General features: G+C 46.3%; 89 protein-coding genes (2 of these 89 cut by a window edge). 24 read left to right on the top strand and 65 right to left on the bottom strand.

Translation table 11 applies throughout. The features are described from left to right. The 4 genes from DXC51_RS01255 to DXC51_RS01240 form a co-directional block, all read left to right on the top strand. Positions 1-1,493 carry the 3' portion of an ABC transporter substrate-binding protein gene (locus DXC51_RS01255; RefSeq protein WP_025488138.1) on the top strand. The gene continues 1 nt to the left of window position 1, outside the view, so 1,493 of the gene's 1,494 nt are visible here — the last part of the coding sequence; only part of the start codon is in view: it crosses the left edge, with 2 bases visible at positions 1-2; its stop codon occupies positions 1,491-1,493. Between the two features lie 22 nt (positions 1,494-1,515). Then, on the top strand, positions 1,516-2,835 hold the full coding sequence (locus DXC51_RS01250; RefSeq protein WP_025488137.1) for a family 43 glycosylhydrolase: 1,320 nt from the start codon (positions 1,516-1,518) through the stop codon (positions 2,833-2,835). A gap of 65 nt (positions 2,836-2,900) precedes the next feature. Further along, on the top strand, positions 2,901-3,749 hold the full coding sequence (locus DXC51_RS01245) for an AraC family transcriptional regulator (RefSeq protein WP_025488136.1): 849 nt from the start codon (positions 2,901-2,903) through the stop codon (positions 3,747-3,749). Between the two features lie 206 nt (positions 3,750-3,955). Further along, positions 3,956-4,273 carry a DUF6951 family protein gene (locus DXC51_RS01240; RefSeq protein ID WP_025488135.1) on the top strand — a complete coding sequence of 106 codons (318 nt, stop codon included), beginning with the start codon at positions 3,956-3,958 and terminating at the stop codon, positions 4,271-4,273. Positions 4,274-4,422: 149 nt separating this feature from the next. Here the strand turns inward: DXC51_RS01240 and DXC51_RS01235 are convergent, their stop codons facing one another. The 13 genes from DXC51_RS01235 to DXC51_RS01170 form a co-directional block, all read right to left on the bottom strand. After that, complete coding sequence (locus tag DXC51_RS01235; RefSeq protein ID WP_117543379.1) at positions 4,423-9,147, bottom strand: InlB B-repeat-containing protein; 4,725 nt, start codon at positions 9,145-9,147, stop codon at positions 4,423-4,425. Then, complete coding sequence (locus DXC51_RS01230) at positions 9,144-9,410, bottom strand: hypothetical protein (RefSeq protein WP_117530815.1); 267 nt, start codon at positions 9,408-9,410, stop codon at positions 9,144-9,146. The genes DXC51_RS01235 and DXC51_RS01230 overlap by 4 nt, the downstream gene beginning before the upstream one ends. Before the next feature lie 250 nt (positions 9,411-9,660). Then, entirely contained in the window at positions 9,661-12,954 is a 3,294-nt protein-coding gene (locus DXC51_RS01225; RefSeq protein WP_025488132.1) for a UvrD-helicase domain-containing protein, read from the bottom strand. Between the two features lie 97 nt (positions 12,955-13,051). After that, positions 13,052-14,143: an AI-2E family transporter gene (locus DXC51_RS01220; protein WP_162162438.1), complete on the bottom strand. Its 1,092-nt coding sequence runs from the start codon at positions 14,141-14,143 to the stop codon at positions 13,052-13,054. 114 nt (positions 14,144-14,257) lie between these two features. Beyond that, positions 14,258-15,997, bottom strand: a complete 1,740-nt coding sequence (locus tag DXC51_RS01215; protein ID WP_025488130.1) for an O-antigen ligase family protein — start codon at positions 15,995-15,997, stop codon at positions 14,258-14,260. Continuing rightward, positions 15,979-16,815, bottom strand: coding sequence for an RluA family pseudouridine synthase (locus DXC51_RS29865; RefSeq protein ID WP_025488129.1), 837 nt, complete (start codon positions 16,813-16,815; stop codon positions 15,979-15,981). The genes DXC51_RS01215 and DXC51_RS29865 overlap by 19 nt, the downstream gene beginning before the upstream one ends. 182 nt (positions 16,816-16,997) lie before the next feature. Continuing rightward, positions 16,998-18,005, bottom strand: coding sequence for a glycoside hydrolase family 130 protein (locus DXC51_RS01200; protein ID WP_025488128.1), 1,008 nt, complete (start codon positions 18,003-18,005; stop codon positions 16,998-17,000). Positions 18,006-18,041: 36 nt separating this feature from the next. Then, positions 18,042-18,980 (bottom strand): family 43 glycosylhydrolase, encoded by a 939-nt coding sequence (locus tag DXC51_RS01195; protein ID WP_278336966.1) that lies wholly within the window; start codon positions 18,978-18,980, stop codon positions 18,042-18,044. A 110-nt stretch (positions 18,981-19,090) separates the two neighbouring features. Next, a complete protein-coding gene (locus DXC51_RS01190; protein ID WP_025488127.1) occupies positions 19,091-20,113 on the bottom strand; it encodes a family 43 glycosylhydrolase in 1,023 nt (340 codons plus the stop codon). A gap of 14 nt (positions 20,114-20,127) precedes the next feature. Next, positions 20,128-21,147 (bottom strand): family 43 glycosylhydrolase, encoded by a 1,020-nt coding sequence (locus tag DXC51_RS01185; RefSeq protein WP_025488126.1) that lies wholly within the window; start codon positions 21,145-21,147, stop codon positions 20,128-20,130. Between the two features lie 34 nt (positions 21,148-21,181). Then, on the bottom strand, positions 21,182-22,069 hold the full coding sequence (locus DXC51_RS01180) for a carbohydrate ABC transporter permease (protein ID WP_021634218.1): 888 nt from the start codon (positions 22,067-22,069) through the stop codon (positions 21,182-21,184). An 11-nt stretch (positions 22,070-22,080) separates the two neighbouring features. After that, entirely contained in the window at positions 22,081-23,010 is a 930-nt protein-coding gene (locus DXC51_RS01175; RefSeq protein ID WP_117530817.1) for an ABC transporter permease, read from the bottom strand. Between the two features lie 132 nt (positions 23,011-23,142). Then, positions 23,143-24,828 (bottom strand): extracellular solute-binding protein, encoded by a 1,686-nt coding sequence (locus tag DXC51_RS01170; RefSeq protein ID WP_025488125.1) that lies wholly within the window; start codon positions 24,826-24,828, stop codon positions 23,143-23,145. Between the two features lie 477 nt (positions 24,829-25,305). Here DXC51_RS01170 and DXC51_RS01165 point away from each other — a divergent pair, with 477 nt between their 5' ends. Beyond that, positions 25,306-26,208, top strand: coding sequence for an AraC family transcriptional regulator (locus tag DXC51_RS01165; RefSeq protein WP_025488124.1), 903 nt, complete (start codon positions 25,306-25,308; stop codon positions 26,206-26,208). A 158-nt stretch (positions 26,209-26,366) separates the two neighbouring features. On the opposite strand, the gene DXC51_RS01160 is transcribed toward DXC51_RS01165, so the two are convergent. From DXC51_RS01160 to DXC51_RS01150, 3 genes are read right to left on the bottom strand one after another with little or no spacing between them, the layout of a single operon-like run. Beyond that, complete coding sequence (locus tag DXC51_RS01160) at positions 26,367-26,489, bottom strand: GrpB family protein (RefSeq protein WP_081745224.1); 123 nt, start codon at positions 26,487-26,489, stop codon at positions 26,367-26,369. Between the two features lie 3 nt (positions 26,490-26,492). After that, the gene (locus tag DXC51_RS01155) at positions 26,493-27,182 is read right to left on the bottom strand and encodes a response regulator transcription factor (protein ID WP_021634223.1); all 690 of its coding nucleotides are present in this window, start codon (positions 27,180-27,182) and stop codon (positions 26,493-26,495) included. Next, positions 27,175-28,659 carry a sensor histidine kinase gene (locus DXC51_RS01150; RefSeq protein WP_102287306.1) on the bottom strand — a complete coding sequence of 495 codons (1,485 nt, stop codon included), beginning with the start codon at positions 28,657-28,659 and terminating at the stop codon, positions 27,175-27,177. The genes DXC51_RS01155 and DXC51_RS01150 overlap by 8 nt, the downstream gene beginning before the upstream one ends. 175 nt (positions 28,660-28,834) lie before the next feature. Here DXC51_RS01150 and DXC51_RS01145 point away from each other — a divergent pair, with 175 nt between their 5' ends. Next, a complete protein-coding gene (locus tag DXC51_RS01145; protein ID WP_025488122.1) occupies positions 28,835-29,236 on the top strand; it encodes a Fur family transcriptional regulator in 402 nt (133 codons plus the stop codon). 75 nt (positions 29,237-29,311) lie between these two features. Then, entirely contained in the window at positions 29,312-29,857 is a 546-nt protein-coding gene (locus DXC51_RS01140) for an NADH peroxidase (RefSeq protein WP_025488121.1), read from the top strand. A gap of 371 nt (positions 29,858-30,228) precedes the next feature. On the opposite strand, the gene DXC51_RS01135 is transcribed toward DXC51_RS01140, so the two are convergent. Beyond that, positions 30,229-31,401: a uroporphyrinogen decarboxylase family protein gene (locus tag DXC51_RS01135; RefSeq protein WP_025488120.1), complete on the bottom strand. Its 1,173-nt coding sequence runs from the start codon at positions 31,399-31,401 to the stop codon at positions 30,229-30,231. A 189-nt stretch (positions 31,402-31,590) separates the two neighbouring features. On the opposite strand from DXC51_RS01135, the gene DXC51_RS01130 reads away from it, so the two are divergent. Further along, on the top strand, positions 31,591-32,475 hold the full coding sequence (locus tag DXC51_RS01130) for an AraC family transcriptional regulator (protein ID WP_162162437.1): 885 nt from the start codon (positions 31,591-31,593) through the stop codon (positions 32,473-32,475). Here DXC51_RS01130 and DXC51_RS01125 read toward each other — a convergent pair. Next, the gene (locus tag DXC51_RS01125; protein ID WP_025488118.1) at positions 32,462-33,559 is read right to left on the bottom strand and encodes a glycerol dehydrogenase; all 1,098 of its coding nucleotides are present in this window, start codon (positions 33,557-33,559) and stop codon (positions 32,462-32,464) included. The genes DXC51_RS01130 and DXC51_RS01125 overlap by 14 nt on opposite strands. A 212-nt stretch (positions 33,560-33,771) precedes the next feature. Continuing rightward, entirely contained in the window at positions 33,772-34,617 is an 846-nt protein-coding gene (locus DXC51_RS01120; RefSeq protein WP_025488117.1) for a PocR ligand-binding domain-containing protein, read from the bottom strand. A gap of 285 nt (positions 34,618-34,902) precedes the next feature. Here DXC51_RS01120 and DXC51_RS01115 point away from each other — a divergent pair, with 285 nt between their 5' ends. Beyond that, positions 34,903-35,928, top strand: coding sequence for a uroporphyrinogen decarboxylase family protein (locus tag DXC51_RS01115; RefSeq protein ID WP_117530819.1), 1,026 nt, complete (start codon positions 34,903-34,905; stop codon positions 35,926-35,928). A gap of 250 nt (positions 35,929-36,178) precedes the next feature. Here DXC51_RS01115 and DXC51_RS01110 read toward each other — a convergent pair whose 3' ends face one another. The 10 genes from DXC51_RS01110 to DXC51_RS01065 form a co-directional block, all read right to left on the bottom strand. Next, positions 36,179-37,426, bottom strand: coding sequence for an adenosylhomocysteinase (locus DXC51_RS01110; RefSeq protein WP_025488115.1), 1,248 nt, complete (start codon positions 37,424-37,426; stop codon positions 36,179-36,181). A 284-nt stretch (positions 37,427-37,710) separates the two neighbouring features. Further along, on the bottom strand, positions 37,711-38,316 hold the full coding sequence (locus DXC51_RS01105; RefSeq protein WP_025488114.1) for a GNAT family N-acetyltransferase: 606 nt from the start codon (positions 38,314-38,316) through the stop codon (positions 37,711-37,713). A gap of 58 nt (positions 38,317-38,374) precedes the next feature. After that, the gene (locus DXC51_RS01100; protein WP_330406237.1) at positions 38,375-39,274 is read right to left on the bottom strand and encodes a class I SAM-dependent methyltransferase; all 900 of its coding nucleotides are present in this window, start codon (positions 39,272-39,274) and stop codon (positions 38,375-38,377) included. A gap of 93 nt (positions 39,275-39,367) precedes the next feature. Next, positions 39,368-40,342, bottom strand: a complete 975-nt coding sequence (locus DXC51_RS01095) for an aldo/keto reductase (protein ID WP_025488112.1) — start codon at positions 40,340-40,342, stop codon at positions 39,368-39,370. A 92-nt stretch (positions 40,343-40,434) separates the two neighbouring features. Then, positions 40,435-42,030 (bottom strand): arylsulfatase, encoded by a 1,596-nt coding sequence (locus DXC51_RS01090; protein ID WP_025488111.1) that lies wholly within the window; start codon positions 42,028-42,030, stop codon positions 40,435-40,437. 20 nt (positions 42,031-42,050) lie between these two features. Beyond that, positions 42,051-43,364, bottom strand: coding sequence for an ABC transporter substrate-binding protein (locus DXC51_RS01085; protein WP_025488110.1), 1,314 nt, complete (start codon positions 43,362-43,364; stop codon positions 42,051-42,053). Positions 43,365-43,377: 13 nt separating this feature from the next. Continuing rightward, a complete protein-coding gene (locus DXC51_RS01080) occupies positions 43,378-44,073 on the bottom strand; it encodes a carbohydrate ABC transporter permease (RefSeq protein ID WP_242991279.1) in 696 nt (231 codons plus the stop codon). 185 nt (positions 44,074-44,258) lie between these two features. Beyond that, the gene (locus DXC51_RS01075; protein WP_021634260.1) at positions 44,259-45,167 is read right to left on the bottom strand and encodes a carbohydrate ABC transporter permease; all 909 of its coding nucleotides are present in this window, start codon (positions 45,165-45,167) and stop codon (positions 44,259-44,261) included. A 224-nt stretch (positions 45,168-45,391) separates the two neighbouring features. Next, a complete protein-coding gene (locus DXC51_RS01070) occupies positions 45,392-46,948 on the bottom strand; it encodes a response regulator (RefSeq protein ID WP_025488107.1) in 1,557 nt (518 codons plus the stop codon). Then, a complete protein-coding gene (locus DXC51_RS01065; RefSeq protein ID WP_025488106.1) occupies positions 46,914-48,710 on the bottom strand; it encodes a cache domain-containing sensor histidine kinase in 1,797 nt (598 codons plus the stop codon). The genes DXC51_RS01070 and DXC51_RS01065 overlap by 35 nt, the downstream gene beginning before the upstream one ends. A gap of 224 nt (positions 48,711-48,934) precedes the next feature. Here DXC51_RS01065 and DXC51_RS01060 point away from each other — a divergent pair, with 224 nt between their 5' ends. Then, complete coding sequence (locus DXC51_RS01060) at positions 48,935-50,278, top strand: hypothetical protein (protein ID WP_025488105.1); 1,344 nt, start codon at positions 48,935-48,937, stop codon at positions 50,276-50,278. A gap of 156 nt (positions 50,279-50,434) precedes the next feature. Here the strand turns inward: DXC51_RS01060 and DXC51_RS01055 are convergent, their stop codons facing one another. After that, positions 50,435-51,787, bottom strand: a complete 1,353-nt coding sequence (locus DXC51_RS01055; RefSeq protein ID WP_025488104.1) for a sensor domain-containing diguanylate cyclase — start codon at positions 51,785-51,787, stop codon at positions 50,435-50,437. A gap of 572 nt (positions 51,788-52,359) precedes the next feature. Here DXC51_RS01055 and rsgA point away from each other — a divergent pair. Then, the gene (gene rsgA / locus DXC51_RS01050) at positions 52,360-53,406 is read left to right on the top strand and encodes a ribosome small subunit-dependent GTPase A (RefSeq protein WP_081745222.1); all 1,047 of its coding nucleotides are present in this window, start codon (positions 52,360-52,362) and stop codon (positions 53,404-53,406) included. Between the two features lie 309 nt (positions 53,407-53,715). On the opposite strand, the gene DXC51_RS01045 is transcribed toward rsgA, so the two are convergent. The 5 genes from DXC51_RS01045 to DXC51_RS01025 all read right to left on the bottom strand — a co-directional run bounded on the left by DXC51_RS01045 (position 53,716) and on the right by DXC51_RS01025 (position 62,082). Further along, entirely contained in the window at positions 53,716-54,687 is a 972-nt protein-coding gene (locus DXC51_RS01045; RefSeq protein ID WP_243003094.1) for a D-2-hydroxyacid dehydrogenase, read from the bottom strand. A 112-nt stretch (positions 54,688-54,799) separates the two neighbouring features. Beyond that, positions 54,800-57,199 (bottom strand): glycoside hydrolase family 31 protein, encoded by a 2,400-nt coding sequence (locus tag DXC51_RS01040; protein ID WP_025488101.1) that lies wholly within the window; start codon positions 57,197-57,199, stop codon positions 54,800-54,802. 261 nt (positions 57,200-57,460) lie between these two features. Then, positions 57,461-59,455 (bottom strand): ATP-binding protein, encoded by a 1,995-nt coding sequence (locus DXC51_RS01035; protein WP_025488100.1) that lies wholly within the window; start codon positions 59,453-59,455, stop codon positions 57,461-57,463. A 238-nt stretch (positions 59,456-59,693) separates the two neighbouring features. Continuing rightward, on the bottom strand, positions 59,694-61,040 hold the full coding sequence (locus DXC51_RS01030; protein ID WP_117530821.1) for a glucose-6-phosphate isomerase: 1,347 nt from the start codon (positions 61,038-61,040) through the stop codon (positions 59,694-59,696). Between the two features lie 229 nt (positions 61,041-61,269). After that, positions 61,270-62,082 (bottom strand): hypothetical protein, encoded by an 813-nt coding sequence (locus DXC51_RS01025; RefSeq protein ID WP_147332327.1) that lies wholly within the window; start codon positions 62,080-62,082, stop codon positions 61,270-61,272. Between the two features lie 270 nt (positions 62,083-62,352). On the opposite strand from DXC51_RS01025, the gene DXC51_RS01020 reads away from it, so the two are divergent. Next, positions 62,353-62,601, top strand: coding sequence for a TIGR03905 family TSCPD domain-containing protein (locus DXC51_RS01020; protein WP_021635570.1), 249 nt, complete (start codon positions 62,353-62,355; stop codon positions 62,599-62,601). A 23-nt stretch (positions 62,602-62,624) separates the two neighbouring features. Continuing rightward, positions 62,625-63,716, top strand: a complete 1,092-nt coding sequence (locus tag DXC51_RS01015; RefSeq protein ID WP_102287291.1) for an undecaprenyldiphospho-muramoylpentapeptide beta-N-acetylglucosaminyltransferase — start codon at positions 62,625-62,627, stop codon at positions 63,714-63,716. A 49-nt stretch (positions 63,717-63,765) separates the two neighbouring features. Here the strand turns inward: DXC51_RS01015 and DXC51_RS01010 are convergent, their stop codons facing one another. The 6 genes from DXC51_RS01010 to DXC51_RS00985 form a co-directional block, all read right to left on the bottom strand. Continuing rightward, entirely contained in the window at positions 63,766-64,179 is a 414-nt protein-coding gene (locus tag DXC51_RS01010) for an HIT family protein (RefSeq protein WP_025488098.1), read from the bottom strand. A 91-nt stretch (positions 64,180-64,270) separates the two neighbouring features. Further along, a complete protein-coding gene (locus DXC51_RS01005; RefSeq protein ID WP_044914428.1) occupies positions 64,271-64,906 on the bottom strand; it encodes a rhomboid family intramembrane serine protease in 636 nt (211 codons plus the stop codon). A gap of 189 nt (positions 64,907-65,095) precedes the next feature. Continuing rightward, positions 65,096-66,589 (bottom strand): DUF6382 domain-containing protein, encoded by a 1,494-nt coding sequence (locus DXC51_RS01000; RefSeq protein ID WP_181970002.1) that lies wholly within the window; start codon positions 66,587-66,589, stop codon positions 65,096-65,098. Positions 66,590-66,679: 90 nt separating this feature from the next. Beyond that, a complete protein-coding gene (locus DXC51_RS00995; protein WP_025488095.1) occupies positions 66,680-67,126 on the bottom strand; it encodes a TadE family protein in 447 nt (148 codons plus the stop codon). A 26-nt stretch (positions 67,127-67,152) separates the two neighbouring features. Next, on the bottom strand, positions 67,153-67,608 hold the full coding sequence (locus tag DXC51_RS00990) for a prepilin peptidase (protein WP_117543373.1): 456 nt from the start codon (positions 67,606-67,608) through the stop codon (positions 67,153-67,155). Between the two features lie 13 nt (positions 67,609-67,621). Next, a complete protein-coding gene (locus DXC51_RS00985; protein ID WP_117530825.1) occupies positions 67,622-68,095 on the bottom strand; it encodes a hypothetical protein in 474 nt (157 codons plus the stop codon). A 76-nt stretch (positions 68,096-68,171) separates the two neighbouring features. On the opposite strand from DXC51_RS00985, the gene DXC51_RS29400 reads away from it, so the two are divergent. Beyond that, positions 68,172-68,315, top strand: a complete 144-nt coding sequence (locus tag DXC51_RS29400) for a hypothetical protein (RefSeq protein WP_154465326.1) — start codon at positions 68,172-68,174, stop codon at positions 68,313-68,315. 123 nt (positions 68,316-68,438) lie between these two features. Here DXC51_RS29400 and DXC51_RS00980 read toward each other — a convergent pair whose 3' ends face one another. The 7 genes from DXC51_RS00980 to DXC51_RS00945 form a co-directional block, all read right to left on the bottom strand. Then, positions 68,439-69,878, bottom strand: a complete 1,440-nt coding sequence (locus DXC51_RS00980) for a DUF5702 domain-containing protein (protein WP_102287287.1) — start codon at positions 69,876-69,878, stop codon at positions 68,439-68,441. Positions 69,879-69,895: 17 nt separating this feature from the next. Further along, positions 69,896-70,108 (bottom strand): Flp1 family type IVb pilin, encoded by a 213-nt coding sequence (locus tag DXC51_RS00975; protein WP_021635561.1) that lies wholly within the window; start codon positions 70,106-70,108, stop codon positions 69,896-69,898. A 55-nt stretch (positions 70,109-70,163) separates the two neighbouring features. After that, a complete protein-coding gene (locus DXC51_RS00970) occupies positions 70,164-71,642 on the bottom strand; it encodes a type II secretion system F family protein (protein ID WP_117543371.1) in 1,479 nt (492 codons plus the stop codon). A gap of 3 nt (positions 71,643-71,645) precedes the next feature. Further along, positions 71,646-72,458 (bottom strand): type II secretion system F family protein, encoded by an 813-nt coding sequence (locus DXC51_RS00965; RefSeq protein WP_021635559.1) that lies wholly within the window; start codon positions 72,456-72,458, stop codon positions 71,646-71,648. Then, a complete protein-coding gene (locus tag DXC51_RS00960; protein ID WP_117543369.1) occupies positions 72,418-73,650 on the bottom strand; it encodes a TadA family conjugal transfer-associated ATPase in 1,233 nt (410 codons plus the stop codon). The genes DXC51_RS00965 and DXC51_RS00960 overlap by 41 nt, the downstream gene beginning before the upstream one ends. An 86-nt stretch (positions 73,651-73,736) precedes the next feature. Further along, the gene (locus tag DXC51_RS00955; RefSeq protein WP_117543368.1) at positions 73,737-74,747 is read right to left on the bottom strand and encodes a P-loop NTPase family protein; all 1,011 of its coding nucleotides are present in this window, start codon (positions 74,745-74,747) and stop codon (positions 73,737-73,739) included. A 343-nt stretch (positions 74,748-75,090) separates the two neighbouring features. After that, positions 75,091-75,363 carry a pro-sigmaK processing inhibitor BofA family protein gene (locus DXC51_RS00945; RefSeq protein WP_235930816.1) on the bottom strand — a complete coding sequence of 91 codons (273 nt, stop codon included), beginning with the start codon at positions 75,361-75,363 and terminating at the stop codon, positions 75,091-75,093. Between the two features lie 186 nt (positions 75,364-75,549). On the opposite strand from DXC51_RS00945, the gene DXC51_RS00940 reads away from it, so the two are divergent. Then, positions 75,550-75,801: a DUF2508 family protein gene (locus DXC51_RS00940; protein ID WP_025488087.1), complete on the top strand. Its 252-nt coding sequence runs from the start codon at positions 75,550-75,552 to the stop codon at positions 75,799-75,801. A gap of 119 nt (positions 75,802-75,920) precedes the next feature. Here the strand turns inward: DXC51_RS00940 and glgB are convergent, their stop codons facing one another. The 4 genes from glgB to DXC51_RS00920 all read right to left on the bottom strand — a co-directional run bounded on the left by glgB (position 75,921) and on the right by DXC51_RS00920 (position 83,279). Next, positions 75,921-77,843, bottom strand: coding sequence for a 1,4-alpha-glucan branching protein GlgB (glgB, locus tag DXC51_RS00935; protein ID WP_025488086.1), 1,923 nt, complete (start codon positions 77,841-77,843; stop codon positions 75,921-75,923). A gap of 41 nt (positions 77,844-77,884) precedes the next feature. After that, on the bottom strand, positions 77,885-80,866 hold the full coding sequence (locus DXC51_RS00930; RefSeq protein WP_117543366.1) for a hypothetical protein: 2,982 nt from the start codon (positions 80,864-80,866) through the stop codon (positions 77,885-77,887). Between the two features lie 169 nt (positions 80,867-81,035). Further along, positions 81,036-82,292, bottom strand: a complete 1,257-nt coding sequence (locus DXC51_RS00925; protein WP_117543364.1) for an NUDIX hydrolase — start codon at positions 82,290-82,292, stop codon at positions 81,036-81,038. Positions 82,293-82,295: 3 nt separating this feature from the next. Then, positions 82,296-83,279, bottom strand: a complete 984-nt coding sequence (locus DXC51_RS00920) for an ROK family protein (protein ID WP_117543362.1) — start codon at positions 83,277-83,279, stop codon at positions 82,296-82,298. Between the two features lie 387 nt (positions 83,280-83,666). On the opposite strand from DXC51_RS00920, the gene DXC51_RS00915 reads away from it, so the two are divergent. The 4 genes from DXC51_RS00915 (at position 83,667) to DXC51_RS00895 (ending at position 88,539) form a co-directional block, all read left to right on the top strand. Continuing rightward, positions 83,667-84,392, top strand: coding sequence for a DUF554 domain-containing protein (locus tag DXC51_RS00915; RefSeq protein ID WP_021635541.1), 726 nt, complete (start codon positions 83,667-83,669; stop codon positions 84,390-84,392). A 42-nt stretch (positions 84,393-84,434) separates the two neighbouring features. After that, positions 84,435-85,010 carry a hypothetical protein gene (locus DXC51_RS00910; RefSeq protein ID WP_243003093.1) on the top strand — a complete coding sequence of 192 codons (576 nt, stop codon included), beginning with the start codon at positions 84,435-84,437 and terminating at the stop codon, positions 85,008-85,010. 310 nt (positions 85,011-85,320) lie between these two features. Beyond that, complete coding sequence (locus DXC51_RS00905) at positions 85,321-86,244, top strand: phosphotransferase family protein (protein ID WP_117543360.1); 924 nt, start codon at positions 85,321-85,323, stop codon at positions 86,242-86,244. A 762-nt stretch (positions 86,245-87,006) separates the two neighbouring features. Beyond that, the gene (locus tag DXC51_RS00895; RefSeq protein ID WP_117543357.1) at positions 87,007-88,539 is read left to right on the top strand and encodes an ATP-binding cassette domain-containing protein; all 1,533 of its coding nucleotides are present in this window, start codon (positions 87,007-87,009) and stop codon (positions 88,537-88,539) included. Positions 88,540-88,574: 35 nt separating this feature from the next. Here DXC51_RS00895 and DXC51_RS00890 read toward each other — a convergent pair whose 3' ends face one another. The 7 genes from DXC51_RS00890 to DXC51_RS00860 form a co-directional block, all read right to left on the bottom strand. Further along, on the bottom strand, positions 88,575-91,358 hold the full coding sequence (locus tag DXC51_RS00890; protein ID WP_117543355.1) for a hypothetical protein: 2,784 nt from the start codon (positions 91,356-91,358) through the stop codon (positions 88,575-88,577). 90 nt (positions 91,359-91,448) lie between these two features. Further along, positions 91,449-92,459, bottom strand: a complete 1,011-nt coding sequence (locus tag DXC51_RS00885; protein ID WP_117543353.1) for an alpha/beta hydrolase family protein — start codon at positions 92,457-92,459, stop codon at positions 91,449-91,451. 108 nt (positions 92,460-92,567) lie between these two features. Then, positions 92,568-93,440, bottom strand: coding sequence for a carbohydrate ABC transporter permease (locus DXC51_RS00880; RefSeq protein ID WP_117543351.1), 873 nt, complete (start codon positions 93,438-93,440; stop codon positions 92,568-92,570). A 17-nt stretch (positions 93,441-93,457) separates the two neighbouring features. Next, positions 93,458-94,369 carry an ABC transporter permease gene (locus tag DXC51_RS00875; RefSeq protein WP_117543349.1) on the bottom strand — a complete coding sequence of 304 codons (912 nt, stop codon included), beginning with the start codon at positions 94,367-94,369 and terminating at the stop codon, positions 93,458-93,460. Between the two features lie 83 nt (positions 94,370-94,452). Next, positions 94,453-96,081, bottom strand: a complete 1,629-nt coding sequence (locus tag DXC51_RS00870; RefSeq protein WP_181970001.1) for a type 2 periplasmic-binding domain-containing protein — start codon at positions 96,079-96,081, stop codon at positions 94,453-94,455. A 138-nt stretch (positions 96,082-96,219) separates the two neighbouring features. Further along, on the bottom strand, positions 96,220-97,401 hold the full coding sequence (locus tag DXC51_RS00865) for a response regulator transcription factor (protein WP_181970000.1): 1,182 nt from the start codon (positions 97,399-97,401) through the stop codon (positions 96,220-96,222). Next, positions 97,394-99,106 (bottom strand): sensor histidine kinase, encoded by a 1,713-nt coding sequence (locus DXC51_RS00860; RefSeq protein WP_181969999.1) that lies wholly within the window; start codon positions 99,104-99,106, stop codon positions 97,394-97,396. Before DXC51_RS00860 ends, DXC51_RS00865 begins: the two co-directional genes overlap by 8 nt. A gap of 126 nt (positions 99,107-99,232) precedes the next feature. Between DXC51_RS00860 and DXC51_RS00855 the strand changes: the two genes are divergently transcribed. Then, complete coding sequence (locus tag DXC51_RS00855; RefSeq protein WP_035321593.1) at positions 99,233-100,165, top strand: helix-turn-helix domain-containing protein; 933 nt, start codon at positions 99,233-99,235, stop codon at positions 100,163-100,165. A 58-nt stretch (positions 100,166-100,223) separates the two neighbouring features. Here the strand turns inward: DXC51_RS00855 and DXC51_RS00850 are convergent, their stop codons facing one another. The 6 genes from DXC51_RS00850 to DXC51_RS00820 all read right to left on the bottom strand — a co-directional run bounded on the left by DXC51_RS00850 (position 100,224) and on the right by DXC51_RS00820 (position 110,626). Then, on the bottom strand, positions 100,224-102,212 hold the full coding sequence (locus DXC51_RS00850; RefSeq protein ID WP_243003092.1) for an endonuclease MutS2: 1,989 nt from the start codon (positions 102,210-102,212) through the stop codon (positions 100,224-100,226). Positions 102,213-102,982: 770 nt separating this feature from the next. Then, positions 102,983-105,034, bottom strand: coding sequence for an efflux RND transporter periplasmic adaptor subunit (locus DXC51_RS00845; RefSeq protein WP_117543341.1), 2,052 nt, complete (start codon positions 105,032-105,034; stop codon positions 102,983-102,985). 12 nt (positions 105,035-105,046) lie between these two features. Next, a complete protein-coding gene (locus DXC51_RS00840) occupies positions 105,047-105,868 on the bottom strand; it encodes a carbohydrate ABC transporter permease (protein ID WP_242991275.1) in 822 nt (273 codons plus the stop codon). A 103-nt stretch (positions 105,869-105,971) separates the two neighbouring features. Further along, positions 105,972-106,859 carry a carbohydrate ABC transporter permease gene (locus tag DXC51_RS00835; RefSeq protein ID WP_117543337.1) on the bottom strand — a complete coding sequence of 296 codons (888 nt, stop codon included), beginning with the start codon at positions 106,857-106,859 and terminating at the stop codon, positions 105,972-105,974. Positions 106,860-106,863: 4 nt separating this feature from the next. Continuing rightward, entirely contained in the window at positions 106,864-109,191 is a 2,328-nt protein-coding gene (locus tag DXC51_RS00830; RefSeq protein WP_117543336.1) for an ABC transporter substrate-binding protein, read from the bottom strand. A 292-nt stretch (positions 109,192-109,483) separates the two neighbouring features. Next, positions 109,484-110,626 (bottom strand): metallophosphoesterase family protein, encoded by a 1,143-nt coding sequence (locus DXC51_RS00820; protein WP_117543332.1) that lies wholly within the window; start codon positions 110,624-110,626, stop codon positions 109,484-109,486. A gap of 739 nt (positions 110,627-111,365) precedes the next feature. On the opposite strand from DXC51_RS00820, the gene DXC51_RS00810 reads away from it, so the two are divergent. The 4 genes from DXC51_RS00810 to DXC51_RS00795 all read left to right on the top strand — a co-directional run. Continuing rightward, positions 111,366-112,130, top strand: a complete 765-nt coding sequence (locus tag DXC51_RS00810; RefSeq protein ID WP_117543328.1) for a DeoR/GlpR family DNA-binding transcription regulator — start codon at positions 111,366-111,368, stop codon at positions 112,128-112,130. 39 nt (positions 112,131-112,169) lie between these two features. Beyond that, a complete protein-coding gene (locus tag DXC51_RS00805; protein WP_102287267.1) occupies positions 112,170-112,949 on the top strand; it encodes an alkaline phosphatase family protein in 780 nt (259 codons plus the stop codon). Further along, a complete protein-coding gene (locus tag DXC51_RS00800; protein WP_181969998.1) occupies positions 112,943-114,211 on the top strand; it encodes an MFS transporter in 1,269 nt (422 codons plus the stop codon). The genes DXC51_RS00805 and DXC51_RS00800 overlap by 7 nt, the downstream gene beginning before the upstream one ends. Positions 114,212-114,309: 98 nt before the next feature. Beyond that, a protein-coding gene (locus DXC51_RS00795; RefSeq protein WP_021635143.1) for an ABC-F family ATP-binding cassette domain-containing protein crosses the window boundary here: on the top strand, positions 114,310-115,343 show its 5' portion. Its footprint extends 523 nt past the window's final position; 1,034 of the gene's 1,557 nt are visible here — the first part of the coding sequence; the start codon lies at positions 114,310-114,312; its stop codon lies off the right edge, out of view.

The raw sequence follows: 115,343 nt of genomic DNA, 5'->3' as shown, positions 1-115,343 counted from the left end.
TGAAGAGAAAAAAAGTCCGTGTCAGTATATTAGTTATCAGCCTTTTTGCAGCAATTATCTTTTCCGGGTGTAAAAATTCACTTCCGAGAGAAAATGCCAGTAAGGATGCGGATGAAAATACCGAACCCTATACGGTTTTGATTTATGCGCCTTTATATGCATCAGAAGAAGCCTGTAACAGAGTAAGTGCCAAAATCAGTGAAATTACAATGAAGGAAATTGGATGCCAGGTGAAATTGAAGCGCAATATGTCGGCATACCAATTGAATCAGGCAATGGCTTCCGAGGAAACAATGGATCTTTTTCCATGCTTTACATGGGAATTTTCCCTGGCGGAGTTTGTGGCCAGGAATAAAATCATCCAAATGGACGATTTGCTTTCCAACTATGGAGTTGAGATGAAAAACAGTATCTCAGAAGAGGATTGGGAATGTACTATTGTAGATGGCCATATATATGGTGTTCCAATGAATAAGGATAAAGCGCAGGGGCGGTGCTTTTTAATGGTAAAAGACATCGCCGATGAACTTCAGATCGATTATTCCAGGCCAATGGACTACCAGGATTTGGAATTGGTATTTCAGAAGGTAAAAGCAGCGTATCCTGATATGTATCCGATTGTCCCAAGTGATGGTTCTATTATCAATCCGGTGTGGGATGTGGACATGCTGGGAGACGGTCTGGGGGTACTGGAAAACTGTCTGACAGACAGCACTGAGGTTGTGAATTTATATAATTGTGCTTCTTTTAAGAAATATTGTTCTTATATGTATCGTTGGGTACAACTGGGATATATGATGCCGGATGCCATAAATACCATTGAAAGCAGCAATGACCTGATCAGAAATGGCATTGGTTTCGGAACCTTTGCCCCTTATAAAGAAGGAATAGAATATGAAGAAAGCAGAAATAAAGGAAAGCAGATAGCTGCCATTGAGTTGGCCCAACCACATTCAACAACGGACATGGTAAGTTCCTGCTGGGTGATTTCGTCAAAAAGCAAAGAACCTCAGAAAGCAATGCAGGTGTTAAACCTGATGTACACCAATCCTGAGGTTGCCAATTTACTGGTGAATGGGACAGAAAATGAAAACTGGAGCTATGAAGATAAAACCAGAGATATCATTCGTTTTCCGGAAGGAGTAGGCCAATCCAATACAGATTACTCGGTGTACGGCTGGATATGGCCCAATGAACAGATCACGTCGATCTGGAGCGGACAGGACGCTGATTACTGGGATAAGCTGGACAGGTTTAATAAAAATGCAAAAGCATCGCCGGCCAAGGGTTTTATATGGAAACCAGAGAACGTACAGCGTGAAGCTGCCGCCTGCAGGGATATCGTTGATAAATACTATAATGGCCTTATTCTGGGCTGTCTGAATCCGGATGAAGCAATACCCAAGTTTAATGATGAGCTGGAGAAAGCCGGAATAAACACAATTATTAATGAAAAACAAAGGCAGCTTGATGTATGGCTGTCGAAACAGTAAAAAAAGAGAGTGAGGAATAAAAATGCCAAATCCAATATTACCTTTATGGGAGTACATACCTGATGGGGAGCCCAGAGTATTTGGCGACCGTGTTTACTTATACGGTTCGCATGATCGGGTCGGAGCAGATATGTTCTGCGATTACAGACTAAAGGTCTGGTCAGCTTCCGTGAACGACTTAAACCATTGGAAGTGTCATGGGGACAGCTTTCATACCCGCCCCGATCAGCTGCACCAGGCTGATACTGACTGGACAGATCACGAACTGTATGCACCGGATGTGGTGAAAAAGGGGGCTAAATACTATTTATTTGCATACATACTTTGGGCCAAAGGCTGTGTAGGAGTAAGTGATCACCCGGAAGGACCGTTTAAATTGGTCTCCAGATATCAATACGATGAGTCAACAGGCGGCGATGAAGGTATTTTTAATGATCCCGGTGTGTTAGTGGATGATGACGGAAGGGTTTATATCTATTACGGATACGAAAAGTCACATATGGGAGAAATCAACCCGGAAAACATGACGGAAATTCTGCCTGGGTCTTACCGGGAAAACCTGATTCCTGCAGGAGATGGAGAAACAGATTTCTTTGAAGCAAGTTCAATCCGGAAGGTAAATGGCCTGTATTATCTGATTTATTCCCCAAGAAAGGGAAACCGATTAGCTTATGCCGTATCCGAAAGCCCAAGAGGGCCTTTTGTGCGGAAAGGGACAATTATTGACAACGGGATCGATTATCCTGCCGGAAATAATCATGGATCCATATGCCAGATTAATGGGCAATGGTATGTCTTCTATCACAGGATGACAAACGGGACGCTTACGTCCAGAAGAGCCTGTGTGGAGAAAATCAATATTTTGCCTGACGGAACGATTCCACAGGTAGAAATGACTTCTCTTGGATTTGAAGAATCCCTGAATCCGTATGATATTGTCCCCGCTGATATCGCATGTGTCTTAAAAGGTGGATGCATGATTACTGATCAGGATTATTTCACCAGAATGGTAACCAATATCTATGTGAATTCAGTTATCGGATACAAATATTTTGATTTTGGAGAGGATTACACCAGCGGAAATATGACCTTTTCCGTAAAGGTAAAGGGCGCCGGATGCATGTGCAGTATCCATATTCTGCTGGACGATGACCAGAAGGGAAAAGAAATAGGCTGTTGTGAAATTGACAGACATGACGGTGTATATCAGGCGCCGGTTGAAAAGGTTACCGGCAGACATGCAGTCTATCTTGTGATCAGGCACAATTATGAAGGCTGGTTTAAGGAATGCTTTGATCAGCGGAATCTTTTTGATTTATTATCATTTGTATTTATAAAATGAGTGCTCCCGGACATTCTGTCAGGGAGGCATGTTGACTGACGGAAAAACGAAAGGGAAAGAAAAACATGGATTTGCTGGGTTTTGATTTGAATTTGGCGGATATGGATGAACGGTTTCCTATTCTGGTACAGTATGGAATTTATAACCGGGATCTTATGCCGTATAAATCAGATGATTTTAATCAGTTGATTTTTGTAATGGGCGGTACGGCAGAATATTGTTCAGACTCAGAGACCCATGACGTAAAGCCGGGAACGGTTTGTATCATTGGTAAAAGCACTCTTTATCATTTCAGGAATTGCAAACAGCTGAACCTATGTAAAATCATATACAAACATGGAATGCTGTCAATGGCGCCCCCGGATATCAGACAGACGGAAGGGGTTACCATACTAAAAAATATCAAAAAAGACAGTATGGTAAAACTGCAGTTATCTTTTCAGACTTTTAAATGTGCAAAGCATCTGATTAACGAAATGACCGATGCGTATGAGCAAAGCGATGTGGGAAGAAATACATTAGTCAATTCACTATTCTGGAGTCTGGTAGTGCTTTTGATGCGGGTCTATCAGTCTGGTAACGACATTTCCAGAGAAGAATTGGAGCTGACAGAGATTATAGGCTATATCCAGGAACACTATCAGGAAACCATTTCTATTAAAGAACTGGCAGAGCAAATGAATATGTCTCCCCGTAATTTTTCAAGAATTTTTCACAAAACCTGCGGTTTATCTCCGGTGAATTATATTATTAAACTGCGTATTGACCATGCATGTGAACTCCTTCAGAATTCCTCTCTTACTGTTTCCCAGGTGGCATATGCCTGCGGCTTTCAGGACAGTAATTATTTCACCAGACAGTTTAAGGGGATTTCCGGGTTTAGCCCCAGAGATTATCGCAGGAGTTTCCGTTGAACGGCTTCGGGCTGCTGCCGTGTATTTTACATTAAACGCTGCAAATGCACAGACCTGAACTGTTACAATTCCTCAATGTCATATATCAATACAAATAAAAGTATCTGTCATGTATACACGAATAAAAGTATCTTGAAAAATCTGTACAAAAACAATATAATTGCAGGATAGATATCTCATAAATTCTATTATAAGGGGGAAAGGATATGACAACAGTACAGGTTGATCCGGGTGTCTGCGGATTTACAACCAATGTAGAGGCAGTATCCGAAGATCAGGAAGAAGTAAAAATAACCGTGAAAACAGGATGTGAGAGCGTCCGTAAAATGATGGAGGAACTGGGAGATACCTTTGATGCCTTCGAACTTTGCCTTACAAGACCGGGACAAGGTCCGTTGTTTGAATTTGCAGGAGAGCATTTCCCGATTCATGCCGCCTGTCCTGTAATTGCAGGGATCATCAAATGTGCAGAAGTGGAATGCAAGCTGGCTCTGCCTAAGGATGCGCAGATAAAGTTTATTTGAGCATAACAGACTCTCCTTCCACCTCTGGAGTCCGTCCGGAATCCGGAAAAATATGCGGAGCGTATGCCCACCGGACAAGTAACATCAGGGGCCATTGCCTTCCGGCAATGGCCCCCTTTGAATTAGTTGTTTCTGTCAATAACAATCCGTTATTTATCTTCATTTCTACGTTTTTTTGCTGACAGTGCCAACGTCAGAATCGCTCCTGCAATTACAAACGCCCATCCTGCGATCGGAGCTGTATCACCAGTCCCGGGACCCTTACTCTCACCGAGAACACCTACTTCTGCCCCGCTGTCAGGCGCCGCAGCTTCACCAAGAACCGATATTTCAGGCTGAACAGGAGCATATGCTTCTCCCAGCACGGAAGTTGTAGGTTCCGGAGTCGTTCCGGGTGTCTGATCACCGGTGGTCTGATCTCCAGGTGTCGGATTGTCAGGAGTCGGGTTATCCGGAGGGGTAACAGGGTTGGCTGCAAAGTGTGCAGTATAAGCCGCTTCTACATTCATTCCGTCTATTTTAGCCGGCACAAATGCTGCATCCGTACTTACCACTTCTCCAGCTTCATTGGTCCAGTTTACAAAATGGTATCCATTATCCGCAGCCGCTTCAGAACCCTTAGCCACGCCGGTCACTGCATTTAAGGTTTCACCGGCATTGCTTACAGTACCATTTGCATCAGCATTATAGGTGATTGTGATTGTGTTTTCAGTATAATAAACGTATACAATATCACCTGTTTTTACTGTCTGCGGCAGCTTCGGGGAATCTGATTTCTGTGTATAGCCTGTGAAACTCTTGCTTTCTACTGATGTTACTTTGTAGTCATCAGCGTTTATCCAGATGCTTACGGTTTTATCTACAGTATCAAGTACTTCTCCGCCTTCTACCTGGTATACTACCTGATAGCTCAGGTTCTTTGTTGCTTCTTCATTCTTTTCGTAAAGGACATAGATCTTATCATTGTCTTTTACTGTCTGCGGCAGCTTCGGAGAATCTGATTTCTGCTTATAGCCCGTAAAGGCCTTGCTTTCTACTGTTTCTACTTCATAGTCGTCAGCATTCACCCAAATATTTACGGTCTTATCTACAGTATCCAGAACCTTTCCACCTTCTACCTGATACACCACCTGGTAGTGCAGTTCCTTCGTTTCTTCCTCATTCTTTTCATAAAGAACATAGATCTTATCATTATCTTTTACTGTCTGCGGCAACTTCGGAGAATCAGTTTTCTGCTTATAGCCCGTAAAGGTCTTGCTTTCTACTGTTTCTACTTCATAGTCATCAGCATTCACCCAAATATCTACGGTCTTATTTACTGTATCAAGCACTTCTCCGCCTTCTACCTGGTATACTACCTGATAGCTCAGCTTCTTTGTTGCCTCTTCATTCTTTTCGTAAAGGACATAGATCTTGTCATTTTCTTTTACTGTCTGCGGCAGCTTCGGAGAATCAGTTTTCTGTTTATAGCCCGTGAAGTTCTTGCTTTCTACTGTTTTTACTTCATAGTCATCAGCATTCACCCAAATATCTACGGTCTTATTTACAGTATCAAGTATCTTTCCGCCTTCTACCTGGTATACTACCTGATAGGTCAGGTTCTTCGTTTTGCTTTCATCCTTTTCATAAAGGACATAGATCTTGTCATTTTCTTTTACTGTCTGCGGCAGCTTCGGAGAATCAGTTTTCTGTTTATAGCCCGTAAAGGTTTTGTTTTCTACTGTTTCTACTTTATACTCATCAGCATTCACCCAAATATCTACGGTCTTATTTACTGTATCAAGCACTTCTCCGCCTTCTACCTGGTATACTACCTGATAGCTCAGCTTCTTCGTTGCCTCTTCATTCTTTTCGTAAAGAACATAGATCTTATCTTTCTCTTTTACTGTCTGTGGCAGCTTCGGAGAATCAGTTTTCTGTTTATAGCCCGCAAAGGTCTTGCTTTCTACTGATTCTACTTTATACTCATCAGCATTTACCCAAATATCTACAGTCTTATTTACTGTATCAAGGACCTTTCCACCTTCTACCTGGTATACTACCTGGTAGTGCAGTTCTTTCGTTTTGCTCCCATCCTTTTCATAAAGAACATAGATCTTATCTTTCTCTTTTACTGTCTGCGGCAGCTTCGGAGAATCCGCTTTCTGCTTATAGCCCGCGAAGCTCTTGCTTTCTACTGATTCTACTTTATACTCATCAGCATTCACCCAAATATCCACGGTCTTATTTACTGTATCAAGCACTTCTCCGCCCTCTACCTGGTATACTACCTGATAGCTCAGCTTCTTTGTTTCGTTTTTATTCTTCTCCCACTGCGCAAATAAAGCAACATTCTTGTACGGCATAAAAAACACATCTTCTGCCTTATACTTTACTTTTCCAGCCGCAGTTTCACTCCAGCCAAGGAAAGTATATCCATTCCTTACCGGAATATTGGAAGAAACAGTAACTTTACTCCCACCTTTGTACATACTGCCGGAGGGTACATTAGATACTCCCGATGCATTCCCATTATATGACAGCTGATAGTTCTTAAGCCTGTAATATAAAGCAAGTGTTAAAGAACCATCATTCAGAACCTTTCCGGCCCTGACCGTACCCTCAACCGAATAATCCACCTCATAGCCTTCATAATTTTTAGGTATTGCGAAAGCGGTGGCTCCCGGTTTACCAATCAGCGTCTTTTCTTCCTTCAGTTCGTATTTGCCTTCTGCAGTTTCAATAAAATGCCGTACATTATAGCTTGCTGCTTCATTTTTTGGCAGCCATTGGGCAGTAAAGGTAATCACCTTGTCTACCGCCAGTTTAGATATATTATCCGCCGTCAGTGTAACCAGTTCTTTTGCAGAATAAATCTTTCCTGTACTGTCGCCTTTCAATTTCCATCCTGCAAAAACATAATTATTTTTGGTAGGGACTTCTGTACTGACAAAAATTTTATTCCTACCATTTACCAACGCATAATTATCCTTATCGTAAAATGAGGAATTTCCGCCATTAGCATCGTAAAAAACACGATACTCAATCGGTACAGCCTTCAGATACACTGTTCTGTTCTTTTGATCTGTATTATTTGTGTAATGGAATTCGTGAGTACACCCTAAATCAATGGCCTGCTGCTTCCCTGAATAATTATTTTTATTGATATTGTCTATAATTTTAAAACCTGTTCCTTCAGAACTGAAGTGAGGTTCATATCCCGGCTGTGTTTTCGCATAAAAAACTGCAACCTTTCTTTCAGATAAATTATAATTGAATTTTACCACGGAGCCGGGATATATTTTTTCCAACCCATTTCCATTCCAATAATAAACATCAACACCTTCAGCCTGAACCAATGCAATTTCGTATGCGCTGTTTTTCCTTAAATGGCCTTCCACATCCAAATCCTGCTTAATATTACTGATGCTGATTTTATACTGATAGGCATATCCAGCATTACTTCTGGAAACAGCAATCTCCATTCCATCAATTTCAGTATTAGCCGTATTATTATTAGCCGGAATTTTTACATGGACTCCGTTAACCAAAAGGTACGTCAGACCATAATTTTTATCCGGGGTTCTGATCGTGCCGGTCCAGGTTCCATTATAATCGGCATTGTCATTTCCGATAAACGTTCCATTTTCACTGTTGGACGATAAACTTTTTGTGATTGTAAAAACATTCTTTTCAATGAAAGATACTGCTATAATTAAATCCTCTGTTACTTCAGCTACTGTATAGGTTCCGTCCTTTTGCGCCGTAGCCTTTTCTCCATTAATGGTTACTTCTTTAATTTCACAATCTTTATTTGGGACAGGGGTAAATGTATAGGATAACTTTGCTCCCTTATCCCCCGTAATTACCTTTTCCCCTTTAATGTAGCCTTTTTTATCATCATATACAAAGGAAATATTGTATTTCTGTTTTTCCAGCTCATAGTTCAGCTGAATCTCGGAATCCCCTAATTCCAACGCGGATTCCCCATCTACACTATAATAATAAATGCCTTCATAAATACCAACAAAAACAATCTCCGTATTGCCAATCGTTGCATTAATAAAAGAATAACCTTCATAATCAGGGGCATTATTGGCAATTGTTCCTAACGGAATCTGATTTACTGTAGATCCCGGCCCTTCCTCACCATTAAAATTATAAGTGACCTTTACCATTTCGTTTGTCGGAGCCTTCAGCATTCTAAACGTAATGATAGCCGTTTTAACCTCTTCCTGTATTGTCTCTTCCTCAACAGCGATCACTTCAATTGTAATATCAGATTCCGGCTTTACTGTGTAACAGCCATTATCAGGAGTAATTATATTTCCTTCTGTTTTTACTGTAAAAGACTCTCCCTCATCTGCTTCTACGAAAAAAGAAATTTCACTTCCTTTTTCCACAGCTACTGTTTCGTCTATTTCATTGCCGGAAGCATCTTGAATCAGTACATTGCCTTCTTTATGAAAACTCACGGTCCATGTACTGTTTTCACTTTCAACATTTTCTACCTGAGTTTCATCGGATACTGTTTCGGTACTTTCTTCAGATATAGTCTCAGTACTTTCTTCAAAGACTGCCTCGGTATTATCTTCATCCGTCTCAACAGCAGGGCTTTCCGTATTTTTATTTGCTTCCTGCACAGAATCATCTTTTGCCTCCGTACCTTCAGGCTGTGATGGATCTGCCTCTTTTTTCTCTGACCCCTCAGATATATTATCCTCTGTATTGTTCAGATTAGCTTCGTCTTCCTCTGATACTTCTATGGTTTCGACTGCCGCCTTTTCTCCCTCTGCAGCTGTAATTGTCAGCCCATCACTGCCAATCGTCGTTACAGTTAAAACGAATGCAAGCAGAAATGCCCATATTCTCTGAGTGCTCTTTGCCTTTTTCATATACTCGATCTCCTCTCTGTTTTGATCCTTCTAATATTTTCCTTACCTTTATCAGTCACTTTGTACCCCGCTTCCGGCGCTGCCGCCTGAACTGCGCTGTCCATCAACTTTATCAGCTCCAGAGAACTTCGGAAATATTTTGTAACTCCTCTATCTGTCCAGGTAATTGAACCCTGCCAGGTATCATTTTTCCTGTCGGTGATACGAATGATAAAGGAAGCTCCCTGACTAATTTTTTTTTTGCAGTTCTGTTCATCCTGCACCGTACTGCCTCCCGGATTCGAAACATACTGTTTTATGGTCCGCTTCAATAGCGTTACATCAGCTGCTTTTTTTCATGTGTTAACCTGATTATAAAACCATATGTGTTACACTAAGCGTTACATTGCAATAAAAATAGCTGGTTTCGTAACTTTTTTAAAAATTACAATACCAGCAGTCAAAACAAAAATATGCTATACAAAAAACCGTCCGGGCATTCATTCATACCCGGACGGCAACTTATCCTATAATCTATACCATAAAATCAAACAAGCTTAATTGCACCGCTTCCTCAACAGGCTTCTCTTTCTTCGCCTGCTCCCTCTGCGAAAACTTCTCGGGGATTTCCCCAAGAAACATGGAAGGTTCCCCGGAAAAGGTGAGTATTAATTCCTCCCTGGCCCGCGTCATGCCAACATAAAGAAGCCTTCTTTCCTCCTGCACATCACCCGAAGCCGTCCCCAGCTCCAGCGGTAACAACCCTTTTCGGATCCCATAAATAAACACGGCGGGAAATTCCAGCCCCTTTGAGCCATGCAGGGTCATAAGTGTAACGGCGTCCGCCGGGAACCTGCGGCTTCCGCTTCTCCTGATGTCACCCTCAGCGCCTAAGGAAAGTGTTTCCAGGAAATGCTCCATCTCAGGATATAGAACCGCAGCGTTCACAAGCTTCTCCATTTCGCCGCTTTCCTCCAGCTTTCTGTCCTTTATCCAGTTTTCCAGAAGCTTTTCCGTCCTGTCCTTATGTATTCTCCTTTTATATTTGGAAATAAGAAGCGTCAGCTGTTCCTCTGCCGTCTTTTCCTCCGGCGGCCAGAGAAGCCTGAGACACAACTGCCCCGCAGCCTCATCCTCCGGGTGAAGGACATATTGGAAAAAGTAAAGCGTACCCCGGACATTTTTTTCAAGCAGGAAATCCTCCCTGCCTGCAACCACGTAAGGGATGCCCTCCTGCCGAAGGCATTTTTCCAGAAGCTGCGCCTGTCTGTGCGTGCGGTAAAGCACTGCGATATCGGAAAAACTGCGCACCCTTCTTTGCTCACCGCTATGATTTTCCTCCACATCCAGCATATCTATTCCGCCAATCAGGCGGTTAATTTCCTTTGCCGTAAAAATAGCTTCTCCCATCTCCCCGGAGGCCTCCACCACACGGACCAGAGCGTCCTCCTTTGCCAAAGCATGCATCCTTCTTTTTTCCCCGTCATTATGAGAAATAAGGGACAACGCACTCTCCAGAACCGCCGGCGCGGATCGGTAGTTTTCCTCAAGCCTTACCGTATGTATCTGCGGATAGTCCGCCTCCAGCCTGGAAAAACAGCCGGCATCCGATCCACGGAAGCCATATATGGACTGATCCGGATCCCCGATTACAAAAAGCTCTCTGCCGTTCCGATTCCAGGCCTTAAGCAGCTCATACTGCACCGGGTTAATATCCTGGAATTCATCCACCAGCAGATACTGAAACTGCTTCTCTGCCTCTGCGCCTGGATTTTCCCGGAATAGCTGCAGCGTTTCCAGTAAAAGGTCATCGTAATCCAACACCTTCTCCCCGGCAAGCAGTTCCTGATAATAGGCGGCTGCCTCCGCAGTGACCTGCGCCCCGGATGCGTGGCTCCCTTCCTGCACCACTCGGCTTTCTTCCTGCACCGCCGGACTCTCTCCCTGCGCCGCGCTGCATTTCCTGTTGGAAATTTCCCGCAGGAACCGGGAAGGGGAAAGCTTCAAAGCGTACCTGGCGATGGCTTTTTCCGCCAGTTCCTCCTGCAGTCCTTCGTCCGCCACCATAAATTCCAGACCTGACGAAGTCAGGAACCGGCTGCAGATTCCATGAAAGGTACCGATATTCATTTCGCAGGCCGCCCTTTTCCCGCCGGACAGCCGTTCCAGACGGCTGCGCATTTCCTCCGCCGCCTTATTCGTAAAAGTCACCGCCGTAATGGAGGCAGCTGCAATCCCTCTTTCCTTCAGAAGATAGGATATCCGCGAGATCAATGTCTTTGTTTTACCCGAACCTGGACCTGCAATAACGGCAGTTACCCGATCCAGGGCGCGCACCGCCTCTTCCTGACCAAGATTTAGCTTCGCCTCCTCATACAATCCGGAACTATTTTCTTTTGCATTCCCTTCCCGGGAATTGCTTATTCCGGCGCCGTGTTCCTCATCATTTTTTTCTTCAGTAACAGACGTTCCCCCTTCAGGCCGGGCCGCTCTTAACACCTCCGTCTGTCTGTGGCTACGAATTTTTTCCGGAGAATCTTCGTTTCCCATGCCCTCTTCGATAAAAAAACTGAGCTGTCCCTCCAGACTGCTGATTTCCGAAGGTGTAAGAAGGCTGATAGTGCCGTATTCGCCGTCAAAGCCCGGCGTACGGTCAACCCGGCCTTCCCTCAGCCGTTTTATTCCCTCTGCAATCGGCGCCCCCGCAGCTGCCTTGATATCTTCCTCCGGAATGATACGGAGGATGTCGAATTCGGCCCCCAACTTTCCCAAAAGCTTCTCATATTGTTCCAGCACCTTTTTAGAGGAAGCCGATTTTCCGGTGGATGCGGCAATTACCTCCGGCAGGGGAACCAGGCTCTCAAAAGGCCTGGCCTGAGGTAATACAAATCCCTCCTCCCGGTCTGCCAGCTGTTCCACCCTGTGCAGCACGCCAATGGTCAGCTTCTTGCCGCACACCGGACATATATTTCCATAGGAAAGCGCCTCCGCCGGGCTGATACAGAGACTGCATTTCCTGTGGCCGTCAAAGTGGTATTTCCCTTCCTCCGGGAAAAATTCAATGGTTCCCTGAAGGCCGTTTCCTGTGGTTATGGCATCCGCAAACCCGGAGAAGGACAGCGGAATCTCAAAAAGATTGGCTTCCCGTCCAAGCTTTGCCGGGGAATGTGCATCCGAATTGGATATGAGCTGATAGGAATCCAGGGCGGAAATCCTCCAGTTCATGGGCGGATCAGAGGAAAGCCCGGTTTCCAGCGCATGGATATAGGGCGTCATATCCTCATAACAATCCTCAATGGCATCAAACCCGGAAAACGCACCGAACATGGAAAAATGCGGTGTCCAGATATGGGCGGGAACATATAAGGCCTCCGGAGAGGTTTCCAGCATGATTTCCAGCAAATCCCTGCAATCCAGCCCCAGAATCGGCCGGCCGTCGGAATGGATATTCCCGATCAGCTCCAACCTGCGGGCAAGCCTGTCCGCATCCTCCAGACCGGGCAAAAGCAGAAGGCTGTGAACCTTCCTCACCTTATCCTTTTTCTTATATATGGAACTGATTTCCCCGGTCACCACAAAACGCGGCCTGCGATCATCCGGAGCCGCTGCGTCATGGATCCGGTACTCATCCTTCAGCGTGTACAGACCATCCTCCGCCGGCTCCAGCTTTTCCTTCAGCTCCTCCCGCCATGCCGGATGGGTGAAATCGCCGGTCCCCACAATATCGATTCCCTTTTTCCTGGCCCATAAATCCAGGTATTCCGGCGTACAATCCCTGCTTGTAGCCCTGGAATAGCGCGAATGAATATGCAAATCCCCTATATACATAGTTTTTCCTCTTCTGAAAATTTCTGCATGCAGAACCAAAGCGTTAAAAATAAAAAACAACATAGGTTCCGAACCGTTATGAAAGCATCATAAAATATTATAGCTTTTCCTCTCCGCCTCCGCAAGGACACTCCTTCTCTCTGCCCATGAAATACCGCCATAATTCCAGCAGGATTACCATGGCAAGCGGCCCCTTGATAATTCCGGAAACACCGAACAGCTTCACGCCGGCATATACGGAAAGAAGCATAAAGATCGGATAAATCCCTGTTTTTTCGCCCATCAGCTTAGGCTCCAGGAATTCCCTCGCCCCCATGCATGCCACATAAACAACCACGCACAGCACTGCCGCGCCAATACGGCCGTTTACCAACTGCCAGAATGCCGTAGGCATCAGTACGATTCCGGTCCCGATAAAGGGCAGGGCATCCAGGATTCCGGCCAGTATGCCAAGCGTCAGCCCATGGCCGATCCTTCCCAGCCAAAGCCCCAGACAGCATATCACCATAATCACCAGAAGAATGACAGCCTGCGCTTTCAGGTACACCCCCACCAGGCGGATAATCCGCTCCGCAATGCCAAAAGCCTTTTCCACCGCCTCCGCGCCTTCTCCTCCGTCCTGCAGCCTTTCCACCATCCCGTCATAGTCCTTGCAGAGCAGAATCGAAGCAATGAAGCTGACTCCAAGAAATGCCGCGCAGGAAATTATTTTTTTCAGATACCACCAGGATTCCTTCACCATGTTCGGGACAAACTGTACCTGGAGGTTCTCTATAAATATGTCCACTTTTTCCAGGACCGCCTTCTCCACCTTAACTGCATCCACACCAAAATGCTCCTGGGCAAACAGACAGCAGTCCCCGAAAAAACACCTTATCTGCACACACATACTGTCCCAGTTATCCGCCAGTACCTTTGCCTGCCCAAAGCCGCCCTGCAATGCCGCCCAGACAATAACAGCCAGCAATGCGGCAGCGGCAGCCAGAATTCCCGCAAGCAGAATTTCCTTTTTTATATGTGTCTTCCCCTGCAGCCTGTTCAGCCATGGATTGCAGAGGTAAACAATACAGAAAGACAGCAGAAAGGGCGTAATGAGCGGAAATAAATAACGGAAGCCAAGAAATACTCCCAAACCGGCTCCCGCGGCAAAAATCAGTTTTTTCGGACCTTTTTCCAACAATTTCCCCATACCCATATCACCTGTTTTCCTCAAAATTTTCACGTGATTAGTATAAGGATTTCACTCAAATCTATCCTGCTTCAGAATCAATTTGAAGCTGCCAGTTTCAACCACCGGATTTTTTTACTTTTCCAGCCGCCTTAAGGCGCTTTCCGCCAGTCCCATGATGATAAAAAGAAACGGCGTACAGCATACCTGCTGATAACAGAAAAAATTAGATCCCGCATAGGCCAGGATACAAAGCATTCCCGCAAGAATCAGTGGACTTTTCCGTGATGCACGGTAAAAACGCGCCACTCCCATACAAAGCATGGCAATAAAAGCCAGAAGCCCTGCAATTCCAATGCAAATGAGCAAATTTAAAAATTCATTATGCGCATTGGTAAGGATATTGGGTTTCCAGTATTGATACAATTTATCCGCATACTCCGGTATACTGTAGCTATAGGGCATAAAACAGTCCGGCCCCACGCCGAAAAGCTTTTTCCCGAAGGGAAGGGCCGCAAACAGCCCGGCCGCAGTTTTCCATATGAACCCTCTGTCGCTTCCCCATTTATTATCAAACAGAAGATACTGGTTATTCAGGGTAATCCCAAACCATTCCTGCAAAAATCCGTTTGTATTAAAATAAATCAAAATAACCGCCAGCACAATTCCCGCCGCGGCCATGAAAATACAAACCAGGCGCAGCCGGCTTCCCCATTTTTTCCAGCTTTCTTTTAACCGTGCTTCACCCCTTTTTTCCTCCAGCTGCAGCAGCGCAATATAGCAGGCCGCAGCAACCAACAGAACCAGCCAGGAAATCCATCCTTGGGAAAGTGACATGGATAATGTCCCCAGCTCCAGCGCCTTATCCGCAAACCCCCATTGCAGTAAGCCAATCGCTTTAAAGGACGCGGCGCCCAAAATAATTACCTCAAGAAACCTCTCCATCTTATGGGGACTGCCGCAGGCCACGGCAAACAGCCCCAGAAACAGCAAAAACATGGACGAAAATGCACTGTCACTGTTCTGCGTTACCAGGGTCATGAAGCCCAATACGCAGTAAATCCCCGAAATCACCCTGATTTTCCTGCTCTCTGCGGCAAAAAAGATACAAAGCCCAACTGCAAAAACCGTACATACATAACTGGAATACCAGGTAGCCTGCCCAATCGTGGACAGAAACCATATATGGTAGGAGCTGTCAATCCCTTTATACATTCCCAACGGATCAATGAGGAATCTGTGCAGAATCCCCAACAGAAAAGTGATTCCTGATCCCAGAAAAAAGCCGCAGAAAATCAGTTTCCCGCCTATCCCCGTGGTCCATGAAAAACCCGGCCCTTGTGCCCCTTTTTTCCAGGGAAACAGACGGGAAATCAGAAAATAGGAGGTTCCCATAAGCAGCTGGGTACGCAGCCCCATATTCCAGCCTCCCACGCCTTCCCATGCCTCCGAAGGAAAATCACTCAGTAAATAGGAAACTGCCGAAGCCGCCATATACAGCAAGACTCCTGCATCCAACGCAGAAATCTCCCCTTTTACTACACGCAGCCTGCTTTTCCCCAGGTTCCACAATAGTACAAGCGTCGCCAGCACTGCTGCCGGAACGAGAATCATTGTTGATACCCCTGAAAAAAAGGAATACTTATAAGCGCCTATTTCATGGTATTTATCCCCAAAGTACAACGGAAATACCGCCAGCATAAGAAACATCCAGCAGCCGGTAAGAAATTGCGCAAAATCCCTGATATTAGCTATCACCCAGCCCGCATCCCTGCTTTCCCGCCCGCTGCCGCTGCCGTCACCGCCAGCCCCTATGTGGTCTTTGGACTCTGCTCCATCGCTTATATTTTGTCCCGTCAATTGTTTTTGATCCATGGAAGCTCCTCCAACTGAAAATCCATCCTTTTTCCGGTTGCCGGATGATAAAAACTTAAAGAAAAGGCACAGAGACATATATTCCCATACCCTTTTTCTGCGGAATACTCCCTGCTTTCTTCCGTCCCATACCTGGCATCTCCCAAAAGCGGCAGCCCGGCGTTGGCAAACTGAACACGTATCTGATGGTGACGTCCGGTGAGAAGCCGTATCCTGACAAGCGCCTGCCTGTCCTTTTTCTCTACCACCTCATACAATAGCTCCGCTCTCCTGGCGCCTTTTATATCTGCCTTCACCACTCTTGATGTATTTTGTCCGACATCCCGGAGAAGATAATCAACGAGTTTTATTTCTTTCCTCCGTATCTCATTCCGTTCCTCATCCAGACCCGGTTCCTGTACTGATTCTTGTATCTGATGTATCTGCTCTGTAGCTGTTCCATCTCTTTTCGTTCCGGTATAAACAAGGGCCATGTACCCCTTTTCCATAGAAGGTATTGCTTCTTTTCCCGGCTTTTGATTTCCGTTCTTTTTTTGTTTACCCGTCTGGTTTTTCCCGCCCTGCGGCGCTTCCCCATGAGCCGCCGCCTGCTGGCTGAGCTTAGCCGCAGCCTGGGGCGTTTTCGCAAAAACCAGGATGCCGGATACCGGCTGATCCAGCCGGTGAACCAGTCCCAGATAGGGATTCCTGCCTCCCAGATAATTTTTCAGTTCGCTGACCATGTCCGGTTCCCCGATCCTGCCGCTCTGCACCGCAAGCCCCGGCGGCTTGAAGCATACAAGTATATGTTGGTCTTCTGCCAGTATTTTTGATTTCAATTGGTGAGATTTCCTTTCCGATTGGTTTATGGGGAATATTATAGCACGGAAAAAAGGACATGGCAGCGTATCTTTGAAAGAAAATGTTTGTTCTTTAGTTTTAAAGACCTGAATAAAAAAATCTCATGCCAAATTTTGTCTTTGACATGAGATTTTACTTTTTTCTATTTACTTATAGTACTTTAATAAAGAGTATTTATTTCAGAACAACATGTACCATCACCCCTTCTTGGTTCTCTTTCTTCCCCATAATCAGGAAAATCAAAATCAAATCCTTTATGTACAAGAAATCCCATCTCCTCCAGGGTATGGTTAAAACCATTATACCATCCCAGATATCCATCTTCTTGTTTAAGAACGCTTACCTTACAAACACCAGCACAATCCCATTCACCTTCGCATTCCCCAAATACAGGATTATCAGGGTGGCGCTGCCAGCCAGTGATCCCATCCCGGGAACGCGCCATACCATTTGCTGCGCGCATGTCCGAATCACTGCCAAGATAAGTCATATAATACCAGTCATCCTGTTTCCATACATAGCAGGCAGATACCTTATACATTTCCCAATGGATATTTGGATCCGGCTTAAATACAGGATTGTTAGGATGTTTATTCCAATTAATCCCATCCTCACTTTCTGCATACCCAATAGCATCTGCCTCCGCTTTAGGTGTTGCTCCACCGGAATACCACATTTTATATTTATTTTCTTCTTCCTCCCAAATAACATGCGGACACCATATCATTTCGCGTTCCCATGGCTGCGTACATACCATTACCGGCTTTCCATACTTATGCCAGTGAATTCCATCTTCACTGGTAGCATAACCTATTACGCTCGTGGAATGGCGGCCACACCATTTGTGACCTGTATACCACATATGATAAATTCCGTCCTTATGTATTATGGTCGGCCTGCTTACCTCCGAGCATTCCCATTCAGATTCTTCATCATAGGTCAGAACCACCTTGGGAAGTGTCCAATTTCTCCCATCTGTGCTTTCCGCATATACAATGCATGTTACCGGTCTCCAGGAATACCACATTTTATAGATGCCATCTTCATAAATAACATAATTGTCAAAAACCGTACCCATGGCTCCGCCAAAAACCGGTTCATTTCCCACTCTTTCCCAACCGGCCATTACACCACACGGAATAGGCTTATACTGATTCGGATTATGCATAACTTCCTCCATTCTTTTTGTACCAATTTACCTCGATTAATACTTTGCTATGTTATCATGATAATAGTAATTTACACTTCCCAAACCTTCTCCAAAGCCCCTTTCATCTCTACCGGGTGCTCCTTCTTCCGGGAATCCCAGGTCAAAACCATCGTGCCATGCAATTCCAATTGCCTGCCCTTCTCTCATTCCCCCAGTATACCACATCTGATATCCATTCTTTTCTTTCACAATGCTGACCTTTCGTGTTCCAAGCCAATCCCAGTTTCCATCCTTTCCGGCGGAAATCGGATTACTTGGGTGTCTTTCCCAATCATGGATTCCATCCTTTGATCTGGCTAATCCTGCACCCGCAATCAAATCCCCATCCATTCCCAGATAAAACATATAATACCAACCATCCTCTTTTATTATATAAGGTGCCGATACCTTTCCCATTTCCCAATAATGTGTGCTATCCGGTGTGAAAATTGGATTCTTGGAAAATTTCTCCCACTTTACACCATCCAAACTTTCTGCATATCCTATTGCATCCGGTTCATGCTGTCTTCCTGCACAGTACCACATGCGGAACTTTTTATTTTCTTCATCCCACATGACATGTGGATGGGCAACCGCGATTTTTTCCCAGGCAGAAGAAGGCTCCATCACCGGGCTATTCCTTCGTCTCCATACGATACCATCTTCACTTATTGCATAACCGATACAGCTTTTTGGAGCATTAATTTCCGTAGGATACATCATACCTGTGTACCACATATGATACATTCCATCTTTTTTTAAAATCGTAGGTCTGCATACCTCATGTCCTTCCCAAACCGATCCCTTAACCGCAGTGAGAACTACCTGAACATTATCCCAACGTACTCCATCCTTGCTTTCCGTATATGCAATAACTCTTCCCTTTCTCCAGGAAAACCACATACGGTAAAATCCATTTTCCTTAATAACAAAAGGATCATTTACAGTTCCCATTCCCGGGCCGAGAACAGGCTTCGTGCCTATTACCTCCCATCCACCAGTACATCCCCGGGGCTTATATTTGTATCCGCAATAATCCATTACATCCTCCTCTGATCACATGTTTAATCTCTTAACAATGCAAATCTGTTATAATAATAGTTGAACTTTCCCTTTCTGCAAGGATTTTCGCCTCTCTCTGATACATATTTATTTCCTACATCAGGGAACAGGGAAAATCCCCGATGAAATGCCGTACCGATCTGTTCCCCACCCCCGTTAGAGGCATTGTACCATAACCGGAAGCCATTCTCCTCCTCAACAACGCTTACCTTACATATTCCTCCAAAATCCCATAAGTCATCATCTCCTGCAATTATCGGGTTGTCCGGATGCCTCTCCCAGAGTAGCCCATCCTTTGATCTGGCTAGGCCTACAGCAGATTTATAATCTCCATGGACCCCCATATAGAACATATAGTACCACCCATCCCATTTCATCACAAAGCAAGCCTCAACCTTGCTCATATCCCAGTAATTGTTCGGATCAGGCATAAAAACTGGATTTCCAGAATACCGTATCCAGTTGATTCCATCTGGACTTTCCGCATAACCGATTGCATCCGACTCATGCATATGTCCCGCGGAATACCACATTTTAAATATATTATCCTCATCATCCCAGAGCACATGAGGACACATAACACAGTAACGCTCCCAGTGTTCCTCTGGCACTAAAACAGGTTCTTCCCGACGCATCCAATTTACTCCATCTTCAGACACCGCATAGCCAATACAGCTTTTACTCATCTGATTCTCGCGCGCAAAAACCTGTCCTGTATACCACATATGATAAAGACCATCCTTAACAACAATCGTAGATCTGTTTACCTCATCTCCCTCCCATTCTGATCCTGGAATGGCAGTAAGCACCGCCCGTGGTAAATCCCAATGAATACCATCATCGCTTATAGTATGTGCAATCAGCCTTACATCCCTCCAGGAAAACCACATGCGGTATTTGTGCTCCTCTTTAATCACATGAATATCAAAGGTCGTGCCATATTCCGGACCTAAAACAGGATTTTCTATTGCCTTTACCCATCCGCCTGTTGTTCCAAGAGGAACCCATTTAACATTCTGCCCCATTTTTCCCTCTCTTCCTACCGACACCCTAAAAACAAGTCCCGGCACACAATTTTTTCATCCGGTATATCCCTTTCCCGGGCAGCTCCATCCTCCGGCCACAGCTGATATCCTTTATGTAAAGCTACACCTATCTCTTCCTTCACCTGTCCTTCTCCTTCGGATTGATTGCAGCCGTTATACCACATAAGAAATCCATCATCCGTTTTCAATACAAATGGCTTACAAACTCCCAAATAGTCCCAGCTGCCGTCTGTACCAGCAACTACCGGATTGTCTGGATGCCGTTCCCAACCCGTTATGCCATCTCTGGATCTGGCAATACCAATCGATGCCGTTCTGTCTGCACTGATTCCAAGATAAAACATATAAAAGTAATCCTGCTCACGAACAACACAGCATGCTTCTGTCTTCAGCGCCTCCCAGAATTTATTTTTGTCAGCCGTAAAAATAGGATTTTTATTATATTTGTTCCAGTGAATTCCATCTTCGCTTTCCGCATAGCCTATGCTATCGCATTCATATTGTTCCCCACCTGAATACCACATACGATAACTGTTTTTTTCCTCATCCCATATCACATGCGGACAGTACAGGCTGTTCTTTTCCCACGGTTCATCCGGATTCATAACCGATTCTCTTCGTACATCCCAATGAATACCATCATTACTTTCCGCATAACCCACAGCACTTGTTCCATAACAAAAATCTAAAGGACGCACCATTCCTATAAACCACATCCTGTACTTCCCGCCCCGGTAAAGCACACAAGGCCTGTTTACTTCATCTACAGCCCATGGGAGATTTATTTGTCTTGGCATTACCATCTGCGGAAGACTCCAGTCATAACCATCCGGACTATTCGCCACAGCAATTCCTTTAGCCGGTCTCCAGGAATACCACATTCGGTATCCTTCATTCTCCTTACGTACACAGCAGTCAAAGACAGTTCCTAATGCTCCTCCTATTACCGGAGAATCCTGTGATTTTATCCATCCACCTGCAGTACCACGTGGTATATACTTATATCTTCCCATAATCTCACCTGCTTTCCCGCCGATAATTTATAAATCAGCTTTTTACTGCTCCTATCATTACCCCTTGTACAAAATGTTTTTGAAAAAAGGGATAAATAACTGTAATCGGCAATGTTGTAATTACAATGGTTGAAAATTTCAATGCTTCAAAAAGATACTGCCTTTCAGCACCTGTACTGCCGCCAGTACTTGTGGTCGCCTGTTGGTTTGCCACAAGAATATCCCTCAGATACAGCTGAATGGGTTTTAATTCTCTGCTCTTTAAATAAATCATAGGATTAAAATATTCATTCCAGTGTCCGACCGCATAAAAAATAATCAATACTGAGATGATTGGCTTGGATACGGGAACAATAATCTTCCAAAGAATAGTAAAATCATTTGCCCCATCCAAGTGTGCTGACTCCGTCAATTCTTCAGGAAGAGACTCAAAAAAACTTCTTGCCACAATTAAATTATATGCACTAATAGCTGTTGGCACAATTAATGCCCAAGGCGTATCATATAAACCCAGTTTATTTACCACAATGTATGATGGGATAATCCCCCCGGATACAAACATGGTAACCGCAATAAATATTGAAATTTGATTACGCAGAAAAAACTTCCTAATCGAAAGTGCATATGCCGCCATTATAGTCAAAATCATATTAACAAGAGTTCCTACCACCGTATACCATATGGTATTGTAATATGCCATAAACACATCTTTCTGCTGAAGTAGTGTCTGATATGACGTTAATGAAAAATTTACCGGCCAGAGTATAACATCTCTTCTTATTACATTCAGTGGATTACTAAAAGAATTGGCTATAACATAAAGGAATGGATACAGCGTGATAAAAGCTGCGAGGATTATGATAATATAAATAAGAACAATACCAATAAGACCGCTTTCCTTAAGGCTTTTTTTACGTTTCATATCCAATCCTCCTAAAATAAAGATGTATCACTGAATCTCCTGCTCAAACCATTTGCAAGAATAATCAATACAAGACTGACGATACAGTTAAACAGCCCAATTGCTGTTCCATATGAAAAATCTGAATTCAGCAGGCCCACACGATAGACATAGGTGGAAATAACATCCGCTGTTTCATAGGTAGCTTCATTATACATAAGAATAATTTTTTCAAAACCGACACTCAGAAGCCAACCAATTCTCATAATTAGCAGTACAATAATAGTGGGGGCAATACAAGGTAAAGTAATGAAGAACATCTTCTTCCAACGTCCTGCCCCGTCAACAATGGCCGCTTCGTAAAGTTCCGGATTTACCCCTGAAATAGCCGCGAAATATATAATGGAATCCCATCCAAAATTCTGCCATATATTTGAGAAAACATACAGCCACCTGAAAATTTTCGCTTCTGAAAAGAAATTGATAGGATTTCCGCCCAGTGCCTGAATAGCTAGATTAACAATCCCATCCGTAGGAGATAGAAAAATTTTCATCATACCAACCACTACTACTACCGAAATAAAATGTGGCAGATAAGAAAAGGTCTGTACCGTCCTCTTCACCCAGTTTTTCTTTACTTCATTTAAGAGAAGCGCAAAAAGAATCGGAACCGGAAATCCCATAAGCAAGTCCATAAAACTTAATAGAAATGTGTTCCTTATTAAGCGGAAAGCATATGGACTTTCAAAAAACCTTTTAAAGTTTTCCAGTCCAATCCAACTGCTTCCAAGAATTCCCCGCCTAACATTATAGTCCTGGAATGCTACTATATTCCATACCATAGGTGCATAATGGAATATCAAAAAATATAGGACACAAGGAGCTACCATCAAAATAAGATATCTGTCTCTTTTAATTAACTTACCCACAGGAATTTTTTTTACTGTCTTATTTTTTGTCATACATTTCGCCTCACCCTGTTATCTATTGACATAGACAGGGAATACCGACCCATAGCTAAATTCTAGTTATTTTGCGGTATTCCCCGTGGTGCAGCACACAATGGTGCCGCAGCATTATCTACTTTCTGTCAGTTACTGCATCACTTCCTGTGTCCTGTCGTACCATGCCTGCTTTACAGCAACAACATCCTCGATTCCCATCTGTTTCAAAGTATCCACATAAGAATTCCATTCAGTTAAAGGTCTGTTTCCTGTAATAAATTTAACTACATTTTCTTTTACAAAGGTTTCAATATCCGGCCATTTCTCTGTATATATCTTATTTTCTTCTTCTGTACCGATTGCAATAGGGACTCTGTCCGACATAATATCCTTGAATTCATTATAAGCTTCATCAAAATATGAACCTACATACATGGCCTTGAAAGGTTCTCCGCTTTCATTTCCCACAAAGTTAGGCCACGCTCCTATTCCACGCATTACATCAATTGCGCTGCTGCCGCCGTTAGTAACCTTATCTGTAAATACCTTCTGTCCATTTTCTACAGTAAAGGTATCCCCTTCAAACCCCCAGTAACGCAATACGGCGGATTCTTCAGAAGCATATACCCAATCAAGCCATTGTACGGCCAGCTTCGGATTTTTGCAGTCAACAGTAACAGCATAATAGTCATGGAAGGACTGTCTCTTACTGATTGTCGGCTGATTATCTGCATATTTTTCATTTGTTAATGCAGGTATGAATACATAATGTCCGTCAGGATTTGTTTCTCTTACCAAATCATCCTTGCCAATTACGTTATCTGTTGATGATAATGTCTGTCCGCCAAGTCTGTCCTGAGAAATCAGGGAATCGGAATCTGAGCCATCGGTTGTAGTGCTTAAAAGCCCTTCCCCATACCACTGATTCAATGTGGTAAGACAATCCAAAAACTTTTCGTCCATCAGATCAAAGGCCACCACTCCATCATCTGACACTGACCAAATATCTGTATTATTAAACCCAAAGGCTTCCTTAAAGGTATACAAACCAAACATCTGATCATTCTGATAACCAAGAGGCACTTCATCCTTTTTACCATTTCCATTGGGATCCTGATCACGGAATGCAACAAGCACATCATGATATTCATCAATGGTGGAAGGCATAGCCAGCCCTAATTTATCCAGCCAATCCTGCCTGATAATATTCCACATAAGTACATAGTTGTTAATATCAAATTCCGCATGAGGCAGCCCATAGATATTTCCGTCCGGTGATGTCATCTGTGCTTCATAGATAGGCTGTTGCTGAAACAACTTCCATAGATTAGGTGTATCTGTTTCATTTATATATTCTTTTATATTTACCAATAAGCCCTGTGAGCTGTAATCTGCAAGTCCTGTTGTTCCGTTAGGGACTCTGATAATATCAGGAAGTTCACTGCCTGAAGCTAATCTAGTCTGTGCGACAGTATTATAGTCACCGCTGGCAACACATTCCCAGTTTACTTTAACACCTGTTATTTTTTCGATTTCATTTTCTACAGGAAGGCCATCGTCAGAATCATAGTATGCGGATGCATGCCAGTTCTGATAAGTTAAAATAGAAAGTGTTTCACTCCCCGGTTCACATAAAGGCAGTGAATATCCTCCTTGTGTTTCCTCTGATACTGATGCTTCCTCAGATATGACATTTTCAGTTCCGGATGCAGATTCCTGTTTAGTTTCAGCTGCAGGTTCCGAACCGGTTGCACCAGTCCCTGGCATACAGCCTGCTAAAGCACTTCCTGCCATTCCTGCTGCAAGTATAAATGCCAACAACTTCTTACCTCTCATAATTATCCTCCTTGCTTTCCTAAGTTTGGAAAATTCCTCTCCCATTTTTTTGGGTACCGTTAGTTTATTAAATTGTACATTCATAAATTGCCCTGACAGAAATTTATATATAGTAAAACACAATTACAATTGTTTATATGAGGTTTATTTTTGTACAAAATACTCATTTTATTTCTTCCACAAGCAATTTATTTATAACTATTATACAATTAGTTATACTTTTCCAAAATACACAAACGTTTTAATATGTATCAAAACGGTACTTCTTTTTAAAGGCATAAATTACTTACTTCACGCATTATTTCCATTTTATATTTCCTGTAATACTATTGAATTGTAGTAAATTCTGGACTATAATTGAAAAAAAAGATGGGATTGTACACTTATAAAATATGTATAAGTTTAAAATTCCTTTTTCCTTTTAGGTGTCTTTTAGTAACTTTTTGTATTATTAAGTATAGAAGAGGAGGGAAACAAATGGCGCCATGTCTGGCATATATGATAAATATCACTAATCCACTAATGTTTAACAGAACAGGTAAATTTGAGGCACTTTCTTCAAAGTGGACTCATAGTGTACAGACTACAGAGGATTACGAACTTATTGTCGAAACAAAGGGAAATCTCTATCTGCAATACCAGGATGTCAAATATACTGTTACCCCAGGACAATACCTGCTACTTCAGCCGCCATCTCCCAAGCCCAGTAATGAGAAAAGAATTAGGCGGGGTTATCGTGAGTCGGAATGCAGTTTTTACTGGCTTCATTTTTCATGCCAACGTGCTTTTCCTGTATCCGGACTGGTTCCCAATAAAATTGATGGAGGACGTAATGATATCCTCCTGCCAGTTCAAAAATCACTGCTTTATCCTGAAAGAGTCCTTCTTCTTATGAGGCAGTTACAGAATTGTGTCCGTTCCGGCTATGATACCCATTACACAGATTATATGACGACACTTATTATAAGTGAGATTTCCAATCAGCATGCGATCTCCTTAAGTGAAAAAGAAAAAGCTGCCTCTGAAAATATTCCGATTCAAAAGCAACTATACAACGACATTATTGATTTTATTAATTATTATATTAACGATAACCTGAAAGTAACAAACATTGCTGTTCATTTTGGTTATAATGAAAAGTACCTGTCACGCTATTTTAAAGAGGTATCCGGAATAAGCCTGAAGCAATATATACTTAATCAGAAAATAGAGAGGGCCAACTTTCTCTTAAGTGATACTAATATGACTGTTAGTGCAATAGCTGATTCTCTTGGCTTTTCAAATTATCACAATTTTATCCGAACATACAAAAATATAACATCCATGACTCCCTCGGAATACAGAAACACATATGCCAAAAGAATTATTAATCATGATTGAAGAAAAACCTTTATTGCAGGTTTCAATACCCACAATAAAGGTTTCTTTAATTATCCTCCCTGAGAATCCAAAATATGATAGATCCCCTTTATAAACGCTTCCTTTCCTTTCGTATAAGCAACCCTGTCTTCCGGGAAATCCGACGCCAATTTTTTCTTTTAATCCTCATACTGTTTGGCAGCTTCCGCATGTTCATTCAGATAATCCCTGAAGCCAACCAGCTGAAAAAATTCCTTTTCATTTTTTTCGTAGCAATGGATATGCCTCAGAGACAGTCCCACGGCTTACACCTTAAACCGATACCCGACACCCCAAATTGTTTCAATATACTGCGGGTTTGCAGTATCCGCCTCAATTTTCTCCCGGATTTTCTTAATATGCACCGTCACGGTTGCGATATCCCCGATAGAATCCATGTCCCAGATCTCCCGGAACAGCTCCTCCTTGGTAAATACATGGTTGGGGTTTTCCGCCAGGAAGGTAAGCAGATCGAATTCCTTTGTGGTAAATGCCTTCTCTTCCCCATTGATATATACACGTCTTGCTGTTTTATCTATGCGTATTCCACGGATTTCCACGATATCATTGGTCTTCTGCTGGGAGCTGACCAGCCTTGTGTAGCGGGCAAGATGGGCCTTCACTCTTGCAACAAGCTCACTGGGGCTGAAGGGCTTTGTCATATAGTCATCGGCTCCCAGGCCCAGGCCCCTGATTTTATCAATATCATCCTTCTTTGCGGATACCATGAGAATCGGTATGTTTTTTTCATCTCTTATCCGGCGGCAGATTTCAAAGCCGTCCATACCCGGAAGCATCAAATCCAGTATGATTAAATCATATTCTGAGGTCATGGCACGTTCCAGCCCCTTGTCTCCCTCATGTTCTATCTCCACCTGAAAGCCTGACAGCTCCAGATAATCCTTCTCCAAATCTGCAATTGCTTCTTCGTCTTCAATAATTAATATCTTATTCATTTTCCTCTGCCTCCCTGTATTTTCTGATTACAAAATGCAAACAGGTTCCTTCTCCTTCCTTACTGGTCGCCCAGATGTAACCGCCATGGTCCTCAATAATTTTCTTTACAATAGAAAGGCCGATACCGCTGCCGCCCATGGCGGAATTCCTGGAAGCATCCGTCCTGTAAAACCGTTCAAAAATACTTCCCAGATCCTTGGCAGCAATGCCTTTACCATTATCATCTATTTCCACCCGGATGGAGTCCACCTCATCCAGTATCCGTATGTTGATGATTCCCTTTGGCTTGTCGATATACTTGATGCTGTTTCCGATAATGTTGTTGATTACCTTCTTCAGCTGCTCCGGATCCGCAATAATCCGGGTGTCGGGATCCACCAGATTCGAATAATTCAGCTCTATATCCTTGGATTCCAGATCAAGCCCCACATCCTCCACACAATCCTGGAAAAATTCCGCCACATTGATGCGGTGAAAATTATAAGGGATTCTGTTGCTGTCTATACCCGAATAATAGGTCAGCTCATTAATCAGGCGGTTCATGTCATTGGCCTTGTTGTAGATAGTCTTAATGTAACGTTCCATCTTCTCAGGCGTATCCGCCACGCCATCCATTATTCCTTCCACATACCCCTTAATGGCCGTTATGGGCGTTTTCAGATCATGGGAAATATTGCTCACCAGCTCCCTGTTCTGCCGCTCATTCTGTATTTTTTCCTCGGTGGATTCCTTCAGCCGAAGCCGCATGTCCTCATAATTGCGGTACAGCTCGCCAATTTCATTGGTATCCTCCGATGTAAGGATATATTCGAAATTTCCTTCCGCAATATTCTGCATGGCCACGTTCAGCCTGTTAATAGGGGCAAAAACACTCTTATAAATCCACTGGGTAAGAACAACGCTTGTTACAATCAGAATAATTACAATCGCAAAGAACATATAGATAAGCAGTGTCTTGGAAATAACGCTGTTTACCCTGGTTATAATGAATACGCTGCCGTCTGAGCCATCGGAAAAGCGGAAATCAATCTGCTTTACCAGCTTTTGCATATCATTATAATAAAAACCGGAATTGGAATCCCTGCTTTCAAAACCATAAGCGGGAAGCCGGCTGAAAATTTTCTGTGTCGCAGTCTCATTGCCGGAATAATAAACCGTATTGTCCTTCCTCACCAGAATATAGGAAGACTTCTTGAAAGCATCCTCATTCACAGCCGCCAGAAAATCCTTATCCTCAAGCCTTGCAGGCTCCTCTTCGGCCGTTTCCTCCAGACTGTAAAAAATATCATCGGTTATTCCGCTGAAGGATGCGAGTGAATCGGACATGGTGCTGTAGTCCGTCGTCTCAAAACCGTATCTCAAATCGGAATTATGCACCATCACAGCGCCGATCGCCACAAAGGCAATCGCAGAAAGCACAAGGGGCAGCAGAATAACCGTTAAAAAGGTTATCACCAGCTTTGTCCTGAACTTCATTTCATATTTCACATCCTTCCCTGAGTATCCATTGTTATTCTACCATAAAAAGAAAACCTAATTATAAAAACGAAAAAATAAATTTCTAAAAAAATTATAAACATGTTGACAGAATTGAAAAGCTTTGCTATAGTAACAGTAACGATTATCGTTTTTAACAGAAAGGAGGCAGAAAATGACGCTGAAATACAGCCGTCAACGGGAAGCCATCAAAGATTTCCTGATGACAAGGAATGACCATCCGACGGCAGATGTAGTTTACAGCAATGTGAGAACAGAATTTCCCAACATCAGTCTTGGTACTGTTTACAGAAATCTTACGCTGTTGGCAGATCTTGGAGAAATAGCAAGATTACGCGTCGGCGACGGTGTGGATCATTTTGATGCAGACACCAGTCCTCATTATCATTTTGTCTGCAGCGACTGCGGAAGTGTAATTGATTTGGAAATGGATAGCATTGACAGCATCAATCAAACGGCCGCCAGAAATTTTGACGGACAGATAGCCGGCCATATCACTTATTTTTACGGCCTTTGTCCCCATTGTAAAGAGAAGAAGCTGAAAGCCCTTTCTTAAAAACCAGCCATCCGCAACTCCCGGTTTCCGGAGCAGTTGTAATAAAAAATATATTAAAATTAAAAGGAGAAAAAAATTATGAAATTCGTATGTCAGGTATGTGGTTATGTTTATGAAGGCGAAAAAGCACCGGAGAAATGCCCCGTTTGCGGAGCTCCCGCAGAGAAATTCACCGCACAGAGCGGAACAATGGAATGGGCTGCTGAGCACGTTGTAGGTGTTGCTCAGGGTGCAAGCGAAGATATCATGGAAGACCTGAGAGCTAACTTCGCAGGAGAATGCTCTGAAGTAGGTATGTACCTTGCAATGGCAAGAGTTGCCCACAGAGAAGGCTATCCTGAAATCGGCCTTTACTGGGAAAAAGCTGCTTATGAAGAAGCAGAGCATGCTGCAAAATTCGCAGAGCTGCTTGGCGAAGTAGTAACTGATTCCACAAAGAAGAACCTGGAAATGAGAGTAGAAGCAGAAAACGGCGCAACCGCTGGTAAATTCGACCTGGCTAAGCGCGCAAAGGCTGCCAACCTTGACGCTATCCATGACACTGTTCATGAAATGGCAAGAGACGAAGCTCGCCACGGCAAGGCATTCCAGGGCTTACTGGAGAGATACTTCGGCAAATAATATTGGGAACTCCTCCAAGAGATCTATATAAATTCACACAGAAGGCATCCCGGATTCCAATGGAATCCGGGATGTTTTTTCATAGGAAATCTCATAAATAAAAGAGACCAAGACTAAAATATCACTCAGGCCACCGTGCCCGCCGCCCTGGTGAATAAAATCACCAATAAAAAGAAAAAGGATTCCGGGACGGCATCAGTAGCGCTTCCTATACCGAACACGGCGCAATGAAATCTTGCTTACATTCACCACAAACAACCGGATTTCCTACACCCCTAAAAAATGGTGATATGGTATATCCTGTCACATTCCGCGTTGCTTGAGTTTTTTGTATTGTAAATGAAACGTATGAAAAAACAAGCCTGAATTCATCAGGAGCAGGCAGCCCCGCTCTCTTCCATAACCACCTTCAGGCGCCGGATATAATATCTGTAATTCTCCAGCGTGGAATCCGGCGTCGCCTGATGATCGCAGCCCGGCACATAGCCGCCGCTGCGGATCACAGGGAGAATCCGCTCGAATTCCCTGTCTATTGCATCCTTCCCCTGTTCAATCACAAGCTTGTTAAAGCCCCCGATAAATTTCAGCCCGGGATAAAGCTCCCTGACCTTAACAATATCCATTCCCGCATTCACATCCATGGGAAGGAAGCCGTCCACGCCCGCAGCAATAAACTGCGGAATCAGCCTGTTAAAATCACCATCCGTATCCACAAAAATATTTTTCACACCCTTTTCCTTCAGAAAAGGGAACAGCTGTCTGTAATAGTCCGCCACAAATTCCTCAAAGGTATCCGGCGAAATCATCGGCCCGTTGCAGCCGCTCAAATCCTCCTCAAAAAGCATGACCTCCGGCTGGATAATATCAAATATTTTCCCATGCTTTTCCCGGAAGACCTCCACCGCAAACCGGTTCATATCATGGATTACCTCAGGCATGTCGTAAAAGGCATACATCTGCCCCTCGATTCCCAGCAGCGTACGGGGCAGCCAGAAGAAGCCCTGCGCCCTGAAGCGCAGTGAAAAATCGCCTCTTTTGTGGGCCTGCGCATATTTCCCATAAACCTTCCCGATATTTTCATCGGTACAATACAGCTCCAGATGCTCCCTTACCTTATCCTTCAGCGTATACCAGTCCTTTTCCTCCTCCACCGGCGCCTTCAGTTCCTCCACAAGATTGCTGTTTTTATGGTACTTTCTTATCCAGCCATCGGTATCCTGCCTGACGACATAAGTTAAGGTTTCGTCCAGGACCGTCGTATCAAAGCATGCAAAGGGGATACGGAAGGCCATGCGCTTCACTCCGTCAAACCCCAGGTATTTTTCATATTCATACACCGGCTCCGTCATTTCATCGCTCAGATATCTCTCCATGTAGCTTCCGGCCTGCGGATACAGCCGGCTGGCCGCAAATTTTTCAGGCAGTCCCTGCTTACACCAGTTATTCACCGTCTTGTCCCATGGAAAAAAGGTTTCCAGTACCGATCCTCTTTCCGTCCTTTTTTCAAAGCCCAGTGTCATTAAAAGTCTTTCCGATTCCGTCATTTCCACTACCTCCGCGCACTCCGGCGCACAATAAATTCAAGAGGGAAAGGGACGCGCCGCCCTCAGCCTTCCCGCGTTTTGTCCATTGTAGCATGCGGAGGACAAAACCGCTTGTAAACAGCGGTGCTTTTTGTGTAAAATACGGACTTTTCTCTTGCTATGCCTTTCCCCGCCGTTTATAATCTGAGTATGAAAACACAGGAATATTTAATTCACAGCAGCTACATAACCGCCCGTACCTCCCTTCCGCTGTATACCGAAGAATACCGTTATACCGCGCATTTATCGGAAGCCGCGCATTCCCATGAATTTCTGGAAGTAGGCATTATTCTGTCCGGGAGGATGATGCATAAAACGGAGAGGGGAAACAGGCTTCTTACGGAGGGATGTGTATATTTCATACCTGACGGACATTCCCATGCCCTGGAGCCTGAGCCCGGGCTTATTGTACGCAATCTCTATCTTCTCCCCAAAATATTCCTGTCAGATGCCTCCGAGGAAAGCACCCCTGTCATGCTTCAGGATTTTCTTCTTTACTTTACCGATCCCGGCCTGCGCCAGACAGCCGAAATCCGGCTGCCCCAGGATCAGCTGACGGCTGTCAGGTCACTTTTGGAGGCCTGCGACACGCCGCCCTGCTGTGATCTGCTTTCCGACGCCTTCCGCTATCACTGTCTTATGAACGTGCTGCTGCTTCTGTGCGATAGCTTCGGCCGGGCCTGCCCGGAATGTCTCGTACGCAGGGACGCCCGTATTTACCGTATTCTACGGCTCATCCGGGAAAATCTTTCCCTTTCCACAGGGGATCTGCTGCGCACCATCTCCGCTGAGCTTTTCTTAAACCCGCAGTACATCAACCGGCTCATAAAAAAAGAGCTGCACACAACTCTCTCCGCCCTGATATTGGATACCAGGATTGAAAAGAGCTGTGAGCTGCTCCTTAAGGGTCATACGATAACGGAAACCGCCGCCGCTCTGGCCTTCTACGATCACTCCCATTTTCATAAGGCTTTCGTCCGCAGGCTGGGAATGACGCCGTCAGAGTACCAGAAAAAAAACTTTACAGGCCTTTGAAATATCTTCCGTAGGCATCGGCCGCCATGATTGCCGCATAAACCTTTTCCGGAGTCACTTCAAAGGGCATATTATGAAGCGTATCTGTTTCCGCGCAGGCCGCTTCCGCCACTGCCATGATTTTTTCCTTCGTCACTTCTTCAATTCCCAGCTCCTTCAGGGTTACCGGAAGGCCTACCTCGATGCAAAAGCCGATAATATCCTCCAGCTCATCCGCAGATACATCCTCCAGTACCAGCTGGGTAATTGTTCCGAAGGCTACCTTTTCACCATGATACATATGGTGGCATTCCTCCAGAACCGTAAAGCCGTTATGTATGGCATGCGCTCCTGCCAGTCCGCCGCTTTCAAAGCCGATTCCGGAAAGCAGGGTATTGGCCTCGATTACCTTTTCCACTGCAACCGTGCAGGCGCCTGCCTCCAGAGCCACCTTGGCCTTAACTCCTTCCTCCATCAGCGTATCGAAGCACAGCTTTGCCAGCGCATGGGCTGCCAGGGTTCCGCGTCCGCCCGCACAGGTAAGCGCATCCTTCGCCTGTACGGCACGCGCCTCAAAATAAGTAGCAAGAGCGTCGCCCATACCGGCAACGGTCAGTCTTGCCGGGGATTTCGCGATAACCTCCGTATCCATCAGAACCATATTAGGATTGGCCGGAAGGAACAGATACTCCTCAAAAACGCCGTTTTCCGTATAGATAACGGAAAGCGCGCTGCAGGGCGCATCCGTGGAAGCAATAGTCGGGCAGATGATAACCGGCGTACGCCTGTAATAGGCCACTGCCTTGGAGGTATCCAGAATCTTTCCTCCGCCGATGCCGATGACCATATCGCAGCCTTCCTTTTCCATCACTTCGATCAAACGGTTGATTTCCGTTTTACAGCATTCGCCGTTAAAATAATCGAATATCGTGCTACAGCCTGTGCCGGAGAAGCTTTCCTCCACCATGCTGCCGATTCTTTTATAGCCTGATGCACTGATAAGGATCAGCGCCTTCTTTCCATACCCCTCCGCATATTTTCCCAGCCTGGAGAGTTCACCCGCTCCCTGAACATATTTGCTGGGGCTGTTTAAAATGTTTGCCATAATACTTACCTCCTGTCGGTTGTCTGTAATTTTTTCCGCGGCAGCTGCCAAAGCCAGGCTTGTTTGCCCCGGCGGCAGTTTGTTATAAAATTAACATGCCACAGGATCATTGTATAATTGCCAGGGAAGGAAGTCAAATTAAATTTCCTTAAAAAACAGATAAAATTTCAGTCATCCGGACTGTCATCAAATCTCTCATATGCCAGTGCCCGCTACGGCTCTGTAAAGGACCTCCTTCGATATTTGCTTGGAGACATCCCTTCCTGCCTGCGAAACAACTTCGCAAAATAATTATAATCAGGAATCCCCACCTGTGCCGCAATTTCCGCAATGCTGCAATCCGACTGCAGCAGCAGCTGTTTTGCCTTATCCAGCCGTTTCTTCTGTACCAGCTTCCCCGGCGCAATGCCGAAGTACTCCTTACTGCAGTGATACAGTGTGGTTTTCCCCACATCCAGCTCCTGAGCCAGACTTGGCAGACACAAATCTCCGTCCAGATGCCGCTCGATATACTGCTCCAGCCGCGAGGACAGCTCCTCCTGCTGTAGACGGATGGTCTGATCCATCCAGATGTAGGAGGCACACGCCTGCAGAATATAGGCATAAGACTCAATTTCCTTATCTGAGACACTTTTCATTTTTAAGAATACACTTTTCAGGTAATCAATTTCCATCTGCTCCTTCAGGAGACTTTGCTTTAACTGCCACCACTGTTTTTCACTATCATTATATGTGCGCATTTGGCCAAGCATCAGATAGCCAATTACCTGATCCTGACCGAAAACCGGGGCAATTACCTCCGTAAGCCCGGCATGGCAGCGGTAAATCAGAAGCTTACGCTGCTGCTTTGCCTGCGCAAAGGCGGCGGCGTCACATAGCCTGCAGGAATTCAGGCCGGCTTGCGTGGATCGGATCAGACGGCAAAAGCCGCTGTGACCCACAGGATAAGCACAAATCTCCGAAAAATGCAGATCATAAATTCCCACACGCATTCCGGTAATGGTATGGTAATGACGAAGCAGAACCATCAGCTTCTCCTTATCAAACTGAACCTTCATCCCAATCTCCCCCTCTTCCTACAATAGATACTCCACTCCCTGTAATAATACAAAAGGACTAATAATTAGTAATATTAATCCATATACGAATAATTTTACTAATTATAGTCTGTTTTATACTATAAGCCAAGCCTGTTTCCGGGTAAAATATAAATAGAAAATAACAGCGGCAAAAGCCCAGATGATGTATGGACTATAACACACAGCATAAATTAAAAAGAATTCCCACATTCTTCCGGGAATCTGTTATGGGCTGCAGCCAGGAGCGGATAAGGAGGATTCTATATGACCAGAAGGCAGGCCGTAATCGAAGCGCTGCAGCACCATGAGCATGATACAATACCCTTCCACATGGATTTTACAAAACAGGCTCTGGACCAGTTGATAGCGTACACCGGAGATGAGCAAATTGAAGAAAAAATCGGCGGCTATATCAATATTATCCAGTATTGGGGATGGCCCACGCAGCTGCCCGACAAGCCGGGCTATTTCCGCGATGAATTCGGCGTTGTCTGGAACCGCAACGGCGCGGACAAAGACATCGGCATCGTGGAATCGCCACAAATAGAAGACCTCGAGGACTATCACTACGAATTCCCCGCCTTTGATGAGAAAAGGCTCCGCAGTGAATATGAGTCCCTCATTGCCAATAACGGTGACCGTTTTACGGTAGCCGGATTCGGCTTCTGTATGTTCGAGCGTGCCTGGAGCCTGATGGGAATGGAAAATGTACTGATGAACATGCTGCTTTGCCCGGATGAGCTGGATGCACTTTTTGACCGCATTTGTGACTACTACCTCCCCATGATCGATCTGGCACTGGAATACGGTGTTGACGCCGTCTATTTCGGAGACGACTGGGGACAGCAGAGAGGGCTTATTATGGGTCCTGACCATTGGCGTCATTTTCTGAAGCCCCGAATGGCAAGGCTTTATGCCAGGGTAAAGGAAAAGGGAAAATACGTCATTCAGCACTCCTGCGGCGACTGCCATGAAATTTTCCCTGATTTAATCGAAATCGGACTGGACTGTTATCAGACCTTTCAGCCGGAAATCTATGATATTGCGGAAATGAAACGGCTCTATGGCAAGGATCTTACCTTCTGGGGCGGAATATCCACCCAACAATGCCTGCCTTATGCCACACCGGACGGGGTCTGCGATGAAATCCGCCGGGTTTCCAGCATCCTGCGCAGGGGCGGCGGCTATATACTGGCTCCCACACACGCTTTATCCTTCGATGTACCGCCTGAGAACATCCTGAAAATGGCGGAGGTGTTCCATCATCAGGACAAATACCTTTCCCGCTGAAACCATCCGGGAATAATATCCTTTCCGCTCCATCCTTCCGCAAGCAGCCTAAAAAAGAGCTGTGCGCACCATGCCCGTGCGTCAGCTCTTTTTACCACAGCAGCTTTTTACCGCCGCTGTCATCGCTAATTCATTTCACTGTTATATATTTCCGCTCAGCTGCTCTAATCCTTCGCAGTTACTTTTTCCCCATACTGCTTTCCCGGGCGATAATGATTTCCCGGTGCTACTGATTTCCCGGTGTTCTTGCTTATACCAGGGATTTATTCAGATAAGCCTCCTGCTCCGCAGTCAGCGTATCGATTTCCTTGCCCATAAAACGCAGCTTTCTCGCTGCAACATCCTCATCAATTTCTACCGGCACATCGATGAGCATCTCTGTCATTTCACGGCCATGCTCCACCAGATATTTCGCGGAAAGCGCCTGAATGGCAAAGCTCATATCCATGATTTCCGCCGGATGTCCGTCTCCTGCTGCCAGGTTAACAAGACGGCCCTCAGCCAGAACGAAAATCCACTGGCCGGTAGGCAGCTTATAGCCCATGATATTTTTACGCATTTCCTTTGTCTCCACAGCGATTTTACGAAGGCCCGCCATGTCGATTTCGCAGTCAAAATGTCCGGCATTGCACAGAATAGCGCCTTCCTTCATCACAGCAAAATCCTCTTCATCAATTACCTTGTCACAGCCAGTTACCGTCACAAAGAAATCGCCGATTTTGGCAGCTTCCTTCATGGGCATTACCTCAAAGCCGTCCATTACCGCTTCGATAGCCCTCACCGGATTGATTTCCGTTACAATCACCTTGGCGCCCAGGCCCTTTGCCCTCATGGCAACACCCTTGCCGCACCAGCCATAACCGGCTACAACAACATTCTTTCCGGCTACAATCAGGTTGGTGGTACGCATCACGCCATCCCATACGGACTGGCCCGTACCATACCTGTTATCAAAAAAGTGCTTGCACTGCGCATTGTTGACACGGATCATAGGGAACTTCAAGTCCCCGGCCCTGTTCATGGCCTCCAGGCGGATAATGCCTGTGGTGGTTTCTTCGCAGCCGCCCAGGATATTGGGGATCAGCTCCTGCATTTCCGTATGAACCATATGCACCAGATCCCCGCCGTCATCAATGATGATATTGGGACCTGCGGACAGTACTGCACGGATATGTGCATTGTATTCTTCTTCCGTTGCTCCATACCAGGCATGAACCTCCAGCCCGGCCTTAACCAGCGCCGCCGCCACATCATCCTGTGTGGAAAGAGGATTTGATCCGGTTACATACATTTCAGCGCCGCCTGCCGCCAGCACCTTACACAAATATGCGGTTTTCGCCTCAAGATGGACGGAAAGGGTCACTTTTTTCCCGGCAAACGGTTTGCTCTGGCTGAATTCCTCTTCCAGCATCCGAAGCAGATCACAGTTTCTTCTGACCCATTCGATCTTCTGCTCGCCGGATTCGGCCAGGTTAATGTCTCTGATTTCGCTACTCATATTAGTTCCTCCTAAAATTTGCAGTTTCCGTCCCCGCCCAGGGAACGGCATACATTACATTCACCAGCCGAATTTTTATTATAGTGATGGTCGTCTGTCCTGTCATCACTGGAGTATTCCGTTCTTATGGTAGCAAAGATACTGTAAAAATGCAAGACCGTGCCCTGGTTTTTCCTCCTGATTTGACCTATATTGTTACGGTTTACGCTACACTTATGGCCGGGACCTGTTCGTCCCGGATTTTGTTTTGTTATGTCACGGATTTTATCCCTCTTTTTACGCCGTCACCTCCGTTTTCCGCCCGCTTCCCATTCCTCACGCAGCATACGGTATTCCACCCGATCCCTCATTTTCCCATGCATCCAGACTTTTTTCTTCATATCCGCTTCCTTTACCAGTCCGCACTTTTTCATCACCTTTTCGGAACCTTTATTTTCTGGGTCACAGCCGGTAGTCAGCCGGAATACCCTATTCTCCTCAAATGCGAAACGCAGCACCTCCGCAAACGCCTCTGACATATATCCCCTGCCCCAGAACCTTTTCCTGCTGAAATACCCGGCGTGAACCAGCTTTCCCACCGGTGTCTCCTCCGTAACCGTATAGCCGATCTCCCCTATCAGCTCTCCCGTTCCCTTCTCCTCCATTCGCAGGAAATACTCCCTCCTGGGCTGTGCCGTCACCGCCCTGACCGAGTTTTCCAAATCCCGTCGGGATTCTTCCAGGCTGTGAGTCATAATGTCCGGCAGATAATACATCACCTCCGGATCAGACAGCATTTCATGATGGCTTTCCAGATCCTCCAGCCTGTGATCCCTGAGAATCATACGCGCGGTTTCCAGCCGGATCGCTCCCGGCACCGCATTCTGTGTCTCCTTTATAAAATCAGTCATATCTCATCCCTTCCCGGTTATTCTCAAATACTTTTTCTCAGCTTTTTCAAAGTATATTTCAGAAACCACCGTTCTCCTTCCCGCCGTTCTCAGGCAGCTTCCTCGCAAAAACAGTATCCATACAATGCTTATGCCCAATCCCGCCGCTTCGGCAGTCAAAAACTGTCTCCCTGCATTCCTCAAGCAGCCAGTCCCTGTAATAGGTAAAAAGCTCTCCGGACACCCAGTTTTCCCCGCCGTCCGAATCAGGCGGCACGGGAATAAACGGTTTTTCCACGAACACATTAATTGCATGCATGCCGCCAGGCGCAGTATGAGCAATATAATTCTCCATGATTTCCCTGCGCAGCTCTGGCAGGATATGATGGAAAACCCCGGAGCTGTATATTACGTCAAACTCCTCATCCAGCCGGTAATCATGCAGATCCGCCCTGAAAAAATTAACCTCCACCTGATGGATATCTGCCAGCCGCTTCGCCTTCTCAATTCCGGACTCCGTCACATCAAATGCTGTTACCTGATATCCGTTTCTTGCAAAAAAGACTGCGTCTTTCCCTTCCCCGCAGCCCACCTCAAGCAGCCGCAGCGGCCTGGTGGGATAGCATCTGCGCAAAAGCTCCAGACACATTTCTCCGGGCATAGTTCCCCAATAATATTCCTCAATTTTATAACGCTCTTCATAAGGCGTTACCGCTTTCTTTTTCGGGATATATCCCATCAGCGTGTCGATATCCGTCTCCAAAAGCCCCGCCAGTGCGGGAAGAAGAGATATGTCGGGCAGCGACTGGGCATTTTCCCACTTGGAAACAGCCTGGGAAGAGATGCTCAGCCTCTTTGCCAGCTCCTCCTGGGTATATCCCCTGGATTTCCTGAATCTTGCAATATTTTCTGCCAGCCGTAGTTCCATCCTGCTCCAATCCGTATGCTGAAAGAGCATACAATTTTTATTAACTGCCATTTTTACAGCCCTATTGTAACACGAACCGGAGCCCCGGAAAATAACGGGACATTAGAAAAACCGGCAGAAATCAACTGCCGGTTGTAAAATCTCCTACCATTGATAGGACTGTGTTCTTTTCAAAAAAATCAGGTCCTTCATTATTTCCTCCGGGACCTCCCTGTCAATACAGTCAAGCCCCTGCCTCAGCTGCGCCTCGCTGCCAAAACCCGCAATGGGGATGGATGGAAACCCCGCCATTTTCACATAGCTGAAAAGGAAATCCGTCACCTGGTAACCCTCGCTCACATACAGCTTCAGCTTCCGCAGGATAGCTTCATTGGCATCCCCGTGATACCGCTCCTTCTGCTGTGCGGACACCGGCTTTCCCGCCATACGTTTGGAAAAATATCCTCCCGCCATACACATATAAGCCATAAAAGACAGCTGCGTTTCCTTTTCATACCGGTAATACTCCCCGTCAAGAATGGTAAGCTGCGGCTTCACAAGCGTTTCCGGAACCACATCCGCCAGAACAAACATCATCTGATTGCATGCAAACCCTCTCAGGCCGTGCTCCTTTGCATACCTGTCGGCCTCCTTCAGACGTTCCAGGCTCCAGTTGGAACATCCATAATAACGCAGATTTCCTCTGCGGACCTCATCCTCCAGCGCCTCCAGCAGTTCCCCTGCCGGCACCTGCGGATTATCCCTATGCAGAAAATACAGATCAATATAATCCGTTTTCAGACAGCGGAGGCTCTCCTCCACATCCTCACGCAGACTATGTACATCCACTCTGGAACATTCCATATCATTAATTGGAGGATGGCAGCCCTTAGTGGAAAGAATCACCTTATCCCTCTTACCAGCCAGCCACTCCCCGATCACTTTCTCGCTGCAGCCCTTTTCCTCACAGGCCCAATCCCCGTAAACATGAGCAGTATCAATAAAATTACCGCCGCCGTCCAGGAAAACATCCATCTGCCGGAAGGCCTCCTCCCGGCTCCTCTTCGTCCCGAAATCCGCAGTTCCCAGGCACAGCTGTGATACCTGAAGCTCCGTATTCGTCAGACCGACTTTCTCCATTTCCTGTCCCTTCCTTTCCCCATACCCTTCTGTAAATGTAATGATGATAGTTTATTCTAACATTGTATTATGGAAAGAGGAAGGGGGATTTTCTATACTTCTGAGTTCTTTATGATTTCAAGAATTTTCTCTCTGCTTTTTACACCAGTTTCCTGTGCCCACTCTTCATAAGCCTTAAGCAGTTCTTTTTTTATTTCCGGATGTTCTCCTGAAATATCATGCAGCTCCGTTCTGTCCAGCTCCATATCATATAACGCAAAATCCTCAGGATAACAACGGACCAGCTTATACCTCCCCAGCCGAACTCCGCAGTTACCCTCATGTTCCCAGAAAATCGGACGTTTTCTTTCCCACTTTTCCCGTACACTGGAGAGGAAACTTTCCCCTGCAACCGGATGAATCGGGGTTCCTTTCCATTCCCTTGGATACTCAGCTTCTGCAAGCTCAAGAATCGTGGGCATAATGTCTATAAAATGAATTGGAGTTTCCTCTACCCTTCCGGGATTCTTAATATTATCCCCCCAGGAAACCACACAGGGAGCAGAAATACCGCCTTCATGGATCCAATGCTTGAAAAGCCGGAACGGTGTATTACTGGCGTTAGCCCAGGGAAGCCCGTAGCTCATATAGGTATCCTCTTTTCCGGGACGTCTCTTTGATAAATTACCAATCTCAACTTTTTCCCCATTAAGTGTCCTCTCAGAAGCAAAATTACAGATCCACCCATCCTCCGGAAGCTCTTCCGCACATGCCCCGTTATCAGATGTAAATAAGATAAAAGTATCCTTTTCTAATTCCAACTGGGTAAGCTTTTCCCTGATTTTTCCTATTTCTCTGTCCATTTCTTCTATTTGCGCCGCATAAACGGCCATCTTAATATCCTCCCAGTCCTTATCCTCAATTTCATCCCAATCAGGAGAACCGGTGTCCCGGGGAGACATATCCCAGATATCCTTTACAATTCCCATCTCTAACTGCTTTTGATATCTTCGTTTTCTTATTTCGTCCCATCCGACAAGATAAGTCCCCTCATAGGCTGCAATATCTTCTTCTCTCGCATGCAGAGGCCAGTGCGGCGCATTAAATGATACATAAAGGAAAAAAGGAACATCATCTCCGGAGAACCTTTCAAGAGCTTCACATGCTTTCTCTCCTATTTTTTCCGTATAATAAAAATTATCCTCAGGCCGGATATTAATCCATTCCCCATTTTCCATTAATGTCACCGGGTTGTAATAATTTCCCGCGCCCTCCAATGTACCATAAAAATAATCAAAGCCTCTTTGCATTGGTGTGGGATATCCCTTTTTTCCTGCCCTTTCCAATGCTTCTCTTGTTTTCTGGTAACCTCCCCCCACATGCCATTTCCCAATCATTCCGGTCTGATAGCCCGCGCTTTTTACGCCTTCGGCAAGAGTAATACATGAATCATTCAAATAACCCTGATATTCTTTAATTCCCAGATTTTCCATCATCAGGCCAACTCCGGCCTGATGAGGGTATAATCCGGTTAGCAGCGATGCTCTGCTAGGGCAGCATCTTGCATTGTTATACATATGATTGTATCTGATTCCCTGAGCCGCCATAGCATCCAGACAGGGGGTTCGTATTTCCGATCCAAAACAGCCTATATCAGAAAATCCCATATCATCAGCCAGCACAATAATTATATTTGGTTTTTTTCCCATTTTACGCTATACTCCCGTTATTATTGCTGTGAATCAATTTCTGCCCTGGCAGCTTCTGCCGCATCCTTCAGTGCCTGTTCCGGTTCTTTGACCCCGTTCATAATCTCCTCATATGCCTGCACTTCATATTTTGTCACTACAGAAACCCATCCGCTTACAGGTCTTCCGGTTCCCTTTTCCACGCTTGCCATAACCACCTTATTCAATTCCGGATTTTCCTGAATATATTTATCTGACAGAGATACTCTCACCGGAATATTTCCAAATTTCTCATACCTGTTCCACATTTCATCTGAATTATAAAAATATTTAGCAAATTTCCAGGCTGCTTCTTTATTTTTACAGGTTTCGCTCACTGCCATTACACGATATCCAGTAAATGCAGCCTCCTCTCCTCCATTTAGATAAGGAAAGAAACCCAGCTTATCTTTCATTGAAGGATCTTCCTCCAATATTTTTTTTGCGGAATCCAAATAAACTATTCCTATTGCACTTTTACCGGATAATACCGGATCATCTGTCCCGCGCTGATATGTAATCGTTAGCTTTTCATCTATAAATTTCTTAAGAAATTCCATCGCTTTTATGGCACTTGGCTGATCAATACATATTTCTCCCTTTTCGGAATCGATAATTTTATTTCCTGCCTGTCTCATAAAAACTTCCATTAAAGTAACATTCGGATCCGATATGGGAACGTCAAAACCGCCTCTTTCTACATTTCCGCTGTCATCCATAACCACCAGTTTCTTCGCATAATCGTAAAGCTCCTCCCATGTTTCAGGCGGCGAATTCGGATCCAGTCCGGCCTCTTTGAAGTAATCTTTCCGGTACATAACTACCTCAGGAACAGGAAAACCTCCAATTCCATAACTTATTCCCTGATATTTTCCAATATCAATACTGGCGTCAAATATATCCTCCTTATCCTCCCAGCCTTCAATATATTCTGACAAATCCATAAAATCTCCCAGCGCTGCCCTTTGTCCAAAGGTATTCAACGGACAAAGAATTACATCAGGATAGGTATTGCTCAACATTGCAGCATTCAGCTTTGTCTCCATATCCTGCCAGTCCCCTCCTTGCAGAAGTTCCACTGTAATTCCCGGATTCTTGCTTTCAAAATTAGAAATAAGCTGTTCATAGTATTCAAGGTGCTGCTCATCGCCTGCCGCTTCATTCGTAAGAAATGTCAGATGAACCTGTTCCTGATTCTCCTCCTGTCTCCCCTGTCCGGAGACTTCTTCCGTTTTATTATCCGTACTGTTTCCACATCCCGTGAGCATGGACATCAATATACAGCCTGTTAATAATAGTGCAATTCCCTTTTTCATTTGATTTCCTCCATTAATCCTTCAAACCAGTTGTTGCAATTCCCTCAATAAAATATTTCTGAAGGAACAAAAAAAGTATAATAATTGGTAATATAATTACGGCAGTTGCCGCCATCGTATACTGCCATTCATTTCCGGATTCACTTCTGAACCTGGAAAGCGCCAGCTGCACTGTATAAAACTTGTCTTTTTGTGTCATCAGAAGCGGCCATATATAGTCATTCCAGGTTGCGGTCGCTCTTAATACCACCATGGTTGCAATTGCAGGCTTTGATAACGGCATATATATTCTTACATAAGTACCGAATCTGGATAATCCGTCAATTCTGGACGCATCATCCAGAGAATCCGGAAAATTTAGCATAAATTGCCTGAACAGAAAAACTCCGAATGCACCAGACAGATAAATCAGTATTAGTCCCTGCGTTGTATTTAAAAGTCCGGATCCTCCCATGCCAAAAATATTATTGCCTCCTGCAAAAGGTATATATTTCATAATGACATAGGCTGGAAGCATAGTAACCTGCGCAGGCACGATCATTCCCAGCAGCGCTATTCCAAATAATGTATCTCTGCCTTTAAAATGCAGCCGCGCAAAGGCATATCCTGCCATGGAATTAATGATAACCGCTGCAGCCGTACTGATTGCGGTAATAGTAAATGAGTTTAAAAAGTACCTGCCCCATCTGCCAGACTGAAACAACTCCACATAATTCTCCCATCGGATTCTTTCCGGAAACAAATGAAAGACAGGAGATTTAATTTCCGTATAGCTTTTCAGCGAAGTGCTTAACATCATAAAAAATGGAAAGCACATAATTAAACATAGAATTATCAGTACAATATTTCTTAGAATATTTCTGCCTGTACTCCTTTTCATGTCTTTCATCCCCCTCAATTGCCCGTATCATTACTCTGGCTGCCAAATCTGAAACTTAAGAAAGTAAATAATAATACAAAAATGGAAAGCACCATTGCAATAGCAGAACCATATCCAAGCTTATATTCTGTAAAACTTCTTGTATAAATCTGATGAACCAGTGTGGTTGTGGAATTTAAAGGCCCTCCGCTCGTCATAACAGTTACCGATTCAAAAACATTAAACGAATTGATAATATTTGTAATAAAAATAAAAAAGATAATCGGCTGTATCATCGGTATTGTAATATATCTGATTTTTGCCCATCCTTTTGCACCATCCATTGACGCCGCCTCATATAAAGCCGTTGGTACTCCCTGAAGGGCCGCAAGAAACAATACCATATTATAGCCAATCCCTTTCCACACATTCATTGCAATGATACAGGGAAGTGCGGTGGATTTCTGAAGCAGCCAGTTGACCGGCTGTAATCCTAAGGCTTTCAATATTTCATTAAATACACCTCCATGAGGTTCATACATCCACAGCCAAATCATAGCTGCCACCACCATAGATGTTACATAAGGAATGTACATACATGATCTGGCAAATTTTGTTATCCATTGATTACGGTTCAGAAATACAGCCAGCAAAAAGCTGATAATCATTGTAAACAAAACATTAAACACGGTATAAAACAAAGTATTTTTGAAAGCAATCCCGAATAATTTATCCTTGAACAATTCTATATAATTGGTAAATCCAACAAAGTGAATTTCCCTCATATTATAGTTCATAAAGCTGAGGATAACATTAATCACAATAGGTACGATAACAAAAAGCATTAACAGAATGAAAAAAGGTGCAATCATAGCATACCCCGTTAAACGGTCACTCCCTTTTTTCTTTCCAGTATTTAAACCTTTTTTTTGCAAACCTCCCACTCCTTATCCTTATTATTTATAGATACAGATTTGTAAAGGCCGGCCTTCCCTTTTCAGATGCTTTACTTTGCTGCCCTGCATCTAAAAAAATTATCTGTACACCTATCATAACAAAGCGTACAGATAATCATTAGTAAAAAATATTCCATTTTTAATACAGATTATAGTTTCAAAAAAATAATTACAGCCGAATATAAAAATATTTGGAAAAAATAATACTTTTTTTATATTTTTTGAATGTCAGAAGGTGTCTTTCCCGTATATTTACGAAATACCTTACAGAAATAGCTTACTTCATGATACCCGACCATATCCCCGACATCTGCCACCGAATATCTGCCTTCCTTCAACAGCTCCACCGCCCTTTGTATTCTCTGCTGATTCAGATAGCTGCTGAAATTCGTGCCCGTATAGTTCTTAAACATTTGTGACAGATAACTGTAATTTACATGAAATTCCTCCGCCAGACTTTTTAAAGTCATATCCTCCTCGATATGCGAGTTCACATACTCGAAAATATCTAAAAAAAGAGGATTTCTGCTTTTTATCAAATCCTGTTCCCCGGCACTCGTCAGTTCTATCAGCAACTGCCTGAACACCTTATAGAAGCTGTCATAATAACTGCACTCCTCCAGCTGCCTGAAATACTGCATCTGCTTCATTCTTTCACTGCTATTGTCTTCATTTTTCCGCACATTCACCATAAGGATATGCAGTATTCCCTCTGCGGACTTCAATAAATCATAAGGGTCCATAAAATCATCACTTACAGCCGTTTTCAACAGGTCATCTGCGATTTCCATAATTACATTTACATCTTTTACAATACAGGCGTATCTCAGTTTTTCACCATCAAGTGACCATATTATTTTGTCCATATGCCGCTGGCTACAGTCAAAGCAAGTGTTTTCCCCTAAATAAAAGCAATAGGATAGGCCTCTCTCCGAACTGGTTCTTGACCTCGGAATTTGTGAAAAGCTGTTAACCATAATACCTGCTGCCATACGGAATGAAATTCCGTTGCCCGGAACAATCCTTTTTTTCAGAAATTCACACAATATTTTCGAGGTATCTTTATTCCATACCGCAATGAAATATATACGTCCCATATTCTCCTGCATCCGGACCATACCTTCCTCAAACTCCGTCAGACATTCACGTATCCTGTTTAAAAGTTCTGCTTTTTCTTCCCCTCTCAATTCCTGTTTATCCTTAAAAAATTCCACTGTATATACGGCCAGGCGTCTGCTGTTCCATATTAACCCCAGACTCTCTGCACTCTTTTCCGCATCTTTATCTTCAACTTCTGTACAGAACAACAACCGCTTTAAAAAAGCGCTCCTTTCGATCTCCAATTCATCAGGAATTCTAAACTCTTGTATTCTCTTTCTATGTAAAATATCCTCGCCAACCTTATTTACAACATCAAGAAGGCTGTCAAAGTCAATCTGCACTTTTAACAGGTAATCGGCAGCCCCCGCTTTCATAGCCTGCCTCACATACTGGAAATCACTGTAATTGCTCAAAACAATAATTTCCACCTCCGGATACTGAATCTTCACCCTTTTTATCAGTTCAATTCCATCCATAACAGGCATCATGATATCCGTAATAATTATGTCAGGCAGTTCCGTCGCCATCAGTTCCAACGCTTCTCTGCCGTTTTGTACGCTGCCAATAAGTATCAGTCCGTTTTTGCCCCAGTCTCCCAGAACCTCAAGTCCCTGTCGAAGTATCGGTTCATCCTCAACAATCAGTATCTTCTGTCTCTTTTCCCTCATTTTTAATTTCATCTCCCTCACTCAATATATAGGGCAAATGGACTTCTACCGTAGTCCCGCAACCCGGCTGGCTGAATATTGCCAACCCATATTTTTTCCCATACAGTGTCTGAATCCGATCCTGCACATTAGCAATACCTATCTCTGAAAAATTCCCCTCTCTCTTTCTGTCACTCAAAAGTCTTTCTACCTCTCCGGCTTCCATGCCCACTCCATTATCACTGATTTCTATACAGATTCCGTCCTCATCCCGCTTTCCATATATCATTACTATTCCCGATGCCGAAAGAGGTGCAATACCATGTATAATAGCGTTCTCCACTATTGGTTGAAGCAATAGCTTAAGTATTTTACACTCCATGATTTCCGGTTCCGCATAGATGCTTTCTCTCAGAGTATTACCGTAACGGATATTCTGAATATTTATATACTGTCTTACCCCTTCCAGCTCCTCCTCCAGGGTTATGGTACTCCTGATATCCCCAATAGTCATACGCAGCAGCCCGATAAGCGATTGAGCCAATACTTTAATTTTTGAATTTTCCCCCATTTGTGCAAGATAAGAAATTGATTCCAGAGTATTGTATAGAAAATGAGGCCTGATCTGAGCCTGCATTGCCTTTAACTCAGCGTTTCGCAAAAGCTGCTGCTGATAGACCAGATCCTTCATATATATCTTCAGATCCTCCACCATCATATTGAACCCTTCGGCCAGCACCTTAATCTCATCGTCCCTCTGATAATCCATATGCTCTGAAAATTTTCCCTTTGTAACCTGCATCATACAATGCTTTAACTGGTTTATCGGCCTTCCAAAATATAACATCAACATCAAAGTCAGAACTACTGTAAACACAATCATAACCAGTATAAAAATTCCCAGTACCATGCGAAGCCAGAAAACCTCCTCTGACATCTGCTTAAATGGCACCATATCCACAATCCACCAATTAGTTCCGGAAATTTGCTTCTTTAACACCATATAATCCCTGGAATTAAGACGAACTTTTCTGTCAAGGCCGCTATCCAGTTGTTCTGCAGTCACTCCATACTGTTCCGAAAAGCTTTCTCCATTCTGTTCCCGGATGCTACTGGAAGCAATTGTCCCATACTCATCTACAATACATATGGTATTATTTAAATTCAAAGTGCCTTTATATAGATCAAAAAAAACCTTTTCGTCCGTTTCGGCAACTATGTAATACAAAACCCTGCCATGCTTGTCTTTAACCGCCTTAATAGCACTGATAATAAACCGTCCCTCATTGTTTTTACCAATTCCGGTACTTCCTCCCTCCCATATAATACTGCGGCTCGAAGCCAACTTGGAAAAATAAGGCTTTCCTTCCAGCCAGGTAAAATCTGTTCCCTCCGTAACCATTCCGTAAACACCGCCTGAAGCATCAAATAAAATAATATTGCAGTTATTCAAAGGCTGTGTATTTTTAGTCTGTCTGACAATGTCTACGGCACGAGCTTCCATTTGAATCATCTCATACTCCGACGCATTGTTTTCCATAAAAATTTTTTTGAGATTTTCATCGTAGTACAGAGAAGTAATGATAGCCAGATTCTTCTGCACTTCAAAATCAATACTTTTGCTGAGTTGCCAAACAACGTCCTTATGTGCGTTGTACATATTTTTCGCTATGGCATGCTTTGCAAAAGAATAAGCTATAATTCCCATTGAAACTGCAGTAACGCTTCCCAGAAGAACAAACAGCACCGCTACTCTCACCAGAATACTCTTTCTCCAGTTCATATACTCCCCCTCAATCCTTTTTATCTTCTTCCCTGCCCTTACCTATTGCCTTATTCTATCATTGTATTGTATAAAGGGAAAGAGTTCGGAATGTTTTCAGAATGCATCACCCTGCAACCACAATTTGCTTGTAATTCCCCTTCATTCCCTGCATAATGATAACAGTACCAAAAATTAACAACACAACGTTTTTTCAAACACGTCGGACAGACAGGAGAATCCCCATGATATTTGATAAAAATTATATAACCTCTGCCCTTCTTCCACGCATCCGCGGACTATGGCTCTCTTCCCAGGACACCTTCCCCGATTTTCTCTCCCCTGTATCCCTGGAGGAAAAAAGAAACAACGAGGCCTGGGTAACTGCTGCTATGGAACGGCTTCAGCGGCATATGAAGGCCTTCCCATCCCGAAGCAGAATTGCGGTCAGGCTGCCCTTCTCCAGGAAGCAGCCGGAACAGGCCGCCTATTCCCAGTCCCCTGCTCCCCAGCTGCAGAAATGGACACAGGAAATGGAATCGCTGTTTCACGGGCTCCTGTTTGACGAACCGATCCTGGGTATTTGCAAAGCCATGTCTGAGGACAGCCTGACCGCCTTTCAGGCTTCCATGAAGGACTTTCTCCGGCAGGTCCGCAGCTTTGCACCTGAAATGAAGCCGGAGGATATGGGTCAGGCCCTGCGCAATTTCATGGTCTATTCCATTTTCAGGGAGCAGAACGGGCTGCCTCAGGACTGTCCCTCTTCCATCTTTGGCTATAGCATGCTCTATCCCTTTACCGATAACTTTCTTGATGATCCCAAACATACTTCCGAGGAGAAAAAGCATTTTAATCTCCTCATACATCATAAAATAAGCGGCCTTCCCATCACCCTGCTGTCCCTCCATGAAGAAAAAACCGCCCAGCTTCTGGCAGATATTTTCGCCGTCTACCCCAGTCCGGAGTCGGTCGCCTCTTATGGTGAAGCCTCGGGAAAAGATATCCGCCAGGGCCTTCTTCTCATGCTGGAGGCGCAGGAAATCAGTCAAAAACAGGCCGATGCATCCCTGTTTCTTACCGAACGGAATATTATGGATATTTCCATATATAAAGGCGGCCTGTCCGTCCTCATAGACCGGTTTTTTATCAATCTCAAAATGACGGAAGAGGAAATTTTATTTTATTTCGGTTTTGGCTTTCTTCTTCAGCTCTGTGATGATCTGCAGGATATCGGCGAAGATAAGGGAAACGGAAGCCGGACACTGCTCTCCTCCTGCCTCACCCCGAAAGAAACAGCTGCCAGAGTCAACCGTCTCTTTTCCTACACCGCCGGCCTTTTTGACCTCTGCCCCTGCAGAAATCCTGCCTTTCGTGATTTTCTCCTGCAAAACTGCCATGAACTCATACTCACCTCTGCTGCAGGCAGCGGTTCATGGTTCGATGAAGCATATCTGAAAAAACTGGAAGAATACCTTCCTGTCTCCCTGTCCTTCCTGTCCGAACAGAAGGAAAAGCTGCCCACAGCGTTTCCTTCCGGAAACGAGGAACGTATATTGGAGATGCTGGATGCTTTTCTGATTGAATCCTGACTGCTTTTTTAATATACCCGATAATATCAGCCCAGCCCCAAATACAGTTAATCGGAAAACATTAAGCCCCCCAGTTTATAAAATGCCAAAAATGCCGAGCCTGTTTTTCAGCGCCCGGCATTTTACCTCTTAATTTTACATTTTTTATTCTGATTTCTATTTTTTCCGACTTTCCTTTTTGTGATTTTCCTTTTTCTTTTCCTGGTACATCCTGTGATCTGCCTTCTGCATCAGGCTGTCATAAGTCTTTCCATCCTCTGGAAATACAGCAATACCGATACTTAATGACAACTGCCGGCATTCTCCATCCACATAAAAAGGCTTCTCTATTACCTCCCGCAGCCGGGACTCCATATTTTTAATTTCCGCCAATCTGCTTCCGGGACATACCACTACGAATTCATCCCCGCCGATCCGTGCTGTTGGATTGTCTCCGCCTGCGCAGCTGCGCATCCGCTCCGAAGCTTCCTTTAATATTGCATCCCCTGCCGCATGGCCCAATTCGTCATTTACCGCTTTAAAGTGATTTAAATCCATATAAAAAACAGCAAATGCATTTGCACCTTTACACAATTTATCCAGAAGCTCTCCAAGATACCTCCTGTTATAAAGTCCTGTCAGTTCATCTATGGATGCAAATCTCTGAAGCTCGGACACTCGCCTTTGCTGCTGGTATACAAGCAGAGCGCTCAACGCTGTAATAATCCACCCGGCCAGCAGCAGATACACCAACACCAACGGATTTACCCATCCATTTTTCGGCGCCATACTCAGCACCCATGTATGATTGGGCACACTTACCTCATAGCTAAGACTTCTTTTCTCATCAATCTGCTCTGCTCCGGCAATCGTCATATCCTCTCCGGTCTCCGTAATAACATGAAGCCGGTAATCATAACCCTCGGTTTCCAGTTCCTCCAGCATCAACGGATTCAAAGCCTCCGGCAAATCCAGGATAATTACGGAAAATCCCCAGAAACTCTCTTTCCCGTTTTCATCGGTCAGAAAAATAGGATTCCGCGCTACAAGCCCCAATCCGCCCTGTGTCAGACTGTACGGGCCGGACAGCGCAATTTCCCGTGTGTCCACAGCCAGCAAAGCATCATCCCGACGACGTGGATTATCAAAAACATTATTACCAATAACTGCCTCATTTCCCTCTAACGGATAGCAATATAAAACCGCGCCTCCCGGCAGATACTGAATGGCCCGGATTCCCTCTCCATCTGCCAGAGATTTGGCCAAATCCCGGAACGCCTCCTCCGAAATCTCTCCCCTGCCCGTAATCACAATAGATTCCAGCACATCCGTCTTATGAAACAAGCTGTCCAGAAGCGCTTCCGTTCTAACTGCATACCCCTCTGCCAGTCTCAGTGCATCCTCCTTCTTATTTCCGGCGCTCCATAACGCCGCTGCACACACAATGCAACCGGTCAGTAACAGCCCTATAATAACCGCCGCCCAACACGCCGTATTATATTTCTCTCTTACTCCATGCTTCTGACTCACTGTATCCTCCAAAATAATAATTACTGGCCATACATTTCTGGATATTATACCGCCGAAAAACTATGAAAACAAGCTGTCGGTCATAAATACTCTTCTGAAAAGCATTTTTACCAATCCCGTATAAAATCTGGCTCCATCACTTCATCCATATAAAACTCATTTATGAAATAATAAAAATTCCTCCGCCAAAACTTTATCAAAATTCCGGTTGCATATTTCCTTATCATACTTTATACTGAATATGTATTTTAGCTTTTCAAAGAAAAAATGAAAGGAGATATGAATAATGACAGCAAAGAACGAGGTGTCCTTCCGCTAATTGAACATGTAAACAAAGCGACAATCCTTTCATGCATCCTGTTTGTATGTAATTCCATTGCATATGGTTAATTATGTCCCGCAGAAACCGCAGCCAAGGCTTGTTTCTGCGGGATTTTTGCGCCCTTTTTCAGGGTTGCCGCCGTCAAAAAGAAAAGGAGATGATTCTATTATGAGAGAAAAAATAAACAACTTAACACAGTCAGACAAAACTTATTTTAAAACTTTAAATATAATTTTCGGAGGAATAATGCATGAATACAGATATAAATATAGAGACCTATGGATTTACCCGCGACCTTCTGCCTGCGGGAACTGATGGAACTGTCGCGAGAATTACCGCTGTGTATAAAGACAGGTTTGAGATTGTCAGCGCCCATGGCAATGGCTATGCCAGATTAAAAAAAGGATCCTATTATGCCGGAGATGAACCTTTTCCCACTACAGGGGATTTTGTCCTTCTTTCCTGGCAGAACGATGGCGACAGCATTATTTATAAAACGCTTCACCGCCGCACCTTTTTTTCCCGCCTGGATCCATCTTCTGCAGGTCACGCGGAACAGGCAGTCGCTGCTAACTTTGACTATGTATTTATCATGCAGTCACTGAATCATGATTTGAACCTGCGGCGGCTGGATCGTTATCTGACGCTGGCCTGGCAAAGCGGGGCACAGCCTGTAGTACTTCTTACCAAAGCAGATTTAAATGAAAACTGGGAGGCAGCGGCCGATAAAGTCCGCGCGGCAGCGCTTGGCGTAGACGTCTATGCCGTCAGCTCTAAAACCGGACTTGGCCTCGACAGCGTAAAACAATATCTGCTTCCGGGCAAAACTATTGTCTTTCTAGGCTCCTCCGGGGTCGGAAAATCCAGCCTGCTCAATGCTCTGGCCGGACAGGAAATGATGGACACAGGCGCCATCCGAGAGGATGATTCCCGCGGACGCCATACCACTACACACCGGCAGCTTATCCGCCTTTCCTGCGGAGCCATGATAATTGATACTCCCGGCATGCGTGAGCTGGGTATGTGGGATGTCTCCTCCGGGCTTGGCGAGGCTTTTTCCGATATTGAACAGTATTTTCCTCTTTGCCGTTTCTCAGACTGCCAGCATAAAAGCGAACCCGGCTGTGCTGTAAATACCGCCATTGAGAACGGCGAACTTTCCCGGGAACGCTGGAACAGCTATCTTAAATTAAAAAATGAGGCAAAATATACAGAAAACAAAAACAGCTACCTGCGTGAACGGCAGCAGCTTCATAAAAGCTGGGCCTCAAGAAAAAAAGGGAATAAAAAGAGGTAGCCGACAGGCCATATATACTGCTGCCCGCATGATTATACTGACTTTTTAATTTCTGTAAATCCTATTCCTAAAAACAATATATAGTCCGTATAAAAAAATTAAAAGGAATCCCCGGCGGCATACGGCCACAATGCACGCAGCTGATACCAGCCGTTTTCAGATATCTGTTAGAAACATCTGGCCTGCCGCTCCGGTATTCCTTTATTATCTGCAGTTTCTATTTTCCTGCCATCCTGAAAGCTTCCTTTTTATCCCTATCCCTTTCAATTCCACCCTCTGAGTGCCCATCCTTTTCACTGCCAATCCTTCTTACGGATTTACCACATTCCTGGCTTCTCCCCGTAAAAAAGCCTCAATATTCCTGCAGGTTTCCGTAACCACCCGGGTACGCGCTTCCACGCTTGCCCAGGCCATATGTGGCGTAATCAGAAGTCTGCTGCTGTCCTGAATCTGCAAAAGCGGATTCCCCGGATCAATCGGCTCCCTGCTTAATACATCAATTCCTGCCCCCATAATCCAATTTTCCTGCAGTGCGGTACAAAGATCAGCTTCATTCACTACGGCGCCTCTTGCCACATTTACCAGAATCGCCGTTTTTTTCATCTTTTTTAACGCTTCCAGATCAATCAGGTTTCTCGTTCTGTCACTCAGAGGACAATGCAGTGTGAGCACATCAGATTCCCGCAGTAAGGTTTCAAAATCCACCTGCTCATAATCCGTACAGCCTCCTCGGCCGGATGCCGAAAAGCAGATAACGCGGCAGCCGAAAGCCTCTGCAATAGCGGCTACTTTACGTCCGATATTTCCCATGCCCACGATTCCCCAGGTCTTACCATCAAGCTCTGAGTAAGGCAGACCGAAATGGGAAAATCTCGGCTGTGACCCATAAGCCCCGGACTTTACATAATCATCGTAATAACGAAGCTTTTCCAGAATATAGAGAACACAGGCTATTGTATGCTGTGCCACAGCAGCCGTGGAATAATTGACCACATTTACTACCGGGATTCCCCTTTTTCTGCAGTAATCCAAATCCACATTATCAAAGCCGGTTGCAAACTCACAGATAAGCTTCAGATGGCTCGCGCCATCCAGGGTATCAGCATTCATAGGCGTTTTATTCACAATAATAATATCTGCATCCTTAACCCGTTCAGCTGCTTCCTCATCCTTCGTTGTCATGTGGAAGGTAACCTCTCCGTACTTTTTCAGAGGCTCCACCGACACATCCTCTCCCACGCTGCTTCTGTCCAATACCACGATATGCAAAGCCCGCTCCACAACTGTTCCTCCCATTTATCCGCTATTATCAACCCGTCCCGCTTCCTTCTTCTTATCCCTTAAAAAACGAATCCAGGCTCCCCGGGGAGCCTGGAACAGAACTTGTTAGACGTTATGCCAGACTACCCTGTGCAGTCAGCATTTCAGAAATACACTTCACCAGATCTTCCGATAAATCCATGGCCTGCAGCTCTCCAATAATAACAAGCGGTGATTTTCCGCTGCATACCAGCTGATAAATCCGGGTCTTAATATCAAATTCCATTTCCGCCTGATCCAGGAAAGCATAAACTGTCTTCTTCACAGGATTCTCAGCCAGAACCAGCTTCCTTACAAAGGTAATCACTGTCTCAGCACACGCATCAGCCTGGCTTACTGTAATTTTCAGGCAGTTCTTATCCGCATCATAGGAGGCTTCCGCCTCTGCCGTTTTTCCATTGGAGGTACATAACACTTCGCTTTCCGTACATCCCCAAATCTCTATTGTATAATCCCTCTTTTCAGGTACCAGAGAAAGCTCGCCCTGCACCGGATGAACTGCAAAACGCTGCTCGCCATCCCACTTCCATTCAAATTCCGTAATCGCACAGATGCCCTTTTCATAATCACAGGTTTCATTATCATCCTCATACAGCGAAAAACTGCCGTCAGCTCCGGCATAAACCTTAAGCGTCAGAGAAGAAGGATTTCCGCAGGTACTCACCGCATCGATTTCTTCTGTCATGGGAATAACAGCTCCTGCTTTCGCAAAAACAGGCATGGTATTGATATCCCTGTACATGTCCATCATACGGCCGCCTTCATAAATGGTACCGCTGAAGAAATCAATGAAGGTTCCTTCCGGAAGCCATACTCTTTCCTTTGCGCGGTTCAATCCTGACAGACGAGGGGAAGTAATCGGGGCAACAATCAGCCCGGTTCCAAAATAATACTCATTTGGTACCCGGTAGGACTCAAGGCATCTGGGATTATAATAATACATCGGCAGCACCAGCGGTGTATCCTGCGCATATGCTCTGTAATTCATAGTATACAGGTACGGAACCATTTTATGGCGCAGCTGCAGAAATTCATTCATCATACTGTGAATTTCCGGATTAAAACGCCAGGGCTCCTTTCCATTAAATTCGTTTTTAGTGCTGTGAAGCCGGTTAACAGGAGAGAATACACCCAGCTGGTACCAGCGTCCTTCCAGCTCATCATCCTTATATCCATTCATATGACCGCCGATATCATGGCTCCACCAGCCATAACCGATATTGGATGCCGTACTGGTAAAATAAGGCTGGAACTTCAGAGATTCCCACGTAACTACCGTATCACCTGAAAATCCCACCGGATATCTATGGGAACCGGGACCTGCATATCTTGAAAAAGTCATGGGACGCTTTCCATTTCTTGCGCTGTCCAGGAAATGGAAGTGGTTGAGCATCCACAGCGGATCCAGGCCTTCCATCTTCGTAATACCGCCCTGCTGCCAGTCAAGCCACCAGAAATCCACCCCTTTTTCTTCATTGGGATGGTGCGCATATTTAAAATAGGCGGAAAGGAATGCCGGATCCGTAATTTCAAAGGCCACAGGCTCTTCCCTGGATATATCCTTTCCCAGTTCCTTTGCCATAGCCTCATACATTTCCTCATGCGGGCGGATTCCGTCTGCCGGATGCACATTCAATGTAATTCTCATACCACGCTCATGCAGGCTGTCCATAAATCGCTTCGGATCCGGGAAAAACTCCCTGTTCCATGTATAGCCTGTCCAGCCGGTTCCATATTTGGGATCGATATTTACCAAATGCCAGTCCATATCAATGACTGCAACTGTAAAAGGGATTCCCTCTTCATCGAAACGGTTCATCAACTCCAGATAACTCGCTTCGGTATATTCATAGTAACGGCTCCACCAGTTCCCCAATGCGAACCTGGGCAGCATGGGGGTTTTACCACAAAGATAATAAAAATCCTTCAGACATTCCAGATAGTCCAGCCCGTAACCCCAGAAATAAATATCCTGAATTCCTTTTTTGCGGGGTGCAACCCATCCTTCCTCGGTAAGAATAAGTGAAGCAGAATCATCCAATACGGAAAAACCTTCCGTAGAGACAAGACCATGCCCCAGTTCACAGGCGCCGTCTACCGTATCCAGTGTCCTTGCCGTTCCCTTCAGATCCCGAAGCTCGTCTCCATAATGCCATACATTATTCCAGAAACCTGTATTTCCAAGCACCTGAGCCTTGAGTCCTCTGGGATTGAATTCTTTTTTATTGTAATTCAGGCGAAATCTCCAGGTCAGAATTTCCAGCTCTTCCTCCGTCTCCTTCACCTGAAACTCCACAGGCGGGAAATCTCGGTTGATAACAGTCTGTGTCGCCCTGTCCTCGAAAATTCCGTCCTCGCTGTATTCCAGACGTACCAGCCCCTCAGTCAGCATAGTAATCCGGTATTTATCCCCCTGCAGGATATTCTGTCGGTTTGCTTCCGGTCTTGCCGGCAGCTTATACAGTTCTTTCATGTTGCAGCCCTCCGCTTACTCATTAATAAATCAGGATAAAAATACTTTTTTCTTCATTATATCCGGAGCCCTCCGGTAAATCTAGCTTAATACTATTCCAAAATAACACGATCCTATGATTTGCAGTCCTTTATACCCAAAAGCTGGCATACTTCCAAACCGATACACATCCAGTCCAATTCACACCAACTCAATTCACATCTAATTCAATTCATACTTAATTCAATTCACACCTAATTCAATTCACCCTAATGAAGAATACTACATTTTATGAAGCACCCTCTTTGCCAGCACCTCAGCCATACGCCCCGGCTGAATCGGCTTTGCCAGATGCTCGTTCATCCCGGCCTGCAGAGACTTTATCACATCTTCTGCAAATGCATTTGCCGTCATTGCAACAATGACAACCTCCGAGGCATCCGCGCGTTCCAGTCTGCGGATTGCCTCTACAGCTTCATAGCCGTTCATTACCGGCATCTGGATATCCATAAAAATAATCTGATAATACCCCGGCTGAGAGGCCCGGAACATTTCCAGCGCTTCTTTTCCATTTTCAGCAGTTTCCACACAGGCCCCGGTTACCTCCAGCAGACTTGCCGCTATTTCTCTGTTTAGCTCATTATCCTCTGCCAACAGAATATGTATGCCCCTGCAGTCCACATCCTGAATTCTAAGTTCAGGTACTTCTTCCGCCTTTTCTTCCTGCAGCCTTAATTCCAATATTACCGTAAAACAGCTGCCCTCCCCAATTCTGCTTTCTACCCGGATTTCCCCTCCCATCATCTGAACCAGGTTCTTGGTAATTCCCATCCCAAGTCCGGTACCGCTGATTTTGCTGATCCGGGAGTCGTTAGCTCTGCTGAAGGGTTCAAAAATATGCTGCAGATATTCCTCGCTCATTCCAATCCCGGTATCTCTGAAAACAAAACGGTAACGTCCCAGCCTGCTGTTTCCGGAGGAAAGCTCAGAAACTGAAATGAATATCTCTCCTCCTTCCGGAGTATACTTGCATGCATTGCTCATAATATTCAAAAAAATCTGACTTAATCTGGCACGATCGCCAATTACACGCTCATGCTTCAATTCATCCATGGACACATGGAATATCTGTTTTTTCTCCTCTGCCTGAGTCCTCATCAGGCAAATTACTTCTTCCAGAAGCTCATGAAGATTAAAATCACTATTATTAAGTTCAAACTTACCGCTTTCAATTTTGCTCATATCCAGCACTTCATTTACCAGGCTCAGCAGCAGTTGGCTGGATACTCCGATTTGTTCCAGATCATACAGCAGTCTTTCCTTATCATCCATATGCAGCCTGGCCAGCTCCGTCATACCGATGACAGCATTCAGCGGAGTCCTGATATCATGGGACATTTTTGAAAGGAAATCACTTTTAGCCTTATTGGCGTTCTGCGCCAGCTCATATGCCTCCTTAAGCGCACTCCGGCTTTCCTCTTCTCTCTTTTTCTGCTCGTGTGTATCCTGGAGCGCAAGAATCGCCCAGTTCTTCTTTCCCCCAAAGTAAACATTGCAGGATATGTAATGATACTCTCCGTTTATCTTCCTGTAGCCCTCAATTGTATATCTGTCATACCCCTCAACAATAAGCTCACGGAAATGCTGCAGGGAAAGTTCCCGTTTCATATCCTCATACCAGCTGGGATGCAATGTCTTCCTTGCAAAATCATCCCAGAACAAATCGTAAGAAAATTCCTCCTCCGATATTTCCTCCACGTCCTCCGGAACCCGAATGGCACGTACAGAATTACTCTCCATATCAATCCGATACACCGCAAAAAAAAGATTATGAAGAGAACCTACTATTTCTTCATTAAGTTCCTCCAGTTTTTCTTTTTCCCGCCGCATAACTATAGTGTCCGTCACATTCTGGTGATACCCTCTGAGTCTTAATATCTTCTCACTGATACGCTCTGCCACACCGCCGCAACGGATATAAATCCTTCCAAACACCGGATGCTGCCATGGATACTGCACCTCAGCCCTGCCTTGCCTTATCATATTATCCACACAGGAATTTACCACCGGATAATATTCCTTATCGATATTCCGGTACCAGTGTTCATAGCATTCCTCTGGCGAGGCCTCTTCAGTAAGGCCGAGAAGATCCAGCATCGTCTCATCCGCAAACATCCGGGAATTACAGCCTTCCTCTATTTCTATTATCCATAAACCCGTCATAGATTCATGAAGAACATCCTGCATTGTCGATATATCCTGAATTTTCCCTCCCATGAAGCTGCCTCCTTTCCTAAATAACCGTCTCATTAACGTAATTGTAGCTTATTTATTTCCACAGAGCAACCAATAAAAGGAAGATAAAGATATTTAAAAGACATGATATCGACAAAATAAAAAATAATATGGCTAAAAAAACGAAAGGGCGTGATTTGAATAATTTGCACACCCTTTCGCAGCTTAATACCTTTTTACGGCTTCTTATTTATTTTTCTGCTCCGAAACGGGCTGTTTTTTACAGTCTCTTCAGAAGCTCTTCTCTCTGCGCTTCATATCCCGGTTTTCCAAGCAGCGCAAACATATTTTTCTTATAGCTTTCTACGCCAGGCTGGTTAAACGGGTTTACGCCAAGCAGATATCCGCTGACTCCGCATGCAAACTCAAAGAAGTAGAACAGCTGGCCCAGATAGAACTCGTTCACCTCAGGCACGTCGATCATCAGGTTGGGAACCTGACCATCCGTATGAGCCAGGATGGTTCCGTTCATCGCGCTCTTGTTAACGAAATCAACACTCTTCCCTGCCAGATAATTCAATCCGTCAAGATCCACAGGCTCTTCATTGATGGTGATTTCTTCTCTGGATGTCTCTACATTAATAACCGTCTCAAACATAATACGGGAACCGTCCTGAATAAACTGTCCCATAGAGTGCAGATCTGTCGTCAGGTCAACGCTTGCCGGGAAAATACCCTTCTGGTCCTTTCCTTCGCTTTCACCGTACAGCTGCTTCCACCATTCGGATACATAGTGAACACTGGGCTCATAGTTAGCCAGAATTTCCACTGATTTTCCTTTTCTGTGAAGGATATTGCGGACAGCCGCATACTTCAGTGCATCATTATCTTCGTATTCAGCCTCCAGCGCTTTCTTGCGTCCATCAGCTGCACCTTCCATTAACTTGTCAATGTCCGCACCGCTTACTGCGATAGGAAGCAGACCTACTGCAGTCAGAACGGAAAAACGTCCTCCCACATCATCCGGAACAACAAAGCTTTCGTAACCTTCTTCCGTTGCCAGTCCCTTCAGGGATCCCTTCGCACGGTCTGTGGTTGCATAAATTCTTCCGGCAGCTTCTTTCTTGCCGTATTTCATTTCCATCATTTCCTTGAATACACGGAATGCAATTGCGGGTTCTGTGGTAGTACCGGACTTAGAGATCATATTAATAGAAAAGTCTCTGTCCCCAATCACATCAATCAAATGCCTGATATATGTAGAGCTGATGGAATTTCCAACGAAATAAATTTCAGGAGTTTTTCTAATCTCCTTGCTTACACTGTTATAGAAGCTGTGTCTTAAAAATTCAATTGCAGCTCTTGCTCCCAGATAAGAACCACCAATTCCGATAACCAGAAGCACTTCTGAATCACTCTGGATTTTAGCCGCTGCTTTTTTAATTCTGTCAAACTCTTCCTTATCATAATCAACCGGCAGATCGATCCAGCCAAGAAAATCATTTCCCGCACCGGTCTTGGAAACCAGAAGTTCCCTGGCATCCATCACCTGTTTTTTCATAAAATCTACTTCATGCGCACCGATAAAAGGTGCTGCTTTTGAATAATCAAAAGTCACTTTGCTCATCTGCTTATCCTCCAATTCTGCTGCACTTGGCAGCAAACAAATAGATATAACCGCAGCCATCGCAGAAAACCTGCAATTTCGCTCAATTTCCGTTCTTAGTGTAGCAAAGTTGGTTTTTATTTTCAAGAGTTTTTATAAGAAGCCTTGTTTTTCCTCGTTTTTTCCTTTTTTGTTAAGAATACGGTTTTCTGAATTCTGCATTTTTTCTGCTTCTGCCAGCAGTGCTGTATTATGCAAAAAACTCCTTCAGAAGCTCTTCCAGTTCTTTTTCCTGATTCTTGGTAAAAATCTGTTCCTCCATCTGAGTTTCCGCCGGGCTCTTTTCCATTGTCTCTGCTCTTTCCGGCCGTATTTTTTCCTTTAGCTCCGCAGCTATCAGTTTTCCCGCCGATTGTTTTACTGTCGTCTGCTCTGCTTCCGCTTGTATTTTATCCTGTTCTTCCCCTATACTCTCCATTTCCCGGAGTATGACACCTCCGGCCGATACGCTCCTGACTTCGGCTCCGGCCAGCCATTCCGACTCATCCAGTAATGAAAGCCTGGCCGCCATATGATTTTCCAGATAGTCTGTCAGACTGGTCTTAAGCGCAGCCTTTTTCCCATGTACATCCACCAGGCCTGAAACGCTGAAATACAAATACAATCCCAGAAAGCTCATAAGATAGAATGGAAGGATTTCCCCCAGTGTTTTTCCGTCAATAATCCCCTTACACGCCCCCGCCCCTGCAAAAAATACCGAAAGCATCATAAGCTGCCCGGCAAAATGGGACAGCCCGTCCATGGAAAATTTCCATATTTGAATCCGATTTAAAAACTTGTCCACAAAAACCGGTATATTGGGAACTCCGTCATTGAGCTTGTAACAGTTACGGAATTTAATCTTACACTGCTTAAGCACCTTGTTTTCCGTTGAGGACATGTTTTCAGCCTCCCTTATCAGCGTATTCAGAAAAATTCCTGTTATAAACTTGCATAATATGCTCAATAATAGCAATATAATTGTCATAGCCACCAGTTCTTTATTTTCCACAAACGAAGTCATACTCTCCTCCAATCTGCTGTCCGTATCAGACAGCCTCCCGTCCCCTGTTCTGCTTCTGCAGCTGTGAGACCAGCCTTTTTTGGTTCCTTTGTGAATAGTATTATAGGAGATTGAACCGCCTGCCACAATACGGACAGGCCGGGAATCGATCGGAGAATTACGCCTCAATCTGCCATAATTGGGGATTTATTGTGAAAATACTGGTAACAAAGGAGGATTTTTGATATAATTCGGATATTGAATTTATATTGTTTAATTTGGAGGCATATTATGAAATACAGAACAAAAGGCACTTGCTCCAGCGCAATAGACATTGAACTGGATAATGGAATCATCAAATCTGTACATTTTACGGGAGGCTGCAATGGTAATCTCCAGGGTATTTCCCGCCTGGTGGAAGGAATGCCCGCAAAAGAGGCAATTTCCCGTCTGAAAGGAATCAAATGCGGCTTCAAGCCCACATCCTGCCCTGATCAGCTGGCTGTGGCACTGGAATCCATTGTGGGAACCGCAAATTAATAATTCAGCTAGGGGGCTAATTCATGTCAAAGAAAATCGTTCTTACCGGAGGTGGCACCGCCGGTCATATTACGCCAAATATTGCCCTGCTGCCAAGGCTGTCACAGCTCGGTTATGAAATTTCCTACATCGGTTCCTACAATGGAATGGAGAAAAAACTGATAGAGGATTATGACATCCCCTACTACGGAATATCCACCGGAAAATTCCGGCGCTATTTTGACTTAAAGAACTTTACGGATCCCTTTCGCGTTATAAAGGGATATGGAGAGGCAAGAAAATATTTGAAGGAAATCCGCCCGGACATTGTATTTTCCAAAGGCGGTTTTGTATCCGTCCCTGTAGTCCGCGCAGCATCCTCCCTGAAGATTCCCTGTGTTATCCACGAATCAGATATGACACCGGGACTCGCTAATAAGCTCTGTATCCCGGTTGCTGCAAAGGTATGCTGCAATTTTCCCGAAACGCTGCACAGTCTTCCCACGGAAAAAGCTGTACTTACAGGCTCTCCTATCCGTGATGAACTATCCAAAGGAAATAAGCTTGCCGCACTGGAGCTGTGTCATTTTACTGCCAATAAGCCTGTACTTATGGTAATAGGCGGTTCTCTTGGCGCTGCTTCCATTAATCAGGCTGTTCGTGAGGCTCTGCCAAAGCTGCTCAATGATTTTCAGATAGTGCACATCTGCGGTCATGAGAAAATTGACAACTTGCTGCTCAACCAATCCGGATATGCACAATTTGAATATTTGAAAGCTGAGCTGAAGGATGTGTTTGCCATGGCTGATGTAGTGGTATCCAGAGCCGGAGCAAATGCTATCTGTGAACTTCTCGCCCTGAAAAAGCCTAATCTTCTGATTCCGCTTTCCGCAGGAAGCAGCCGTGGAGATCAGATACTGAATGCCCGCTCCTTTGAAACTCAGGGATACAGTATGGTTATAGATGAAGACTATTTAAGCCCTGATCTTCTGGTTGAGAAAGTACAGGAACTTTACTTTAACCGTCAGACCTATATTAATGCAATGGGAAAAAGCCAGCAGATGAATGCGACCAAGACAATTACAGAATTGCTGGATGGAATTGTAGAAGAAAATAAGGCAGGAAAAGGCAAATAGGATTGAGGCCTGCCGGGGAAGATAATGAAGCTTCCCCGGCGGACCGCTTTTATTCACCGCAAATTGTCTTACGGATATTTTCAAGCTCTTCCTGTGAGGGTTCTTGAGGTACCCAGTTGATGTTCTGCTTATCATCGTCATATCTGGGAATCAAATGCAGATGAAAGTGACGTACCGTCTGTCCTGCGGACTCTCCATTGTTCTGAACCAGATTAAACCCGCTACACTGCAGCCTTTCGGTCATCCTGGCCGCCATTCTTTTAGCCAGCTTCATAACTTCCCCGCATACCTCATCCGGAAGCTCATAAAGATCACAATAATGATCCTTGGGCAGGATTAATGCATGTCCTCTTGTAGCAGGGCCCAAATCCAGAATTACCCGGTACTTTTCATCCTCATAAATAGTATTCGTTGGAATATCTCCATTAGCTAATTTACAAAAAATACAGTTATCATCCTTCATAACAGTTCTCCTTCCTGCCCGCAGGCATCCTCTCTGTTTTTATGCTCTTTATGCAAAAGCCTGTTTCCTCAGTCCGTCTTAATAACATTTCTCAATATCCATAGCCTCCGCCGCCATGCCCTATGCTCCTCCCAATATGGCACAGAAGAAAGGTCAGCAGGAAACCGCTGATCAGCCCGCCTAAATGAGCTGCATTATTCACCATAACACTGCGGAAACCGGAATAAAGAGAAAATATAATCATAAGAAGCATTCTCTGAATGGAAATCTGAGCCGCCCGTCCCTTCTTTGTAATGACCAGGTAAAGCAGTCCGCCTATCAATCCGAAAACAGCCCCGCTCGCCCCAAAGGAGTAATAAAAGTTGCCTGTAGTCAGCTCATATACAGCTGACAGAAGATTTCCGCAGATTCCAGATATAAAAAACAGGGCAAGGTATCTGAAACTGCCAATCGTCTTCTCCACAATCTCTCCGCCAAAGTACAATAATATCATATTATTAACCAGATGGCCAATATCAGCATGAAGAAACATGGATGTCACAAGACGGTAATATTCCCTGCTGTGAGTCAGATACAAAACGCTGAACTGTCCTTCATCATACAGCCAGTCACCCGTAAATTCGCATATCAAAAAAATAACGACATTTATAGCTGTAAGCACTGCGCTGCACCATGGAATATCCTTGTATTTCTGATCCTGGTACCGATAAGTCTGCCGTTTTACCATATACACCCCCGTTACCCCCAGTTTTATGGTATTTACTGCGTCCCTTACGGACATAAAACCTGCAGATACTGCTAATTCTTCACCAAAATATTCCTCAATACCAAAAGGGTAACACTTCCGTACAGCCTTGTCAATAAACCGTTTTTGATAGTTTTCACCTGTATTTCCAACTCCTAATCCCAGAATATATTATTCCTCGTAATGTAGTATGACGCTTCCCAGCCGGACCTCATCTCCCGCTTCCAAAACCATTGTTTCATTTTGTTCCAGGCCTATCCCGTTGATAAATGTGCCATTTGTAGAATTCAGATCCATCAGCGCCGTCCTGCCTTCCTTTTCTACGAATCGGGCATGAATACGGCTAACAGAAGCATCCGGCAGCAGAAGCTGCACCCTGCCTTTCATCTTGCCTGCAGTTACCGGAAGACTGTCCAGGGCAAAACGGATATCCTGTTCCCCCAGTTTTCCCGTTAGTCTGGGACTTCTGGTCCTATTGCCGGGTATATCGCTCATGCTATAAACGCTTCCTATGCTGTTTGCAGAAAATATAGTGTCATCAAAGTACACCTCCTTCTCACAGCAAGCATAACTGTCCCACGTTTTTTCCTGCTTTCTTTCTACGTCTGCCTTTCCCTTTTTTTCATCCTTTACCGCAGTCAGTTTCCATAAAAACAGAAGAAGAATTATGCCATCTGCGGCAAGGCCTCCAAAGAATACCGCCTTAAGCGAGCCTTCTGGCTGCAAATACCAGATAATCCCACAGATAATCCCAAATATAAGAACTGCTGCCACCAAACCAATCAGATTTCTTTTACCATTCTTCTTTTCCTGTGTTCTCTCTTCACCAGTATTACCTTTGTCCGCTTCCGTTTCTGTATCACTGGTACAGTGTATACTTTTTTCTTTATACAGTGTTCCCTCGTACGCTGTAGGGCCCGCTGTCCTGCCATATTCATAAACTGCCGGTTCTTCATAGAAACTCATCTGGCTCTCCCAGCCATCCTCCGACCACTGAAGGTACCCTTTTTCTGCTGCCGCCTCGCCCCTTCTGCTCCGTACGGGACTGTACCCCAGTCCTATCTCCAGCCCGCTTTCCGACCTGTTTTCCAGTTTTGTATCCGGTCTGTCCACGCCTCCTTTTTCCAGGAGCGCACGGAAACTTTCTATAGTGAAACTCTCTGCCTTCGACATCTTATAAAACTGATAAGCGGTGCTTACTGCTTTTTCCTCTCTGTGATCCACATGCTCCAGAAAAAATTCCGCTATCGGCATATAAATGCTGCCGATCGGTTTCTCCTTCTCTGCAAAGGGATAATAAAGGAAACAAAGCCGTTCTGTTTCCAAATCCATATATATACATGCCGGTTCAAGCAAAAGGAACCTTTCTTCAAGAAGGTATCCGGCCATACCTCCCAATAACCCTGACATGCTGTCCACCACATCCAAAATTTCCTGACAGGTCATTTTCCCTGACTCATACATCTGTTCCAGAGACTGACGTGAACTGATGTCATAATACAGACATACCTTACCATCCACATATCGTTCAGTGGCTTCAAGCAGACCCGATATTTTGTTGTTCAATATCATTCTATACTGATAGCTGTCCGTCTTTTCTTTGGGTATTCCTTCAATAACCAGATAACTGTGACTTAATTCTCTCTTGTAAACCGGCTTAACCATTTTTCTTCTCCCTTCCGCCATTTTGTATTATTGTATCAATTCGGACAGCACATCTTCTTGAATATATCTGCTGTCCTGAATTGTTACATATTATTCTATAAAATCACCAATCCGTCTGGCTGCCCGGATAAAAGCGGCGGCATCCCGTATCAGCACCTTCTTCTCTGCTGTTATGTCCCATTCCTTTTGGCTTATAAGCTGCAGCCCGGGCGCCGGAAGCGCAAGATTGGCCTGCAATGAAACACCGACGGAAACTGCAGAAACATTGATTTGTTTTTCCAGGCCTTTAATCGGAAGTACGCTTTCCTTAAGCAGTTTATCCAGCTCCCTGGCTGCCGCCGCCTCGGCTTCCGCATTCCCCTCGTCACACAAGCTGGCTCTGAATGCCGCAATATAAGCAGCCTGATTCAGAAAAGCTACGGTATACAGGTAGAAAGAAAGATACATAAGCGCGGTAATAAGAATTACTGTAATCGGCATGATAAAACTGGCCTCCAGAGTCATATACCCATCTTTTTCCCAATTTCCTTTTGTCATATAATTTCCCCGTTCCTCCGGATACTTCAGTTATCCACACCTATTCCCGCACACAATTCAATTATCCACACCAAAACCACGGCTGTACAAAGAAATGGTGCAAAAGGGATCTGCGTATTCCGGTTGCCTTTTCTGCTTATTATCAATACTGCTGCCAGAAAAAAGGTAAGCAGACATGCTCCAATCACTTCTGCGGTACACCTCTGCCACTGATGCATCAAACCAATGGGAATTACCATCATGCCATCAGCGCTTCCCAGTTTCCCTTCCGTTATATGGCACAGAAGAAGCATAAGGGTTCCCGGAAGTACCCCGGTCAGAATAGCAGACCAGCTGTATTGTCCCAAAATCAGCAGCATTGCCGCATAAATTAATCCCAGAAGAATGCCAGTGTATAAAAGCCATCCGGGTATCGTTCTTTTTTTACAGTCATAACAGCTGCAGATTCCCAAAAAGCTGCATAATATCAGGTTTTCTGCCATATTGTCCTCCTTTTTATCCGCATCTGGAACAGGGAGGCCTTCCGCCGGCTTCCGATAACGGAATACATCTGACGGTTCTCTTCAGTCCGCTGCACTCAATTGTATTATGATATCTGTTTCCTTCTCTGGTAAGATAAACCAGCCCGCTGCCATCACCTCCGCACTTCTCGCATGGATAATATTTTGCTCCTGATTCATTACGCAGCTGTTCCACCTCATCCTTTCCCGCCAGTTCGATGGACAGCGTAAGATGCGTACAATTCCTTTCCCGGTGATAAACGGTTCCGGTTTCCGTTATATATACATACTCCTCTGATTCAGATCCCCCTGCGTTCCGCTCCACATCATAGCCGGTCCATGCCCTCATATAGCAACAGCTTACTATCGTGGTTCCCGGATAAGCCAGAATGGGAACCGCCGGCTTTACCCGTGCCGGACGGATAAGTTTTATCATCTCATCCTCAGCTCCCACAGTATAAGCCAGCATAGACAGCTGCCTGCCCTGTTGATGAAGTGTCTCCAGATTCGTCGCAAAGGTGTGAAAAAATAAGGTGATGGATAATATGTTCATTATAAAAAACAGAAACAACGGTACAGCAAGAGATGCCTCCACTGTCATGGAGCCCTTCATTTTCTGCCTGTCCGGGAAGGAGGTGAACGGGGACACCCCTCTTGCCGGACTTATCTGGGGATATGGCAATGTGTGAAGTTCTTTTGATGTGTGAGGAAGCTGTGTTCGGAAGTGCATGACTTTTGTTGTTTTTAGTTTACAGTTACTTATTGCTTTGCGTCCGTGCAAAAGGGGCATCCCTGTTCACCTCCTTCCCTTCTTAATCGTATCCATATGCTCTTTTTATACTATACTGATATCCATATCCGCTTGATACGGAGGCCTCTGCCGTCATCGCATCCATACAGCCATCTATCCGAAAACAGCTGTTTCCCTTTGTCTGTCTGATATCCGCTTCCATAACATCCATCAGCCTTTCCGTTACCTTCTCCTGGGATTCCAGAAACAGGAATGCCTGCAGATAATCTCCATAGCCAAGTCCCTTCTGCCCCCTCGGATATTCAGATAAATGTCCCCGAAAGGTCAGAAGCTGGCTGAAAGGTGTATTCCAGCTTCCTGAGTCCTTGATAACAGGCACCTTTTCACCATCAAAAAGCATTCTTAAGTCCTTTACGCTCTCCGCATAACCCCAGGCAAAAAGGATCAGCTGGGTAACGGGTTCCTCCAGTTCAGGCATACCCAAAACCCCTGTAATCAGCAATGCAGCTCCTCTGGCCTCTGATTTTTTCTGTCCGTCGCTGAACAGATAAGCCACATTGGCAGCTTCTCTAACCAGCAGGATCTGATTCGCCATGCCGCGCAAATTATCCAGGTCATTTCCCTTACCCTGCAGGATATACTCCACCTGATAGGAAAATGAGGAGCCGTCTTTTATCTGATTATAATAACCGCATTTATCCATAACATATTTCAGAAACAGACATGTATCCGAGACTCCTGACGGCAGTTCTACTCCTGATGGCAGCCCGGTACCTTCCATTTTATTGCTTCGCCCGGTATAAAGCGCCGCCTTCGGAATAGATTCCCTGGACAGGGAAGCGCTGTTTTCAACAGCCAGCTTCAGGATTCCCTCACCTCTTGCTTCATTTACCACATCTGAGGGCAGCTCCACATTTTTTCCTTCCCAGTCCTCGGCTTCCTGTTCTTCTTTATTTAAAATAGCTTCTTTTACCTGTTTTTCGGTTTCATTTCTGCGCAGCTCCACATCTGTTCCCAGAAAACCTCCCGTCTGTATCAATCCCGCATTTACGGCCGCCTGTTCCAGGAATCCCAGCCCCCATTTATCCTTCATATACGTAATCGCCTGCTTTTTCAGTACCGCTCCCTTTTCATCTGATGCAATTGCCGCCTGCTGCAAATCAACTCCGTCTGCAGAAAGTCCTGTCAGATCCTTCCCGACCGGAATATCAAACAGCTCATAAGGGCGAAAATTCATGTTCATATAATTCCTGATATGCTCCTCCGTATTGGAAAAGGCCGGCGAAGTGCCGCCATAGGACATATCTATAAAAAACAGTTCATATTGTTCCAGCATTTCCCGGTGATATTCTGCCAGAGCCGAATCCATGGCCATATCCATCACACATTCCGTTTGTGTACGGATGGTATGCATCCGTACACCTTCTATGACGGTGAGCAGCAGGGAAAGAAGAATTCCCGTAACCAGGGAAAGATAAACCGTAATATAACCTTTCCGCACAGCTTTCCCCTTTCCGGCTATATACTGCCGGCCTGACTTGTTATTTTCGAAAATATGGTTTGCACAAGGCTTGTCAGCTGATTCTTAAAGATTATTACAAGTCCGATCAGAACCAGTATGATAAGAATTACTTCAACCGTACCCATACCTTCTTCCCCGCTCAGGACATTCCTGATTCGTGATTTTATTTCCGCAAAACCATTTACAGCATGCAAATAAATTTTCTTCATAGATTTATTCCTCCATTCTGCCTTTTAGGCAGCTCCTTTCATAATTCCTTGTTTCCTACATACCCGCAAAAGAAAAGCATGCCGGCACCATAATCAGTACCATTACCACCACAAGCATCAGCATCATGGGAAGAAGCAGTCTGGTTCCCGCCTTTTCTCCCAGTTCCCTCGCATTTCTTTTGCGTTCTTCAAAAGCGTGTTCTGCCTCCTGCTGCAAAGCCTGCAGCAATCCCGAAGCTCCCTTTTTAAGATTCTGGGAAAGCAGCGCGGCACATTTTCTGTACTGAGTCAGGCGGCATCTCTGCCCAAAATGTTCGTAAGCCTGTGCTTCCGTTATTCCGCTCTCCATTTCCCGGCAGGCCAGGGTGAGTTCTTCGTATACGTATATAAGCTCCTGATTTCTTGTTTTTCTGTTTTGATAATCCGCGGCCATTCTCTGAAAAGCGGAGCGGATGGGAAGCCCCGCTCCCATCAGAAGCGCCAGCTTACTTATGAACTCAGGATAGGAAAGCAGAAGCTGTTCCTCTCTTTGTTCCAGTTTTTTCTTTAAATCCCGATCCTGAAGGCGATATAATATGCACCCGGCAGCGACAAACAATGCAAAAAGAAGAATGCTGTTATCCGTAATTTTTTCCTTCCAGGAAATCTGCCGCATTTCCACCCTTTCAGGAAGCAGAAAGCCTTCCTCCTGCCTGGATGCCTTTTCCCTCTTAACCACAGTTTCTTCAAGAAGCTTTCGGAACCGCTCCTCCTCTGTGAGTGCAGGAGGACATACTCTGACGGCAAATATCTCTTCCCATTGTTCCTCCCCGCAGGTAAGGACCGCCCGAAGCTCCGTAATTTCTCCCTTTTCGCCAAGCTGCTTTGTTGTTACCTTTCCGTCACTGTGAATCAGCTCATAATTACCGCACTCCCAGGTAATCTGAAAAGGGTATCCAGGAAGTGAGGAAGGAAAATTAAGGTCTTTTGATACCTCATTCAGTGTGGAATTATCACCTCTCATCTCATTTTCAAGAGCTTTCCTGACCTCTGGAAGCATTTCTTCCAGCTGCTTACTGGTATATTCTCTCTCCTGGACCTCCAGCTGAAGTTCTTCCTTCTTTTTTCCCTCCCACGCTTCCAATTCTACCCGGAGACTTCCTTTTCCATAGGAATTCCTCTGCAGCCAGCCATCCTCCGACAGCTTCTTATTCATTAATGCGGACAGGTAAAATGCCATTGACAGCAAAGCCCCTATGGATATGAGGAACAGAACGGTACTCAGCTTACCCGTATTGTAGCTTTTCAGCCGTTCCTTCGCTTCACGGGGATACAGGATTTCCATATCCTCCTTCAGCTGCAGCCTCGATGCCGGTTCCTTTTCCATTTTCAGATGCTGCCTCAGCCTTAGCAGCCGTTCCTCCAGCCATGCAGCGGGCTTCAGAAACAGGCGGCAGGGCGCCGGCATATCGGCATCCGCATCCGCTTTAGTACTCCTGCTTATCAGAAGCAGCACAATAATTCCTGCAATGATGCCTGCATAAATAACCCACATATGTCACACCTCTATTTCTATTATTTTCCTGGATAAATAAAATGCGGCCAGATATACCGCCAGACAGCCGGTCATAATAAGAATGCCGGCAGCGTTAAAGTAAAGACAGTCAAAGAAGCCTCTGGAAGTCAGCTGCAGATAAGCCATGATTAAAAACGGTACCATATTCATAATTTTCTGTTCATATCTTCTGGATGACAGCAGCGTCTGAATTTCCTGTTTAACCTCAATCTTTTCCCCTGTTACGGCTGCGCTGCGGCGTATAATATCATTCAGATTGCCTCCGCTCCTCTTTGCTATGGAAAAGACCTCTGCAAAATCCTCAATATCTGGCTCCCCGCTTCTGATTCCCAAATCCGCCAGCAAAAGCTCCAGCGGCACATGATTTCTGAGTCCCTTTCTGAAAAAGCGAAGCTCTTTTGCCATCAGACTGTCATCACCATAAAGACGTTCCATATCCTTTCCCGCTTCAAGGAAGGCATTTTCAATGGAGTATCCGGCCTGCAGCCCTGCTGCGACAGACAAAATTGTGTCTTTGAATTGATCTGCCAGCCGTTGTCTCTGTCTGCGAATGAGCGTTTTTTCCGTTTCTTTAAATGTGAACAGAATCAGAGGAGACAGCGGCAGCACAGCCCAGAAGGAATGATAGAAAAACCATGCAAGCAATGCGGCGATACCGACTCCCTGTGCGCCGTAAAGAAGAATTTCCTTCCTTGAAAAGGTATATTTCCGATAATCCGGCGCATGCTCCTTTTCCTTTTCTTCTTTTTTGCGGTTATGCAGATCCAAAACCCGCCATTTTAAGTTTATCTTCATGCAGCAGCTTCTCCTTTCTTACCAGTCTTCCCTGTACCCTGCCGGACGTCTCTCCCTCTTCCTCAAAGGAAAACAGGGAAGACAGCCGGATTTCCCCGTCTTCAATACCTGTAACCTCTGCTATCTGCAGCACTTTTCTTGTTTTGTCACGCAGCCTTCCCAGGTGTACAATAATATCCACGCCGGAAGCTATCTGCCTGCGTATTGCGGGAAGCGGAATTTCCATACCCATCAGCATCATGGTTTCCAGCCGCATCAGCATATCCTGGGCGCTGTTGGCATGGCCGGTTGACATCGATCCGTCATGTCCGCAGTTCAGGGCGCTGGCAATCAGATCCACCGCTTCTCCCCCTCTGACCTCACCGACAATAATTCTGTCCGGCCGCATCCTCAAAGAGGTTTTAATCAGATCTCTGATAGTAATGGGCTGGCAGCCTTCCACATTGGCATTCCTTGTTTCCATCCGGACCAGATTGGGAATCCCCCGGATTTGCAGCTCCGCACTGTCTTCAATGGTTATCAGCCGTTCATCTGCAGGAATAAAACCTGCCAGTGCATTCAGGAATGTTGTCTTGCCGCTTCCTGTGCCCCCGCTGATAAAAATATTGTATCTGGCCTTTACCAACTTCTCCAGAAAGCTGCATGCTTCCTCGCTGATGGATCCGATTGCCAGCAGCTCTCTCATACCAATAGGCTGTTCCGGGAAACGTCTTATGGTTACCACCGGCCCGTTAAGAGCAATGGGACCCAGCACCACATTGACCCGGGAACCATTTTCCAGCCTGGCATCCACAATTGGGGAGGTTTCGTTCACCACTCTGTTGCAGCCTGCCACGATCTGCTGTATGACATCCTGCAGCTTCTCTCCTGATTCAAAGCCGCAGGGCCAGGCAAAAAGCCTGCCTGCTCTCTCCACAAAGATTCCTTCCATCCCGTTGATCATTATCTCTGTTACCTGTTCATCCTCAATCAGCTCCTGCAGCACATCCAATCCCCGAATGGTGAAAAACAGTTCCTTTCCCATCCTGGCCCGTTCATATACATTGAGCCTGCCGGCGAATTCTCTTGCCCGCAGCCGGTCAGCTATGGCATCCTGTATCTCTTCATCCGACATCTCCCTGGTAAAGTCCATGTCTGAAAGAAGCTCCCGCTTAATCCCATCCCTTACTGCCAGATATTTTTCCTGTTCCATCTGCCGGTACCCTCCCTTCTGCCTGCTCTTATCCGTGCAAACCTGCAGTCATTCATCTGTCTGAAATACATATGGCTGTGACGCATCTATTCTTCCTTCCAGTCCTCTCTTATCAGTTCCTGTACCAGTACGGCCAGTTCGCCCCGGGTCATATTCTCCAACCCCGCCGGCAGCTGACGGAAAAGAGGCAGTCTGCATTTCCTCGTCTTTTCCAGTATTTCCTCACAGTCAAGACAGCGCAGCAGCTCTTCATACTGCTCCTGTTTTGCCGCGGCAAATCCATCATCCCTGGTAATGGTATAAACCCTGGTACACAGCTTCAGGATATCGAAAAGCCCCTGTATGGCTTCCGATAAATCAAGAAGAATATATTCATATCTTCCTGTCAATTCCAGTTCTTCAAAAAGCTGCAGCCACTCCTCTTTTTCCACTCTCTGCAAGTCCATGCAGGAAAAAACAGGGGGGATGAAGTCAAGTCCGTTCACCTTCTGTACCATTCCTTCCAGCCTGTAAGGAAATCTGCCGTCACCGTTATGCAGGAAATAAATCAGATCCGACAAATCGGTTCGAAACTCCCGCTGCAGCATACGCGCCAGCCCGGAATAGCTTTCAAAATTCAGATAAAGCACTTTGTGTCTGCGGGCGAGAAGCTGCCCAAGAGTGAAAGAAAATGTGGTTTGGAGACACCGTCTTACCGGTGTGTAGATTCCGATGAGCTGTACGTTCCCCAGCCTCTGAGAACGTGTAGCCGGAGGAAGAATTCCTCTGTCTGCGGCTATTTCCATAATTCTGCGGACAATATTGTCCATGGACTGATACTTGTTCACGGTGTCCAGGCCAGGCGGCCCCTCCCCGCATTCCTCAAGTATCAGAATCTGATCCGCCTCCCAGTCCGTTTCCAAGCGATATACGGATTCTGTAATCAGCAGAAAGGAAACGCGGCTGTCTTTACAGAATTGCTTCAGCTTGTCCGGGCTGGTAAAGACCTGCACTTCAAAGGGAAATCCGTCCTTTGCCATCAGCAGGCTGAGATAATCCGTGAGATGACAGGCGAATTCCTGCTCTCTGTCACATACTGCCAAAATATTCTTTTTCAATAACACCTCCCGGTTCACATGGAAAGGGTATTTTCATAAAATACGCAGTAAAATCCCACTCTCCGTTGTTCCCCTGAATAAAATAAAAATGATGGAAAAATGAAAATGCTGATTCAACAGCCAGAATTTGATACACGGTTCTGCCTGAAAACAGATACCGCAAAAGAAAATTAGATATTTCCGATTGGTAAAATGAAGTATAAAACATGGTTTCCATTTTGTAAATAGGGTTACGTAAATTAAATCATTTTTGTTAAAATGTTCCAAAGGTGTCACAATAAAAAGAATAAAAAAGCCGAAAACACCTGGAAAACACTGAGTTTCCAGGTGTCAAAAAAACCTTCTACAGCATAGAAACCACATTGATCCCATACAGCAGCGCCACCCCCGGCAGCCCGAGCAGTCCTGACGCAATAATACTGAAGGGTCCGATTCCCACACGCCAGGCAAAGCCCTGTGACTGCAAAAACATATTGATAAAATAAATTGCCAGTGTCCCCAGTACGGCGCGCATAATAAAATTAATCAACAGCTCCGTTTTGCTACGCATGGCTGCAATCAGAAGTACAAGCGCAAAAGCGATGCCTATCATCAAGGCTCCGTTCATATTTTCCATTTATCCTCCGGTCCCGACGTATTTCGGCAGGGTTATTCACATTTCATCCCTCCAAAACAGATCGGTCTGTCCTTTCTACACCATATGTGAAAAATATGAAAATATAACATGCATATTTTACCTTTTTTCTGTATATACTTATTTACAAAGTACTTATTGGCAAAATCAGGCAGAGGAGGAGGATTCATGAAATTCCATTTCAGCCAGGGCTCTGTGAATAAAGCGGACAGGCCCCTTACCTATCAGGAAAGTCTGATGCTGGACATACAGAAGACAAGATGTGAATTGGAAAATGCCTACGCGGGTTTTGATTATGTTACAGATCCCGATCTGATTGACTGCTATATTTATGAACAGAATGCAGTCATGAAAAGATACAAATACCTTTTGCAGAAAGCGGCAAGCTTAAAGGCCTCAGAACAGACGGTAAGCGGATAACACCGGCTCTTTTCGATCTGCCGCCGCAAGCTTATACTGGCAGAGTTTTTCCCCCTTGACTTCTGCCTGATTTAAAAGCACAGCCTCCTTTGGGAAGGCTGTGCTTTTATTTTGAATTATCAGAACATAAATACTGCTGCGCTTGATGCGGGAAGGTCAAAGGTAATCCGGTAGGGCTTATAGTCGCATGGCTCCGCTGTTGCCCGGATGGATGCAGGTATCTGTGCCCCATTTCCGCCGAATGCTTTATCATCGCTGTTCAGAATAAGCTTGTAGCTCTTCTTTTTGGGCACGCCCACACTGTAGTCTTTTCTTTCCACAGGAGTCATGTTCAGCACGAAAAGGAGGCTGTTTTTGCCATCTGAGGATCTGCGGATAAAGCTGTATGTACTGCGTTCCGCATCGTCCGCATTCACCCATTCGAAGCCGTTCCAGTCATTGTCAATTTCATGCAGGCACGGATATTTACGATAAAGGTTCAGAAGTGTTTTTACATATTCCAGCATGCCGCTGTTGAGTTCATCCTGGAGCATATACCAGTCAAGCTCCCTGGCCTCGCTCCATTCTCTTTCCTGGGCAAATTCCTGTCCCATGAACAGAAGCTTCTTCCCCTCGTGCCCGAACATATATGCATATCCGGCTCTCAGGTTCGCATACTTATCAGCTCTCAGGCCAGGCATTTTATTTACCATGGAGCATTTCAAATGCACCACCTCATCATGAGACAGCGGAAGGATATAATTTTCCGAACTGTTGTAGCTCATGGCAAAGGTCATGGCGTAATGATCATTTTTACGGAAATAGGGATCCAGCTTCATGTACTCACAGAAATCATGCATCCATCCCATATTCCACTTAAAGCTGAAGTCCAGGCCGCCTTTGTCAATAGGCCCTGTAACGAGCGGCCATGCGGTGGATTCCTCCGCAATTGTCATAACTCCGGGGAAGGTCCCTCTGATGACGGAGTTAAAATGCTTGAAAAATTCTATGGCCTCCAGATTTTTGTTGCCGCCGAATTTATTGGGCACCCATTCGCCGTCTTTTTTGCCATAGTCCAGATAAAGCATGGAAGCCACGGCATCCACACGCAGGCCGTCAATATGGAATTCCTTAATCCAGAAAAGAGCATTGGCAATCAGGAAATTTTTTACCTCGTTTTTGCCATAGTTGAAAATCTTGGTGCCCCAGTCAGGATGCTCTCCCAATCTTGGATCGGGATGTTCAAAAAGCGGTTCCCCGTCAAACTCCGCAAGTCCGTGGGCATCCTTGGGAAAATGCGCGGGCACCCAGTCAAGGATCACACCGATTTTATTGCGGTGAAGGGTATTAATCAGGTATGCAAAATCTTCCGGAGTCCCATAGCGGGAGGTAGGCGCATAATATCCTGTCACCTGATACCCCCAGGAACCGTCAAAGGGATGCTCTGCAACACCCATCAGCTCCACATGGGTAAATTTCACTTCCTTAAGATAGCTGACAAGACGATCCGCAAACTCCCTGTAATTATAAAAACCGTCCTCCGTCCCGTCCGGATGCTTCATCCAGGAGCCGATATGACATTCATAGACAGCCAGCGGTTCCCTGTTCATATCCTTTCCCGCACGTTCCTCCATCCATACGGAATCTGTCCATTTAAAATGGGAAATATCCGTGGTAATGGAAGCTGTGCCAGGCCTTTTTTCCGCATAGTTGGCAAACGGGTCCGCTTTGTAAAGCTTACGGCCGTCAGGCGCGGTGATCAGAAACTTATACATCTCTCCCGTGCCTACTCCGGGAATAAAAAGCTCATAAATTCCTCCCGGCCCCTTTTTTTTCATTGGGTATTGGGTTTCCTCCCATCCGTTGAAGGTACCGAAAACATGTACCTGCAGCGCATGCGGCGCCCAGACAGCAAAAAACATTCCCTTCTTTCCGTTCTCCACGGAAGGGTGGGCCCCCAGTTTTTTGTAGATGTCATAATGTGTCCCCTGTGCAAACAGATACTCATCGGCCTCGGAGATAAAAACCTCCGGTGCTTTTTTTGTCTTTGCTACACCTGCCATCTCTACCTCTCTTCCGCCGCCATAGGCGGCTTAGATTCTTTCTATATGAAATCCCCCTCATGCAGAATAATCATATCATCATCATCGTACCGTTTTGCCAGCAGTACATCCATAAAATGCTTCGGCGTCTTGCGGTTTGCGTGATCAATCGCTTCGTCCACAATATCCCTGACGTCGTTTACCGTTACGATATGATCGCTTGTCTGCATATCTTCAATGCGGGTATGAAGGGCCAGCCTTCCCAGCTCATCGATTGCGTATTCATGCATTTTTGCGTACTGACAGCCATAGGCTACAAGCGTACCGTTATCCAGCGCTTCGATGTCAAATCTCGCATTAAAGAAGGACTCCATTTCCGGATTGGCGGAAATCAGTTTCTTTATATTTCTCTTCGTATCTACCAGAATTACCAGGATGCCTGTCCGCTCCTGGTTCAGCGCATCCAGAAGGCTTCCCATGCTTTCATCGGCAATGTCCCCTGCCGAGTCTATGACAAGGGCGCCTCCGGCCAGCTTTTCAATCAGTTCTGCCGGATTCTTTTTGCTGAAGGCATCTCCGTCTATTTTTGCAAGCTTTCCGGAGAAATTATGATCCTTTGCCCGGAAGTCCCTGACAATATTCTTCGTCAGGCTCATCGTGTCTGAGCCCGGGTCCCCGGTAATAATCAGGTTTCCCGTATATGCGGCAAGGCTCAGCCTGTCCAGCGCACGGACCAGTCTCTTCATCGCACCCTTCGTGGGCACAAAGGAGGCAAATAGCTGTTTTTCTTCCCGGCTCATGGAACGGATTTCCTGTTCCAGACGTTCGTCCTCCCGGCGTTCTTCTTCTTCCTGGCTGACTTCCTCCTCCGGATATTCCTCTTCGTTAGCCGCCTCTTCCTCTGCTGCAGCTCCTTCATAGGGCTGCTGTACATATGCCGCGGAATCATTTCGTTCCTCCTGCCCGTATGAGGCTTCCGGTTCGGGATATGCGGGAGCCTGCGGCGCAGTCTCCTGCTGAGGCTGAGAATATGGCTGAGCAGGCTGTGTATTATAGTCAGTACGGACTGGCTGCGCCTGATCCTCCGGCATTACTGCAGGCTGAACCTCCGGCTGCGTATGTACTTCTGCGGAGGACCCGGTCTGTGCCGGCTGAGACTCAGGTAAGGATTGAGGCGCCGGATGATACTGGGTTTCCGGGATAGCCTGGGCTTCCGGAACGGACTGCACTTCCGGAACGGCCTGCGCTTCCGGTGCCGGCTGCACCGGCTGGGGTACTGCAGCGGCTCCTGCACCAGGCTGCTGCTGTATGGGAGCCTGAACAGGCGAAAGCTCTTTCATGCCGGACTCCGGCGCAGTGACTGCGGCTGATGGTACACCGGCTCCTGCTGCAGGCACTGCATTTACGGGAACACTTCCCTGCAATGCCGCACTAACCGGTTCCCCGGCACGCTTTATGGCATTTTCCACTTCTTCAGCCGCCCATATCTTGGTATGTGCGGATATTACACTCGTATCGGCATGACGTTTGCGCTCCACGGGAATTCTTTCTTCCTTCTGGAGACGTTCCAGCACACCCTTTCTGGCAGTCTCATCAAAGTCACGGAAAAGAGAACCGGTCTGCTCCATAACCCGCTGCTGCAGCTGCTTACGGCGCTTCTCCTCGTTCTCATGCTTCATTTTCTCCCATTCCTTCATGATGTCTTCAATATTCATCTGTCCGGTGATTTGTCTTTCGATTTGCTGCTCTTCCGGCATAACCAGACCGATCTGACCGTCATATTCCTGGGATAAATAACTGTTCATTTTTGGTTCACTGCTTACATAACGGTCCTCAGCCGGAACCTCCGGCTGCTGAACCTGAGTATAAACAGGCTGTGCCTCCGCCGTATAGGGCGCAGGCTGCTCCTGCACACTGTTCTGAGGCATGTATCCCTGTGCGGATGCCTCCGGCTGATAACTATACTGATTGGCTTCCGGCTGGTATTCCTGCGCGGGAGTCTCCTGCTGATACCCCTGCGCCGCTTCGGCCGGATACTGCTCTCCCTCCGGCCGTCCCCCTTCATATTCATATTGTTCATACTGTTCACCGCCGTACTGCTGTCCGGCGAAGTTCTGTTCATTCATCTCCCCTGTATCGGAAGAGATATCATAGGACTGATCCGCAAAGGTCTGGTCGGCGTAGGCCTGTTCCTGGGCGATCAGCTGTTCCTTATATGCCTGAAGGGAAACCGGTTCACCTGCGGGCTTTCCGTTAAGCATGAGTTCTTCCATGCTCTTGGCCAGTTCTTTCTGAAGGTTGATGGTATTATACTGCCCCACGTCCATGGGCTTTACATGGATGTCGTCCTCAGCTGCCGCGCCGTTCTTCGCAGCCGCGTTCCGGCCCTTCTGCTTCTCCTCCGGTTCCGGGACGCGCAGCCCCTGCTTACGCATCATGTAGGCTTCGAATTTCTGCTGCTGCGCCGGTGAAAGGGGCTGATGAAGCATTTTCAGCTCCATGGCCTTAATTACATATTTCCCTTCGCCGAACCAGAGAATAAGTTCGTCGCATTCCTCCACACATTTAGTTGCCAGACCTACCCTGTGATAAAGGTATGCCAGCTCATAGGCCCATTTTTCCCTGTAATCCCTCTTTTTGAGTTCCTCAAGGACTGCAATCCGCTCCTCCAGCCCCACGTCCTGCGCTTCGTACAGCTTGTACTGGAGCACATATCTGCCGCTGTCATTGGGGGCTATCTGGACAAAATCCTTATAATACTCAATAGCCTGTACCACTTCTCCCATCTTAATAGAAAGATCACAGAGAGAATAAATAATCATTCTCCCTGCGGGGTGGCGTTCGTTCGCCATTTCCAGAAGCAGCTTCGCATCGTCAAATCTTCTGTTTACCTTATAAAGATCACTGACTGTGCAGAGCATCATCACGCTCTTCACTCTTGTCCAGTCAATGGTATCCGCGACCTTCGCAGCTTCCACATACTTCTTCTGCGAGATCAGTGTCTTAATTTCCTCTGCCCGTATTTTGTACTCATATTTATCCAAGGTGCCACCTCTACCGTAATCCTGATTAGGCATAATTACCCACTTTTTTATCATTTAAGTTTACCATAGGTGCAATGTCTTGTCAAAGCCAAATGCCCGTAAATATAAGCTTCTTTTGCCATTCTAATACGGTTTTACGATAATCTCAAAATAGTGTTTATGCATACTTTTAATCAAACAGCACCTTCCAGTTTTCATTTTCTGCCGCCGCAAAGCACATGGCAACCTGTTCCTCCGTTGTTTTGTCCGCATCCATTTGGGGAAGCCTGTCAGGGGGGAACCAGCCGCTTTGGACGGTTTCAATATTTCTTTCGAATTTTCCTTCTATGGGTTCGCAAAGAATAAATACCTTGCAGATATTATATGCTTGAGGCGGCAGATTATGCCGGTTCCGGTCCTGCACCGCTACGATTTTTACCGGTGCGACAAGCATGCCCGCCTCTTCCCTGGCCTCCTTTACCGTATTTTCACGGATGGTCTGATCCATATCCACCCAACCTCCGGGCATAGACCAGCGGCCAGTCATTTCCTGGACAAGAAGAATTTGTCCATCCCTGATGATGGCTGCCCGGCTGTCAAGCTTGGGCGTCTGGTATCCGCTTTCCAGGCAGAAAAGATCATGTACCTGTTCAAAAGATAAATCCGTGTTACAGCTTACGATTTCCGCCGCTATTTCGCGTATTCTTCCAAAACGTTCCAGATCAAAGCGATCCTTTGAATAGGTAAGGCCGGCCTGGGCGATGAACTGCAGTTCCATGGCCCATTTCAGCCATCTGCGGTTCTTTCGGGGATCTTCCTCCCGCACAAATACGGATGGGATTTCTCCGGGATGCGCAAGATAAAAATCTGCTCTGATATGCTCGGGAGAAGCGCAGCCCCACAGCGCCAGCGCGCTTTCCACGCCTGCGTCGGCGGCGCATGTCATATCATAGGCCGTATCACCAATATATACCGCTTCTTCCGGCTGTGCCTTCTGCCTGCGCAGATATTCCCTGACAGGTTCGCCGTCCGGCTTGTGGCGGATGGTGTCATCCGCACAGATGACGGTATCAAAAAATGGCTCCAGCCCAAACGGAAGAAAATCCTTTTCATATTCCGGCCGGTTTCTGGAGGTGACGATTCCGAGGTGGATTCCTTTTTCCTTAAGCGCCGTAAGTGTTTCACGGATTCCCGGGAATATACGCATATATTTATGATAGGACGGTGTCAGAGTTCCCCAGAACTGTACGGTCTCCGCAAGCTCTTCCTCCGCGAAGCCCAGTCTGCGAAGCGCGGCTTCACTGGGAATCCCCAGCGCAAATTTCAGTTCTTCCGTTTCCATATGTTTCCCTTTTTTCATCAGCACTGTTTCCTGCAGGGAAAGAAGCACTGATTCCTCAGAGTCGAGCAGTGTTCCGTCGATATCAAAAATCACATGTTTTTTCATAGGCTATATATCCCTTTCTTTCAGCATATTGGCAATTACCAAGAGGCCCTGTTCGTAGTCTGTTTCATAGGAGTCTGAAATCTCCAGCAGGGGCATGGAGTGTTCGGGAATTACTTTTTCACATTCCCGGTACAGCTCCTCCAGCGCACCGTCCAGGAATGGGTTTCTGTACAGCACCACTCTTTCCGGATTGAGCACCGAGGCATAGATTTGTATGATTTTACAGTATATTTCCAGCATGCGGGACGGGGCAAAATTCTTGTCTGCGGGCCTGAGCTTTCCGAGCATATCCGGCAGGAAGCCCAGTTCCCCTGCAAAATCGCTGGCGCCCTGCCATACCTTTCCATTAATTACTATGCCGGCCCCCATGCCGTTTTTGCCCAGATAAATACAGACACAGCAGCCGTCGCTGCGGCCGGCCAGGCTCCATCTGCCCGCCGCCACAGCATTCATGTCATTTACCGCTCTTACGGGAATTCCGAATTTCCTTGAAAAATGCTCCTGCAGGTTTACCCCTGTCAGTTCACTTCCTCCCGCGGTGAGAACAACTTTCCCTCCGGAAACCATGCCCGCTGCTCCGATTACAATCCCCTTCAGACAGGGAAACTGCGTTCGGATGCTTTCTACTTTTGCTTCCATGGCAGTAAGAATGGGGAAATTTTCTTCGGAGGTTTCCTCCTTCAGGCTGTTTCCCTCCAGATCCTTCAACGACCAGTGGATTGTATCGTTTTCCACCGTAAGGAGCAGATAAAGGGAAAATACCGGATTCAGTCTGTACAGTGCGGCACATCTGCCGCCGCCTGATTTCTCCGTTCCGGCTTCCTCCACCTCTCCGGTTTCACAGAGAAGATCCACGGTTTTACTGACTGTGGGAAAGCTCAGGCCTGTTTTCCGGGAGAGAACGCTTTTGCTCACGGGCCCCAGCCCTTTCATGCAGTCCCTCACAATTTCCTGGTTCATATCCTTAACGGTAAGCGTACTTGCCATCCTGTTTCCCTCCCAATATTGTTTATTACTTTTTAAAAGTATTTTAATTATAGTGTATAAGCGGGTGCAATGCAATATTTTTTTACTTTACATTGGAATGTTTATATTAATCTAATACAAAAATATGAAAATCAAAAAAAGCTTTACACATAAGGCATCGTTTGTCTGCTTCTGCTAATTTTCTGCGGCATTCCGGTTCATTTTATTTCTATTTATATCTATTTATAATAGAAGAATTGCTTCCGGTATGATAAAGTATTTCTAGGGCAATTTTCAATACCGCTCCAGAGCTAATCCGGCTGCACCGCAGCAGCTGACAGGGCGGGCGGTAAATGGATATGCTTCGCAAATGCCCTTACCGGCAAATATTTATTACAGGAGACAGACATGAGGGGTTTAGGTACAATTATCAATGTGGCGGCCGTCATATTAGGCGGCGGCCTTGGCATGCTTTTGAAGGGAGGGCTGAAGGAACGTTTTCAACAGATACTCATGCAGGCCCTTGGGGTATGCACCATTTTTATCGGCATATCAGGAGCGTTGAAGGGCATGCTCCGCGTGGAAAACGGCACACTGGAAACTACGGGCACCATGCTTCTCATCGCGTCCCTGGTGACAGGTTCTCTTCTCGGGGAATGGATTCAGATAGAAAAATGGATGGATCGTTTCGGCGAATGGCTTCGTGAAAAGGTGGGCGGAAAAAATGACAGCCAGTTTGTGGAAGGCTTTGTTTCCGCTTCCCTTGTCATCTGCGTAGGAGCCATGGCCATTGTAGGCGCTTTGGAGGATGGTATGCGGGGCGACTACTCCATGCTTGCCGCCAAGGCAGTTTTGGATGCGGTAATCGTGATGGTTTTTGCCTCTTCCTATGGAAAGGGCGCGGTATTTTCCGCACTTCCGGTGGGACTGTGGCAGGGCGGCATCACAATTTTTGCCGGGTTTCTGGAACCTGTCCTCACACCGCAAATTGTTTCCGATCTTTCCTTTACCGGGAATGTGCTGATTTTCTGTGTGGGCGTGAATCTTGCCTTCGGCAAAAAATTCCGCGTAGGAAACATGCTGCCGGCCTTGCTCTTTGCTGCAGTGTTTGATGCAGTTGCAGGTATATTTTAAATTTATTTATATTTTTTGTAGAAATGGAGAAAACTATTAAAAATGAAAACATATCTTGTAGATTTTCTTAATAATTTAAAGAATTGCTGTCCGAAGAAAAAACATGGCATAGTTCTTCATAATATGATTTTCCCTCTGTGGCTGCTGTGGATTTTTCCCGTGACCTGGATCGTGGTGCTTCCGGCGAACCTGTTGATTGATCTGCTTGTCCTTTCGCTGACCATGCGCTGCCTTAAGCTGGACGGCAGAAAGGAAATCGCTAAAAAGGCTGTTCTGAAAATATGGGTTTCCGGGTTTGTTTCTGATTTTATCGGCACCGTAGTGATGGTTTGTGCTGTACTCATAGATTCCTTTCTGGATTACCAGTCTCCGCTGGGGGCATGGTGGTACGAAAATATAACAAATGCCGTGGCGCTTGATCCTTTTGAAACTCTGCCCGCATTCCTGTGGACGGCGGCCTGTATCCTTATCAGCGGTATCTGCATTTATCAGTTGAACTTCAGGCTGGCGTTGAAGAAGGCTGTGCCGGATACGGCCATACGGAAGAAGCTTGCGCTTTCCCTTGCCGTATTTACCGCCCCTTATCTGTTTTTACTTCCCACAGCATGGTTTTTCTGATGACAGGCATCCGGGGTAATGTTTCCCCAGTTTTTCCATTTTCAGCACATCTGAACATTTAATGCGCCGACCATAAGCAGAGAAAACAGAGCTGGAAGAATCCATTTCCAAAGACAATTCTGGGTGGATGATGACAGCAGCTGAGAAGGTAGTTAACAGATAACTCTAGGAAAATAATCGGATATTTACGATATTTTTCTTTATTTTTCAACATTTTTTCTTTATTTTTTAATATTTTTCTTTAAATTACCTAATATTTTTAAGTCCATTTTCATATGCAGTCCAGGCATATACAGACAGGAGAATTCAAATGGAAGCTTATGTAAATGCAGTAATCGAAGAACATTATCACACTCTGCCCCTCTCAGTCAAAGCCCTCGGCGGCGGGTTTTATGGAAGGGTCTTTCTGGCAGTGCTGCCTGAAGCTCCGTTTCGGGTGGTAATTAAGCTCTATCTTTATCCCGGGCTGGCCCTGCAGGAGGAAACGCAGCTGAATCTGCTGCACAGCACCGCACTTCTGCCCATGCCGAAGGTCTATTTTGTCCGTGTAAATGACAGCCTCATCCCCTATGACGCACTTGCCATGGAGTTCCTGGAGGGAATCAATGCGGGAGGTGAAATAAGGCTTTCCAGAGAGGATATGAAAAAACTTGGCGCCGTGATGATTGATAACCTTATCGCCTGGCACAATACCTGCAATCCCGAAGGTTTTGGGAAGATCAATGCCCCCTCCCCTGAGAAGGACTGGTTGTCCTGTTACCGCAGGAAGGCCGGGGAGGATTTGAAAAAGGCAGAGATCCTTTACCGAAGCGGGAAGCTGGAAAAGGATGTATTTTCCCTGATGGACAGGGCCTATGAGAGGATAGATGACGTTTTTTACCTTCCTGTCACAAAGGCATCCCTGATTCATGGGGATTACAATACCTGGAACCTGCTCCTCAGCGAGGATCTTTCCCGGGTGTCCGGGGTGATTGATCCCTTTAACTGCTGCTTTGCCGATGCCGAGATGGATCTGTACCAGCTGGACAATGCCAACGGCAGGGATTACGGGCTGCTGGAGCAATACAGTCAAAGAGTCCGGCTCAGTGAAAACTTTGCATTAAAAAACTGCTTCTATGAATTGTTCACAGAGCTGATGCATTATCATGACGCCCATGTGGATCCAATCGTTCCCAGGGTCGCAGAGGAAGCGGAGGCGCTCCGCATCCAGCTTGTCAGGTTTGGCATTATCTGAGGCCGCGCTTTGTCCAACTCTAAAATAACAGGCCTGAGCTGACAGCTGATCCGCATTCAGGCCTGTCATTTTAGGGCTGGACAAAGCGAAATGAACATGTTATATTGATGGGGAATCAGCGTTGCTGAGTTCAAAAAAGAGAAAAAGACAACGGCTGAAGAATAACCATTATCATTTAGCAGTGTTTTGAATTGACAGCCTGACATAACAGGCAGACAGGAGAAGAAATGCGGAAATAATCTGAATTTGGTATGGGAGTGTTTTTTGAAATTACTTTCTGCAGGATGAGCAGTACCATTCATGAGGTATTAGCCTGCTATCCATGAAGCGCAGCAAGCCTGGGGGATTAACCAGGGGGACCTGCCACGTAAAACAGAGAGCCTGCTATCGCAGGCAGCGGACTGCAGGAATGAATTTTCAAACATACTCCAGGTAACTGGTTATAAAACCAGGTTAACAGTAAACAATAGTGAGACGCGGGATTACAGAGGTTTTAGACACGAACGCGCCTGCTTTCGTTTGTTGCCATTTTCGGATTTTCAGCATTTTCATAATAGATTTCAACGCATAATCCAGGCCCTTTCCGTGTGTTCCGGAAGGCCGGGCGGTGTTTTTTTGCGGCACCGGCAGCGTTGTCCGTTATGTAAATAACATTAAAATCCACATCCGGCGGCAGACGGAACGTGGATTTTTTTATATCCTTTCGGCAGGCGTATTTTCCCGGTAAATTTACATACTGCATTGAAAAGGAGCTGATGCTGAATGCTGCAGATAAAGAATCTGACAATCACACACAAAAAGGACCTCCGCCCTCTTCTGGAGGATTTTAATTTTACACTGAACACAGGGGACAGGGCGGTAATTATCAGTGAGGAGGGCAACGGAAAATCCACCCTGCTGAAACTGATTTATGATGCCTCACTTGTCTCTGACTATGTGGAATATACCGGCCAGATACTCACCCAGGGAACACTGCTTGGATATCTTCCCCAGGAATTTCCCGATGCCTGGAAAAAAGAAACCATATACAGCTATTGTGTCGGAACACCTGCCTTTACTGATTTATCCCCGAAGGAGCTGGCAGCTATCGCTTCACAGCTTATGCTTCCCGCAGACTTTTTTTACTCCGACCAGCTTTGCGGAACGCTTTCCGGCGGAGAAAAGGTTAAGCTGCAGATTGCTGCGCTGCAGATGGGCAGTCCTGATATCTATCTTCTGGACGAGCCTTCAAACGATATTGATATTGAAACGCTGGAATGGCTGGAGCATTTCATCAACAGCTGCGGAAAACCGGTGCTTTTTGTCTCCCACGATGAGACTCTGATTGAAAATACTGCCAACGTTATCATACACCTGGAGCAGATCATGCGTAAGACCAGGCCACGCCATACCATTGTCAGAATGCCCTACCGGAAATACATCAGCAGCCGCGAAGCGGCATTTGAGCGCCAGGAACAGCTGGCGCAGAATGAACGCCGGGAATACCGTAAGCAAATGGAACGCTTCCGCCAGATCGAGCAGCGCGTGGAAGCAATGCAGAACGGAATCAGCCGCCAGGATCCCCATGGCGGCCGCCTGCTTAAGAAAAAAATGAAGGCTGTCAAATCCCAGGAGCATCGTTTTGAACGGGAAAAAGAGGATATGACGCAGGCTCCGGATATGGAAAAGGCGATTTTTGTAAAAATAACGCCGGAAACCAGGATACCTAACGGTAAAATTGTACTGGATTATACGCAGGAAACGCTGTCTGCGGGCGGCCGGGTTCTTGCCTCCCACATTTCACTCCGGATTGCAGGCCCCGAAAAAATATGTATTGTAGGAAGAAACGGCGCGGGAAAAACAACGCTTTTGAAACAGATAGCCTCCCTGCTTCTGTCCCGTCCGGATTTAAAAGCCGCCTATATGCCCCAGGATTATGAAGAGCTTTTAAATATGGATCAGAATCCCGTGGAATTTCTTTCCGCTAAGGGCGATAAGGCAGAGCAGACCATGATCCGCACCTATCTTGGCAGCATGCGGTATACGGCAGATGAAATGTCCCATTGTATCCGGGAGCTTTCCGGCGGGCAGAAAGCAAAGCTTTTGTTCCTGAAAATGAGTCTGGACGGCTGCAATGTATTGATACTGGATGAACCTACACGGAATTTTTCCCCGCTTTCCGGTCCGGTAATCCGTCAGGTGCTCAAAAGCTTCGACGGCGCGATAATCAGTATTTCCCACGACCGGAAATATATTGGGGAAGTGGTGTCGGCAGTTTATGAACTGACCGAAAACGGGCTTTACAGAAGGGTATAAAGCCCGTATGCTTTCTGGATGGGCGGAGGGATATTTTACTCCCAATATCCTTTCGCGCGGACCGGACCCAGCAGGCCGCTTCCTTCCACAGGCATGGTTACGGAGAAGAAATCGCGGTATTTGTGTACGAGCGTATTGGTGACATATACTGTCAGCCGATTTTTGCCCTTCACGACTCCGGTGATGCTGCAGCTGTAGGGCGGCGCAATACGTACGGCCTTCTTTTCGCCGTTCAGCCATACCTCCAGCGTTTCATAGACAACTCCAAAATCAATCGAAAGCATTTCCCCATCGCGATCCGGATCCCACATAAAGTCCGCTTCATATCTGATTGTTCCCGCAAATTCCTCCATGCCTTCCGCTGCTGTGATATTGTACAGCCTGCCGGAAGCAGCGCCGGCAGATGCTCCTGCCTTACCGCTCTTTTCATCGTACGCTTCTGCCAGCCCCCTGTTTCCGGCAAAAGCTTTTTCCTTAAAGCTTCGGAAGGCCAACCTCCAGCCATCATCCAGTTCCATTACCCTTCCCCGCCTGACTTCCTTACAGCGGGGCAGCTGCTCCTGCGGCTCTCCCAGATAAAGCACCGACGCTTCGCCGGGCGCAAGCCGCAGCATAATTTTTCCGTCGTTATCCCTCTGTACCGGCCCCAGACGGTTTTCAAACGCATCATACCAGCAGGCATTCTCCGTTCCCGGCGCATATCCCTTCAGGGTTATGACGCTTTCCACGGAAAGAAACGGCGCCTCATTAAAAAAGAAAATAAAATCCCCATTCTGGTGTTTATAATGGTAATATCTCAAATAAGGGGACGTATTTTCACAGAAAATATCCCGTTCCATCACCGCATCCAGATAAGCGAGCAGCCTGCTTTCCTCACCGCAGGCGCAGGAATAAAAGCTGCCGGAATCATCGGACATATGCGCTTCCTCCACCTTCACCAGATGGTTCCATTCTGCGGCAGACCCTTTTTTCAGGCATTCTCCAGCCATTTTGTCCTGTTTATCCGTCCGGGCCCCCTCGTTTTTCCATCCGTAAAACCGCTCCGCCTCTCTCCAGCCGCTTTCTACCGCTGTCGGCAGAGAACCGGCAAAAATAACAGGGAAGCCCTCCGAAGCCGCATCAAGAAGCCATTCTGCCAGTTCCTCCGGGATATATGCGCATTCCGGGATCACCAGCGTCTCAAATTCTTCCTTCCCCACCAACATTTTTCCGCTGCTGATTCTGCTGGTTTCCAGAAGGCCCAGGGGGATTACTTCATAATCCAGCTGGTTTTCCGCCAGCAGCCGGCCGGTCTCCTCAAAGGGTTGATAAGCTCCCAGCCACTCCATTTCCGCGGTGTAAAGCAGTGCGATGCCGGCCGAATGCCTTCCTCCGTTAAGCAGGTGGCTCATCCGGTTCATATATCTGCAAAGGCAGGAAAACCAGGGATACTGGGGATTATTTCCCCATGCGTAAAAATGCGGCGGGCAGTCCGGATCCGGGAAATCTCCGCCTGTAAATGCGTGTGGGACGAACCAGTTGATCCCTCTTACGAGCATGTGATCCGTCAGCCACTTCATCAGCTTCAGCCCTTCACTCCAGCCATAGGCGCCATAAACCTCGCACATGGTTCTTCCCTTTTTCTTCGGATCCAGATGGCCCAGAGAAGCCCCCATTTTTGCAAGGCCATAGTGAAAGAAGGTACCGTTATATGTCCCTTTTCCCCCGATATTGTAAAATTCATTCCTATCATAGCCGGGGCGGATCTGCTGCAGCACCACATCAATTCCGGACATATGCTGTCCCCACAGCGCTTTGAAAAAATGTCCGGTTCCCAGGCCAAGCCTGGCGTGAGTGCCGCAGTCCTCAATTACATGGCCGATATATTCCACATTATGAGCATCACACCATTCTCCAACCTGGCCGCAGAAATTTTTTCCATATAAATCGGTGACCATATTCATATATTCGTATCTGGCCTGCCTGGTCATATCTCCAAAACGGCTCCACAGCGCAGCGAGCCTGATTACGGAATCCGTCCCCCACAGCTCCTTCACCATGCCATCCAGCTCTTCTCCCCAGGGAAGACGCATGTCGGGCTGTCCGATGACAGCGTTGTGCCCATACTCCCCGGAGCAGTTTCCAAGCTCCGGCTCATCGGAAAAAAAGCCCGCAAAGGTACTGCCGAAATCTTCTTTATAATGGTTCCAGTGAGGCTCATATACCGTATCCAGGAAAAAACGGACTGCCGCCGCATCCACCGTATTTATGTATTTTTTTCTCCCCGTGCCGGAAAAGGTGGTCTTTACAACAATAACATTCCAGTACCCCTCCGGCACATCCCAGTACACCGCATTTCCTCTTACATACTCCGTAATATCAACAGGCGTTTCCAGCGTTCCTGCCTCCGGGCCGGTTCTTTTTGCCGCAACAACCCCAATCAGCTCTTCCCCCTCCTCAAGGGAAATGAGAAAAGATGTTCCCGCCTGCGGCCCCACAGCATCTACAGTATAGTGATCCAGATAGCGTTTGGAATATATGGATTTATCCTCCACCCTTCCATTACAGTAGCCGGAGGGGAAGTGGGCATCATCCAGAACCCAGACGCGCATCCCGCGTTTCCTCGCCTCGTCCATAATGACATCCATGTCACGCCACCAGCCCGGTCCCACAAAATCCGGATGGGGCCTTGACTCCACGCATACCGCGCCAATACCGGAATCCTGTACTGCCCCCATCATTTCTCTCAGCTTTTCCTCCGACTCCCCATGCTGCCAGAAAAAAGGGAGAATATAGTTCCCCTCTTCTCCTCTCAGTACCTCCTGCAACCGTTTTTCCATCCCTTTTTCTCCTTTTGGACTACAATTTATGTTTCTCACAGGCCGACTCCACAGTCTCTGTTCTACTGCCGTTTCCTTTATTCACAGCTTTCAATAATTCACCTTCAGCCACCTGCATACATCCCCCACGGAAACCTCATGTCCCCCTTCAAATAAAATATGGGTGCAGCGCTCCGGCACGCCCAGCCTTTCGTAGACAGAATCCAGATATTGGAATGCCTCCAGGCTTCCCTGCAGAGGAAAAATAGGATCCTTCCTGCCGTTCATTGCAAGCAGCTTTTTAGGTGCCGCAAGCGCAGTAACCTGATGGCTTTCTCCCGCCTCCAGTTGTCCCGGCACATAATTGCAGATACAGTGATCCATTGCCAGAATACTGTATTTATACAGATTCGGATAGCCGGACAGCATAACGGCCTCCACCCTGTCCTCCAGAACACCTGTATAATTGCAGACATGACCACCGCCGGATATCCCATATGCGCCAAAAGCATGCACGCCAAAAGCGGCTTCGGCAAAATCCAGTGTTTTCATAGCTTCAAATACACGCAGTCCCGCAAGGCTCAGACCGCAGTTAAGCAAATGTGATTCCAGCATGGAACAGCTGGTGCAGGCATCGGTTTCCTCCGAAGCATCCCTTCTCTTCGCCTCTCCAAAAGCAAAAAGCTCCGGTACAAGAACCAGATAACCCAGGCTGGCCATAGCCATGCCAAGCGTTTCCTTCCCGGTGTCATCCTCTGCAAAAGCGCCCCTGGCCCCGCGGGGATCATGTCCATTCAAATAAAGAATCGCTTTCCCATTCCATTCTCCCGGCCGGAGCATATAAACGCAAAGGGGAAGACGTCTGATTCGGTCCACACGGTATTTTTCAATTACAACTGTACTTTCCCCGCCTGGCTTCTTGCTCTCCAGCAACGAATAATGCAACTCCTCCTGATAATTTTCTTCCAGGTAATCCAGACGGAGAAGACACTTAATCTCCTTCTTTCTTCCGGCCTTATAGGCCTCCCACTGATCTCCGGCAAATTCCAGCGGAGATACGAATTTTCCTGTAATGTCTTCATAAACCATGTCCAGGAAATCAGATACGCAAAATTCTGTCATGTGCCCCTCCTTAAGGACAGCAGGTCCTTTTTATTTTCCTCCGATTGTTTTCATGAGCCTGTAGCAGCTTGGTTGCTTAACTGCTGCGAAGGTTTTTCTCATCATATTTTACCCCTTGACAGCCCCTACAGTAATCCCCTTTACAAAATATTTCTGCAGAAAAGGATAAATTAACAGTATGGGCAGCAGCGTCAACGCAAGCTGAGCGGCCTGCAGTGTTTTAACGTTGGACAGGGCATTTTCTATAGCCTCCGCGGCGTTGGTCATATCTGAGTTTGAAATCAGGTTCTGGAGATACGTCTGCAGAGGATAATTTGTTGTCTGGTTATTATATATCTTTCCATCAAACCAGGAGTTCCAGTGGTTCAGAAAGCTAAACAGCGTTACCGTTGCGATTACCGGTTTGGAAAGCGGGATGATCAGCTTGATAAAACGCTGGAAATAATTGGCTCCATCTACCATTGCAGCTTCTTCAATTGTCCCCGGAAGCTGTTTCATGAAATTCATGGTCAGTATAATATTGTAAATCGGGACCGCCGCAGGTAATACAAGCGCCCATATGGTATCAAACAGGTTCAGATCCTTTATCAGAATATAATTTGGCACAAGGCCGCCGTCAAAAATCATTACAAAAATCAGAAGCCAGACATATATTTTTCTCGCCGGAAATTCCCTCTCATTTTTAGACAACGGATATGCCATCAGTACCGTTATTACCGTATTAATAATCACCCCGATAATGACTCTTTCCACAGAAATCCCGAATGCCTGCCAGAAGGCACTTCTTTTCGCCACCATTTTATAGGACGCGAAGGTAAAGCCCTTTGGCAGAAGGCCCACCTGATTGGCGGATACGGCCGCCTGATCGCTAAAGGACACCGCGACGATATGTATGATAGGCAGCAGACACAGGGCTGCAAGAAAGGCAAGAAATATTCCATTGAGAACACGGAAAGTATTTTTTTTAAGTGCTTTATTCATAACTGTCCCTTCCCTCCCTAAAAAATGGTATAATCGCTGTACTTATTAGCCAGCTTATAGCTGCTGACAATCAGCAGGAAGCTGACAACGGATTTCAGCAGTCCTACCGCTGTTCCCAGACTGTAATTGGCCTCCACCAGGGAAATCCGATAGACAAAGGTATCGATAATATCCGCCGTTTCATATACCCTGGGGCTGTAGAGCGTAAATACCTGTTCAAAGCCCGCATTCAGAATATTTCCAAGATTCAATATCATCATCAGCATGACAATAGGCGCAATACTGGGAAGCGTAATATAAAGAATTTGTTTCCACCGGCTCGCACCGTCAATTTTAGCCGATTCATAAAGCGATTCGTCCACCCCGGTAATAGCAGCCAGATAAACAACCGTCCCATACCCGAAGTTCTTCCATACATCCGTTCCGATCAGCAGGCCCAGAAACGGCTTTTTATCTCCCATAAAAAATATGGGATCCATCCCAAAAACACCCAGTATCTGATTGACGACGCCATCCAGGGAAAATATATCCAGTATCATACCGGATAAAATAACCCATGAGATAAAATAAGGCAGATAAATGATGGTCTGTACACTTTTCTTAAACCGCCTGCCTTTAACTTCATTCAAAAGAATTGCCACAATAACAGGTATCGGAAAATTAATGACAATCTTAAGCACTGCAATTTTCAGGGTATTCCACAACACTCTCATCGTATCAGGAAGTGAAAACATATATTCAAAATTTTCCAGTCCCACCCAGGGGGAACCAAAAATTCCTCTCCTCGGAATAAAATCCTTAAATGCAATTAAAATCCCGCTGAGCGGTACATACTTAAACAGTAAAATTAACAGAATTCCCGGAAAAAGCATTAAATGCAGCTGCCAGCTCTTCTTCCAGTTCATTGTGATTATCTTCTTTTTACCCATTTGCTATCACCTCAATATTTTAAAAAAATCTGCAAAAATGGCGGCAGTGTCTGAATACACCACCGCCATAGATCCTTAATGTATTACTGCAGCTCTTCTTTAATTTCTTCAGCTATTTTTGCACCGCCTATATTATTAAATGTTTCTACAAAGGTATCGAAGTAATCTACCGGCTGATCACCCATGATTATTGAAATATAATCTGTCAGCTTCTGGGTATTTAAAAGAGACTGTGTTTTTGACATGGTTTCTGTTGGCGCCCCCGTATAATCACTGTAACGTACATTATCGAGATCCATTACCAGATAACCTTCCAGATATACTTTTTTCCATGCCCAGGAAAGGTCCTCAGAAAGTCCGGTGCTGATTACATTCTGGTAATCGGCGTCTTTCCCCTCCACGTGCTCCTTTCCGGCGGCAATTGCTTCTGTAAATTCTTTACCCCAGTTAATATTCCCCGCCATCTGGAACGGCATCAGATTATTGGCTCCTGCCTGGCTGATCGCCGGATCTGCTGCCAGCTCGTTATATTTTTTATAAAACTCACTGTCTCCATCAGACAGCCATGGGGCTGCGTATCCGTCACAAAGATGATTGAGCATGACGACAATTGCTTCCGGATTCGTAATACCCTGTTTTGCATAAATATATCCATATACGTTCAGATTAACACCCGGTTTATACTCCGGATAGCCCTCCGCCGCAGGCATGGGTACAGCAATCCAGTCCGCTCCCACGTTTGCCACACTGTCCTTCATCACACCAAGAGGGCTGTAAAAATAACCAATATAAATACCAATCTTCCCGGAAGCAATCAGCTCCTCTTCCTTACTTTGTTCCTTAACTGCAAACTCGTGATCAATTGCTCCGGCCTCATACAGCTTAGCCAGCGCTCCCAGAGGCTTCTTGGCATCCGGATCCGTGCAGCCGGCGATAAAGCTTCCGTCCTCCTGCTTTACCCAATATTCATCCTTACTGTAAACCTCATAGGCCGCCATAATGAAATCCAGGCCATTCAGATCCTTATCCAGATACAGGCCGTAGGTATCGTCCTTCCCATTTCCGTCCGGATCATCTGCCGCAAATTTCTCCGCAATCGCAAAAACCTCTTCCATGGTAGAAGGCGCTTTCAGCCCCAGAGCATCCAGCCAGTCACTGCGTATCCAGAGAATAGGATAGCTGTCTCCCACGGTATTTGCTACGGGAATCGCCATATATCTGCCGTCCTTCAATGTCGGGGCAAACAGGGCATTATCCTGCTGTCCGGCTATTGCTTTCAGATTATCGGTAGCCCACTGGTCATAAATATCCGTCATGTCCATAACCATGTCATTTTTAATCAGGGATGCCAGCGTTGCTGCATCAACAATTCCGAAATCAGGAATCTCATCAGAAGCAATTGCAAGCTGGAATTTTTCTGTCATCGCATTGGAAGCACAGAGGATGGAATTTTCCACCTTGATTCCCATAATGTCTTCCCACATTTTGTACATATCATTTTTCTGTGCATCCTGTCCCTCCGGATAATTGGTAACCACCTCCGCTTTGGCAAAGGTAAGTGTTATTTCCGGATCATATTTTTTCATCTTCTCTTCTTCTGATTTTGGTCCTTCCACCTTTATGTCATCCTGCGCGGCGGATTTACCGCAGCCCGCCAGAGATGCCATAACCAGACACAATATAAGGACTAAAGCAGTTCTTCTCTTCTTCACGTAATACCCCTCCGTTTTATAATTTAGCATTTAACATGTATCCTCTTATCAGGGATGCTTTATACCCCTACGTATCGGCCGTTACGTTTGATGAGATTATCGTATCATAAGGAAACCCTGCCGGAAATGGTAATCATTTTACATTTCTGCTTTATTTTTACTTACGTTCATACGATAATTGCGGGGAGATATTTTTTCAACTTTATTAAACACTTTGGTAAAATATCCCGGTGTTTCAAAACCGGTTTGCTGGGCAATTTCATAAATTTTCATGTCCGTTTCCGCAAGAAGCTGCTTTGCCAGCACAAGCCGGACCTGAACAATGAATTCGGAAATAGGGGTTCCCGTTTCCTGGTGAAAGACTCTGGATAAATAGGAGGGGTTAATCCTGAATTTTTCGGAGAGAGCGCCCAGGGAGAGATCCTTTCCGGGATTTTTCCTGATATAGGACTGTATTGCTTTAACCGCATAGTTTTCATTCCCATTTTCCGCCTTCTCCTCTATAGGAAATCTAAGGAGCCCGCCAAAATTGTCTCTTCTCAGGCATTCCGCTTTCATCCGTTGCATAATAAGGCCGGTTTCATCCGGATCCACTCCTTCGGAAAGGCCAATGGACATTTTTACATCCAGATGCTCCAGGAAAAAGCTTTGCAGCTCCTCCAACGTCTTCCAGCATACCTTGCCCCAATAGCCCTCCTCAACCATTGGCTGAAGCCGGGCAATGGTACAGCTTTCCTCCTGCTCAAATTCCGCCGCGCTGCAATAATGACGAAACAGCCGTGTCAGCATGCCGCACAGGCTTTTATGCAGCTCATCTTTGCTCATACGCTCGGGCGCGGCCTCATAAGCAATGAGTAAAATGTGCACCGGCACCTTTACTTCCGAATCTATTTCACATATTTCCATGCTTTTTCTGTAACGCAATTCAAACCGCTCCAACCAAAGACCATCCAGCTTGGAAATCACATTCCCGATAACCTCGATAAGCTTTTCATCCGGAACAGGTTTCAGCAGAAAATCATCACTGTTCAGCCGAAGCGCCTTTCGTGCATATTCAAAATCCTGATAGCCTGTAAGGAATATGACTCTGGTTTCCGGCCAGATTTTCTTTGCCCGTTCCACCATTTCCAGACCATCCATGTCAGGCATTCTTATATCGGAAAGAATAATATCGCAAGGGGACCTTTCAAGCATTTCCAATGCTTCCCGGGCCGACGGCGCGATACGGATTGATTTCAGCGGAAGCGGAGAAGCGGAAACCGCATCCCTGATTCCGTTCCGGATAATTTCTTCATCATCAACTATCATTAAGCTATACATAACGCTCCCTCCGTTTGGCAATGGAAAATGATACACGGAAAATACCATTATCCTCTTTTTCCAGTACTAATCCCTTTCTGCAGTCTCCGTTCCTCAACAGTCTGTTCTGAATATTCCACAGACCGAAATATGTTTCCGGCATTTTATCAAGACAGATTATATCCCGGATTTTATCTATAGTATCCTGCGTAATCACACCTGAGTCGTCAGCTACAGTAAAATCAAGCTCATCGTTGTTCTCATGAATTTCCACGGTAATCATGCATGGATGCGTACACTTTTCCATACCATGCATAATGGAATTCTCTATCAGAGGCTGCAGCAGCAGCGGCGGAATCGTATATTCTCCCAGTCCCTCCTCCATAGCTATCCTGAAATTCAGCTTTTGTCCAAACCGCATCTGATTCAGCTTCAGATAGGTATTGATAAACTTCAGTTCGTTATCAACAGATATAAAATCATTAGAGGCAAAGGTCAGCACGCTGAAATAATCCCCCAGGTACATGCACAAATCTCCGACTGCCTCACAGTCATCGGACTTCGCCATATGATATCCCATATAAAGGCTGTTAAACAAAAAGTGGGGATTTATCTGCATCTGAAGTTCCTTATACCTGGCCTGCTCCACTTGAAGCTGTTTTTCCAGAACCTCCTGAATCAGATTCCGTACCTTTTCCGTCATCCGGTTATACTGTTCAAACACATAATTAAATTCCTTGGATTCATTCAATTCAAGCTTACAATTATATTTTTCCTGCTCAACCATCTGCATGGCGCGGCTCAATTTCTCCATGGGACGGTTTATAATCCGCTTGATCACAATAGTAAGGAATACCGGCATCAGAAGAAGCACTACCGAAGTGGCCGCCCATGCCCAGTACAGAGTATATATGGTTCTGTAGGCATCCGCACGGTTCATATAAACTATAATCAGAAATTTATTGGCGCTGCTTCCAATCCTGTAGATGAGGTATTTGTTCCTGCCGATAGCCTGTTCCTGTGATTCATTGCTTTCCCAGTCAATTCTTTTGTATATCTGTTTCCCCGTTTCAGACAGGCTTTCCGGCCTTCCCAGCAACTCCTTTGTTTCCGAATCCACGAAAAAGTAATCATAGCTGCCTTCGCTGTCATAGCCTCTCAATGTATACCGGATGTCCAGAAGGGAAATTTTTATTCCAACCATCACCTGATTGCTGCCCTGTGACAAATAATACAGCGCATCATTATTGTGGAAGAAGGAAACACCGTCTTTCTCAAAGCTTTCTTTCATGGTAAGAAATATATCATCTATGGGGATAATGCTGGAATTGGCACTGAGAATTTCACCGGACTGCGGCAGGTAAAGAAAAACATCGTCAATATACATACTGATGTTCCGATATTCTTTAATGGTATTATAAGCCTCAACATAAGACAGATAGGATTCATAATCCACCTGTCCCCTCCAATGGGTCGTGAATTCCACAATTGCCTTGTTCCCGCACATCTGGTACATAGACTGCATAACTCTCTCAATATCCGCATTGATTATCGCCGAATAATACTTGACTTTATCCGTCTGATTATTTATCGTTTCTTTTGTCAGGTGACTGCTTAATATCACCAGACCTCCGAAAACAAGAACGGTAAATGGGATCCAGATTATCATAATGCTCAGAACAAGCCTGCCCAGCAATGATTTCTTTACATTTTTAAACCAATTCATTTGGGACCTCCTGTGTTTTATTGCTGACGTACCAAATTTATTATACATATACAGCAGGTTCTGTCCATCCATGTCAAGATTTTTAACAGCTACGCTGTTATTCTGATAAATGAAGGAGAACAAAACATGCAATGGGACAAAATAGAGCTGGCCTCCAGGATGCAGAATTACATCCGTGAACACTGTATGGACGAAGATTTCAGCATGGATGCGCTGTATGCGTCCACCGGTTATTCCAAAAGGCACGCCTGCCGTATTTTCAAGGAGCTTCTTTATAAGACGCCGGAGGAATATGTACGGGCCGTACAGATGACGGCAAGCGCGGAATCTCTGATTAAAACGGATGCCAACATTCTTGACATCGCCCTGGATACGGACTATGAAAGCCATGAGGGATATACACGGGCCTTTGAAAAGCTGTTCGGCACCACGCCTTCGTGCTACCGCAACGGCCAGACTCCGATTCCGCTCTTTATCCAATATCCCATAAAGCATTATTACTCCTATCTGAGGCAAAAGGAGAAGAAACAAATGGAAAATGAAAACAATCTGAACAATGAGACCAAGGCGTCTCCCTCCCTCTGCACCGTAACGGTTATCAGCAAGCCCGCACGGAAGCTTCTTGTAATGTATGCGAAGAAAGCACATGATTATTTTTCGTTCTGTGAGGAGGTGGGCTGCGAGTGGGAGGGGCTTTTTAACAGCATTCCCAGCCGCCTGGAGACGGCAGCCCTGATAACGCTTCCGCCGTCCCTGATACCGGAAGGCAGTACGGAAACCGCCGCAGGCGTGGAGCTGGATGCGGATGCGGTTGTCAAAATTCCTGAGGGCTGCAGCCTTATCGAGCTTCCTCCCTGTGATTATCTTTACTTCCAGTCTCCTCCTTATGAAAATGAAGAGGATTACTGTACCGCCATCGAGCTTGTCTTCCAGGCAAGCGAGACATATCAGCCGGAACGCTTTGGGTACCGCTATGCTCCAAAGCTGGCTCCCGCCTTTAACTTCGGCGCGGATACCAGGACGGGCGGATGTATCTCTCTTCCTGTGCAGAAGCTGTAAAAAGAAGGCAGGCTTCCCTTCCCCGCGGAAGGTGAAGCCTGCTGTGAGATATATGGTACTATTTTCCGTCCTCTTCCTTTTCATATCTTATTTCCAGGCCGGGTACGAATTTCCGGTCCATCTGATGCCTGGCCTTCCGGTTTTCCACGGTATCAAAAATAATGGAGAAATCGTAATCCGCCGGGTACATTTCCGCCGCGGCCACCTTCAGCTGAAGCCTTTTGTAATTGATCCTCATTTTTTTCTTCTGGATCTGCACTCCCACATCGCCCTTATCATCCGCCGGCTCATATACGATTCCCAGCTTTCTCTGGGGATATACCATGACGCTGTCTCCCATGGAGAAACGGCCTTTTATCTCTTCAGCCTTTACTTTGCAGGAATTCTGCGCATCCTCCTTCGACCTGATCCGGGACTTCTGCGGTCTTTTTTTTGATTTATCCAGGCTGCCGCCCTCCATCGCCTGTGGTCCGGACGTTTCCATGAGGTCGGGCAGGGAGCGTTTGTTTTTTTCACCGCTTCCATAGGCGGCTTTCCAGGCTGTCTCCAGGGTTTCTTCTGCCATCCCCAGGCGCCTGGCGATATAAAAAGCACAGCTTTCTCCCGCTTCTCCCAGTTCCAGCCGATACAGCGGCTTCAGGCTTTCTTTATCAAAGGCCATTCTGGCATTGATCACGCCCTCTGTTCGTTCGCCGTATTCCTTTACCTCCGGATAATGGGTGGTTACCAGGAACAGGCAGCCCCGTTTTCTCAGTTCTTCCAAAACCGCCACCGCAATTCCCATGCCTTCCGCCGGATCAGTTCCGGATCCAAGCTCATCCAGCAGCACCAGGCTTTCCCTGTCGGCTTTCTGGAGGATGCGTATAATATTTTTAATATGGGCGGAGAAGGTGGAGAGATTTTCCGAAATGCTCTGCCCGTCCCCGATATCGCAGAAAATATCCGCATTCATAGCCAAATCCGCTTCCTCACAGGGTATATGAAGCCCGCAGCAGGCCATGACGGAGAGCAGTCCCACCGTTTTCAGTGCCACTGTTTTTCCTCCGGTATTGGGTCCTGTAATTATGACGCCCTGGGTCTTTCCCCCAAACTCCACATTCAATGGCACCGGGTTTTCGCTGGTAAGAAGAGGATGCCTTCCGTTCACAATACGGATAAAACGCCGGGTATTTAAAGAAGGCTGTCTGGCCTGCATATCCGCGCTCAGCTTACCTTTTGCAAAAATAAAATCCAGCTCCTCCATATATTCCAGATTTACGGAAACGGCATCCAGATTATCCCCTACCAGGGCCGACAGGGTATAGAGTATGATTTTTTCCTCGTTTTCCTCCGCCGTTTCCAGAAGGCCAAGCTCCTCGCGGAGCTTTGATACCGCGGTTGGTTCTATAAAAAAGGTAGCGCCTGTGGACGAAGCATCCACTACGGTTCCGGGGACCTGGCTTTTGTATTCTTTTTTTACAGGCAATGTGAACCTGCCGTTTCTCATGGAAACAAAGCTTTCCGAAAAATACTTCCGGCTGCTGCGGAGCATGGTGTCCAGCTTCGTCCTGATCTGCCCCTCCGCCTGTTCCTTTTTCTGACGTATGCTGCGCAGTGTCTTACTGGCATAATCATCCACACGGCCGCCCCGGATACAGCGTTCGATCTCTTCCTGAAGCGCGCTTAAGTCCTGGAAGCCGGCGGCAAATCCGGCCATACCGGGGGCAAGCTCCCTGCATCGGCCCAGGTAACGGGTCAGCCGCAGGGAAAGTACGGCAAACTGCCTGACGCTCTCCAGCTGATCCGGGGTCAGCATCCTTCCCGCTTTTGCCTCCTGGGCGGCTTCCCTTACTCCTGCCGTATCCGAAAAGGGCGGGGTTCCCAGTGCATCCAGAACCTTCCTGGCCTCTGTCGTCTCCTGCAGGGCGGCCTCCGCCCTGGCCTGATCCAGGAAAGGCTCCATTTGTTCAAACCGCTGCGCGGCCTTTTCCGTCATTGCATTTTTTACCAGCATTTCCTTTATTCTGCGAAATTCCAGCATTTCATTCATATCGTTGTTTTCGTTCATAATATTGATTCTCCCCATTTTTCTTACAGTTCAGACGGCTAAACCGCCGCCTGTTTTTGTTTCTTTCAATTGTTTTTCAGATTTGTGGGAAGACAAGGCTGTATAGCGGCAGCTGTTTCATTCCTTCATATTCACCGGCGGCTCACTATACTTGAGAGACGCTAAACGGACGTAGTTCCTGAAACGGGACGTTTTTCTTTATTATCGCGGACGGCAAGTCATATGGGCGCGCCTTTCTGGCGGCTGCCAAAAGGCCGGGATGTCCTGCAGCTATTGTGAGAAATCTGACTTTGCTGCAGTATTCTTATGACAATGCCTGCTTTACATTCTTTCAAATGCAAAATAATGCAAAAAAAGGCATAACCCCGCAATCAGGATTATGCCTTCTATACTTTTAAAGTATGTGTCTACGCAACCTGTTCGGAACTCATCAGGGCAGACTCCCAGAGGGAACGACGCAAAAACCCCGTCTCTGCCTTAACACGCTATTCGCCTGTCTTCCTCACATTGGCTGCAATTAACATACATTTTCCTCTCTTTCTTTCTGTAACTGAAGCTTTACACATGTCCGAATGACACGGCTTCAGTCACTGCCCCTATAATAACAGGCGCCTTTGGCTTTGTCAAAGGGTTTCCCGTATTTTTTCTGCATATTTTTTTAATCTTGTTTCATGAAAATATTGCAAATCAGGCAAGGCAGTGCCATGATTATATTATATTGGTGCTGCCGATAGACGGTTGCCCTTCAAATAAACAGTAAAAAATAACCGCTATTCCTTCCTGCTGCCGTAACGTACCACTGCCCCCTCTTCAAGGGCTTTTGTCGTATCTACTATAATTTCCGTATCAGCATCTATTGTTCCTTCTTCAATGGAGGCAAATTTATTGTTCTTGTCCAGTACATTTACGTTTACGCGGCTTGCGGCAAGTTCTTCCCCCAAAATTCCCTGCTGTTTTCTGAGTACAAAAACATAAGAAATTCCGTTATCAGTATAAACTGCCTTTGCCGGAATAGTCAGGGGATAGCTTTGTGACTGGGAGGAAGCCGTCATGGTTCCTCTCTGTCCTACCGCGCCTTCGCCGGGGGGCAGGTAAACTATGGCGTCATAGCTGCCCGGCGTGCTTTCGCTTTCCGCCAGATAGGCAACCTGTCCTTCCACGGTTCTGCCGCTGTTACCCAGCTTCAGGGAAACCGTATCATTGATATCCACATACTTCTTCTCCTCCCTGGTGAGCGTAGTCCGGAATTTAAAGCTTTCATCCAGATCGGCCAGAACCACGGAAGCGCCGTCCGGCACTCTTTCGCCGGAGGATATTTTGATTTTGGTTACGATGCCGTTATCCTCGCTGAATACCTGTCCGTCTGCTTTTTGGAGCTGCACGTACTTCTGCAGGATTTCATTCCGGTAAGCAATCTCCATCTGGTTCATTTCCAGAGTCAGATCCGGATTCGCTGCAAGCGTTGAGTCCTCTACCTTCCGTTTTGCCTCAAGCATGGCGTCCAGCTTATCCCAAACGCTGTTTTCCTGATTCTGCTTTGCACTGTCTACGGAATCCTCCAGGCTTTTCTTTGTACTCTCCCAGTTTTCCCATGCAGAATCTTCGCTTGCATAGTCCGGCTTGGTCTTTGTATCTACATTTCCCTTCGCCAGCTCCTCTTCTATGCTTTTAACTCTTCTTTCCGCACTTTCTCTCCTGGCTTCAGCCACCTTCAGCGCTTCCTCCAGCCGTTCCCGTTCAGGATCTGCCGCCGGGCCGGAACCGCCGCCGGTGTTGTCTTCCCCGCCATCTGGTGTCCCGCCATTATCCGATGCTTCACCGCTGTCCGAATTGCCGCCGGAACCGGAACCGCCGCCGGCTGATCCACCATCATCTGAACCACCAACCGAATCGCCGCCAGCTGAATCACCCCCAGCTGTTCCACTGCCATCCGAACCACCGTCATTCCCGCTTACACTGCCGCCTGATGCCTGGCCTTCCCTGCTTTGTGCCGTATTTTCCCGGACCACCTCCTGTCCACCGTCATGGCTGTCCGGGCTGCCACCGGAGCTGCCGGATCCGCTGTTGTTATCCTCGCCCGAGCTGTCAGATCCGCTGTAACCGTCTCCGCCGCCGGAATCACCGTGGGCGGCGATATAATCATCCAGTGCCTTCCGGGCCGCCCCTTCCTCCGCCTTAGCCGCTTCCAGCTCCGAATTTGCGCTTATCTGCTGCTTCTGTAAATCCTTCATCCGGCTGTCCCAGTCCTTATACTCCTCTTTTTTCTGATTCCGTTCCTCATCCGGGGTCTGCCTGGGCTGGTTATTCAGATGGTCATCCAGCTTTTCTTCCGCCTTCGCCACAGCATCCCCCGCCTGCTCTATTTTCCTGTCCTCCTCCGTATCCGCAAGCGCATAATCCTCCAGGGAACGGTTCTGGGCCAGCCGCTCCTTCTGGGCATCAAGCTCCTTTTGCTGCCTTGCCTGCTCATTGCTCATCTCCAGCTTTTTGATCGCAAGCTCCTGTTCCGATATTTTTTCCTTCAAATCCTCCTGATCCACATCAAACAACAATGTATTCGCAGAAACGCTGTCTCCCAGGTTTACATAAATCTGATTGACCTTCAGGCCGCTGACGGTATCCACAGCCACCTCCCGGTTGGCTGTTACCATACCTTCCGCCTCCACCATATGGCCGAGCGCCCTTTTTTCCGGCTTTTCCGTCTCCACCTGCGGCAGACTCGCTCCGTAAATCCCCTTTGATAACAGCGTGCATAAAAACATAATCACAAAAAATACACAGCCGGCATACAGGATTTTTTTCTTTTTCTTCAGAAATTCCATGACTTATCTCTCCTATTCCTTCAATCCGCTCATAGCAATCCCCTGTTCCAGATAATCCTGTCCCAGCAGAAACACAAAGACCGCAGGGATCAGCGTCACCACCGATGCGGCAAATGCAAAGCCCGCCTGCGTCAGCCCGATTTCGGGCAGATATAAGGACAGCGGCCACAATTCTTTACTCTTTAAAAAGGTAAGCGGCTGCTCAATCATATTCCAATACTCCAGAAAGCCCAGCACAAATGCGGAAAGGATTCCCGAGGAGCCCAGCGGAAGCCCTATCCTTACAAAAAGCCCAAGCTCTCCTGCGCCGTCTATCCTTCCGGCCTCCAGCAGCCCGGGATGAATGCTGCAGAACCCTCTGTAAATCAGAAACACAGGGAAAGTGGAAAAAATGGCAGGGAGTATGACGGCAGCCTGCGTATCCATAAGACGCAGCCGGTCCAGCACCAGATATGAGGACAGCATGGTCACCTGAAATGGCATCAGCATTAAAACAATATACAGGGTAAACAAAAGCCTGCGGAAAGGAAATCTGTAAACCGCAAAGGCCCATGCCGCCGGCACCGCTATCACCAGCTGGCCCGCCAGGATGATGAGCACCATTTTGATAGAATTCCAGAACAGGATAAAAAACTGGGGAGAATAAAAAAGCAGCCTCCGATACCACTCCAGTGTGGGAAACTCCGGCAGCACCGTCCAGTTAATAAAACCGCTTCCCCCGGAAAGCACTGCTTTAAACGCCTGTGTCAGCTCATATTCCCCGGTCATGGAGCCTGAAAGCAATAGCAGAACGGGAGAGCAGATAAACAGGCCGGTAAAAATAAGAACCCCCATTAATAATGTTCTTGCCGTCTGTCTGCATATCTTTCCGGCCAGGGCATATATATGCCCGCTTTTCTTCCTTCGATTTTGGATGCCAACACCCCTCATATGCCTTTCACTCTCCTTCGTCCCACAGCTTCTGCAGAAGCAGTATCGCCGCGAACAGTATAAAACCCAGGATAACTGCTGCCGCCGCCATCTTGTCAAAATCCAGATTTGTAAACCAGTTATTGAACAGATGCTGCAACAGATACATGCTTTCATCCGGATACGATCCTGCCACCAGATAAGCCTCCCGGAAGGCCTTGAAAGTATTCAGGAAGGAAAGCACGGTAATCGTATAAAGGACAGGTTTCAGATTGGGCATGATTATCCTGACAAAGCACGTGAATTCCCCGGCCCCGTCAACCCTGGCCGCTTCCCGTATCTGCGTGGAAATGGACAGGATTCCCGTAAGCCACAGCACTACTGTATACCCGAGATTTTTCCATATGTAGCTGAACACCAGCACCCAGAAAGCCGCGCCCGTCCTCATATAATCAATGTCAAACACAGGGGCGCTTTGCAGCACCCCTGCGCTGTATGCTGCTTCCCCCAGCCTGGTAAGAAACAGATTCAAAAACCCCTGCCTGTCAAAAATCAGCTTCCAAACCAGCACTACTGTGGCCGCCGGCACCGCCATGGGAAAGAGAAAGGCAGATTTCAGAAAATGTACCCGGGTAAAACGGCTGAGAAAACAGGCGATAATCAGGCCCAGCCCGATGAGCAGCGGCAGGCAGACAAGAACGAATTTTGCCGTATTGCCCGCCGCCAGCCAAAACGCCTTATTTTCAAATACCTGTTTATAATTGTCAATTCCTCTGAATTCCCCTGTCACCGCGGTCGTTAAGGAACGCCTGCAGACATCCGCAAAGGGGGCCAGCACAAACACGATGACCCCCAGAAAGCTTGAAAGCAGAAAATACAGACAGGCAATATTCTTGTTTCTTCTTTGTTTCCTCATTTTCCTATTCAGCCAGATACAGCTGTACCTTCTGCTTTATCTGCGCCACTCCTTCTTCCACACTCAGTTCGCCGTTCAGCACCTGTGTGCCTGCCGCCACAACGGCCTGTTCAATTCTGCTGTCAGGAAGATAAGGCGTATCCAGGGAAGAAACCAGATTCTTCAGGCTTTTTTGTTCCTCTTCATTAGGCCAGTACAGATCCAGCATGAGCACACTTCCGTCCTCCTTTGCAATACCATAGGAGCCAAACGGAGTGTCCAGATCCATTTCCGTATAGAACATCCGATCAAAGCTGGCCTTATTTACCGGATACGGTTCCTCCTGTGAGGCCATTACCTCGTAGGATAAAAGCGTCTGTATAAAATCCTTCGCCATTTCCGGCCGGGCCGCTTTTGCGCATACTCCCATAATGGATTCCGCCTGGAAAACCTTTGAATTCTGGAAGGAAGGCGTAGTAAAGACGATTTCTTTTCTTACCCTGGGAATAGAAATTACATTGGTAAAGTCAAGGCTCACCTGCTGCGTATTCCCCAACCCGAACTGTTCCTGGGATCTTGTCAGGAAATTCATAATACTGAAGGAAATATCAAGCGCGGTTTCCGCGTAGCTTCCGCCTTCATCCCCTCTGCTTCTGTTGGATTCCAGGAAATCCTCCATATCACTTTCGGAGATACCGCTTATTTCCGCATCATAAATCCGTTTTGCCTGGGTTAAAAATTCCTGTACCGCCGCCTCTTCCAGTGTACCATCCTCCCTGCTCCATGAAGGCTCACAGGCCAGGGCCAGCATACGGAGTACAATATCAGGCTGATAAGCGGACAGAATGGAACCATCCGGGCTTTCCGCCCTGAGTTTTTCACAGGCATCCGCGAAGGATTGCAGATCCTGGATTCCCGCCAGGGTTTCCTGTTTTCCCACAAGCAGGGGGAGCCGGAAACGGGTGGGAAGCGCGTAAATTTTTCCATCTTTTTCAAATGCTCTTGTGATATTGTTAAAGAACTCTTCCTTTTCCTCTGCTGCCTTCAGAGTATCACTTAAGTCGGCCAGCATTCCCTTTGATAAGTAGGAATCCAGCGGAAGTCCGTCCAGACAAAGCACATCAGGCCCTTTTCCCGCCATGATTTCCGTATTCAGCGCTTTGACTGCATCCTCTGCGGTCAGCCCATTATCTCCGGACATGCCGACCTCATATCTTACATAAACATCATTGTGCTCCTTCTGATAAGCAGATACCGCCTGCTGGATGGTTCTGTCTTTCTTCAGGCTGTATACAAGCAGCTCCTTATCCGGTACGGAAGGCACTGTTTCATCAAAAGCAAACCGGGAAACACCGCTTCCCAAAAGCATGAGGAATACAGGCCCGTCCTCTGCAAGCATACCGTATTTGGCTACGGAAGGATCTGCCAGGGAGCAAAGTCCGCCTTCCAGCAGCAGCTTTATGCCCTCTCCCTCCTTATAGCTGTAAATACCTTCGTCACAGCCCAGGTACAGGTTGTTTTCCTTATCTAATGCGGCAATGAACTTATAATTTCCGCTGGTATAAAAAATCGTATCCATACCATCGGTCATCTGTTTTTGCACAAAGCTGTCCAGCCCGTCATCCTGTTCCAGGAGTTCTCCATTGACATAATCATAGCTGTAGGCCCTGGTAGTCGTAAATGCCGCCATCCGTGTTTCCGAAAAACAGGCCAGCTCCACGTCCCCTTCCGTGTCAAACAGCCTTGTTAACGCTCCGTCCTCCTGATTGATTTCATAAACGGCTCCGCCCTGGCTGGCAAACAGTCTTTTATCCGGTGTGTACCAGCAATTTGTGAGGATTTCATAATTGTCCAGATTAAAGGGGACCGGAAGATCCCGCATCTCTCCTTCCGGGGAAACTATCATATAGCGGTAATCCATTTTAAACAGATTGTCAGTTTCTGATGCCTGTTCCGTTTCCTCATCAGCCGATTCTTCGTAGCTGCTGTACATTAAAAACAACGTGCCGTCCTTCGCCATTGCAGCAGTCATATAGTAGGCGTTTCCCACCATTCCCATCCAGTCGTCGTATTTCCTTGTCCAGGTTCTGCCTTCGTCCTGGGAAATGCAGGGGCCGTTATTATAGTCAAATATCTGGAGACTGCCGTCCGTCAGACGGGTTATTCCGGCATTGCGCATCATATCCTCCGGCATCCCCACCGCTTCCTCCATATATCTCCCCATGGTTTTTCCGCTGCCGCCTGTTTCCGGCTCTTCCTCCGGTGTGTTTCCTGCGCTTCCTCCGCAGCCTGTAAAAAGCATGCCCGCTGTCAAAAGCAGGGCAAGCGCTTTCATTCCCGGTTTTCTTTTCATAATAAATTATCCTTTCCTCAGGCCTTGCTGTCCTGTTTTTCTTTACCCTGATCTTAAAGGACAAATCTTGTTAAAATTCCGATAAAACTCTTACAATTTTCTTACAATCCAATTCCTTCGCCCAACCGTTTCCTGTTCGGCTTTTGCGGCGCGGTATTGCCAAATGCGGCATTTTGCTGTTTTACGGCGTATGCGGACTTTCCTGAAGGCTCTTGATTTTGCAGGATGCCTTTTTCAGGGAAAAATAACGGAGGGCACCTTTTTCCGGTGTCCTCCGCCATGTCTTTTTATTCTATTTCTTTCCGCCGTTCTTTTTGGCCGCGCTCCTTAACGTCTGCACAACCGCTATCGCCAGTCCGGTAAAAAGCAGATACTTTTTTACCTTTTCCAGCGCCTCCTCTCTGGTAGCCGGGATATGGCTGTATACAAAATCCCGAAAGGGATGCGACGGCCTACTTCCCACCAGTTCCTTATAGGTCAGCAGCCTTGTCTCATAGTCCGCCGGATTTTCCTCATGGAATATCAGTTCCCTGACCGCCCGGCTGACACCGTCGCCATAATCATGAAAACCGCAGGAGGGCGTATAGCCCAAATCAATTCCGCCCCAGTTTCCCACAAAGCTGTTTCTGTGATCATGACCGCAGTATACGGCAAAAATATCTCCTTTTTCACGAAGGCTTTCAAATTCCCTGGCATTGTTGTCAGGCGCGCTTACCGCCTCCCGGAAGCTGCCGCCATCGCATTTTTCCTCATCCAGAAGGTAATACTCGTTGGCATGGGTACGGTAGGTACGGATTGCGCCCCTGGTTTTCTTATCCACTCTGCGCAGAAGCCGGTAATACTCGGGCATGGGAATGTGCTGGAACACAATTCCCGGCACCAGGCCGCCATGAACCTGCTCGAAGGTATCCCTTGCCGCCTTGTACCAGTAGATCTGCTTGGGATGGAGGGTCTGACAGCCACCGCCGGCGGCGTCACCCTGGGAATCCAGCAGGTAAACGGCCATCACCGTCTTTGTCTCTTCAAAATTCTGTATCCCTATGGCAAAGGTGCCTTCCTCCGGCCCATGAAGTATCTCCTGTCCCCGGCTGTTCAGCCAGTCCACACAGCCCGGAATTCTGCGGTAAATTCCCATCTGTTCCTCGTTGCTCATTCCGCTCTGCCTGTCATGGTTCCCAAAGGTTACGGCAAAGGGGATGCCCCTGGACACAATCGGCTCTAGTATGCCCCGTATTGCTTTTTCTGTCTGCCCGGGCTTCTTCCTGAATGCACGGCTGTAGCCTTTTAGCTGATCACCGGTGAGCACCACCAGATCCGGCCGGGCCGTATCAAGCGCTCTTCTGATAAGCGCCATGGTATCCTCCGACGCCTCAGGCAATTCCTGTATATCTGCAAACTGTAATATATGAAAAGTTCCATCTTCCCTGAACTTCATTTCATCAGCTCCTTTCTTTCCTTTTCCAACATGTTATGTAAACTTCTTCCCAGGAGGATGCCGCATTTTCCCATTTCTTCCACCCATCATATACGTATATATCCATATTTACAACAAAATACATAAAATCTTAAAGAAAGCTTCACTCAGATTTAACATAAGGGGGTGGGGGCCCGGTTCGCCTTCCGGACTTTCGGGGTCCTGGCGCCGTTGGGGGGCTGCCGTTTTGTGCTGGCAGGGGGGTTTTCAGAACCAATTCAAAAATGGGATGGTTCTAACTGTGCTTTTCCGGCATACCGCTGCCAGCGTGGCTGAACTTCTCGTTGCAGCCACATCGGCTGCAGCGGCTGCGTCTTGGCAGTCGATGTGGCTTCCACTCGTCGGACAAGCCACTAAGGGCGGCAGCGGTATGCCGGAAAAGCACAGTAAGAAGCCATCACCATTTTTTCTTATGGTTCTGAAAACCCCCCTGCCAGCACAAAACGGCAGTCCCCCCAACGGCGCCAGGACCCCGAAAGTCCGGAAGGCGAACCGGGCGGGCAGGCTATGAAGGGAGGACGGGAAAGGAGGGATTATTATCCGGGAATTGGGCAGGGGTTTAGAGGCGATAATCAGGTGGAATTATGTAAAATTTTTGTATTGATTTATCTAGTTAAAAAATATTTTTATGGTTGACAAGTGGTAGGTGTGGTGATACATTTATGTGGAAATAATTGTGTTTGTGTGGAGATGAGTGTATATGTTTGCAAATGAGAGACGGGTTAAGATTGCGGAGATGCTGGAGAGGCGTTCTTCTGTTACGGTTGCGGAATTGACGGATGCTTTTCAGGTTTCTCTGGAGACGATACGGCGGGATTTGGAATATTTGGAGAGGCAGGGGGCCCTGAAGAGGGTGCACGGGGGAGCTATAACGGTTCGGAAGATGCAGAGCTACAGCAGCCTTTCTGCCCGTGTCACGGAGCACAGGGAGGAAAAGAGGAGGCTGGCTTTGGCGGCAATTCCTTATATCCGTGAGGGGGACTGTATTTCCCTGGATACGGGATCCACTTCTTTTGAGCTGGCGGCATTGCTTTGTGAGCATTTTCATGAGCTTACCGTGGTGACGAATTCTCTTCAGGTTTTTCAGATTCTTTCCGGAAAGGAAGGGTTCCAGACCATCCTTACGGGAGGGTTCTATATGCCGGATGAGAAGACTTTTTACGGGCATCTGACCCTGGATATGATAAGGCAGCTGCATGTTTCCAAGTATTTTATTGCGCCCTCCGCTATTTCCCTGGATTTTGGAATCAGCGATCACATTCATGAGCTGGTGGCGGTGCAGCGCGCTCTTATTGATATTTCGGATCAGATAATAGTGCAGGCTGACAGTTCCAAATTTGAAACCTGCGCTGCGCTGAAAATCTGTGATCTGAACCCACGGTTCCTTTATCTGACCGATTCTGGTCTTCCTGATGAAATATTGGAAGCCTATAAAAAGGCATCCATAAATATTATAAAATATTAATATGAGGGTCCGCAAAAGGCGGGCAGAAAGGCACAGTATATGAATCAGAAAGTAATCCTCATCCTTGCGGACGGTTTCCGTCCCGACGCATTAACCACCTGCGGCCATCCTTATGGACAGCGGCTGCTGGAGCTGGGAAGCTATTCCCTGGAAACAGAAACCGTTTATCCTTCCGTTACGCTCCCCTGTCATATGTCGCTTTTCCACAGTGTTTCACCTGATCGTCACGGCATTCTTACCAATACCTATGTTCCTCAGGTCCGTCCTGTAAACGGACTGTGTGAGCAGCTGGCTGCGGCCGGGAAAACCTGTGCTTTTTTCTATAACTGGGAAGAGCTGCGGGATTTAAGCCGCCCCTCCAGCCTTGCCTACAGCTATTTTGCCGCAGGGCATGTTTATTCCTATGAAAAGGCCAATGAGATGGTTACGCAGAATGCACTTGAATTTATTGAGTCAGAAAAACCGGATTTTGCATTTGTCTATCTGGGACTGACCGACAGTGCAGGGCATGAGTTCGGATGGATGGGCGAAGAATATAGGAAGGCCTGCCGTCAGTCCCTGGATGAGGTTCAGCGGCTTACGGAACGTTTCATGGAAGAGTATACGATTATTTTCACCGCGGATCATGGCGGACATGGCCGCAGCCATGGGTCCCTTGATAAAGAAGATATGCTGATACCTCTTGTTTGCATTGGTTCCTGTTTCCAGCCGGGTGCTGTTCTGGAGCAGCCTGGTATCTGTGATATTGCACCTACTGTTACACAGCTCCTTGGGGCTGCGGCTGCCAGAGAATGGGAGGGCAAAAGCCTGCTATGCTGAACAGACTCAAATCCGGGCGGCAGATGAAATTTTTCTGCTTCCTATGCTGCCTGGTCTATTTTGCCAGTTATCTGACCAGGTTAAATTATGCGGCCTGTCTGGCTGAAATACAGCGTTCTCTTGGAATCAGCAAAAGCCTTGCCGGATTGCCGGTAACCGGATGTTTTGTTACCTATGGGATCGGACAGCTGCTCTGCGGCTTCCTGGGAGATAAATTCCAGCCCCGGAAAATGATTTTCACGGGGCTGGCCGCCACTTCCCTCTGCAATCTCCTTGCTGCTCTTTTCCCTCGTATGGAGGTCATTATCCCGCTCTGGTGCCTGAATGGTTTTTTCCAGTCCATGCTCTGGCCCCCTCTGGTAAGAATCATGGCTGAGGCCCTGGATGAAGAGGGCTATAAAAAGTGCTGTGTCCAGGTGTCCGTTGCTTCATCCGCCGGTATGATCGCCGTATATGTGCTTGCGCCCGCCTGTATCCGTTTTTCCGGCTGGCAGCTTGCTTTCCTGCTTCCGGCATTCTTTGGAATTGCCTCCGCCTTTGTCTGGACCATCAGCATCCGGAAAATGCAGGCTGACGGAACCAATGCCATTTCCGCCCTGTACCTGGAAGTGGGGAATGAAAATCCGGTAAAGCTTTCTTCCCTGGTTATCCAGGCTTCCCTGGTTCCCATCCTGTTTGCCATTGTTCTCCATGGTATTCTGCGGGACGGCATCACTACCTGGATGCCTGCTTATATTACGGATACCTTTGGGCTGAGCACCTCCCTGTCTATCCTGACCACAGCAGTTCTGCCGATTTTCAGTATATTCAGCATCATAATCGCATCTTCTCTGTTACAAAAACTGAAAAATGAACTTCTGACGGCAGCCCTGCTTTTTGCCTGCGCTGCGCTTTCCTGCTTTATCCTGCTCCCAGTTTACAATACCGCCCCTACATTAAGCGTTACCATGATGACTTTAATAACAGGAAGCATGTACGGAATCAACCTGATGCTGATCAGCCGGGTGCCCAGGCATTTCGCCCGCTTCGGCAGGGTTGCCACCATATCCGGCATACTCAACGCTTCTACTTATATAGGAAGCTCTCTGTCCACCGCAGCCTCCGGGGCCATCTCCGATCATTACGGCTGGCATGCTACAATCAGCGTTTGGGCCGTCACTGCCCTGGCCGGTACCTTAATCCTTGCTTTCAGCTTCCGAAAATGGTCCCTTTTCTGCGGCAGCTGCGATAATAAACCTCTGGTCAACAGGCGTTTCTTATGATATACTTGCGTCGTCGGACGCTCCGCAACGGCACTTAACCGCCGGAACGGGCCGCTCCCGCATAGAACATTATAGCTGTATTATAGGAGAATGTCCGTATGAGTATTTTAAATGTTGAACATCTTTCCCATGGCTTTGGTGACAGAGCCATTTTTCATGATGTTTCCTTCCGCCTGCTCAAGGGAGAACATATTGGCCTGATCGGCGCCAACGGCGAGGGGAAATCTACCTTTATGAATATTATCACCGGAAAGCTCATGCCTGATGAAGGCAAAGTGGAATGGGCCAAAAATGTCCGTGTGGGCTATCTGGATCAGCACACGGTACTGGAAAAGGGCACTTCCATCCGGGAAACTCTGGCTTCCGCCTTTTCCTTCCTGTTTGAAATGGAAGCCCAGATGAATGAAATATGCGATAAGATGGGGGAAGCCACCCCGGAAGAGCTGGAAGTATATATGGAAGATTTGGGCACAATCCAGGATATGCTTACCATGCATGATTTTTATATGATAGACGCCAAAGTGGAGGAAGTGGGGCGCGCCCTGGGCCTTGCGGATATCGGCCTGGACAAGGATGTAGCGGACTTAAGCGGCGGGCAGCGCACCAAGGTTCTGCTTGGCAAGCTGCTCTTGGAGAAACCCGATATCCTTCTCCTGGACGAGCCTACCAACTATCTGGATGCAGAACATATCGAATGGCTGAAACGGTATCTGAACGATTATGAAAACGCCTTTATCCTGATATCTCATGACATTCCTTTCTTAAACAGCGTTATCAACCTGATTTACCACATGGATAACCAGGCCCTGACACGCTATGTAGGGGATTATGACAAATTCCAGGAAGTCTATGCCATGAAAAAGTCGCAGCTGGAGGCCGCTTACAACAAGCAGCAGAAGGAAATTGCGGATCTCAAGGATTTTGTAGCCAGAAACAAAGCACGGGTCGCCACCAGGAACATGGCCATGTCCCGTCAGAAAAAACTGGATAAAATGGATGTAATTGAGCTTGCCGGCGAAAAGCCTAAGCCGGAATTTCATTTTAAAGAGGCCCGTACCCCCGGCCGTTACATTTTTACCACGCAGGATCTGGTGATCGGTTATGACGAGCCGCTTTCCACGCCGCTGAACCT

The organism is Eisenbergiella massiliensis, assembly GCF_003435485.1.
Note: the sequence above shows the minus strand (reverse complement) of the source record. Positions and strands in the feature narration are given on the sequence as shown.

What these genes read in the sequence shown, in the direction of transcription:
- DXC51_RS01250 (WP_025488137.1), top strand. Translation starts at nt 1,516, where the DNA reads ATGCCAAATCCAATATTACCTTTATGGGAGTACATACCTGATGGGGAG.
- DXC51_RS01245 (WP_025488136.1), top strand. Translation starts at nt 2,901, where the DNA reads ATGGATTTGCTGGGTTTTGATTTGAATTTGGCGGATATGGATGAACGG.
- DXC51_RS01240 (WP_025488135.1), top strand. Translation starts at nt 3,956, where the DNA reads ATGACAACAGTACAGGTTGATCCGGGTGTCTGCGGATTTACAACCAAT.
- DXC51_RS01235 (WP_117543379.1), bottom strand. Translation starts at nt 9,147, where the DNA reads ATGAAAAAGGCAAAGAGCACTCAGAGAATATGGGCATTTCTGCTTGCA.
- DXC51_RS01225 (WP_025488132.1), bottom strand. Translation starts at nt 12,954, where the DNA reads ATGTATATAGGGGATTTGCATATTCATTCGCGCTATTCCAGGGCTACA.
- DXC51_RS01220 (WP_162162438.1), bottom strand. Translation starts at nt 14,143, where the DNA reads ATGGGGAAATTGTTGGAAAAAGGTCCGAAAAAACTGATTTTTGCCGCG.
- DXC51_RS01215 (WP_025488130.1), bottom strand. Translation starts at nt 15,997, where the DNA reads ATGGATCAAAAACAATTGACGGGACAAAATATAAGCGATGGAGCAGAG.
- DXC51_RS01200 (WP_025488128.1), bottom strand. Translation starts at nt 18,005, where the DNA reads ATGCATAATCCGAATCAGTATAAGCCTATTCCGTGTGGTGTAATGGCC.
- DXC51_RS01195 (WP_278336966.1), bottom strand. Translation starts at nt 18,980, where the DNA reads ATGGGAACTGTAAATGATCCTTTTGTTATTAAGGAAAATGGATTTTAC.
- DXC51_RS01190 (WP_025488127.1), bottom strand. Translation starts at nt 20,113, where the DNA reads ATGGGGCAGAATGTTAAATGGGTTCCTCTTGGAACAACAGGCGGATGG.
- DXC51_RS01185 (WP_025488126.1), bottom strand. Translation starts at nt 21,147, where the DNA reads ATGGGAAGATATAAGTATATACCACGTGGTACTGCAGGTGGATGGATA.
- DXC51_RS01180 (WP_021634218.1), bottom strand. Translation starts at nt 22,069, where the DNA reads ATGAAACGTAAAAAAAGCCTTAAGGAAAGCGGTCTTATTGGTATTGTT.
- DXC51_RS01175 (WP_117530817.1), bottom strand. Translation starts at nt 23,010, where the DNA reads ATGACAAAAAATAAGACAGTAAAAAAAATTCCTGTGGGTAAGTTAATT.
- DXC51_RS01170 (WP_025488125.1), bottom strand. Translation starts at nt 24,828, where the DNA reads ATGAGAGGTAAGAAGTTGTTGGCATTTATACTTGCAGCAGGAATGGCA.
- DXC51_RS01165 (WP_025488124.1), top strand. Translation starts at nt 25,306, where the DNA reads ATGGCGCCATGTCTGGCATATATGATAAATATCACTAATCCACTAATG.
- DXC51_RS01155 (WP_021634223.1), bottom strand. Translation starts at nt 27,182, where the DNA reads ATGAATAAGATATTAATTATTGAAGACGAAGAAGCAATTGCAGATTTG.
- DXC51_RS01150 (WP_102287306.1), bottom strand. Translation starts at nt 28,659, where the DNA reads ATGAAGTTCAGGACAAAGCTGGTGATAACCTTTTTAACGGTTATTCTG.
- DXC51_RS01145 (WP_025488122.1), top strand. Translation starts at nt 28,835, where the DNA reads ATGACGCTGAAATACAGCCGTCAACGGGAAGCCATCAAAGATTTCCTG.
- DXC51_RS01135 (WP_025488120.1), bottom strand. Translation starts at nt 31,401, where the DNA reads ATGACGGAATCGGAAAGACTTTTAATGACACTGGGCTTTGAAAAAAGG.
- DXC51_RS01130 (WP_162162437.1), top strand. Translation starts at nt 31,591, where the DNA reads ATGAAAACACAGGAATATTTAATTCACAGCAGCTACATAACCGCCCGT.
- DXC51_RS01125 (WP_025488118.1), bottom strand. Translation starts at nt 33,559, where the DNA reads ATGGCAAACATTTTAAACAGCCCCAGCAAATATGTTCAGGGAGCGGGT.
- DXC51_RS01120 (WP_025488117.1), bottom strand. Translation starts at nt 34,617, where the DNA reads ATGAAGGTTCAGTTTGATAAGGAGAAGCTGATGGTTCTGCTTCGTCAT.
- DXC51_RS01115 (WP_117530819.1), top strand. Translation starts at nt 34,903, where the DNA reads ATGACCAGAAGGCAGGCCGTAATCGAAGCGCTGCAGCACCATGAGCAT.
- DXC51_RS01110 (WP_025488115.1), bottom strand. Translation starts at nt 37,426, where the DNA reads ATGAGTAGCGAAATCAGAGACATTAACCTGGCCGAATCCGGCGAGCAG.
- DXC51_RS01105 (WP_025488114.1), bottom strand. Translation starts at nt 38,316, where the DNA reads ATGACTGATTTTATAAAGGAGACACAGAATGCGGTGCCGGGAGCGATC.
- DXC51_RS01100 (WP_330406237.1), bottom strand. Translation starts at nt 39,274, where the DNA reads ATGGCAGTTAATAAAAATTGTATGCTCTTTCAGCATACGGATTGGAGC.
- DXC51_RS01095 (WP_025488112.1), bottom strand. Translation starts at nt 40,342, where the DNA reads ATGGAGAAAGTCGGTCTGACGAATACGGAGCTTCAGGTATCACAGCTG.
- DXC51_RS01090 (WP_025488111.1), bottom strand. Translation starts at nt 42,030, where the DNA reads ATGGGAAAAAAACCAAATATAATTATTGTGCTGGCTGATGATATGGGA.
- DXC51_RS01085 (WP_025488110.1), bottom strand. Translation starts at nt 43,364, where the DNA reads ATGAAAAAGGGAATTGCACTATTATTAACAGGCTGTATATTGATGTCC.
- DXC51_RS01070 (WP_025488107.1), bottom strand. Translation starts at nt 46,948, where the DNA reads ATGAGGGAAAAGAGACAGAAGATACTGATTGTTGAGGATGAACCGATA.
- DXC51_RS01065 (WP_025488106.1), bottom strand. Translation starts at nt 48,710, where the DNA reads ATGAACTGGAGAAAGAGTATTCTGGTGAGAGTAGCGGTGCTGTTTGTT.
- DXC51_RS01060 (WP_025488105.1), top strand. Translation starts at nt 48,935, where the DNA reads ATGATATTTGATAAAAATTATATAACCTCTGCCCTTCTTCCACGCATC.
- rsgA (WP_081745222.1), top strand. Translation starts at nt 52,360, where the DNA reads ATGAATACAGATATAAATATAGAGACCTATGGATTTACCCGCGACCTT.
- DXC51_RS01040 (WP_025488101.1), bottom strand. Translation starts at nt 57,199, where the DNA reads ATGAAAGAACTGTATAAGCTGCCGGCAAGACCGGAAGCAAACCGACAG.
- DXC51_RS01035 (WP_025488100.1), bottom strand. Translation starts at nt 59,455, where the DNA reads ATGGGAGGGAAAATTCAGGATATATCGACAATGCAGGATGTTCTTCAT.
- DXC51_RS01030 (WP_117530821.1), bottom strand. Translation starts at nt 61,040, where the DNA reads ATGAGCAAAGTGACTTTTGATTATTCAAAAGCAGCACCTTTTATCGGT.
- DXC51_RS01025 (WP_147332327.1), bottom strand. Translation starts at nt 62,082, where the DNA reads ATGACTTCGTTTGTGGAAAATAAAGAACTGGTGGCTATGACAATTATA.
- DXC51_RS01020 (WP_021635570.1), top strand. Translation starts at nt 62,353, where the DNA reads ATGAAATACAGAACAAAAGGCACTTGCTCCAGCGCAATAGACATTGAA.
- DXC51_RS01015 (WP_102287291.1), top strand. Translation starts at nt 62,625, where the DNA reads ATGTCAAAGAAAATCGTTCTTACCGGAGGTGGCACCGCCGGTCATATT.
- DXC51_RS01010 (WP_025488098.1), bottom strand. Translation starts at nt 64,179, where the DNA reads ATGAAGGATGATAACTGTATTTTTTGTAAATTAGCTAATGGAGATATT.
- DXC51_RS01005 (WP_044914428.1), bottom strand. Translation starts at nt 64,906, where the DNA reads ATGGTAAAACGGCAGACTTATCGGTACCAGGATCAGAAATACAAGGAT.
- DXC51_RS01000 (WP_181970002.1), bottom strand. Translation starts at nt 66,589, where the DNA reads ATGGTTAAGCCGGTTTACAAGAGAGAATTAAGTCACAGTTATCTGGTT.
- DXC51_RS00995 (WP_025488095.1), bottom strand. Translation starts at nt 67,126, where the DNA reads ATGACAAAAGGAAATTGGGAAAAAGATGGGTATATGACTCTGGAGGCC.
- DXC51_RS00990 (WP_117543373.1), bottom strand. Translation starts at nt 67,608, where the DNA reads ATGGCAGAAAACCTGATATTATGCAGCTTTTTGGGAATCTGCAGCTGT.
- DXC51_RS00985 (WP_117530825.1), bottom strand. Translation starts at nt 68,095, where the DNA reads ATGCTGGCTTATACTGTGGGAGCTGAGGATGAGATGATAAAACTTATC.
- DXC51_RS29400 (WP_154465326.1), top strand. Translation starts at nt 68,172, where the DNA reads ATGTTCATTATAAAAAACAGAAACAACGGTACAGCAAGAGATGCCTCC.
- DXC51_RS00975 (WP_021635561.1), bottom strand. Translation starts at nt 70,108, where the DNA reads ATGAAGAAAATTTATTTGCATGCTGTAAATGGTTTTGCGGAAATAAAA.
- DXC51_RS00970 (WP_117543371.1), bottom strand. Translation starts at nt 71,642, where the DNA reads ATGTGGGTTATTTATGCAGGCATCATTGCAGGAATTATTGTGCTGCTT.
- DXC51_RS00965 (WP_021635559.1), bottom strand. Translation starts at nt 72,458, where the DNA reads ATGAAGATAAACTTAAAATGGCGGGTTTTGGATCTGCATAACCGCAAA.
- DXC51_RS00960 (WP_117543369.1), bottom strand. Translation starts at nt 73,650, where the DNA reads ATGGAACAGGAAAAATATCTGGCAGTAAGGGATGGGATTAAGCGGGAG.
- DXC51_RS00945 (WP_235930816.1), bottom strand. Translation starts at nt 75,363, where the DNA reads ATGGAAAATATGAACGGAGCCTTGATGATAGGCATCGCTTTTGCGCTT.
- DXC51_RS00940 (WP_025488087.1), top strand. Translation starts at nt 75,550, where the DNA reads ATGAAATTCCATTTCAGCCAGGGCTCTGTGAATAAAGCGGACAGGCCC.
- glgB (WP_025488086.1), bottom strand. Translation starts at nt 77,843, where the DNA reads ATGGCAGGTGTAGCAAAGACAAAAAAAGCACCGGAGGTTTTTATCTCC.
- DXC51_RS00925 (WP_117543364.1), bottom strand. Translation starts at nt 82,292, where the DNA reads ATGAAAAAACATGTGATTTTTGATATCGACGGAACACTGCTCGACTCT.
- DXC51_RS00920 (WP_117543362.1), bottom strand. Translation starts at nt 83,279, where the DNA reads ATGGCAAGTACGCTTACCGTTAAGGATATGAACCAGGAAATTGTGAGG.
- DXC51_RS00915 (WP_021635541.1), top strand. Translation starts at nt 83,667, where the DNA reads ATGAGGGGTTTAGGTACAATTATCAATGTGGCGGCCGTCATATTAGGC.
- DXC51_RS00910 (WP_243003093.1), top strand. Translation starts at nt 84,435, where the DNA reads ATGAAAACATATCTTGTAGATTTTCTTAATAATTTAAAGAATTGCTGT.
- DXC51_RS00905 (WP_117543360.1), top strand. Translation starts at nt 85,321, where the DNA reads ATGGAAGCTTATGTAAATGCAGTAATCGAAGAACATTATCACACTCTG.
- DXC51_RS00895 (WP_117543357.1), top strand. Translation starts at nt 87,007, where the DNA reads ATGCTGCAGATAAAGAATCTGACAATCACACACAAAAAGGACCTCCGC.
- DXC51_RS00890 (WP_117543355.1), bottom strand. Translation starts at nt 91,358, where the DNA reads ATGGAAAAACGGTTGCAGGAGGTACTGAGAGGAGAAGAGGGGAACTAT.
- DXC51_RS00885 (WP_117543353.1), bottom strand. Translation starts at nt 92,459, where the DNA reads ATGACAGAATTTTGCGTATCTGATTTCCTGGACATGGTTTATGAAGAC.
- DXC51_RS00880 (WP_117543351.1), bottom strand. Translation starts at nt 93,440, where the DNA reads ATGAATAAAGCACTTAAAAAAAATACTTTCCGTGTTCTCAATGGAATA.
- DXC51_RS00875 (WP_117543349.1), bottom strand. Translation starts at nt 94,369, where the DNA reads ATGGGTAAAAAGAAGATAATCACAATGAACTGGAAGAAGAGCTGGCAG.
- DXC51_RS00865 (WP_181970000.1), bottom strand. Translation starts at nt 97,401, where the DNA reads ATGTATAGCTTAATGATAGTTGATGATGAAGAAATTATCCGGAACGGA.
- DXC51_RS00860 (WP_181969999.1), bottom strand. Translation starts at nt 99,106, where the DNA reads ATGAATTGGTTTAAAAATGTAAAGAAATCATTGCTGGGCAGGCTTGTT.
- DXC51_RS00855 (WP_035321593.1), top strand. Translation starts at nt 99,233, where the DNA reads ATGCAATGGGACAAAATAGAGCTGGCCTCCAGGATGCAGAATTACATC.
- DXC51_RS00850 (WP_243003092.1), bottom strand. Translation starts at nt 102,212, where the DNA reads ATGAACGAAAACAACGATATGAATGAAATGCTGGAATTTCGCAGAATA.
- DXC51_RS00845 (WP_117543341.1), bottom strand. Translation starts at nt 105,034, where the DNA reads ATGGAATTTCTGAAGAAAAAGAAAAAAATCCTGTATGCCGGCTGTGTA.
- DXC51_RS00840 (WP_242991275.1), bottom strand. Translation starts at nt 105,868, where the DNA reads ATGGGGGTTCTTATTTTTACCGGCCTGTTTATCTGCTCTCCCGTTCTG.
- DXC51_RS00835 (WP_117543337.1), bottom strand. Translation starts at nt 106,859, where the DNA reads ATGAGGAAACAAAGAAGAAACAAGAATATTGCCTGTCTGTATTTTCTG.
- DXC51_RS00830 (WP_117543336.1), bottom strand. Translation starts at nt 109,191, where the DNA reads ATGAAAAGAAAACCGGGAATGAAAGCGCTTGCCCTGCTTTTGACAGCG.
- DXC51_RS00820 (WP_117543332.1), bottom strand. Translation starts at nt 110,626, where the DNA reads ATGAAGTTCAGGGAAGATGGAACTTTTCATATATTACAGTTTGCAGAT.
- DXC51_RS00810 (WP_117543328.1), top strand. Translation starts at nt 111,366, where the DNA reads ATGTTTGCAAATGAGAGACGGGTTAAGATTGCGGAGATGCTGGAGAGG.
- DXC51_RS00805 (WP_102287267.1), top strand. Translation starts at nt 112,170, where the DNA reads ATGAATCAGAAAGTAATCCTCATCCTTGCGGACGGTTTCCGTCCCGAC.
- DXC51_RS00800 (WP_181969998.1), top strand. Translation starts at nt 112,943, where the DNA reads ATGCTGAACAGACTCAAATCCGGGCGGCAGATGAAATTTTTCTGCTTC.